The organism is Commensalibacter sp. M0133, assembly GCF_016101485.1.
In the GTDB taxonomy this organism is placed as follows: Bacteria; Pseudomonadota; Alphaproteobacteria; order Acetobacterales; family Acetobacteraceae; genus Commensalibacter; species Commensalibacter melissae.
On sequence record NZ_JACFQI010000002.1, the window covers coordinates 230,686 to 346,028 of the forward strand.

The following is a 115,343-nucleotide window of genomic DNA, read 5'->3' on the forward strand; positions in this document are numbered from 1 at the left end:
CATCAATTTTTGAGGAAAATGGAGGGGGAAGAATAATATAATGATCTTTGGCGAAATTCTCCATTTCATTTATTGCCTTATTGATTCCTGCCAAGGGAATGGTATAATTTTTTTGTTCATCAACAATTAATGTGAATATTTTTTGTTGTTTCAGATTATTGATAAATTGAACGGTACTAATAGGTTCCAGGACAGTTTTGTAAGTGCCTGTTTCCTCTTTCTTTAATTCACAGGTAAAATCACCAACATCTAGTTCAATAACTGGTTGATTACTCCGTAATTTGTTAAGGGTAATGGAAATTCTTAATGAATAGCTGTAAGGATGCAATTTTATTGTAAGATCATTATTCTGCCCGGTGGAAGTTAACCAGGTTCGAGTGTAATTTTTGGTTAGCGACCAGTTTTCATAATGATCTTCTTGAATAAAAAAAGGATCCTTTGCATTGGTTTTTGCAATGAAGTTATTGCAAATAATCATAAGAAATATAAAAATGTATAAAAATTTTTTTAACATAGAATTTCCTTTAAAAAAATAACAAAAAGAATGAAATATATTAGGATTTTAATAATATTATAAAAAATATAGAGTAATTAATCTTTATATTTTAAAAAATATTTGTTAATTAAAGTTATTGTTGTAATATAAATTAATGTTATTAATTGTTTTTTCTTTCCTTCGTAAATATATAAAGGTGAATACTACGATACAATTCTAAACTTATTATTGTGAAAGTTGTAAAATGACCAATACACGAATTCCCACATATTTACATATTGTAAGCACAATCGGAATTCTTACGGCATGTTTTATGTATGTATCTTATATTCCTCAAATTATCAATAATCTTAATGGTCATCCAACTCCGCCTTATCAGCCCGCTGTGGCTGCTTTAAACTGTATACTGTGGGTATGGTATGCTGTACGTGTCAAAAACTGGCCCGTAGCGATCGCGAATGCTCCTGGAATTTTATTTGGAATTATCGCTGCGATTACTGCATTGTTTTATCAATAAAATAATTTTTCGAACTAATTTTCGTAATAGAAAACTTGCAATAATTCTAAGGTAAAGAATAAAAATGTTAGAAAAAGATCAAATTCCCAAATACATTCATATTGTGGGTTGGATAGCCACCATAACGGCATGTTGTATGTATGTTTCATATGTTTTTCAGATTATTGATAATCTTCATGGTCAAATTACACCTCCCTATCAACCGGCTGTGGCTGCTGTAAATGGTGCATTATGGGTTTGGTACGCTGTTAAAATCAAAGACTGGCCCGTGGCAATCTCAAACGCTCCAGGTATTGTTTTTGGTGCGATTGCTTGTATAACTGCAATACAATTCTGATCATCACATGAATTCTTGATTATATTGCTTTGTATATCTATTAAACAGCAAAGCAATATAATGTTTAAATATTAAAATTATTATAAAAAAGTATTAGCAAATATATATGGAAAATTAGGAAAGTAAATCTATAATAACAATAAATTGAATTGATAATAATTATAAATATTAAAGATAATAATTCTTTAACTTTATGGATAAAGGATTATTTTTATGAATACAGAAAAGCCTTTATTTGGTTTTATGACGGTTCCTTTGATTTGGGGATATATTGCAATTGCGATATTTATGGCCGGGGATGGATTTGAGGCCGCTTTTTTATCGAAATATATAACTGATATAGGATTTTCTGAAGCACAGTCAGGTTTTGTCTTTACTGTCTATGGGTTAATGGTTGCCTTGTCCGCATGGTGTTCTGGGGTTGTTGCGGAAATTATTACTCCACAAAAAGCGATGTTTGCAGGATTTGCCATTTGGGCAGCCATGCATATATTCTTTATGATATTTGGCCTCACCTATCACAATTATTGGATGATGGTGATTTTTTATGGCATTCGAGGACTTGGCTATCCTTTGTTTCTATATTCTTTTGTTGTGCTTGTTATTTACAATGTTGATAAATTGCAAATTTCTAATGCAATGGGATGGTTTTGGGCGGCATATTCTGTTGGGTTTGGTGTTATAGGTGGTTTTTTTCCAGGATTTATAAATCCGGTTATTGGGGAATATAATACTTTATGGATGTCTCTGGGTTGGGTTATTGTCGGTGGACTGATTGCATTAATTACGTTGCATAATGCAAGGACCAACAAGGAAAAAGCCAATCTGACTTTTAAAGAGAAAACAGCTGAATTAGGTCAGGCAATTACCATCTTATTCAGAAACAAGAATATATTTATGGCTGCGCTGGTTCGTATCATTAATACGACACCTTTATTTGGATTTGCCGTTGTAATGCCTTGGTTTTTAGTTGGAAAAACATCCCAAGATCATGGATTGGGATTTTCTAAAACTGAATGGCAAAATATCTGGACACTATTTTTGTTTGTTACGATTTTTACAAATATTTTATGGGGTATTTTGACAGATTATATTGGTTGGTTACAGCAAGTACGCTGGGTTGGTTGTATTGGTGGTGTTTTTGCCTGTTTCAGTTTTTATTACATTCCAATAACATATGGTCATAATATTTGGATGGCAATGATACCGGCAATTTTGTTTGGAATTACGGTTGCTTCTTTTATGCCTATGACTGCTATTTTTACAACTCTGGAACCGCATCATAAAGGGGCGGCAATTTCAATATATAATTTGTCAGCTGGATTGAGCAATTTTCTTGGTCCGGCTATTGCCACTACAGCGGTACCTTTCTTGGGGGTTGGAGGAGCAATCGGAATTTATATGGGGCTATATGTTTTTGCCGCCTTATTAACGTTATTGATTAAAGTGAAACAGCCTTCAAAAGAGGAAAGAGTCAAATTTCAAGAAAATGGAATTGAACCAGAATATGATCAGATTATTTTGGAAAATTAGATTATGATAAAACAAAACTGTCAGTAATATTTATTCTGACAGTTTTTGTAATTAATTCATATAATTCTCGTCATCAATATTTAATGTCTGGTTTGTTATATAATTTGAGTCAGAAGATACCAGAAACAAAGCTGCTCCCATAAAATTTTCTGGTAATCCATTCGTCCCAAAGGGAGGAGCCTGAAATGACAGATTGATAATTTTTCCATCTTCATTTTGTTCTACCATTTGTTTGGCAACAGTTTGCATAAGAAAAAAATGATTCTTTTACATTAACGGTAAATAATTGATCAAAGACATCTCATGATTCATCCCATAAAGGTTGCATGTCAAAAATTCCTGCGCTATTAAATAAAATGTCAACTTTATTAAAGTTTTGGAGAGTGGTTGACAAAATTTGTTATATATCCTCTTTTTTACTGATATCAGCAGTGTAGAGTAATAAATTGATCTTCAAGTAATCAAGTGCAATTCATGAAGGTTTTTTAAATCGACAAGAACACACTTGATATCTTCTTCTAAATATTTAAGTGCGATTGCTTTACTTATACCGCTATCTGCTCCCGTAACAATAACCGTTTTGCCTTTGAGTTTCGTAAAACTACCTTTTTTTGAAATAGATATTTTATTTACAGGCAATATAATAGTGTTTTAGTTTATTTTTATTTGATTTTATAAACAAGGATTTACAAAATCAATTATATTTAATTGATACCAATAGTCTGACCACCATCCACAATCATGGCATGACCAGTAGTAAAGGCAGCTTCTTTGGAACTAAGCCATAATACAGCAGCAGCGATTTCCTCAGGTCTACCAAGACGGCCAATAGGTTCTTGAGCAATTACACGAGCTTTTCCTTCAGGCGTACCACCACTGAATCGCTCAATCATTGGCGTGTCAATAATACCAGGACAAATGGCATTGATCCGAATGTTTGATTTTGCATAATCAAGTGCGGCGCATTTGGTAAGACCGATAATACCAAATTTAGTCGCGGCATAAGCAGCTTGCCCTTTAATGCCAATAATGCCTGCACTGGAAGAAGTATTAACGATTGATCCACCACCATTCCTAAGCATAATAGGAATAAGATATTTCATACATAAGAAAACACCATTTAGGTTTATATTAATATAATAATACCAATCGTCTTCTGTAACTTCACCAATCGGTCCAACAGGTTGTTCAACACCAGCATTATTAAATGCTAGATCAATATGACCAAACGTGGCAACTGCACGATCGACAGTATTTTTTATCTGTTGGCTATTTCTTACATCAGCAGTAATAGCCAAGGCATGTTGCCCAATTTTTTCAATAAGGTTTACGGTTTCCTCCAACCTAATTTCGTCCAGATCCACTAAAATTATATTTGCTCCTTCTCTTGCAAAAGCAAGGGCTGTGGCCTTACCAATACCTCCTGCTGCACCTGTAATAAAGGCAACTTTATCAGTAAAACGTTTATTTTGATTTATAGTCATTTTTTAATTCCTTTTTCCTAGTAGCAATTTAATGAAAATTATTATTTATTCTTTTGTTTAGGGAATCAGTACAGTGGCTTTTGTGAGTTTGCGTGATTCAAGTCGCTGATGGGCTTCAGCAGCGTGTGCCAAAGATAACTGAAAAGGTAATTGAATTTTTACAATATTATTCGAAACAATATCAAAAAACTCTTTACTCATGGAAAGCACGTCGGAACGTTTGGAAAGATATGTTGTTAAGCCAGGCCAAGTTGCATAAAGCGATCCTTTTTCTAATAAAGTTAGAATATCAAAAGGCGGAATAAGTCCTGAAGAAAAGCCAAAACTAACAAAACAACCAAAAGGACGCAGGCAATCCAGTGAACCAGGAAAGGTTTTTTTACCAATACTATCATAAACAACATGACATCCCTGACCATGAGTGATGGTTTTAACTTGTGTCACAAAATCACATTCATTATAGTTTATTACATAGTCACAACCATTTTGTTTGGCAATTCTGATTTTTTCCGAAGAACCAACGGTACCGATAATAATTGCTCCAAGATGTTTGGCCCATTGTGTCAGGATACGTCCAACACCACCTGCCGCCGCATGCACTAAAAGAATATGGTTGGCTTTAACTTGAAAGGTTTGTCGGATTAAAAACCGGGCTGTTAATCCTTTGAGTAAGGATGCGGCTGCGGTTTCATAAGAGATGTTATCAGGCAAGGGTACAAGAAAATGTACAGGAACAATTGTTTGTTCTGCATAAGCACCCAAGGTTTCGATATAAGCTACTCGATCCCCAACGGAAAAATCTTTTACTCCCTCACCAATGGCAATAATATCGCCAGCCCCCTCTTTACCTGGAATAAATGGAAGTGGTGTATTAAAAATCCCTTTTCTTAAATAAATATCGACAAAATTGACTCCAACTGCTCGATTACGGATAAGAACCTCTCCAGCTTTGGGATGAACAATAGGTATCTCTTCATAATTTAAAACATTTGGATCACCATAATTATGAATTTGTATGGCTTTCATTATCTGTATCCCTAGATTTGTAAATGTATTTTCAATTCGTGTCGTAGATTTTTTAATAAAATCAATAGAATGAATGATTTAAAAAATTGCGGATCGATTTAATTATAAAGGGAATAGATTAACGTGATTAGATTTAATAAGTTTCATGTGGTTATGAGAAAAAATCACAAATAAAAATATTGAATTTCAAGATCATCTGTATGAATTTCTTAATATTGATCCAAATTTTTCAATTAAACTGTTAATAGAAATTGATTTAATCTCTATATCGAATAGCTTGAATAAAATTAGAAAAGGCTAACGACATATTCCTACGATTGGGATAATATAGGTGAAATCCTTGGAAAACAGGGCACCAATCATTCAATGTCTCTTGTAATTGACCATTGCGTAAATAAGGTGCAGCAAGTGGTTGGGGAATAAAGGCCAAACCTATTCCATCAAGGGCACTATTCAACATTTGTAAACTGCTATTTAAAATGAGAGGCCCATTAACTTTGACCGTGAATTTTTCATTATGTTTTCTGAATTCCCAGGCATAAATGTTTCCGGAATTATTATGTCGAATATTGATGCATTTATGATGGATCAATTCATATGGGGTTGTTGGAAATGAATTTTGTTGAAAATAATCAGGAGACCCGACTACAGCCATGCGCCAATTGGTTCCTATACGAACAGCAATCATATCTTTGTCTATGGAATTTACAAGACGAATACCGGCATCAAATTTATGTTCTATAATATTTATAAATTCATAATTGATATGTAATTCTAAGATAATATCAGGGTATTGTATAAAAAAATCTTTTAAAAGAGGTCTTAGACACATTTCAATAGAATCATCAGTACAAGTTATTCTTATAGTACCTACTGGTTTACCACGTAATTCATTGAGCTTTTCAAGTTCCAAATTTATTTGATTTAAATGAAATCCAACCGATGTTATTAATTGTTCACCAATTTTGGTTGGAGAAACATTGCGTGTCGTTCTGGCGAGTAATCGTAAACCAAGTTGTTCTTCAAGATCTTTGATTATATGGCTTAAAGCTGATGGAGTTATTCCTAATTCAGCTGCAGCTTTTGTAAAGCTTTTATTTCGTGCTACGGCCAAAAATGATTGCAATGCATTAAGTGTCGTTTTTTTCATTTTATTGTCATAGGTTTGAAAAAATAAGAATATTAAATTGAAGAATAAATTTTAAAGTTTGGTTAGAAATTAAAGAATTATTTCATATATATAGTGTATTCGAATTTCCATTCGAAACAATTTCAAATTTTGTATACAAGGAAAACCTGTAATAAATTTTATCTTTAAAAGATAAAAAATTATATGGTACTAGAATACTTCATTGATTGTTTGAACAGTTTTGAAATTAAGATAATGAGCTATGCAGTAAAAGAAATTTTTCTTACCTTGCAGGGAGAAGGCTATTTTGCAGGCAGGACAGCGGTTTTTTGCCGTTTCTCCGGTTGTAACTTGTGGTCCGGACAGGAAAAAGACCGAGCTACTGCGATTTGTCAGTTTTGTGATACAGATTTTGTCGGAATGGATGGTTCTGGTGGTGGACGATTTGAAGATGCAAATTCGTTGGCCATAGCTATTGAAAAACATTGGGGAGAAAGGGACACTTCCTATCGTTTTGTTGTTTTTACCGGAGGGGAACCTTTGTTGCAGCTAGATAAATCCTTGATTGATGTTCTGAAGAAAAAAGGTTTTTTTATTGCTGTTGAGACAAATGGAACGATGCCTGTACCAAAAGGGGTGGATTGGATTTGTGTAAGTCCCAAACAAGGGGCTGCCCTAATGCAAATGCATGGGGATGAATTGAAATTAGTGTATCCGCAAGAAGCGATGGATCCCCAGAAATTTGAATCATTATCTTTTAAGAGTTTTCGTTTGCAGCCTAGGGATGATGAGCAGAGAGATAAACATTTGCGTCAGGCAATCCAATACTGTCAGGATAATCCAAAATGGTACCTTTCATTGCAAACACATAAATTAATAGGAATTCCATAATGAAAAAAACAGCAGATTTTTCAGAAGGGGCCTTGGTTTTATTTTCGGGAGGCCAGGATTCAACAACCTGTTTGGCCTGGGCTTTGACACATTTCCCAATTGTCGAGACGCTAGGATTTGATTATGGACAACGTCATTTTGTGGAAATGGAATGCCGTTCGGTAATTCGCGAAAAGATCTTGAATATTCAACCGGAATGGAAAGAGTGTCTTGGAGAGGATCATATTTTGAAATTATCAGATTTGGGAGCGATTTCTGATACATCCTTAACGCGGGAAACCGAAATTGAATGGAATAAGCAGGGATTACCTTCGACTTTTGTTCCTGGAAGGAATTTACTTTTTTTAACTTATGCCGCGATTATTGCAAACAGAAGAAATTTGCGGCATTTGGTTGGTGGCATGTGTGAAACAGATTTTTCAGGATATCCTGATTGTCGGGACGATACGTTAAAAGCTTTGCAGGTTGCGCTTAATCTGGGAATGAATACGCGATTTGTTTTGCATACACCATTAATGTGGCTTGACAAGGCTGCAGAATGGAAATTGGCTGAAACTTTGGGAAATGATTCACTTATTGAATTAATCAATAAGGAAACACATAGTTGTTATTTGGGCGATCGTACTCATTATCATGAATGGGGATATGGTTGTGGTCATTGTCCTGCCTGCGAATTACGTCAGGCTGGATGGGAGACCTATTTGCGGCAAAAGGAAATGTTTGGTGTTTGATTTGGTTTTTACTCGTCGTTATTCTATGGGGCATCGTTTGATTCACGGGGCTGGAGATATTTGTGCCACACCGCATGGGCATAATGAAGAGGTGAGCGTTTATTTAAAGGCTCATGAAGCGGAAAGACTGGATGGTTCTGCAAATATGGTCCTTCCTTTCTATTATGCAAAAAAGAAATGGCATCAATTTGTGGATGGTTCCATAGATCATTCTTTTCAGCTTTCAGAAGATGATCCCCTTTTGCCCTGGTTTATCAAAAATGAACCAAAACGTGTAAGGCATTTAGTCGTGACACCAGGTGATCCAACAACTGAATTAATGGCTTGTTTATTAATGATCAAGGTCAATAAAATTTTGGATGCAGAAAAAACCGGCTTATATTGTTTTAAAATCGATATCAAGGAAACCCCGACAAATACGGTCAGTTTTTCGGGCAATCCTTTTGATTTTGTTCCCCAATCGGAAAATGGACAAGGTCATTGGTGGGAACGGCCGGATATGTCAATTTCTGATTTGGAAATCTAGAGGGTGAGTTGATATAATATCGTGTGACGACTGGTACAATCTTCCAGTTCCATTGTTGTCGGAATATTATATTCATGAATAGGGAAAAGTTCTTCTTTGGGTAAATAATTACGTCCAGGATCTGCAATAATGACCTGTGCACCGGTGGCGGCACATTTTTTTAGCCAGGGCCAGATATGCCTGGTCATTGGGGCTTCATAACAAACGTCACCACAAAGAATCAGATCCCATTGACAGGGTAGTCCAACAATATTTTTGGAATTTTTATCTAGAAGAATATGATTGACCTTTGCATTTGATGCACACGCTTGCTGTGCCAGAGGGTCAATATCTGCGACTTCAATAAATTGCGCGTTGTTTTTGCCCGCTGCAATGGCGGCAATTCCACATCCTGCTGCAAAATCCAGGACTTTTTTCTGTTTAACAAATCGAGGATGATCTATAATATACCGTGCGAGAGCTTTTCCCCCAGGCCAGGCAAAAGCCCAGAAAGGCGGTTCAATATTTTGCTCGGCAAGCCAGTTTTCAGTCGCTTGCCAAATAGGTGTAATATCACTGGCTTGATAAAGTGAAATTTTCGGAACAAAATCAACTTCTTTTAAAATGGTATAATCGGAAATAAATTTTTGGAATAGTGCCGGATTCATTGAAAAATATTTCCCATTAATAAAGCCAGGGCGATCAATATACCGGCATCACGATTGGATTTGAACAATATTAGGCAACAGGTTGGGTTGCATAAGTCAAAGTTTTTAAGCTGCCATATAAAATGGCTCAAGGGTAAGAGAAGGGCACAGAAAGAAACCCAGCTATTCTGATTTAAAATCATGGCAATCAATAACATTATGATACAAAAGCCATAATTTGTACCCACGAAAATCTTTCCTGCCTCCCCGGCCCATCGGGCGGTTGATTTGACACCAATTCGTTGATCATCTTCTATATCCTGATATCCGTAAATAGTATCAAAACCGATTTGCCAAAAAATAGTTGCGGCATATAACGCAAATTGGGACCAGGATAAACAGCCTGTAGCGGCGGTATATCCAAGGGGGGCACCAAATCCAAATGTAAATCCCAGAACAAGTTGTGGCCAGGCAAAAATTCTTTTTGCACCAGGATAGAGAGCAACAAGAATTAGGGAGGAAGCGCCCAAAAGCCATGAAAGCGGATTTAGCTGTAATAGAATGAGAAAACCAAGAGCCAAGAGAACAAGTAAAAAACAAACTGCTCTTTTTAGGGAAATTGTATTATTTGCAAGGGGCCTTTGTTGTGTTCTGGCAACCTGACGGTCAAAATCACGATCCCATATATCATTTACAACACAACCGGCGCTGCGCATGATGATACTGCCCAGCGCAAAAAGAAATATGAGTTTTAAGCGTATTGCCCAATTGATTTGATGGGGTAATAGTATTCCCCATAACCCCGGGATAAAGAGAAGCCAGTTTCCAATCGGGCGATCCAGTCTGGATAAGATGGCATAAGGTTTTAAGGAAGACGGTAAAAAATTAATCCAACTTGATAAATTGATATCAGAATATGATGATTTTTGATTCACAGTTAATTCCAAAAGGCAAATTTGTGCCTTAATATCGAGGATGGTGTAAAAGCTTTATGGATTTTATAGTATAAAACTGTTTTTTTACTAGAAAAAGATTGTTTGAATATTTTGTTACAGAATGGTGGAATGAATGTCTTTTGTACCGCGTATCTATATTGATTTAGATCAATCTATAACATTGGTTGCAAATGAACCTTGTTATTTATCCGCTACGATTGCTCATTATCTAGGAAATGTTTTACGGTTGAAAAAAGGTGGCAGGGTTATTTTGTTTAATAACCGAGATGGAGAGTGGATTGGTGAAATAGAGCATATATCCAAAAACAAAGGGGTTGTTCATCTGTTGGAGCAGGTAAGGTTACCCATTCTTGCTCATGGACCAACCTTGCTTTTTGCACCCTTGAAACGAGATGCAACAGATTTGGCTGTTCGTATGGCGACTGAATTGGGGGTCAGAATTATTCAGCCTGTTCAGACATTGCGAACAAACAGTCAAAGAATTAAAGATGAAAGGTTACTGGCTATCGCCAAAGAGGCTGCAGAACAAAGTAACCGTTTGACCATTCCCGAAATAAGGTCACTTTGTTCCCTATTCGAAATTTGTGATGTTTGGCCACAGGACAAGCCTTTGCTGATAGCGCTAGAGCGTGGAAATGAAAGAAAGATTGATGCAACTTTTCAACCATTATATAATGGAAACGAAGGGCTCCTTATTGGTCCCGAAGGAGGGTTTGATGAATGTGAAATCGAAAAATTACTTTCCTATAAATTTATACTTCCTATATCCTTGGGAAATCTTGTTTTAAAAGCGGAAACAGCTATTGCTGCAGGACTTGCAAAATTATTTCCTTATGTAAAAGCTTAATATAGTATAATAATTACTTCTTTTTTAAAAATGTAAATGTAGATAGATTGTATATGTCCAGTTTAATTGATCATGATCAGACTCTAGTAACTTCCGTAAAACAATTGGCTGATTATTTGGCCGGTGGATGTAAACCTGTTCAAAATTGGCGTATTGGTACTGAGCATGAAAAATTTGGATTCATTAATTCTCAGAATGATCGTGATTATTTATTCCCTCCCGCTTATAAACCGGATGGAATAGAGGATGTTTTAAAAAATATTCAAGATCAGCATGAAAGCTGGCAGCCGCTTTACGATATGAATAACCTTATCGGATTTAATGGTGACAGGGGTGCGATTTCCCTTGAACCGGCTGGACAATTTGAGCTATCTGGGGCGCCTGTTGAAACTCTGCATGAAACGCGCCGGGAAATGGATTTGCATTTTCAGGATATGCATCGTGCTGCTGACTCTTTGGCATTGGGATTTTCTCCTTTGGGATTTCATCCGTTTGCACGACGTGACCAAATGCCCTGGATGCCCAAAAAGCGATATGAAATTATGAAAGCCTATATGCCAAAGGTTGGAAAACTTGGCCTGGATATGATGACAAGAACTTGTACAGTTCAGGTCAACCTGGATTTTTCTTCAGAAAAAGACATGGCACGTAAAATGCGTGTATCTTTGGCTTTACAGCCCATATTTACCGCTCTATTTGCAAATTCACCCTTTTATGAAGGAAAACCGAGCGGGTTGCAGTCAATGCGTGCATATATCTGGACAGATACGGATAATCAGCGTGCAGGTATGCCCGATGTTTTTTTTGACGATCATTTTGGTTTTGAACACTATATCGAGTGGCTGTTGGATGTGCCGATGTATTTTGTCATTCGTCATGGTAAGATGATTGATGTTTCCGGGGCATCTTTTCGGGCATGGATACAGGGTAGAACACCTGCGGGTTTGGAGCATGAGAAACTGACCATGGGAGATTTTAAAAACCATATAACAGTTGCCTTTCCTGATGTCCGTTTGAAACAATATCTTGAAATGCGGGGTGCGGATGCAGGATCAAGGGAAATGATGATTGCAATGTCGGCTTTCTGGACGGGATTATTGTATGATTCTTCAACGTTGCTGGCTGTGGAAAAACTGGTCAGGGAACAGGAATGGTCTGTCTATAAAGCTTTAAGAAATAAAGTGATCGGACAGGGATTGTCAGCATCAATCGGTAGAGAAAACCTTAGGGAATTTATGAAGCGTCTTCTTCAGTTGGCTCAACAAGGATTGAAAAATCGCAATTTTAAGGATGAGAATGGTGATGATGAAACCAAGTATCTGATTCCCCTATTTGAAATTGCTGAGGGAGGTCCAACCCAGTCTGAATATTGGTTACACCGTTATGAAACGGTTTGGGGGGGAGATGTAAGGCGAATTATGAAAGAGTCTATGATTTAGGGAAGATAAAAAATTAATTTTATTGTTCTTTGAGTCATTAAGGTTGAATATTGTAAATTAATAAATTGATTTTATAAAAGGAATTTAGTCATGTCGATTCAAAATTTTGAATTTTATAATCCAACACGTATCGTTTTCGGACAAAATACAATTGAAAAATTGAACAGCTTAATTCCTAAAAATGCAAAAGTACTAATTACTATAGGAGGGGGCAGTGTTCGCAAAAATGGAACCCTTGCTGAGGTACAAAAGGCATTGGGTGGTCGTCATGTCGAGATTTTTGAAGGAATAGAAGCCAATCCTATTTTTGAAACTCTCATGAAAGCTGTTGAGAAAATTCGTCAGGAAAATTTTGATTTTATATTGGGCGTTGGCGGAGGATCTGTCATGGACGGGACCAAATTTATCGCCGGGGCAGTACATTGCAAGGATGATCCTTGGAAATTGGTACTTGATGGTGGAAAAGATATTCAGCAGATTGTTCCTTTCGGATTTGTTTTGACCTTACCGGCAACAGGTTCGGAAATGAACAGTAATGCTGTTATCTCACGGAAGACAACAGAAGATAAATTGCCGATTAAAAACGAGCTTTTATATCCTGTATTTTCTATTCTGGATCCAACGAAAACATTCAGTTTACCGAAAAAGCAAGTTGCAAACGGAATTATTGATGCTTTTGTCCATACTACAGAACAATATTTGACTTATCCAGTTAATGGATCCATTCAAGATCGTTTTGCTGAAGGGATTTTGTTAACTTTAATTGAAGAGGGTCCAAAGACCTATAATAATCCAGAGGATTATGAATCTCGCGCAAATTTTGTATGGGCAGCAACAATGGCCCTAAATGGCTTGATTGCCGCAGGGGTTCCGGAAGATTGGGCCACTCATATGATTGGACATGAATTGACAATTTTGTATGGTCTTGATCATGGGCAGACTTTGGCGATTGTACTTCCATCCTTATTAGAGGAAATGCGTCAAGATAAACGTGAAAAACTTCTTCAATATGGTAAGAGGGTATGGGGATTAACAGGATATAGTGATGAAAAGATTATTGATGAAGCAATCAGGAAAACAAGGGAATTTTTTGAAAGTTTTGGTGTAAAAACCTATTTACACGAATATGATATTGATAATAATGCTGCGGAAAAGGTAATTGAGCAATTAAAGAGACATCATATGACCGCATTGGGGGAAAGAAAAAATATTACACCTGATGTAAGTTATCGTATTGTGCAGGCAAGTCTGTAACAATAATTACATTTCTGCTGAAAGGGTTTGGCCATGCGATTGTTGAAAGTTGTTTCCATTTGCTGTTTTATTGCCGTTTTGGAAATGGTTGGTTTAAGAAATCTTGCTCTTGCTCAGGATAAGACAGGGAATGCAATGACGGGTGTGACACTGACGTCCAAGCAGCTAAATAACATTCAGCAGTTGGAAAATTGGATCAACAATCTGACAATAATGAAAGCCAATTTTCAGCAGATTGCCCCGAATGGTCAACGAAGCACTGGACAGGTTTGGATCAAGCGTCCAGGGCGGATCAGGTTTGAATATGATAAACCCAGTCAATTATTGTTGGTAGCGAATGAAGGAAAAATGGTTTTTCATGATGGAGCTGTTGGTCAAACAACAACCATTCCAATTGATCAAAATCCATTAGGACTGTTATTAAAGCCGGATCTTCATTTTTCCGGAGATGTCACGATTGTTAAATATGAAAAGGAAAATGGTTTAATTCAGGTCAAGGTTGTCAGGACGGCCTCTCCTTCAGAGGGAAGCTTGACGTTGATATTCAATCAAAATTATATGGTTTTAAGAGGATGGGAGGTTGTTGATGCGCAGGGTCAGGTTACCAAAGTGGACCTGTATGACCTTCATCCTAAAAAATCTGTTTCTGATGAGTTATTTAACATTCATTTTAAGGATGATGAATAGGGATTATATTTTTTGCAGTTCAAGCGCACGTTTATAAACAATTTTTTTGGGCAAGTGAAGAGCGGTGGACACAACTTGGGCAGCGTCTTTAATGGACATTGTTTTTAAGGCCTCAATAAGATTTGTATCAAGATCTATCATATCATGATTATTTTTTTTTGAAGATGGAGGGGCCAATAATACAATTATTTCACCTTTTGGTGAGATTTGGGAAAATTGATCAAGCAAAGATTTTAAATTACCACGTTGAATTTCTTCGAATTTTTTTGTCAATTCTCTAGCTACGGCTGCCTCACGATTTTCGCCAAAAACCTCTTTCAAATCTTTTAGCATATCGACCAATCGATGAGGTGCTTCATGCCAGATATAGGTTGGGGTCAATCCTATATTTTCTACTGCCTTTAAGATAGCAAAAGAATTTTGCCGAGCTGTTGATTTTGGTGGCGGAAAACCAATAAATAAATAGGGATGTGGTGGAAGTCCTGATAAAGTTAATGCCATTAAAGCTGCATTTGCGCCTGGAATGGCTGTAATTTTAATATTTTCTTTTATGACAGCATGGGTTAGTTGATATCCTGGATCAGATACCAAAGGGGTGCCAGCATCAGAAATCAATGCAATTTTTTTACCCTGGTGAAGTAAATTTAAAACATGATGGATACGATGGGTTTCATTATGTTGATGCAGGCATTCGGTTGGGGTTGTAATACCATAGGTTGATAGAAGTTTTGCACTGACCCGTGTATCTTCACACAAAATCAAATCACATTCCTGTAAAATCATTTTGGCACGAAAACTTAGGTCACCAAGATTGCCAATTGGTGTGGAAACCAGAAAAAATCGAGCATTATTTTCAATGGTACGATTATATTTGATTGTGTTAATATTTGATTGAATATTTTGTTTTTGCATTTTAATAATAACTGATAATCAGATTTTGATTAAATCAAAGGAGAATACTATTGATAGAGCAGAAAAAACCTTTTAAACAAAATTGTTTGGGATTGAATTCTTTTATGGCAAATTTGTTAAAGGTCACTATCCCTGTATGCTTGCTGGCAGCTTGTTCTTCTAGTCATAGTGATAATAATACTCCTATTACGACACCTACTCAAAATTTGCAACAACCTTCCAAAAAACAAATTGGGCTTCTTCTTCCCTTGACGGGGAGAAATGGTGGATTGGGAAATAATATGTTAAAAGCTGCCCGGCTCGCCATTGATGAACCCTCTGCACTTGATGTTCATGATACGGCAGAAACGGGTGGGGCTTCTGCAGCAGCCTATAAAGCCATTGAGGCAGGTGATGGCATTATTCTTGGTCCCTTGACAGCTAAGGATACAACAGAGGTTGCAGCAGTGACTGGTGCGGTCAATATTCCGGTTCTTTCCTATAGCAGTAATGCTTCAATTGCATCTTCAAATGTGTGGATTTTTGGAATTACGCAAAATCAGCAAATTGAAACTTTGGTAAAAGCAGCCAAAAATGAAGGGCGAATGAAATTTGCGGCTTTTTTACCTGATAACAGTTTTGGTCGGGCAATGGCAGATGGATTAATTAAAAGCTGCTCTGATCAGGGATTGATGCAACCCACAATCGTGTATCATGCGGCTGACCTGTCTGACATCACACAAAAATTGAAATCAATGTCAAATTTTGATGAAAGAACGGAAGCGGCTAAAATAAACTCTCAAAACCAGAATTCAACTGATACCACTGCAGCGAATGGACCCAAGGAAGATGGAGATAGTTTACAAAATGAACTTATTCCTTCAAAACCTGAAAAAAAGGTCGAGACAAAAAAACTGAAACTGGATAAACCTCCGTTTGACGCCTTGCTTTTGGCTGATACAGGATTACAGTTGCAGTCTGTTATCAATGCGATGAATGAAGTGCAGGTTTCTACAAGCCAGGTCAGGATTATGGGACCTACTTTATGGTCATCTTTTGCCGGTAAATTGGGAAAATTAAAAGGGGCCTGGTATGTCGCGCCCAATCCGGTCAAACGTCAGGAATTTATCCGGCAATATATGGCAAGATATGGACAAACCCCAAAACCCCTAGCGGACTTCACCTATGATTCAGCTGCATTGGCAAACAGTTTGAGAAAACGTCCAGGTGGTTTCTCAATAGAAAATATAACGCGACCGGATGGATTTAATGGTATTGATGGCTTTTTTGCCCTGCATCCCGATGGAACAGTAAAACGTGATTTACAGATTTTTGAAATTCAGTCCTTTGGTGGAGGGAAAATGATTTCAACTCCAAAAGATAATACATCGGGTAGTATGACACATTAGGGTTTATAGTATTCTTTTGGCCATCTTTTATGCAGCCAGAGCCATTGTTCTGGTTGTTTCCTTATCCATTCTTCAATTTTGTCATTTATGCGTTGGGTTAATATTCGAACATTTTCTATATTGTTTTCGACCAGATCCGAATAATCAATGGGTGTTTCGACAATAATGCGCAGCCTTGCAGGTCCAAGTCGTTTTACATAACCGGGAATGATGGGACAACGTAATTTCAGGGCCAGGCTTGCAACAGCGGAAGAGGTCATTGCAGGTTTTCCAAAAAAATTAACCCGAATGCCATCATTCATCTTCTGATCACTTAGAACACCAAGTCTTTTTCCTTGTAAAAGGTGTCTTAATGCTTGTTTTGCCCCTTTTGCTCCCTTTGCAAACATGGGAATTTTTTGTTGCATGGCTTGATATCGTAATTGAAGGATAAGCTCATTTACATAGGGATTGCTAGCTGCACGGAAAAAAGAAGAAAAAGGAACCCCATATTGTGCAACTCCCGGTGGCAACATTTCCCAGTTTCCAAGATGACCTGATACAAATAAAACCGGTCCTTTACGCTTTGCCTGTCCAATTAAATAATTTTCCCCAATGATTTCCCAGCCCGCACCTTGTTTGGTATTTTGTTCAAGATTAGCAAGATGTGGAAATTCTCCAACTGTTCTTCCAAGATTTTCCCATACGCCTGCTATAATTTTTTGTCTTTCCTGCAAGGACAGATCAGGCATGACAAATTTTATATTTCTATCAGCTATTTTGGAAACGGGAAGTTTCGTGCCAATTTTTTGACAAATCCATCCACCTAGATTGGAGGCTTGTTCTGGAGAAAGTTTTTGTAAGAGGTTAATACAAATTTCAGCGATCAGATATTCACCGTAATATAAACATTGTTTCAACCAATTGGAAATAATCTGACGGGATGGTAAGGGCAAGGACATGAAGGAAATTTTTATTGAATGGATTTTACTAAAACGGAATGGATGACAGTCTAAAAGATTACATAGAAAAGATATAGAGAAATCTTGAAAAGTAAATTGGTTAGAAATGAATCATATGGAATATCTTTTGTAAAGATGCGGGATCGTGCCATGTCAAACAAACCTCTAGTGGAGTGGCCAAAGGTCTGAATTGATCTGGTAACCTAACATAGTCCTTGGGTGTTGTTACCAGGGGCAATTGATAATGGCGATGAAGTGATAAAAGCTTGTTTAGGTCTTTGTTTGTGTAATGATGATGATCTGGAAATGAAATTGTTTTTGAAAGGATAAGTTGGTTATCTTTTAAGGTTTGAAAAAATTTTTCAGGTCGTCCAATGCCTGCAAAGGCGATAACAGATTGATTAGAAAATTGTCGAATGGCAGGATTCATTGTTAGATTTGCCCTGAAAACGGGTACATGGGATGAAATCGTGGGTAAAAGCCCTGTTTTATCTTTGCCAATAAAAATACAGGTTTTGACTGTTTTAAGCCCTTGTATAACAGGTTGTCGTAAAGGGCCGGCAGGCAAAAGTCTTTGATTTCCAAAACCTGTTACACCATCAACAACTAGGATGGATAGATCTTTATACAGGGTAGGGTTTTGCAAACCATCATCCATGATTAGTAATTTTACAGGACTTTTCTTTATTGCTGCTTTGGCCGATGCGGCTCGATTGCCACCAATCCACGTTGGTGCAAGTCGGGCCAATAAAAGGGCTTCATCACCAACATCTTTGGCATTATGCTGATTGAGATCAACCATAAATGGTTCTGCAATTCTGCTTTTTCTTTTATAGCCACGTGTCAAAAATGCGAAAGGAATTGATTGTTGTTGGCAATAATGACCCATTTCCAGCGCTACGGTAGTTTTTCCTGTGCCACCAATAGTCAAATTTCCACAACAGAGAACAGGAATAGGGGCATGCCAGCCTGGTTTGTTTATTTGATAACGGGTGATAAGTGAGGTTATGAACGAAAAGGGGGTTAAAATTTTTGCTGTTGGTGTGGGAGGATATTGTTGCCAGAAAAAGGGAGCCTTCATATGGATTGCCTTGCTAATTTTAGAAGATGAGTGCCTATATCCGTAGCAAGATTGCTTTTTTGTTCCATGATTTCCAAGGCCAGACAGGCTTGTTTTTTTCTTAATTGTGGGTCGGACAGCATTTTATCAACCCAGTTTGTCAGATCGTCTATGGTGTGAATTATTGTAACCGCTTTCTGCAAATGATAATAAGCCTGTCTGAAATTATGTATTTTGGGTCCAGTTGCAATGGTACAATTTAATTGCGCAGCTTCAAATGGATTATGACCACCCCCTTTATGAACAACCTCAAGACTGTTGCCTATAAATACAATGTCAGCCAATCTGTAAAATAGTCCAAGCTCTCCTAAAGTGTCACAGAGCCATAAACCGTTTTCAAAAGGAAGCTCATGTTTACTGCGTTGGGCAACTATTCCTATCTCATTAATGATTTCCTGTCCTCGTTCAGGATGGCGTGGTACAATGATTGTAATAAGGTTGGGCCATTTTTTTCTTAATACAGTATGCGTTTTGGCAATAAGGGTTTCTTCGTTAGGATGGGTTGATGCTGCCAGCCAGATTGGAGAATTATTAAAATAGTTTTCTAACTCGACCAATTCTTGAGAATTAAAGTGGAGTTTTTGTGCTGTTTGTTTTAAATTGCCTAAATAATCGGTTGTAATCTGTAGATGTGCAAAATTATTTTGGTCATGTTCAGATTGGGAAATGATCCATTGAAAACGTGATAGAATGTTTTGGATAAGGGATGGACAAATTTTCCAGTTTTTTAATGAGCGATCGGAAAGGCGTCCGTTGATTAAAGCAAGCGGTATTTTTTTTTGGCAGGCTTCTTTGATAAGATTGGGCCAGATTTCACTTTCTGCTAGAACAATAAGGGATGGATGCCAATAAGTTAAAAAACGATTGATCCATTGTGGAATATCGAGGGGTATAAATTGATGAATAATATGTCTGGCTAATATTGGATGATGCGATATGAAATTTTCTAAGATACGAAAGGAGGTAACTGTTCCTGTTGTAATCAAAAAACTCTGGCTGGCATCCTGAATATGAATGGCTTGAATGACCGAAAAAATGGAAACAAGTTCTCCAACACTTGCGGCATGAAATTGTATGATTGAACCGGCAGGTCTGGATAGGGTAGGATAACCTTGCCTTTCTTTAAGGCGGTTGGGAATTTCTTTACCCTTTTTGCAACGGTTTTGAAGATAAAATGGTAAAAAGGGAGACAAACAATTCGTTAATGCTGTCCAGGCTGATAAAAGAAAATGATCCTTAATTATGATTTTCATGATTGTGCCAGCTGGTTGGCTTGATGTAGTTGGTTAATGATTTCTGTTTCAATTGTATCATAATTTTTCTTTGTGACCTCGATAGGTGTGCGACAAACCATTTTTCCTTTACCGAACGGTAATGGGACGATCAATTTATCCCAGTTGTTTAGGCGTATTGAGCTGCAATAAGCTCCGACAGGTACGATTTTGGTTTTGGCAAATAAGGCAAGCTTGATCAATCCTGGATGTAAATGATGGCGTGGGCCTCTTGGCCCATCGGGCATGATGGCGATTAGATGACCTGCTTTGGATAATTTTAGAAGTTTGCGGAAAGCGGTCGCTCCACCTTTATCTTGTCCGTTTTTATTGGCAGATCCTTGTACTGTCCATATTCGCCAGGGATTAACAATTTTGCTGATGAGGCGTCCATCATTATTTTTACTAATAAGTACATATAGGGTAAGATAAGGGTTCTGAGGTAAGGCCCACCACCACAAACGTGGTGAAAGGATCAGGGTTTCATGCCAAAAAATGACAAGGGCGGGTTGACCATCCCTACAAGTAAGTAAAGAGCGTGCTTGCGGGTCAATATCAAATTGCCAACATGTTGTTTGTAAGGCCAGTTTTAAATAACCTCTTAAAATAAAGATTAAACTATTTTGAATTATTTTTTTTATGGAGGCAAACATTTGAAAATGGATAAAATGCTGTTTGAAACTGATGGTGATAAAGATTTACATATGATTGATATAGGAATCTATTGTACAATTTGAACAAGATTTTATTTTATTAGTTAGATAACAGTATATTTTAAAATATATCGTTACTTGTAAGAGACCTAAAGCTTTCTTACCAAACCCTGTTTGGGCTCTTTTAAAACGGAAGACTGAAAACCGATTGTAAAATGCTGTCTATTTTCTTTCCAACTTGCTATATTGGCATTATCTGGGATCAAGATGGTTGTAAAACCAACCCTGGTTAGAAATTGATATTGATCGGGAAGAATATGCCCAATTGCCCGTAATTCTCCTGTAAATTTTAGATGCTCTCTGATTTGGCGAGCTTGTGAAAAAGCCCTGCCATCTTTAAAAGAGGGAAATTCCAGGACAATAAGGGAGAGCTTTTCAAGATAAGGTCTTAAGTGTTCAATATCTTGATCGCATGGCAATAAAACACCAAGTGGTTGATGAATTTTATCGATATTGTCAAGCGTGGATAAAAGCGTTTGCGACAGGATCGGATAATCAGGTAACGATGTTGGTAAATTATTTTCAATTACAATCCAGGGGTTATCAATAATTTCACCATCTTTAAGCAGTAGCATAGACAATTTCCTTGAATGGGCTGATACCTAGGCGGTTGTAAGTATCAATAAAATATTCATTTTCATGACGTTGCTCAAGATAAAAATCAATTAGCCTGCGAATGGCATCAACCGCTTCCTCCGCAGTAAGTGCCGCTCCTAGTATGGCACCTATTGCGGCTCTGCCTTTATAGGAAGATCCGCCAAGTTTTATTTGATAGAATTCCTCCCCCTTTTTATTAACCCCCAAAACACCAATATTCATGATATGATGATGGGCACAGGAATTGATACATCCATCGACTCCAATATGTATGGGACCTATTTTTTCCTGTAAACGGATATCCTGAAATAGAGACATTATTTCCTTGGCGACAGAGATTGACCGCGCATTTGCCAAGGAGCAGTAATCAAGTCCGGGACAGCAGACGATATCTGTAATTAATCCCTGATTTGGCATTGCCAGCCGATATTTTTGCAAAGCCTGCCATAGAAAAAATAATTGGTCTTTTCTGACATGCCCCAAGACAAGATTTTGTAAATGAGTCACACGAATTTCCCCGAAGGAATATTCCTCCGCCAGATTGGCCAGAGCATTCATTTGATCTGCTGTCATGTCACCAGGTGTTTCCCCGATGTTTTTAAGGGAAATGACGGTTGCTATATAATCTTTATGAAAATGAGGGTGGCTGTTATGTTTTACCCATCGGTCAAATTCCGGATTGTTTTGCTGATGTTTTTTCATGGTTTCAGAAGCGTTTGGGATATCGGCAAGATTGGGATGACCAAAACGTTTGTGAATCGAATTTATGATATCGTCAGACAAACGGTATTGTTCTAAATCCATGGTATCAAATTCTTTATCAACCTGTTTGCGATAAGCATCTATACCAAGATTCTCTACAAGAATTTTGATTCTCGATTTATATAAATTATTTCGACTTCCATGCAGATTATAAACACGGATAATGGCTTCAAGATAAGCAAGCAAATGTTCAGGGGGCAAGTCATCACGGATGATTTTACCTTTAACCGGAATGCGGCCCAGGCCACCACCAACCCAGATTTCAAAAACGGGTTTATTCTGTTCATTGCGACGGGTTAATATGCCAATATCATAAAAACAAGCAGCGATACGATCATTTGAAGAGCCACTTATAGCAATCTTGAACTTTCGGGGCAAAAATGAAAATTCAGGGTGAAGCGTTGACCATTGACGCATAATTTCTGCATAAATACGGGGATCCAAGATCTCATCTTGCGCCACACCAGCAAATTCATCACTGGTGATATTACGGATACAATTTCCACTGGTTTGGATGGTATGGATTTCAACTGATGCCAGATACGTTAGAATATCGGGGACCTCCTCTAGTTTTGTCCAATGAAATTGTATGTTCTGACGGGTAGTGAAATGACCATATCCACGATCGTAGTAACGGGCAATATATGCCAAACCGCGCAACATTCTTGATGATAAAATACCATATGGGATGGCGACACGAAGCATATAGGAATGTAATTGAAGGTATACACCATTCATCAATCGTAAAGGTTTAAATTCATCTTCAGAAAGTTCACCATTCAGCCGTCTTTCAATCTGTGACCTGAATTGATTGATTCTTTCTTTTAAAAAATCAAAATCAATTTCGTCATAGTTATAACGACCAATGACTTTTATGGTGTTTGAATCGGTATCATGGGATGGAAACTGTTTCATTGATAATCATCTTATTATAGAGCGTGGATTAAATTCAGGATGTGTACTGGGACCAAACGCTCTAATATTTTCACGTGCTGATGCTGGATGGAAAGGGTTTATTAATTCTACATAATGTAAATCAATTAAAAAATGGGCAGTATTGGACTGTATGATTTCCTGCAATTTTTTTTCGGCATTTTCTTTATTGGAAAAAAGTTGGGCGTCTTCCAGCATTATTCCCCAATGTTCTTGCGGGGTGAACCACACAACCCGCCCATCCAGAAGACGATTTGCGGTTAAAACATAATAATCAGATTGATCGGCCTGCCTGTCTTGAGAAACCACAACAGATAATTCCTTTTTATAACTATACAAGTATGTATATATAACATTATTTTTTATAATTACACAAAAAAAATAGTAAAAGGAAAAATTATCCTTTTACCATAAGGATAAATGAAGATGATGTTTTATCGATTCATCAAGACAGATATATTGGCGTTTTCAAGCATGTAACGTGTGACCCCTCCCAGAATCAGCTGCTGCCAACGTGGGTGGGAATAGGCACCCATGCATAACATGTCCGCTCCTATCTCATTACAGGTTGAAAGGATTGTATTTCCAACATCCCTGTCATTGCCCAATTGATGGGGAGTTGCTTGAATGTTATGGAATTTGAGATAGTTAACAACATCTTGAATTTTCTTACCATGATTTTCATAATCATTCGTATATAGGATATAGACCTGTTCAGCATAATGAAGCCATCTCAAACTTGCATGCAGGGCGGCGGCTGATTCTGCGCTGCCATTCCAGCAGATACAGATTTTTTTGCCGGTTGTCAGGGGTTTTTGTTTTGGGGCGATAATGATGGGGCGGCCACTATCGAATAATAGGGTATGAAGTGCTTCGGAAGAGGAAATTTCACTGTCTGAATCGGGGTGAGAAATTACCGTTATGTCGGACAAGCGTGCCCAGTAGGTAATTAATTCATTTTCCCGTCCAACCATATTGGTGAAACTGGCCGTAATTTTTTCCTTAGCAGGTTCAGTAAGGTCTGGGTCGGTTAATTCGATATTGTATTTATCGATAAAATTATCGAATATTTCTCGGGCAAGTTTTAACCGTTTTTGATTTTCTGAGGCGGCAATATTCATGACCTCTTCAATCATGGATCCGGATAATCCCTCACTAGTAAGCGGAATGAGGTCTTTTCTATCGGGTTGAATATGGATAACGGCAAGATGAGCATTATAGTTTTTTGAGAGGTAATAGGCAGTGGTTAGAGTAGATTCAGATAAAGGGGTGCCTTGAATAGGAATGAGTATTTTCTTGACGCTAAGCATTGTTTATTCCCTTTCCTTAAAATAAACGGGGTATAATCTTGGATATTAATCGCTTATTTGATTTTTTAATAGATAAAATGAATTCTAGGCTGAAATAGAGCGCTGAAAAGAATCACATTTTTGTGACAGGAATGCTGGAGCTTAATTAAAACAAAAAGTTGAGGGGTATTATTTGATAATGTTTGGGTTTAATCTCTAAAGATTGTATCCATAATGAAAATGATTTCTTTTCTTTTTTTTTTGTTTTAAAATGAACGCCAATTTAGGAATTGTTCTGGCTACTTTTTAATTGTCAAAAGACATACAAAAACAAAAAATCTATTAAGGGGTGTTATGATAACGAAAAATGATGTTTTGCCTGTAAAGGGAAATTTGATGCAAGGAAAACGCGGTTTGATTATGGGTTTGGCCAATAATCATTCGATAGCATGGGGAATATCGCGTGCTTGTGCGTTACAAGGGGCAGAGCTTGTTTTTACTTATCAGGGAGATGCCTTGAAAAAAAGGGTCGCCCCTTTGGCCGAAAGTTTGGGATCAACCTATCTTTTGCCTTGTGATGTCAGTAAAGATGAGGATATCAGCAACGTATTTGAAGATATTGCCCAAAAATGGGGAAAACTAGATTTTGTTGTTCATGCGATTGGATGGGCTGATAAACAATATTTGCGTGGACGTTATGTCGATACTCCTAGAGAGGCATTTTTAACAGCCATGGATATCTCATGCTATTCTTTTACTGCTGTTGCAAAAGAGGCCGCAAGATTAATGCCAGATGGTGGATCACTTCTTACCTTGACATATCTGGGATCTGAACGTGTGATGCCTCATTATAACGTTATGGGTGTAGCCAAGGCGGCTTTGGAAGCTTCCGTGCAGTATATGGCAGCAGATCTTGGACCTGATAATATTCGTGTCAATGCGGTTTCCGCCGGCCCTATCAAAACATTGGCGGCAAGTGGAATAGGCGATTTCCGTTATATCCTGAAATGGAACCAGCTTAATTCTCCTTTACAACGTAATGTTACCATTGATGAAGTTGGCGGGGCGGGTTTGTATTTCCTTTCTGATTTATCTAGAGGGGTCACAGGTGAAATACATCATGTTGATTGTGGTTATCATCTGGTTGGAATGAAAAATCCCGATGCACCTGATATTGCCTTGTCAGATAATTAATCAATTTTACAGTGAGTGAACAGTAACGTGTCGTGTAATAGTTTTGGAAGCTTGTTCAGGGTTACGACATGGGGGGAAAGTCATGGGCCTGCAATCGGTTGTGTTGTTGACGGGTGTCCTCCCTTGATTCCGCTTTCTGAGAAATTGATTCAACCTTGGCTGGATTTACGCAGACCTGGACAATCCTCATTTACAACCACGCGTAATGAGCCCGATCAGGTGAAGATATTATCAGGTGTATTTGAAGGTAAAACGACAGGCACTCCTATATCATTATTGATTGAAAACACCAATCAGCGTTCCAAGGATTATTCCAATATCGCTCAGTCCTACCGTCCAGGTCATGCAGATATTACCTATGATTTGAAATATGGTATACGGGATTATCGAGGGGGAGGAAGATCTTCAGCCAGGGAAACAGCCATGCGTGTTGCTGCTGGAGCGATTGCCCGTTTGATTTTGGGAAATTCAATTTTTATTCGTGGGGCCCTAATTCAGATTGGGGATAAAAAAATCAATCGTGACCGATGGTCATGGGACGAGGTTAAAAAAAATGAATTTTTTTGTCCCGATGCACAAATGGTCGAGATCTGGAGGAATGAATTATCCATAATCCGTAAGGCTGGGTCATCCATCGGTGCGGTGATTGAAGTGGTGGCCGAAGGGGTTCCCGCAGGATTGGGGGCGCCAATTTATGGAAAACTGGACGCTGATATTGCCCAGGCCATGATGAGTATCAATGCCGTAAAAGCTGTTGAAATCGGTGAAGGCTTTGCCGCTGCAACCCTACGGGGTGAAGAGAATGCTGATCCTATATATCTTGAAAATGGTAAGCTTTCATTTGCCTCTAATCATGCGGGCGGTATTCTGGGCGGTATTTCCAGCGGTCAACCAATTGTGGTCCGTTTTGCAGTTAAACCGACAAGCTCAATTCTTGTCCCTCAACCCTCAATTAATTCAGAAGGTGAATCTGTTGAAGTAATTACCAAAGGTCGACATGATCCTTGTGTCGGTATACGGGCTGTTCCAGTTGGAGAGGCCATGCTTGCCTGTGTCTTGGCAGATCATTGGTTAAGGCATCGCGGTCAAATCGGAAAATTTGGGGAGATAATTCATAAATAATAGAACATTATATTGATGAACTGTATTTTATAAATAATCAGCTATTTTGATTTCAAGTTTAATGAAAATGTGGTTATACTTTTAAAAAATAAATTTTGGTTTCAAAGTTTATTGGGACTGCCAGACTATGGATGATAATAAAAAACAGAATACTGATTTTGAAAAAGAATTTGTAAGGGATCAATTAATTAAGGTGGCAAGAAACTCTGCTGCAAAAGGCATTCCAGCAGATGTGTTTGAGGCGTTGTTGATTACTTTATCCGATGAAATCGATTTCAAAGCCATAATGATAGAAAATTAAGAGAAAAGTGCAGTGAGTTTAGATCCTTATACCATTTTGGGAATATCGAAAACAGCCAGTCAGGATGAGATACGTAAAGCGTATCGAAAATTGGCCAAAAAATATCATCCTGACCTAAATCCCGGAAATAAAGAGGCTGAGGATAAATTTAAAGCAATTAGCGTTGCGAATGAATTGCTTTCAGATCCAGAAAAGAGGGCCCGTTTTGATCGTGGTGAGATTGACATTCATGGTCAGGAACAGGGCTTTCCGGGGGGAGGTGCCGGATATCGTCATTATGCTGATGGAGCGCAAGGATTTCGGTACAGTCAGGGTGAAGGAATGCACGGTAATCAATTTTCCGAGGATGATTTGCAGGATATATTGAACCGGTTTGGCGGTGGTGGCTGGGGTGGTTTCTCTGGTCGGGGTTTTTCTCAAGGAAGATCCAGTAGAGGTCCACAGAAAGGGCAGGATCGACGCTATAGTCTGAAAATTAGTTTTCTGGATGCAGTTAATGGTACAACATCGAGAATTACCTTACCTGAAGGAGGAACACTTGATGTTAAAATCCCTCCTGGAATTGATGATGGTCAGACCTTAAGGTTGCGCGGAAAAGGGGATCCTGGCTTTCAAAATGGTTCTGCCGGGGATGCCTTGATTACCATTCAGGTAATGCCTCATGCCTATTTTAAAAGAGATGGTCAGGATATAAGAATGACGTGGCCTGTTGATCTAAAGACAGCGGTTTTGGGCGGTAAGCTGACTGTTCCAACCCCTACCGGTGAGGTTGCGTTAAATGTGCCGGCTCATTCAGATAGCGGAACTGTACTAAGGTTACGTGGACGGGGTATCCCATCCCGTAAAAATCTTGAGGCTGGGAATCTATATGTAACTTTACAAATTACGATTGGTAAAGTCGATCCCGCTTTGGAAGAGTTTTTACGTAAATCCATTGATCAATCCAATTAAATCTAAAAAATGTAAAAGGGAAAGAAAATGATAACCCTTGAAATGTTATGCTATAATTTACCTGAAATAACAGCCAATGATGTCTATCACTGGATAAATAATCAATGGTTGAGGCCAGAAAAGAAAGAGGGAAATTATTTATTTAAGGAGATTGATGAGGCAAGGGCCAAATTAATTCTTGAATTAAGGGATCATTTAGGAGTGGCAGAAGATTCAATGTCTCTGGTTCTGCAACTTTTGGATCAGCTTTATACGACGCGACGACAAATGCGTTATTTATGTGAAGTGATTTCCACGGAGAAATATCCTGATGTTCAACAAATTTTACGTCGTATTCTAGATGATCATTCAACGATTGAGATCAATTAGTTACATAAATGAAACAGAACGATTTAATAAAGCTGAAAGTTCTGCTCTTGCATTTTGATCCTGTTGGAAAACACCAAGCAATTTTGATGTAACCATAGATACACTTGGGTTATGCACACCTCTGGTTGTCATGCATTGATGAGTGGCCTCAATGATTACAGCGACCCCTCTAGGTTGTAATACCTCTTGGATTATATTGGCGATTTCCGCTGTCATTCTTTCTTGAATTTGTAATCTTTTGGCAAAAACCTCTACAATCCTGGCCAGTTTGGAAATGCCGACGACATAGTTATTGGGTAAATAGGCAACATGAGCCTTTCCAATAATTGGAACCATATGGTGTTCGCAATGACTTTCAAAGCGAATGTCACGTAAAAGGACAATTTCCTTATATCCACCGACTTCTTCAAATGTTCGGCCAAGGATTTCTTTCGGGTTTTCTTTATAGCCAGAAAAAAATTCGGCATAGGCATTTATAACACGGCTTGGCGTATCTATTAACCCCTCACGATCCGGATCATCACCAGCCCAGCGAATAAGGGTACGCACCGCTTCTTCAGCTTCTGAACGAGAGGGGGCGGAAGTTTTTTTATCAGTCATATTCTATAAATCTTTTAAACCAGTAAAACTGTTCAATGTTTCTGTTTGGTATGAAGTAATTTTGGACAATATAAAAAGATATATATTAATTTTGTAAAGGGAAAATTAAACGGTTTTGTTTAAAATGAAACTACACGATTTTATTATATTTTCCTTCAGTATTAAAATATATGGAAAAAATTAATATATTTTCAATTTAAAAGATTACTTATTTATTGTTTGTTTTTGCAAAAAAATTGTTAATTTATCAAATCCTTTTTGCAGATCCACAAGTAAATCCTGTGGATCCTCCATTCCTACTGAAAAGCGGATAATGCCATCAGTAATTCCGAGTTTTAAACGATCCTCTGGACTGACCTTCATATGTGTTGTTGTTGCCGGGTGCGTTACAATACTCCGACTATCACCAAGATTATTACAAATTAATATGAGCTGTAAGGCATTCATGAATGTAAATGCACCTTTTTTCCCCCCATTGACTTCAAAGGCGATCATGGCACCTGGCGCATCCATTTGTTTGCAGGCAAGGCCATATTGAGGATGTGAGTGTAATCCGGGATATCGAATAAGATTAACAACATCAGATTTTTCAATAAATTCTGCACAGATTTTCGCATTTTCGGTCATTTTTTCCATACGAAGTGGAAAAGTTTCCAGACCTTTCAGCAATATCCACGCATCAAAAGCTGAAATTGTAAGTCCTGTATTATGAACAAAAGGTATAATATCGGTTTCAAGCAAGTCTTTACTACCTAGAATAGCACCTCCTAGGACACGCCCCTGTCCATCCATATGTTTTGTACAAGAATAGACAACAAGATCAGCCCCTATTTTCAAAGGTTTTTGATATAATGGAGTGGCAAAAACATTGTCAATAATCAATATTCCGCCTGCCTGATGGGTCAAGTCAGCAATTTGCCGAATATCCAAAATGTCTAGCATTGGATTGGAAGGGCTTTCAATCAAAACAGCTGCTGCAGGTTTGGATAATGCTTTTTTCCATTCTTGAATATTCGTGCCTTCAACAAAAGCGGTTTCGATTCCTAATTTTGGTAAAAAATTTTCAACAATCCAGTAACTTGACCCAAAAAGCGCCTTAGATGCGATAACACGATCCCCATGTTTCAAATTGGAAAATAAGGCAGCAAAAATTGCGCTCATTCCTGTTGAGGTGGCAACACAACATTCAGCCTCTTCCAAATGAATAAGTCGATTTTCAAGGTTGGTAATGGTAGGGTTATTAACACGGCTATATTGATAATGCCTTTCTTTTTTTTGGAAAGTGCGTTCTGCTTGTTCTGCACTTTCATAAATGAACCCAGATGTTAAAAAAAGAGCTTCACATGTTTCAGCAAAGGAAGAACGTTCAATATTATCATGAAGTAAACGAGTGGCTAGGCGATGGGAAGAGGTTTTGTTCATAATATTTCTCTTTGATAACCATAAGGAGCGTTCATGATAGAGGAATGCAAGAAAAGTGGTTAGTAATTTCTTTATTTTTTAAAAATTATCAAAAAAGATATATTTTTCTATTCAATTTGGTTATTTTAATGTGAAATATTATTTTTCATATTTTGGCGGGTGTAATTCAATGGTAGAATGACAGCTTCCCAAGCTGTTCATGAGGGTTCGATTCCCTTCATCCGCTCCAAGAAATATTATTTATTTTAAACTATATAATATCTATAAAATTGATTGTTTAGATATTCAACCTAATTTAGTACTATTGTTTTATCTTAATCATAAATAAAACAATTAATTACTTTAATATTAAGTTGAGGGATATAGTGAAAAATTATGATGTGGTTATAATTGGGGGTGGACTTGCCGGATTGACATTGGCCAGTCAATTGCTGCGTGATATACCTGATATTTCCATTTGTCTTATTCATGATGCAAAATTTCCCAATGAAGAGACAGCTTTCAAAGTTGGAGAGGCAACAATTGATTTGGGTGGGTATTATCTTAGGGAATTGCTGGGAGATGAATATCTAGGTCGGGAACATTTTATAAAAATGGGAATGCGGTTTATTTATACAAATGATGAACTCTATAAAGAAATGGGAATTAGAAATTTTCCCCAAAAAAATTCCTATCAATTTAAACGTGGCAAACTGGAAAATCATTTTTTTTCATTATTACAAGATAAAATTGATATTTTACAAAATACGCGTTTTCTTGATGTTGAAGATGAGGGGCATTTTAAAAGAATCCACGTAGTTGAATTGAGCAAAGTCCAGAAAATCATTAATTCTCGTTGGATTGTTGATGCATCCGGACGGAAAAAAGTTATTTCCAGGAAGTATAATTTATCAAGCAAAGGTAATTTACCCAATTCTTCAGTCTGGTTTAGAGTCAAGGGGGCTGTTCTGGTAGATGAAATCTATCCGGCAGAAGAAGATAACCCTTTTTATGGCATGGATAGAAGCTACAGTTCCTTACATATTGATGGAAAGGGATATTGGATCTGGGTGCTTCGGCTTTCTGATCATACGACCAGTGTGGGAATATGTTTTAGTGAGAATATTCATCAATTTGACAGTTTATCGGATTTGGAAAAAACCTTTGAATGGTTAAAAACGCATGAAAGGGTTTTTTATGATTATTTGCTGAAGAAACAATTTTCCATCCTTGATTTTAAATATTTGAGAAAATACGCATCTATTGCGCAGCCCTGTATCTCTGAAAATCATTGGGCATTAACAGGGGATGCATGCATTTTTTTGGATCCAGTTTATTCAAGTGGTATAGATTTGATGTGCATTGAAAACACGTTTATAGTTGATGTCCTTGCACAGGAAAAAAATGGTCAAGACATAAAAGAACTTATGGCATTTTATAATTCGGTCATATCAGATCTGGTAATTGCTTATAGTAACGTATTTGATAAAATGTACGAACAAAAAGATAATTGGTATTATATTTTTGTTAAATATGTTGTTGATTCCGTATTTTATTTTGGATCAATTTGCCCCTGTTTCATGAATAAGGGAATGAGAGATTTTAAAAACGCAAAGATTATATGGGATAAAATTCATAAAATTTATATGGAATATGATAAGGTGAATTCCATACTCAAAACCAAGAAATTTTCTGAAAACAATAGGCAGAATAATTTGGACTTACCAAGATTTATCAATCTTTCTGAAAGTCTATTTGCCAAAATAAACAGTTATTTGACGGAACCTGATAATGACCTGGAGAAATTGATTAACCTGTTACAGGATAATTACCAGGTCATGTGTAAAATATGTGAATATATTTCTTCCGATAGGAATTTATATGATTTGTATATTAGAAGGGATGGACAGCCAGAAATCTTTCATACTTCATGGCGTTATGGTGAATTTTTTCCCAATCCAGAAATGGTGAATAGAAATTAATTATTTTCTGATATAGATATTTATATTTTATTATTCTGAAAGTGGCATTTTTATAGAAAAAGCGTTTACGTATTGATTCTGTGAATATTTTTAATTATAAATTATTAGTTTTTGTTACTAGATTGATTGATTTTAAAATTAAATTCTTATTGTTTTGTTGAGTCGGAATGTTTGTTTTAACGCCGCCCTAAATTAGCATTGTGTAACTAATTTTATTATTTCTGTTTTTTTAAAAAAAACAGGAACAGGGTTGATGCGATCAGTCTGTTATTGATTAATTTTTCAATTTAAAAATATTTATAGGATTATAATATGTTGCTGTCTTGTAATCGACAAGATTGGTTAGGAAATATTCGTGCGGATATTCTATCTGGTGTTGTGGTTGCATTGGCCCTGATACCAGAGTCAATTGCTTTTTCCATTATTGCTGGGGTTGATCCGAGTGTAGGACTTTATTCGGCCTTTGCCATTCCTTGTGTCATTTCGTTATTTGGCGGACGTCCTGGAATGATATCCTCATCGACGGGTTCAATGGCTTTACTGATGGGGCCTTTGGTAAAGACTCATGGATTGAGTTATTTACTCGTTGCATCAATTCTTGCAGGTATTTTTCAGATTATTGCCGGATATTTGAAACTTGGTGAATTAATGCGTTTTGTTTCCCATTCTGTCATGACTGGTTTTGTAAATGCGTTGGCAATTTTGATTTTTATGGCACAGCTTCCGCAATTAGTGCATGTGACATGGCATGTTTACGTGATTGTTGGTGGTGGATTGGCAATTATTTACCTTTTCCCTTATTTAACAAAATTAATACCGTCTCCCTTGATATGTATTATTATAATGACCGCCATTTCAATCTGTTATGGTTTAAATATTCCAACGGTGGGTGATATGGGTAAATTGCCAGATTCTTTACCAATTTTGGCTATTCCAGATATTCCTTTGAACTTTCATACCCTCATGATCATTTTACCATATTCTGCTGGACTGGCAGCGGTCGGATTACTTGAAACCATGATGACAGCAACGATCGTTGATGAATTCACGGATACTTCAAGTGATAAAAATCGTGAGTGTAAGGGGCAGGGAATTGCCAATATCTGTACTGCTTTTCTGGGGGGTATGGCTGGATGTGCCATGATTGGTCAATCGGTTATTAATATCAAGTCCGGGGGAAGGGGACGATTATCTACCTTGGTGGCTGGTATTTTCTTGCTCATTCTTGTTGTTTTTTTAAAGGAATGGGTGGCCCGGATTCCTATGGCCGCCTTGGTGGCTGTGATGATCATGGTTTCTATTAGTACTTTTTCCTGGCGTTCAATTCTTGATTTAAAAAAATATCCGCTTTCTACCAATATTGTCATGATTCTAACGGTCTGTGTTGTGGTTGGAACAAATAATCTGGCCTATGGAGTATTAACAGGCGTGCTGGTTGCCTCTCTTGTTTTCGCAAGCAAGGTTTCACATTTCATGCTGATTAAATTAGAAAAAAAAGATCAGTCTCGTATTTATAAGGTGAATGGTCATGTATTCTTTGTAACGGTTGATCGTTTTATAAATAGCTTTGATCTCAAGGAAGAGATTAAGAATGTTACAGTCGATCTAACCCATGCGCATTTTTGGGATGTAAGTTCAGTTATGGCATTGGATAAGGTTGTCATTCATTTTCGCCAACGTGGTATAAAAGTGGAGGTTCAGGGAATGAACGATGCCACGGCGACCATCATTGACCGTTTTGGCATCCATGATAAACCAGAGGAAATCGAAAAGGTTATCGGGAGTTATTAATCAGGATCATTCTTGGTGATATATATAGTTAATGTGTTTATATCGCTTATTCAGGTCTATTTTTTTGATATTTATGAATGGATTTTTTCAATCCATTTAGATTGGGTCCCTGTTGGTTTTCAACATAAGTTGTTTTATTCCATATCCAGACATCTGAACCTTCAACTATCAAATCATGCATCCCCTTGTGGGATGTTTTTTTTATTTCAATATTGCCAGTAACAGAATCGAGTATTTTTACCCAATGATTGTTACGGTTAAGATAGGCTGTGGTGGTACAGCCTCCAGACCCACAAAGACTGGCGGATTGTAACTGGGTAAATAGAACAGTTTGCGGTTTTTTTGTGCTGGAGAGGTTTGCATTGCCAATAAGGATAAGCGGTTTCTCACCATGTTGAACAGCAAAATTAATATCGGTTTTATTCAAGTTATATGCAATTGTTGAAAAATTGTTCGCAGGTTGGGGGGTTAAAACAACTCTTCCTGATTTTGGATTTTGATAATTTCTGTTTTTTTTCGTATGATGGGAAACTGCGTAAGAGGATTGGACAGTAAAAGCAAAGGCACTGATTATACAAAATACAACAAGTTTTTTATTCATAATTATTAAGGCCTTTTTCTAAACAAGAATATTTGATATTAATAGATGAACTTTTAAAAAAACCTAACTTATACAGAGATAACATTTTTTAATTTCAAATGATTATATAAGATAGTGCAGTTTATGGCAAAGAGATGATTTTTGGGATGGATTTTCATATTTTATAGTAAAAAGGATACCTGTATTATTTATGGTAACTTCAGGGATTAAACAGGTTGCAGCTGACGAAACACAAAATGAATCTATTCAGAAATTACTTTTTACTGAAGGACTTGTTTTGGAAAATGGTCAAAAACTAAACCACTTGGAAATTGCATATCAGACTTATGGAAAGTTGTCATCAGCCAAGGATAATGCAATTTTGATTTGTCATGCTTTAACTGGCGATCAGTATGTTACAGGTATTAATCCGATCAGCAAGAAACCTGGTTGGTGGAGCAGAATGGTTGGTCCTGGACTACCTATTGATACAGACAAATATTTTATAATTTGTAGTAATGTTTTAGGAAGCTGCATGGGAACGACAGGACCACGTTCCATACGAACAGATCATCAGAAAATAGGCTATTGGGGAATAGACTTTCCTGCAATTACCATTAGGGATATGGTCAATGCCCAAAAACTTCTAATTGATCATTTCAAAATTGATCAGTTGTTTGCCGTTATCGGTGGTTCAATGGGAGGAATGCAGGCATTGCAATGGGCGGTAAGCTATCCAGATCAAGTTTATGCAGCTATACCAATTGCCACCTCGTCTTTTCATTCGGCACAGAATATTGCATTTAATGAAGTGGGAAGACAGGCCATATTTTCAGACCCCGATTGGCAAAATGGAGATTATTGGCGATATGGTGTTATCCCATCCAGAGGGTTGGCTGTAGCACGTATGATGGCACATATTACCTATTTGTCAGAAGATGCATTAAACCGAAAATTTGGACGGAGATTGCAAGAAACAATGATAGATTCTTCGTCACCAATTTTCGGGGAAATGTTCCAGGTAGAAAGCTATTTGCATTATCAGGGATCGAATTTTGTAAGACGTTTTGATGCAAATTCTTATGTGACAATCTCCCGGGCAATGGATTGGTTTGATTTGTCCCAAGCTTATGATGGGGATCTGGTCAAGGCATTTTCACAGGTTAAATCCAGATTTTGTGTTATCAGTTTTTCTTCTGACTGGCTTTTTCCCACTTCACGGTCAAGAGTGATAGTCAAGGCATTAAATCGTGTTGGAGCCAAGGTTTCTTTTGTTGAAATTGTAAGTGATAAAGGGCATGATGCCTTCTTGTTGGATGAACCGGATCTTGATCATGTAATCAGCGGTTTTCTGGCAGGAATTAAAAGACAGAGGCAATTGGAAAATAATGCGTCTTGATCAATGTTGTATTGTTGACATGATTCAGCAAAATTCAACAATACTGGATATTGGATGTGGTGATGGTACATTAATCGATTATCTGTGCTGTAATCATCAATGTGATGCACGAGGAATAGAGTTGGATATGTCCTGTGTTACCAAGGCGGTAAGTAAAGGCTTATCTGTAATTCAGGGAAACGCAGATTTTGACTTGCAGAATTATCCCACGGATGGTTTTGATTATGTCGTATTATCGAGGACTCTACAGGCGGTTAATCGCCCACGTGAAGTTTTGCAACAAATGTTGCGAATAGGACGGTATGCTATTGTTTCATTTCCAAATTTTGGCCATTGGACTGTAAGAATGCAACTGCTTCTTAAGGGACATATGCCCATGACAAAAGTATGGGGAACCCATTGGTTTGAGACTCCGAATATTCATCCCTGTACCTTAACAGATTTTGTATCACTATGTAAACAAGAGGGATATCATATTAGTCAGTGGATGGCTATTGATGATCATGGCGAGGGGGAAAAGGCCCCCTGGCGACGTTCAATACGTTTGGCCAATTTTTTTGGGGAACAGGCCTTATTTTTGCTGACACGTTGATTAAATGAGACAATCAATGCAACTGTTGCATATCTGATATTATATTGATTATATATAAACAAAATTGATATTCATTGGATTAGTTAACAGAGTATTTTAGATTTCTATTTTTATGTCATGAATTGATTAATAGAATTGACGGGGTTGGATAATATTACTCTATCATTTACATTACATCATGGTTTTGTAGAGTCATATTTCTTATGGGTACGAATAAAATTTTTAGAATAATTTTTTAATATTTGATTGAGGTTTAAAAGAAGTAATGCGAGACTTGGATCGGTCTTCTGAAATTCATATTTTTGTTGAAAAACATCATTCCCCTTTAAAGATATCATTTCACGGATGGATAAAAATTATAATGGCGACCATTCATACACTAATTGATGGTCCATATATGCTGGTCGCAGCTGGTTGCGCATTTTTTTCTACCTTGTCGCTATTTCCTTCTATAAGTAGCTTGATTTCCATTTATGGGCTGGTTTTTGATCCACAAACGGTTGAGCCACAACTGGAATTTCTACAACATTTTTTCCCCCCGAATGTTTATGTTTTTTTACAGGAAATGATTAACAGTATTGTCGAGCAAACCCATTCCACTTTAACAATACAATTGGTTGTTTCCATTTTGTTCGCTCTTTGGTCTGCATCTATTGGGACAAAGGGTTTGGTTACGGGGCTAAACGTTGCCTATAATACGCATGAGACACGGAGTTTCTTGAAATTTCAGGTTCTATCTGTTGTTTTGACATTCTGCGCTATTTTGGGAACGATTATGACCCTTGCGGTTATTGTTGCTTTACCGGCAATTTTGAATATTTTGCCATATCAATTTCTAAATATTCTTACAGATTACTTTCCAGCTTACAATATGGTGAGAATAAGTAGTAACATTATTGTTTTTCTTTTTGCAACGTGGACTTTTGCTTTATTTTACCGTTTTGGGCCCTGCCGTTCCAACGTGCATTGGCGCTGGACATGTCCAGGCGCTTTTATCGCCACAATTTTATGGTTGTTGGCTGCCTTTTCTTTTTCTTATTACGTTGCCCATTTTGCAAATTTTACAAGTACTTACGGCCCATTGGGAACCGTGGTTGCTGTTATGATGTGGTTTCTGGTTTCCTGCTATGTTGTTCTGGTTGGTGCTCAGTTCAATGCCCAGATAGAAGGATATATCTTAGATAGAAGCGAGGCTTCTAACAAGATACCATAGTCATAGAAAATTATTGGGGAGTTTCAGCAACTTCGATATTATTCAGGGGTTTAATTGTTACATGGGCAGTTCCCCGGCTTAACATGCCAATTTTTGCTGCAGCAGCTTTTGATAGATCAATAATGCGATGTTTTACGAAAGGGCCACGATCGTTAATGGTGACGATGACTGAGTGCCCTGTATCTTCTGATTTAACCAACACTTTGCTTCCCAAAGGAAGGGTAGGATGAGCTGCGGTAAAATTCTGGTTGTTGAATGTTGAGCCAGAGGCTGTTTTACGTCTTTGCGTATGTCGCCCACCGTACCAGCTGGCAATACCGCTTTGAAAAGCTGTTTCATCTGTACTGATGATCATGTCTGCAGGATGTCTATTTTTGTGAAGAGTGTAGGGCATCACTCTTTTCTTTAATTTTCGAATCCTGTGAGAGGTGATCTTATGAGAACCGGAGTTAGCATATACTTGCATGGATTGAACATTTAATCCGATAACAAGTGACAAAGCCAGTAATTTATTTCGACGTTTCATATACCCTGTTTATTATAGCGTTTTTTAATCATAATGATTAAGAAAACTGCCATAATTCCTTTAAGTTAATATAAACCATGTTAAAAGCTAGAGAAAAAAAATGGCAAAAAAATGAAAAGATTTGCTTTTGTAACTTTACGCTAATACAATTGACGCACATATGGCAAATAATTTGTTTAATCTATTGTTTCTGGCTGAAATGATATAAATAGACATAGTTTATCAAAAAATTAAGAGAAAATTTAATTAATTTGTTGACTGTTTATAAGAGAGGCTTTTTAAATTCATATAGTGTTAAACCTGATTAAAGGCATGAATAACTAGTGATGGAATTGCCCCTCGTATATGTTTTGAATGGTCCTAATTTAAATATGTTAGGAATGCGTCAGCCAAATGTGTATGGTCATGCAACTTTGGATGATGTAGAACAAATCTGTATTCAAAATGCAGAACAGCTCGAAATAGCAATTGATTTTCGCCAATCCAATGATGAGGGGGAACTTGTTTCCTGGATTCAGGAGTGTAGGGGAAAAGCAAAGGGAATTATCATTAATGCAGGAGCATATAGTCATACTTCTATAGCAATTTTAGATGCTTTACTGGCAGTTGATTTACCTGTTATAGAGGTACATATATCAAATATTTACCGCCGGGAATCATTTCGGCATCATTCTTATGTTTCTCATGCGGCGACAGGGGTAATCTGTGGATTGGGTATTCAGGGTTATGCCTTGGCCTTGGCTGCGTTGGCAAATCTTATATTGGAAGAGGATAGTTGATGAGCAAAATGCTCGTAGATGTAGAAGTTATTCGTAAATTGGCTGATATTTTAACTGAAACAGGGTTAACAGAAATCGAGGTTTCCGAAAAGGATCAGCATATTCGCGTCGTAAAGAATATTACCGTTAACGCAAGTCCAGTAACAGCTCCCGTTTCCATGGCTCCTGTCATGAATTCCGCGCCTGTGCCTGTAACGGTTAATAATGATGATGCCAAACAGGAAGAAGATCTCTCTAAACATCCTGGCGCGCTGCTAAGTCCAATGATTGGTGTGGCCTATTTAACGCCGGAACCTTCTGCCCCCCCTTTTGTAACTGTTGGACAAGAGGTTCAGTCTGGACAGATCATCATGCTTATTGAAGCGATGAAAACGTTTAATCAAATTCGTGCCCATAAATCAGGAAAATTGACGCGTATGCTTGTTAATTCCGGTGATCCAGTAGAATATGGTGAGGTTCTGGCGGTAATTGAATAAAATGTTTTCAAAGATTTTAATTGCGAATCGTGGAGAAATTGCTCTTCGTATTTTACGGGCATGTCGTGAAATGGGCATTAAAACCGTTGCTGTGCATTCAACTGCGGATACAGATGCAATGCATGTGCGTTTGGCAGATGAAAGCGTATGTATTGGTCCCCCTTCAGTCACAGACAGTTATTTGAATAAGAGGGCAATTTTATCTGCAGCAGCCATCACAGGAGCCGAAGCAATTCATCCTGGTTATGGTTTTCTTTCCGAGAATGCAGATTTTGCCGAACTGGTTGAAGAGCATGGGTTTGTTTTTATTGGTCCTTCTGCCCAGCATATTCGTATGATGGGTGATAAGATCCAGGCCAAAACAACCATGAAGAAATTCAATGTTCCTCTGGTTCCAGGTTCAGATGGGGCTTTGTCAGATCTTGCTACAGCAAAAGAGGTTGCAAATAAGATTGGTTATCCAGTTTTGATCAAAGCTTCTGCTGGGGGTGGAGGTCGCGGCATGAAAGTTGCCTCTACAGAAACAGAGCTGGAAGAGGCGTGGCAGGTTGCAAGGGCTGAAGCAAAAATGGCTTTTGGTAATGACGAAGTTTATATGGAAAAATATTTGGATAAACCTCGTCATATAGAAGTTCAGATTATTGGCGATCAACATGGTAATGTCTTATTTTTGGGTGAGCGGGACTGTTCTTTGCAGAGACGGCATCAAAAAGTGTTGGAAGAAGCTTTGTCTCCCTGTCTAACTGTAAAGGAACGTGATTTTATTGGTAAAGTTGCCACCCATGCCATGCAGCAATTGGAATATAAAAATGCCGGTACGCTTGAATTTCTTTATCAGGATGGACAATTTTGTTTTATTGAGATGAATACGCGTTTACAGGTTGAACATCCTGTTACCGAACTGGTTACCGATGTTGATCTTGTTGCAGAGCAAATTCGTGTGGCTGCAGGAGAAAAATTAAAATTAAGCCAAAAAGACATTCAGTTTAAAGGACATGCAATAGAATGCCGTATTAATGCCGAGGACCCTGAAAATTTTGTACCCAATCCTGGAAAAATCGAAGTTTTTCATTCTCCAGGTGGACTGGGGGTTCGTTTGGATAGCGCTTTATATGTTGGTTATACTATTCCACCATATTATGATAGTATGATTGCCAAATTAATTGCCTATGGACATGACAGGGCAACCGCAATTGCAAGAATGCAAAGAGCATTGGAGGAAATGGTTGTGACAGGTGTAAAAACAACCATTCCATTACAGCAGAAAATATTGGCAGATAAAGAGTTCCAGAAAGGTGACTATACCATACATTGGCTGGAACATTTTATTGAGAAAAACAAAGCCGAAAATAATTGAAGCTTTATTCATTATAAGTGATTGCTGAAAATAAGGGGACGTCAATTTTTTCGCGTCCCTTTAAATTTTTTAGTTCAATTAAGGCAGCTGCTCCGATGATATTGGCACCAGTTTTACGTAAAAGTTTAATAGCGGCCTGCAACGTTCCACCAGTTGCGAGCAAGTCGTCAATAATAACAACGCGCTGTCCGGGCTTGATTGCATCTTCCTGAATATGGATACAATTTTGTCCATATTCCAAATCGTAATCAATTGAAATCGTTTTTCCAGGTAATTTTCCGGGTTTACGAATCATTATCATTCCACAGCCTAATGCTGTTGCAAGGGGTGATGCACTAACAAATCCTCTTGATTCAATTCCGGCAATTAGATCGGGTTGCCAAGCTGCAATTCCATGTGCCATACGTGCAGAAGCAATCTGCCAGGCATCAGCATTGCGTAGAAGCGTGGAGATATCGTAAAATAATATGCCTTCATGAGGATAGTTAGGAATAGTACGAATATATTTTTTTAAATCTATATTGGTGGGTGGTGTGAAATCTGTTTGATTAGGTGCGTTGCTCATTTCTAACAATCATTAATAAATTTAACATAAACCATTCATGTTTTAAAAGGTTCAAATACGTCACGCAATAAATTTATTGATCTTATGAATGTAGGTTATTTTTCTGCCAGTTTTTTTTTCTTTTTTCACAAAACTTTTCCACAAAAGGCATTAATCGTAGGATAAAATATGGTTTTAGCATCAAAAGTTTAGTTTGCAATCCTGACCATTTGGGAATGTAATATTCCAATCCTTTTTTCTTGAGGGCTTTCATAATTGTTTTACAGACAATTTCGGGTTCAAGAGGTGGAGAGCAGAAATTAAGCAAAGACCCCCCATTTTGCATTTCATTATGAAGCATTTGCGTGTCAATGGCGCCAGGAAAAATGGATGAAACATATATTTTCCGGGGACGGAGCTCCATGGCTAACGCCAAGGCAAATCCACGTAAACCATATTTACTGGCAGAATATAATGCGCTGTCTTTTAGGGGGAAAATACCTCCCAATGAATTTATAAAAACAATTGAGCTTTTTTTACGCATAAGCGGAAGTAAGCCCTTGGTCAAAAAAATGGCTCCATTAAGATTTACCTGAAGTTGGTTAAGTATTAATTGATCACTTAAATTTGAAAACGAACCTGGATAAATATTTCCTGCACAATGGATTAAGGCATTAATGTGATGGAATTGTTTTTTAATATCCTCACATAAATACTGTATTTCATTAAGATGAGAAATATCGCAAATACGAATAATGACTTTATCTCCATAATGGAGAGAAATTTGTTCTAATTGCGCAAGATTTCTTGCAATCATAATAATTTTGTAATGTTCTTCTAAAAGGTAAGAAACAAGTTTTTTGCCCAACCCCCCGGTTGCTCCAGTAAGAACAGCGATTTTATTAGATTGTTTAAAAATATTTAAATTCATTTAGATAAATCTCAAATTTAAAAGGTCATTATACTAAGTTATAGAATACTATTTAATTAAGTATAACATAATATTTTAAAATATAAGATATTTAGGTTTATATAGCGTAATTAATCAAACTTGTTTATTTTTACCATAAAATAATTTTATGAATTAAATGTTATAAGAAGTATCGAGCAATGAATAAAATTGTTGTTTTAACTGGAGCCGGGATCAGTCAGGAATCGGGTCTTGATACGTTTCGTGATGCTAATGGCATCTGGGCGAAATATAATATGGAAGAAGTTTGCACCTTGGAAGGATTTAAGAAAAATCCTGAAAAATTACATGAATTTTATAATCAGTTACGTTCGAATTTGCCTAAATATTTACCCAATGCCGCTCATATTGCCTTGGCGAAACTTGAACAGGCTGTCTTGAAAAAAGAAATTGAAGCTGAATTGGTTTTAATAACGCAAAATATTGATGATTTACATGAACGTGCCGGGAACCGTTTTCTTTATCATATGCATGGAGAATTGTACAAGATAAGATGCACAACATGTGATCGACGTATGGAATGGCATAAGTCATGTTTTCCATATACATCTTGTCCATATTGTCATGCTGTGACATTACGGCCAGATATTGTATGGTTTGGGGAAATGCCTTATTATATGCAAGAAATTGGAAGGGCATTATCAGATTGTAACTTATTTGTCGCCATTGGTACTTCCGGTGTAGTCTATCCAGCTGCTGGGTTTGTAAACGAAGTACAGGGGCGAGCGAAAACAATCGAGTTAAATCTGGAACATTCTATGGGCACATCAAATTTTGATGAATCCTGGCAAGGTTCAGCAACAGAATTGGTTCCCGAATTTGTCAATTATTTATTAAACGCCTATCAGAAATAAGGGAAAAGAATGACTGACTCTTTAAACCGTCTTTTGAAAGAGGTTCGGGCTTGTCATATCTGCAGGGATTTACCTTTGGGTCCAAAACCCATTTTGCAGGTTGGTTCGTCTAAAGTGCGGTTGTTAATCACTGGACAGGCTCCGGGTACACGTGCACATGAAACGGGAATAACGTTTAACGATCCTTCGGGGGATCGTTTGCGTGAATGGATGGGAATTAACCGATCCTTATTTTATAATGATCAATTGATCTCAATTATTCCAATGGGATTTTGTTATCCAGGCAGTTATGAAAGAGGTGGGGACTTACCTCCTCGTAAAGAATGTGCGCCACAATGGAGAGCCAAACTTTTGAAATTATTGCCTGATATTGAATTAACCCTTCTGGTTGGATCTTATGCACAAAATTATGTCTTGGGAAAAGGAAGCCTAACAGAACGAGTTAAGAATTTTCGGGATTATTTACCTAATTTTTTGCCTCTTCCTCATCCTTCATGGCGGACAAGAATTTGGGCAAAAAAGAACCCTTTTTTTGAAACGGAAGTTTTACCAGAGTTGAAAAAAAGGGTCTGCGATATTTTGAATTTAGACATGAAATCTTAAATAATTATTTAATAACTTATTATATTAAATATAAGGAAACTATATATTGGCTGAAGTTGAAAATAATTATTTTATAGCCAACTTATAATTTTTCCAACATTTTGTATATGTATTTTAGATTGTTCTTTTTTGGATAAAAGATTATATGCCAAGATAAAATCTGCATAGGTTATATCTTCACTATTTTGATATAAGTAATTATAAAAACTGTATAGATCATGTACAGAATCAGGTGAAACATTGAAATTAATTTCTAAATCCTTTGATTTCAGTTGAAGGTATTCCCATTCCTTACAAATGTTTCTGTTGGCGTCTACATCTCCAAAAAAACCTGATTCAGGATTTAATGACATAAATTTTTTAGAATAAGGTGTTTGTAATGAGTAATATGGTGTATCATTAACTGGTTGAATTGAAAATTGATAGGTAGAGGAAAATTTATTTAAAAATTTAATAATGAAAGGAATAGTGGATATAGAATTACTTTCTTTATAAAATAGATAAATCAAATTTGGTTTATGATTATATATAATACCGTATATTGGTATCATATTTTGAATATCTTCAAAATTAAATAAATATCCTTCTCGCATATGTAAAGCTAGATACCGTTCTTTTGTTGAGCAAAGGCTAAAACAACTTGTTTGTTTGTTGTTGGATTTTTTCTTGTTAAAAGATCCCGTAATTTCAAATATATAACGATATACACATTCTTGTTTAAGGGTTACTAATATTTCGTTGGCTTTTTTTATAAAATCTTTTCTTTCCTGATGTTCTATATCATTTCTATTGAAATGTTTCCATCGACCTTCTGAATTTATTAAATCTGTATTTAAACGATTTTGAATTCTAATTATATAGTCTTCCATTGATCGATTAATATAATGGTTGATGCATGCATTATTCCAAATAACAGTATCACTATCCGCACGTTTATCTTGAATAGATTCTCCATATGCATTTGCATAATTTTGTGGGACTGTTTTAAAATGATGGGGATTTGTATATTCAAATGAATAATCTTTAGGCCTTATAAAACATTTTGTTAATAATGTATCAGAAAAGTTTTTATCACAGTGCTTAGTATAAGCTTCGTAAGTAGGAATCTTGCTTTTTAAAACTCTGTCAGAGTTTCCATAAATTCTCCAATTTAAAGAAACACCATTATAGTTTGAAAATTTTTCAAGAAAATCCTGTATAGATAGGTCGTGTTCTAGTGATACATATTCATCGGCATCTAAAAATCCAATCCAGTCATATTCTTGATCCAATGCTTTTCGACAAGCGTCTTCGAATGCATTAGCTTGTCGATCATAAAAATAAGGCATATTAGCAGGATTTGTTAGTTCAATTTCAATGTTATATATATTAGAAACAGTTTTTAATATTTCATAAGTGCCATCTGTTGAATGATCATCATAAATAAAAAATTTATCGATACCGATAGCAAGATGCCAAGAAATCCATGATAAAATGTTTGGATTTTCATTTTTAAGAAATAAAGCGAGACAAATTTTCATATTTAAATAACTTCTTTTAGAAAAATAAAAATAATACTATAATAATATCAAAAAATTAATTATTTTTTTAAATTTTTCTTAATGTTAAGTTATTAATATTTATGTAAATTGTCTATTTTCCACCTTTTTCTGAGGAAGATTTGTTATTGGATAGCTGATTTATATTATTTAGATATTCAGATAAGATGTTATTTCTTACTGCATCTGTATTTGCCAGATAATTTGTATAACAAACAATGGTCATGACTAAAGAGCTTTCTGTAATGTTATCAACCCATATATAGGGTTTTGGATCATCTAGAACATCTTTTTGTTTTTCCATGATTTTCATGATTAACGTACGTGTTTGATCCAATTGTTGAATGGTAATTACAGGTAATTTAAATGAAACCAGACCCATATGACGTCCACGGGTGGCATTCTGAACAGAAGATGTGATAATTTGTGAATTTGGAACAATTAGGGTTGAAAAATCTGACAAACGAATTTCGGTAGCTCTTACTTTGATGCTCATTACCACTCCTTTAACACCATTTATGATAACCGTATCCCCTATGCGGACGGGTCTTTCAGCGAGAAGGATAAGACCGGAAACAAAATTCTGGACAATGGCTTGTAAACCGAAACCAATACCGACAGAAAGAGCGCTGACAATCCAGGTAATGTTTTGGGTTGTTACCCCAAGGATGGATAAATCAATAATGGCGACAACGACCCAACAGCAATAATTGAAAATTGTATCAATTGAATTACAGGTTGCATTATCCAGACTGGTTTTTGGGAAGAAGTTTTTATTTAACCAGTTTCTGACAATTCTTATACAATATATACCAATGAAAAATACCAAGATTGCCTCGGCGATTGTTGAAAAGGAAAATGTAAAGTTACCTATTTTTTGGTTGGTTAGGGTGGTTGTTAAATGTTGGATGAAGACGACCAGATCAAAATTACCGGGGGAAATAATGGAAACAATTGTCAGAATGACAGTTGTTAGTGTGATGACACCGGTAATGATGGTTGATAATTGTTCCATGCTTTGAGGTTTTATGCCTAAAAGCTGTATTTTTTTACCCAGCCAGCGATCCGGATCAAAGATGAGGTTTGTTATATCATTCAAAAGTATTCTTAAAAGACTTAAAGTACTGAAAACCAGAATTACCCAGTTAAGCCATACACACATTGAATAACCCAAATGGATGTATCCTGTTAGGATGGCAACAATAGAGATGATACAGAATAATGGGAGCCCGATTGCAACGACAAGAAGTGTGATATCCGGACTTTGATTATTTTGTGCTGAATGAAGTTTGATTCTTTTCTGACCTACTTCGCGAAGCTTTATGGGAATGGATAAAAAAAGGATTGAGGCGACACAGGCAAAAAAACCATTGCATAATTGCTGTGCTATAATACTTACACCACTAACATTATTGATATAACGGACAATTCCAAGAAGCAGGATAATGGCCATATAAATATTGGGTAGAATATTGATTGAATGCGCAACTTCATCACCAATGGGCAATAACCGCCATTGTGGATTTTTTACAGCAAGGAAACCTCGATAAAGTCCAAAGATGAAACCGCAAAAATAAAGTTGGTGAATTATGTTTTGTGCAAAAGCATAGGCTTGTGGGCTGATCGTATTGTGGTTATTAATGGTTACCAAAATGAGTGTGGCAGATAATCCTGCGGTAAGAGAGGCTATTATTGCTGAACACAGCGTCATTAAACTGCGTCTAAGACGTGTGGGGGGAATGAATTTTTCTGTGAACTGTACCAGTCCCTTTTCAATAAGAGGACGTAGGATGAAAATTAACAGAATAGCGCCAAGAAAACCTGCAAGCATTGTAAGACGGCTTCCCCAGCCATCTTGCCATGTTTTGGTGAATAAACTGCCAAAATCAGAATATAGTTTATTTATGCGGGAACTGTCATCATCGTAATGAATGGCAATTTCATGCCAAAAATTATAACCTAGGGGGGAGGATATGCGGGTAAATAACTGCACCTGTTGAATCTTGGATAAAGCCTGCTGAATTTGTGCAACCTGACTATTGGCTTCCAAGGATATGATTGTTGCCTGCTGAATTTTTGCGCTAAGATCATTTCTATTTTGAATAAAGGATTTTTGTCGATCATTTAAATTTTTAATATCATCTTTATTTTTATCACTTCCTGTATTTTGGATAACGTTATCCAGTAGCTTTAAAGCCTGATTATATCCCTTCAGACGAGGGGTCAAATCAGTTACAATCGCATCTGCCGAGGTGGATATGGATCGCGCTTGATTCAGCAGATTTTTGAATTGTGTAAAATCTTCAGAATGCTGAAGGTTTTGTAAGCTTTTATTAATATTTCCCAATTGTTTTATAAGCTTATTTAAAATTGGTTGAGTTGTTGTATCGGGAATATTGAGAAAAACAGGTGTATTTGAAGGGGTTGATGAGGAAATAAGAGAGTTGGCTGCTTCTTGCGCGTGGGTATTTGGTATAGATATTATTCCAAAGGAAAGGAAAAGACTAAATAATAGGTATTGCACTATTTTCATAGAAGCAGCTCCAAGTTTAAAGGCAAATTTATTTTATTTTATAACGACTTGGTAAAGTAAACTATAAAAATATGTAAAAATATTGTTTTTTTGTACGAAAAAAGGCGAAAATGGCTTTTTTGGAATGAATTATATGGGAATTGTTAGTAAAATGTATTCTCAAACATTGCTTTATTACATAAAAACATAATTTCTGAATGAATTAATGATAGCAAACAATCTGATTTATACGTTAACCGCCCCTTATCAGTTTCAGCAAGAAATTCGAAAAAGTATATTTTTGGCACATGCTGTGCCCGTCTATACAGAAATGCAGGTTGGGGAATGGTTGCAACGATTAAAAATACCAGAGGCAACACATAATTGCTGGGCTTATCGTATAGGACAAAATTATAAAAGCAATGATGATGGTGAACCTTCCGGAACAGCGGGGCGACCCATTTTACAAGTTATAGAAAGACAGAATTTTGATTGTACACTAGTAATAGTTATTCGATGGTTTGGCGGTATTAAGCTAGGCGCAGGCGGTCTTATTCGGGCCTATAGTGGAACTGCGGCTGAATGTTTACGTCAGTCTTCCTCCAAATTATATATTCCTAAAAAAGAAATTATAATTGTCTGTTCTTTTTCAGATTATGCTTTGGTAAAAGTCCGTATTGGAGAATATCGAGCAGAAATTGCCATGGAAAATTTTGAATCCATGGATGTGGAGTGTCATCTTGTTGTGCCTGAAGAACAGTATTTGGCTTTGAAGCGGCGTTTACTTGATCTGACAAGGGGACAGATATTGATAGAGGATATTATATAGATAAAGATCGGTGATAAAATACAGGAGGAGAGATGATTTCCTGATCCTTGGGGTATAAGGATCAGTTACGTTTGTATTGACAAAAATTAGAAATCTGTTCCCCCGACGGTCAGGCCGGAAAGTTTAAGGGATGGCTGTCCAACTCCAACCGGTACGCCTTGACCAGCCTTGCCGCAAGTTCCCACCCCTTTATCTAATTCAACTTTATTGCCAATCATTGTGATTTTGGTAAGGGCATCTGGACCATTTCCAATCAGGGTGGCCCCTTTAACTGGATGGGTGACCTTTCCATTTTCTATCAGATACGCCTCTGAAGTAGAGAAGACAAATTTACCAGAGGTAATATCAACCTGACCACCGCCAAAATTGACAGCGTAAAGACCTTTTTTGGTGCTTTTAATCATATCGTCCAACGTATCTTTTCCAGCCAGCATAAATGTATTGGTCATACGAGGAATTGGCGCACAGGCAAAAGATTCTCTACGTCCATTTCCCGTTGATGGTTTATTCATCAGACGGGCGTTCAAACGGTCATAAAGTAATCCTGTCAAAATGCCATCCTCGATCAGGTTTGTCCGTTGAGTTGGAGTTCCCTCATCATCAATATTAAGACTTCCCCGTCGTTCAGAGAGGGTGCCGTCATCAACGACATTAACCCCTGGAGCTGCAATTCTTTTACCCATTAAACCGGCAAAAGCAGAGGTTCCCTTGCGATTGAAATCACCTTCTAATCCGTGGCCGATAGCCTCATGTAACAAAATACCAGGCCATCCAGACCCGAGAACGACATCCATTTCACCGGCAGGTGCAGATTTACTTTCCTGATTGATTAGGGATTGATGCAAGGCTTCATGAACAGCATTTTTCCAAATATTTTCCTGTGTAATATGATCATAACCATAGCGTCCACCACACCCATAGGAACCTATTTCTCGACGTCCATTTTTTTCTGTTATGATGGTAACATTAAGTCGAACCAGGGGACGGATGTCAGCAACACGGAACTGACTGGTCCGGATAATTTGAATGGCCTGCCATTCTGCCGATAGGGATGCGCTTACCTGAACGACATGAGGACTTTTTGAACGGGCATAAGCATCAATTTCATGAAGCAAATGAGCCCGATCGGCAAATTTACCTTGATGAAGTGGGTTGTCAGGGTGATAAAGCTGATGATTGGTCAGGACAGGTTTATCACTGATTATAGATTCATGATCTGATTTCAGTTGGCTGACAGTTTCACTGGCACGTTTTAAGGCTTTATCACTTAATTCATTGGAAAAAGCAAATCCTGTTTGAGTATCCAAGACTGATCGTAGGCCAAATCCAGAAGTGATATCTGTTGTCGCGGTTCGGATGGTTCCATCATCAATACTTATCATTTCACTTTCACGATATTCAAGAAATAGTTCTCCATCATCCATGGAAGAAAGGGTCTGATGAATGGATTTTTCTGTCTTATCCCGATCCAGCTGGGTTTTCTGTGGATTAAAAAATATAGAATCTGTCAGGGTCAAGGCATTGATGGGGTCAGTCATAAATGATAGCTTTCAAGAGGATCAAAATAAAAAATATTAGTTATGATAATGATTTATTTTTACGCATATGATGTAGGGCAATCGTAACTGTTGTCAATAAAACGATTGCAAAGGCTTGATGAACGGTGCCTGCCCAGACAGGAACAACAAGCAATAATGTTGTAACCCCCAGGGCGTATTGGATAAGGACAGCCCATCCCATTGCCATAAAGCTGTCCTTGGTCGCCTTATCCAATGAGGATTTCAGACCTGTCATAACGGTTATTAGAATCATTATGCCCGTAAATGTTGCCAAGAGCCTATGATTGAATTGAATGGTTGAAATATTTTCAAACCAGTTTAACCAGAAAGGGGATAGTTTATTATAATCAGCAGGAATCAGGTGGCCGTTCATTAGGGGAAAACTGTTAAAGGAATGACCCGCATGGGTTCCTGCAGTAAAACCACCGGCAACAATGGTGACTAGCAATAAAATGAAATCAGTTCTCAATAGGGTTTTAATAAATTTTATGGCTGGATTTTGGGTCAGTGGATTGGGAACAGGGTGGCGTAATGAAAGGGCTGTCCATAAAATAGCGATATAGAGAATAATGGCGCAGGCTAGATGCAAAACAAGACGGACCGGTTCAACCGCGGTGCTGTTTGCTCTGAATCCAGAATGAACCATGAACCAGCCAATACCGCCCTGTAATCCACCGAGAATAAAAAAAATGAACAGGCGCAGAGCCAGTTGTTTTGTGATCATTTTTTTATAAATAAACCAGATTAAGGGTAAAATGAGAACCAGACCTATTAATCTTCCCAGAAAACGATGGCTCCATTCAGCCCAGAAAATCTGTTTAAATCCATCCAGTCCAAACCCATTGTTAAGAATTTGATATTGTGGAATGGTTTTATAAAGATCGAATTCCCGAACCCATTCTGCGTGGCTTAGAGGGGGGATGATACCAGTGATTGGACGCCAATCCATGATGGACAGACCGGAACCCGTTAGTCGTGTATATCCCCCAAGGGCTATCATGCAAAGAAGCATAAAGCAGATGAGGAACAGCCACGTTGAAATTGATTTATTGTTTTGCATGAGTAAAGAAATTCTAAATAAATGATAAAGGGTATCGTTTTAAAGAAAAGTGAGATATTGTGTTTTTTTTAGTCCTATAAGAAGGTTTTTGCAAGTCAAGCCTTTCATAAGGTCAATAATTTAGTTGTGTTATGAAAAGAAATAAAAATTTAACTCAATACAAAACACTAATTGGTCAAGTAATAAAACCATTATGTATGGTTTTTGGAATTGTTATTGTTCTTTTACTTGCTCGTTATTTTCACGGCTTTGATTTGTTTTTAAATGATCATACGTTATTAAGGCGCGGGATAAAAGGTCCCCTGATTTTCTTATCCATTGCCATCATTATGTGCATGGTCGGTTTTCCAAGACAGCTTGTCTGTCTGACGGCTGGGGTGGTATACGGTTTTTGGTTGGGTATTTTTTACGCCACGATTGCGACTGTCATAGGAGCGTTATTGGCCTATAACTGGGCCCGGTGGCTGGGACGTGAATGGGGGAAAAAATATCTTTTCCATGCAAAACTAAAAAAAATTCATCATTTTATTCAAACAAACCCTTTTCATACCGTTCTTATCTGCCGTTTGATGCCTGTGGGCTCTTCCGTTCTGCTGAATACCATGGCTGGTATAGTTGGTATTTCCGTTATGCCTTTTATCTGTGCGACTTTTCTGGGAAGCTTTCCACAAACGGTTGTTTTTGTTTTACTCGGCGGCGGAATTCGGATTGGCCATTTTGGGCAAATTACGTTAAGTTTACTTTTATTGGCTGTTTCAATACTTGCTGGTTTGATTTTAATGAAACGTTCTTTTAACAAAAAAGATGATTTATTATTGCCTGAATAATTATAAAAGCATTATAATTTTCTTAGGATATTTCAAGGAGACTATTGATGTTAAAGCTTTATACAATTCCAGGTGCTTGCTCAACAGGATGTCATATTGCCCTATATTGGTGCAAAGCTGATTTTGACTTTGAAATTGTTGATCATGATGGTTTAAAAAAGGATGAATTTCTTAAATTGAATCCATCAGGTCAGGTGCCCGTATTGGTTGATGATCGGTTTGTGCTGACTGAAAATGTCGCCATCATGAATTATATTGCGGATTCTTTTCCACAAGGGAAGCTGCTCGGAGATGGTAGTAAGCAACAAAGGGCAGAGGCTTTGCGTTGGTTGGCTTTTGTAAATTCCGATATTCATCCTGTATTCGGTTTGATTTTTGGAGGACAACAAATCAGCGGCGATCAAAAAGTGATTGAAATCCTTGATACTGCCGCTCGTAAAAAACTTCATAAATTATACGGTCAGGTTGATAAACAACTGGCGGAAAAGGAATGGATTGCGGGTTTCCGTAGTGTGGCAGATCCATATTTATTCATGACCTTGACCTGGGTTCAAAATCTAAAAATAGATATTTCGAGTTATAAGAATCTGTTGCGGTTTTATATGAAAATGCAAAAAGATGATGGGGTTCTTGCTGTTTTCAAGGCGGAAGGTATTCCGAATTTCGTTTGATGTCCAAATAAGGGATGATGAAAATGAAATCTCATTTTCATCATTTTGGAAAATTATTTTATCCATTATTTGACAAGATTAATTTTTGCATATTTTATAATCTTTTCATCGTTCAATAGATAAAGCTCGTCAATTAATCCGATTTGCAGACTGCCGGGGGCGTTGATATGTTGCATAGCGATATCGGCGGCAATGCCAATAAAAGCCATTGCCGCGGAGCAAGCATATAGGGTGTTTTTTTCAACAGCCAGGCATGCTGCGGTGATGGCGGTTGCTGCACAACCAGATCCTGTTACTTTGGTTAAGAGAGAGTGGCTGTTTCTTACGGAGACAATCTCTTTTCCGTTGGTGATATAATCTGTTTGGCCACTGATTGACACAGTGGTTTTATAAGATAAGGCCAGTTGTTTAGCGGCTTCCAGTGCATCATGAGAGGAATCAAGACTATCCACTCCATGGCCCTGTGTTCGAGGAGATGTATTTTGATGATAATGGTAAAGACTGATAATTTCTGACGCATTTCCTCGAATGGCATTGGGGAAATTCTGTAAAAGACTGAGCGTTGTTTTAGCTCGATAAAGAGAGGCACTGATGCCCACCGGATCGAGTATCCATGGAATGTTTTGCTGGTATGCGGTACGACTGGCCAACTGCATGGAGCGTAATTGGGGTGTTGATAAAGTCCCGATATTGATAACCAGAGCGTTGGATTTTTGAACGAATTCCTCAACTTCCTCCTCCGCATTGGCCATGGCGGGTGATGCGCCAAGCCCAAGTAAAATATTTGCGGTAAATTGGGTTGCAACCTGATTGGTTATATTGAGGATAAGTGGATTTTTTGTGCGTATGGCATGAAGAGTGGAAATTAGGATATTGGGTTCGATCATGATAATACAAAGTTTTTGTTTTATAGGTTATGGTTTATGAATGGAGATTATAGACTATTTCGTTGCAAAAGATATCTGCCTTACGTATTCTAGAGATAATAATGTCTTTTAAAATTTGAGAGAATAATAAAGTGGATCTTGGTCTAAAAAATAAAAAAGTGCTTATTAGTGGCGGTTCCAAAGGAATTGGATTGGCGATTGCCCAAAAATTTATTGATGAAGGTGCGTTTGTCAGTATTTGTGCCAGAAATCAGCAAGGTATCGATAAGGCTATTCTGCAATTGGGTGACCGGGCCATGGGCATGACTGTTGATATTAACAAGGCGGATGAAGTTGAAAGATGGATCAAGGAAAGTCACAAAAAGATGGGTGGGCTTGATCATGTGGTGGCGAATGTAAGCGCTCTTGCCTCGGGACGGGATCTGCAAACCTGGAAAAAGGCGGTTGATACAGACCTGTTAGGTACCGTTGCCCTGGTTAACGAGACATTGCCTTATTTAACCAAACAGAAAAACGGATCAATTGTTATCATATCCAGTGTTTCCGCTTCTGAAATAGACGTATTTGCTGAACCATATGGTGCCTTAAAGGCTGCCTTGAATCATTATGGCAAATCGGTTGCACTAAGAGTTGCAGAACACAATGTAAGGATTAATCTTGTTTCTCCAGGAACAATTTATTTTAAGGGAGGGATATGGAATCAAATTGAACGGGAGCAGCCTGAACTTTATAATACAGCCTTGAAGAATAACCCGTTAGGTCGTATGGGAACACCAGAGGATGTGGCCTCAACAGTTGTTTTTCTGACAAGTGAACAGGCAAGTTTTATTACCGGAAGCAACCTTGTTGTTGATGGTGGCATGACAAAACGCGTGTAAAATTATTGATAAATTGCCTGTCCCAAGCCTTTTTAAAATCATATAGGCGGTATCGGGCAATTTAACCGGTTATATATTATGTTCTTTAAATAAGGTTAACCAATTATTTTAATATTATATGATAGAAATAATGAATTTATCTGAACAATTTATAATATTATGAAAAATTATACATTAATTCAGCAAGTTGTTTTATTTTTAAAAGATAATCCGCATAAACGATTTACCGCGCGTGAAATTGCAATCCAATTAGTTAAAATTTATCCTGATTATTATAAACAAAAAAGACTAAATAGCCAGCAGCGTTTTACCTCGGAAAATTCTTTTATTTCTCAAATTGTTGCTGAAATTGGTTCACGTATTAAAAGGTTGAAACAATCAAATGCAGGAATATTGATTCAGGACCAACCTCGACCAAGAGTTTACGAATGGAAAGGTAATTCCAGGCTCAAGAGCAATTTTATAGATAAACTGAAAGATGAAGAAAATGCAGGTAAAGACATTTTAAATTTGCCATTAAAAAAGATAAATTATACGGAAGCTGATCTTTATCCTTTATTGATTGAGTATCTTGGTACGGAATATAATTTAAAATGTGATAGGATCAATGAAAAATTTTCAAAAAAAGGTAAAGGGGAAAATGGCAATAAATGGTTGCATCCGGATATTGTTGCTTTGCAGGCAGTGACTGAAGACTGGAATAGTTTGGTTAAAACTTGTGTACAGTCAGGGGATGCTAAAATGGCTTATCTATGGTCTTTTGAAGTAAAAAAACAGATTTCCCGCTCAACGGTTCGTCAATATTTTTTTCAGGCCGTTAGTAATTCCAGTTGGGCAAATTACGGTTATCTTGTGAGTGCAAGCATTCCAGATGATGGAACGATGAATGAGCTGAGAATGTTGTCGGCTTTACATGGTATTGGGTTAATTATACTTAAAACAGATAATGTAATTGATAGTCAGATAATGATTCCGGCGGCATTTAGAGCAGAGGTGGATTGGTGCTCGGTAAACCGGTTGGTTGAAGAAAATCCGGATATGAGATTGTTTATTCAAAAAGTTGCAAGTTATTATAAAAGCGGTTTGTTACAAAAAACTGGGTGGAGTAATGATTTACTAAAAGTTGAGAGTAATTAAATATAAATTATTAATATATATTAATTTAACTATAAAAAACTGATTTAATTAAAATAATTATTAAATAAATATATAAATATTTTCCAATATGTTATAATTTACAGAGTAAAAATGAATTTATTCAGTGTGTTATTCATATAAGAGATTTTTCATGAATTTTTATATGTTGGTTTTTGTAAAATTTATTATCGGCTTTGCTGTTGTAATTTTTTATTTTAATCAGTCCGGAAAAACTCAGCTTTCCCAAATGACTCCTATTGATCTGATTGGAAATTTTATATTGGGTGGAATAATTGGGGGGGTTATTTATACAGATAGTATTTCTCTGTCTCGTTATATTGTTGTCTTGATAATTGGCACTCTATTAATGCATTTTCTAAATTATATTGCCAAAAAATTTGATGTTTTCCGTGCCTTGGCCTTGGGTAACACGATTGTTTTTATTAAAAACGGTTCCTTATTAATGGATAATATCCAGGATAAAAAAAATAAAATTGATATTATCAATATTATGTCTAGTTTACATTCCAGAGGCATTGGTTCAATGCAGGAAATATATTATGCCCAAATTGAGCCTAATGGATCGTTGACTGTTAAAAATAAAGAGGAAAAGGATCCTTCCGTCATTTTAATCCTTGATAGCGAGATCAAGGATTGTCCATCCCATTTGTTGGATATAAGTCAAGATACGGTCCAGCATTTACTTGATAAATATTTCTTGAAACTGGAGGATGTTTATCTAGCCGAATACTACGATAAAAAGATCATGTTTGCTTTATATGATGGTAAAAGAATAACTATTCCATTTTATTGAGCATCTATAGTGCTATATAAATTAATTTGAATATTTAAGATTTTATTTTTTAGTTTGTTTTTGAAAAATGTTTTATTTTATTGGATTTTTAGATGTTTGAAAAACAAAGGTTCTTTGCCTTTTTTATATGTTTATTTATATGTAGTTTTTTTTTAAATTCATTATCTGTCAAAACTGTTTATGGAAATTCAAATGTTCAGAATTCGGGTAATGAACAAATTTTAAAGGTTGTTGACGTATCTGAAATAGACAGGGATGGTTGGGACTGTCTTGCGGTTACTTTTTCATCCCCCCTGAATGAAAACCAGAACTTTGAAGAGATATTGCATCTTTTTGATGCAAAAAAAGGAAAGGTGGATGGCGCCTGGATTTTATCTGAAGATCATCAGGAACTTATTTTTAATCATCTTGAGCCTAACCGGAAACTGGTTTTAACTGTTGATGCTGGATTAAAGGGTAAAGACGCAAAAATTCTCAGAAAAGAATATACGGCCAAAATCACAACAAATGATTTAAGTCCCAATATCAGCTTTGCCAGTCAGGGTTCTTTGTTTCCCGTAAGATTGGCCGAGGGTTTGCCTGTTATAACATTGAATGTAAATCAGGCAAATGTTGAATTCTTCAGAATAAAAAATGACCAGCTTGTCAATTTTTTTGAAGATAAGGAATCTTCCTCAATCTTGTCAAATGACATGATCTCGGCTTTGGTTGACAAGGCGGATCTGATATATACGGGTTCTTTTAAGCTAAATGTAGATAAAAATCATCGTCAGAAAATTTTACTGCCGATTTCTTCCATCAAACCATTACAAAAAAAGGGTGTTTATTTTGCGGTTATGCGTTCCGCGGGAATGTATAATTACAGTTATCCTGTTACAGTGTTTACGATTTCTGATATTGGCATTTCCGTACATCGTTATCAGGATAATGATCAGATCAGCGTTTTTACACAGTCTCTAGAAACGGGTGATGTCTTACCAAACGTAAATATCAGTGCCTTGGATAAAAAAGGGCATATCATTGCGACAGCTTTTTCAGATAAGGACGGTTATGCAAATTTGACAAATATGTCAAAAGCTAGAATTTTGCTGGCAACACAAAATGGTCAAACATCCTTTATCCAATTAAAGTCTCCAGCTTTGGATTTATCAGATTTTAAAATTGATGGAGATATCCAGCATGATTTACAGTTTTTCGTTTTTGGCCCCCGTGATTTGTATCGTCCGGGAGAAACCGTAATATTGAACGCTTTATTGAGGGATGCGGATGGGCAACCTGTTCAAAATATTCCAGTCAATGCTATTGTTTATAATGCAGAGGGAAAAAAGGCTCAAAATTTTGTTTGGAAAGCCTCAGAGACAGGATTTTATCAATATCAGTTAAAATTACCCGCCAATGCTGTAACAGGCAAATGGTCTGTCGTTGTGAAAGCGGGAAGGAAAGAATTGAATCAGTATCGATTTGCAGTTGAGGATTTTTTGCCTGAACGTATGGGTCTTACTTTACAATCGGAAAATCTGGAAAATTCGAAAAATAATGTGCCTCTGACCTCTCGGCAAGATTTGCATGTCAAGGCTAATGGCTGGTATTTGTATGGGGCGCCGGCCAGTCATAATCTTTTATCAGGTTCAATTACCATGCACTCATTGAGAAAAGCGGTTCCTCAATTAAAGGGATTTGAATTTGGTGATAGTCAAGAAAAAGGCCTTGATAAACGGATGGATTTTGACGAGATTCATCTGGATCAGCTAGGTTATGGCCAAATTAAAATGGCCAATCAATGGCAAGGGATCAGATCACCCGTTCAATTGATTACCGAGGCCAGCCTGTTTGAAACCGGAGGACGTCCAGTGGTGAGACATTTGACGCAATTTGTATGGCCAGCCAAACAATTGGTTGGTATCCGGCCCCTTTTTGATTCGGTTACCTCGCATGATAAGCCAATTCGATTTGAGGTTGTCATGGCTGATTTCGAAGGGCATAAATTACCGGCAAAAAATTTAAAAGCAAGATTTATTCATGAACGTCATGATTATTATTGGACGTATTCTGATGATACAGGGTGGGACAGCCATTTTAATAAGAAAGATGTTATAGAGGATGAACAGCTTTTAAACATAGGCCAAAACAAAACAGCGATGCTGACATTTCCTTCCAAAGATTGGGGATTCTATCGATTGGAAGTGTTCAATCCAGATACCGGTTTGACATCCAGTTATTCTTTTGAAACGGGGGCAGTTGAAGAAGTGGGTTCAGAAGAGAATTTGCGTCCCGATCAGGTTAAGGTCATGCTGGATAAAACAGCTTACAAAGCTGGCGATATTGCCCGAATCACTTTGACCCCTCCTTCTGATGGCAAGGGTTATTTGGCGGTAGAGTCATCAGGTCAGCTATTATGGCGGCAATCTATTCAGGCTTCTGCCAAAGGTTCAAGTTTTACCCTTCCCATTAATTCAAAATGGTTACGTCATGATGTATATATTACAGCTTTGATTATCCGACCCGGTGACCGTAAGATTGGCGCCACTCCAAAACGATCTGTGGGAATATTACACTTACCTCTTGATCGGCAGGATCGTAAGTTAAAACTTCAAATGAAAATGAATTCAAAAATCGAGCCTTTAACGGATCAGAAAGTTAAGGTCAAAGTTACGGATGCATATGGGAAACCTGTAAAGGATGCCGAGGTTTTGTTATCCGCCGTGGATACAGGTGTCTTAAATATTACGGATTACAAAACTCCAGATCCTTTCAGGGCTTTCTTTGATCGCAAAGCTTATAATGTTGATCAGTTAGATGTTTATGGCAAGTTAATCGAGGCAGGTCAAAACCCTTTGGCAAGTTTGGCTTTTGGTGGGGATGCAATGGCGAAGGGGGGGAAACTGCCCGATACCAAGATCAAGATTGTTACGTTACAACCCAAGCCTATTCATGTGAATGATCAGGGTGAAGCCGAGATTTCAATTACTGTTCCAGATTTTAACGGCGAATTAAGAATTATGGGGCAAGTTTGGACAGCTGGTCAATTTGGTATGGCAGAAAATAAAATAACAGTTGCCGCACCTATTGTTGCCGAAATGTCCACACCACGTTTCCTGGCAGGGGGTGATGAAACGGTTCTGGCACTTGATCTTACTAACATGACCAGACAGTCACAGGAATTATCTGTGCGTTTCAAGACAGAAGGATTTATTTTTGCAACGCGTTCTGGGGATCAAGCTGTTATATTGGCACCAAATGAACGGAAAACACTAAAAATTCCTGTCCAGGCAAAAACAGGATCAGGAGAAGGAAAAATCAGGGTTGATGTTTCAGGAATTGTCTCCAATGGTAAAAAGCAAGTATTGAGCCGTTCATGGTCAATTGGAACACGCCCGCCTTATGCTGCTCAATTTATAATAGAACAGACTAAACTAAATAAAAAAAGTTGGCAGATATCACCATCGGTCTTGCATAATATCGGGATTTCAGGTCGTGAGGGGAGACTGAACATAAGTCCTTATCCACCCTTGAATTTATCCAGACAGATTGAGGATTTACAAACTTATCCCTATGAATGTGCTGAACAAACAACAAGTGGAATTTATCCTTTCCTCTATGTAAATAAGGATATCTTAAAACAGCTTAATATTAAAAACAAGCTAACCGATCAACAGCGTCATGATGCGATTAATGCAGCGATTTTCCATATACTAACGATGCAGCGTTCAAATGGGGGATTTGGGTTATGGAGCAGTGACAGCCCAGAAGAATATTGGTTAACCGTTTATATCACGGATTTCCTTATTCAGGCACGGGACCGGGGTTATATGATTCCTGAAGATGCCTTGCAAAATGCTTTAAAACGTTTGTTAATATATGTTCAAAACGGCAATGAGATTGACCCTTATTACAGTCGTGACTTTAATGAATCGCGTTTTACGGTTCAAGCCTATGCTGGATATGTATTGGCACGAACAAAACAGGTACCTTTAGCCGCATTAAGAAATCTTTACAATCATCGTAAACAGGCACCATCAGGATTTTCTTTAATTCAGTTGTCAGCAGCATTAAAGCTAATGGGAGATGAGGGACGTTCTGCACAGACCTTAAATGAAGGTTTACATTATGGGCAACGTGTTCATGATTGGTGGATAGGAGATTATGGAAGTGATATTCGTGATAATGCGTTAATTCTTGCACTTTTACAGGATAATCATTTGGTCAGTGATGACGTTGTTATACAAAGGCTGTTTGCTTTAAGTCATCAAATTGAAGATAAAATATATTTGTCTACACAGGAAAAGAATGCAATTTTTCTGGCAGGATATCGCTATGTTTCAAAATCCGCTAAAAACTGGAAGGTTGAGGTCGACGTGGCAGGGAATCATTATAACCTGACAAACCAAAAATCTTTTTTGCAATTCAATGATCAGGAAATGAGACAGATCAATACGCTTCGCCTTGCCAGCAAAACGGGAGATGTTGATCTATATCCAAATCTCGGTTTATCCGGTTATCCGTTACGGGCTCCTGTACAGGTTCAGAAAAAGGAACTGAACATAGAAAGAGAATTTTTTGATATTTACGGTAATCCAGTGGATTTGAAAAATGTCAAAACGGGTGATCTTATATTGGTTAGAATTAAGATATTTTCGTTTTCAAGAATGCACGACGCTTTGGTGGTTGATTTCCTGCCCGCTGGATTTGAGCTGGAAAATCAAGATCTTTCAAATGCTTCTGTCAATTTGGAAAATGCAGGGGAGGTAATTAAAAAATCTCTTGAAAAAATGCAGGAAGCATCCATTCAACATCAAGAATATCGTGATGACCGTTATGTAGCCCAATTGGATCTTACAAATAAAACTGAACTGGTTTATTTGGCCCGTGCGGTGACACCTGGAAGGTATCACATACCATCGGCAACATTACAGTCGATGTATCAGCCAGGCCGGTTTGCAAGGACCAGTGGCAATATGACATTAATAGTTAAAGCACGTTAAAAAATTAATAAAAAGGTCATAATCAGGTGTGCATCAATATATGATGGTGTACGCCTTTTTTATTAGAAATAAATGGTGTGTATAGTGCGTGTGATAGGTCAGATTTATCGAAAAGGGGTAATATTCTGTTTATTTATTTGTATTGGGTTATTTATAGCGGATAAAACCAACCCTCTTCCTTTACCAAATATCAGTTCTTCTCGTGTCGTTTTGGCAGAGGATGGAACGCCCTTATGGCGTTTTACCAATCAAAAAGGGGTCTGGCGTTATCCTGTTACCATCCAACAGGTTTCTCCATATTATATTCAGGCTTTGTTAGCCTATGAAGATCGGTGGTTTTATCATCATCCCGGCATTAATCCTGTCGCTTTGGGCAGGGCTTTTGGACAAGATATTTATCATCATCATATCGTATCGGGTGGTAGTACGCTCTCAATGCAGGTTGCCCGTATTGTTGATCCCTGTCCCCATACTTATTTGGGAAAAATTGGGCAGATTTTCCGGGCGTTGCAACTTGAATGGCATTTGAATAAAGAACAGATTCTAACCATTTATCTAAATCATGTATCTTATGGGGGAATGGTAGAGGGTATTGCGGCGGCGAGTTGGACATATCTTGGTAAACCACCGGATCAACTTACCAAAGGAGAGGCAGCCTTGCTGGCTGTTCTACCACAAGCGCCCAGCCGTTTACGACCAGATCGTTATCCTGAGCGTGCCAAGAAGGCCCGTGACAAAGTTCTGGAGCGGCTGGCTCAATTCAAGGTATGGTCAAAGAGAGATATTGAGGAAATTAAAGGGGAAAATGTTTTATTAAGTGAACGTCAGATACCACAATTGGCTCCCTTATTGGCGAGACGATTATTACTTCAGAACAAAGATGCAGTCATTCATAGCACTATCAATATAGATATGCAACGTCATTTGGAGGAACTTCTTGAAAATTGGAAAAACCGTTTGCCACCGCATAATTCCGCTGCCATTTTGGTGGTGGATTCAGCGACAATGCAGGTTAAGGCCTATCTCGGCTCTGTAGATTTACAGGATAAACAGCGTTTTGGTTATGTGGATATGGTAACCGCTATCCGTTCACCCGGTTCAACATTAAAGCCTTTTCTTTATGGGTTGGCCATGGATGAAGGGCTTATCCATTCTGAATCCTTATTGCAGGATGTACCAAGACAATCTGGTCATTATAGGCCAGAGGATTTTTCTTCTTCATTTGTTGGACCCGTTTCAGTAAGCCAGGCATTGCGACGGTCACTTAATTTACCAGCCGTACAAGTGTTGGAAGTTTATGGAGCCAGAAAATTTTACGGCAAATTAACAGGTGCCGGCATTGGATTAAAACTGCCTCAAATGGTTGAACCAAATTTGGCAATTATTCTTGGCGGGATTGGCACGTCTTTGGAAAATGTTGTTACAGCATATAGCGTGTTCGCAAGAAAGGGGAAGGTTGCAATGTTACGTTTCAAGAATAATGGATCCATGAGTGAACGGCCATTATTGTCTGAAGGTTCAGCCTGGGTTATTCGGAAAATTCTGGAAGGGGAAAGTCCATTGGACAGTAATTTTGATCGGCAGATTTTTCAGCAGGATCATTTGGCATGGAAAACAGGGACAAGTTACGGATATAGGGATGCTTGGGCTGTTGGCGTTGGTAGACATCATATAATGGGGGTCTGGATTGGAAGACCTGATGGCACACCTGTGGCAGGCCAATATGGAATAGCTTCCGCAACCCCCTTATTATTTCAAGTATATGATATGGTCAGAAACCAAGCTTCACAGACGTTTTCATATAGTATTAAAGATTATGAGCCGGCAACAGTAAGCGTGGCACAGATATGTTGGCCATCTGGACAGATATTGCCGGATAGGGATCAAAATTGCCGACAAAAAAGGACCGCATGGATTATAAACCATATAGTTCCACCCACTTTGGAAATGGCCGATCAACCGTTAGGAACGGGTATCAGCCAAACGGTATGGATCAATAAACGAGGATTTCAAGTATCGTCTGATTGTCCAGGAGCCATTGAAAAAAAAATTGATCTGTGGCCAATTGCACTTGAACCTTGGTTGCCCCTTACAGAACAGCGTCACAATCGTCTGCCCACACAGGATTTATCCTGTCCCTCCTTATCTTTGATGGAATCTTCTTCCTTATCCATTATAGGTGTAAAAAACGGAGACCATTTACAGTTGCCTCCCAGTAATATGCATCCGTTAACTTTAAAATTATCTGCCCTTGGGGGGACAAAGAAAAAATGGTGGTTCCTAAATGGTTATCTTATTCAGGAAACTGATGGAAATCAAAGTTTTGATCATGTTTTTCATAATCATGGAAAGCAACAATTGACGGTAATGGATGAAATGGGAAAAACGGCTCTTGCTGAATTTACGTTGAATTAAAGGCATGAATTCATAGGATATACTATCAGGTAAAAAATAAATGGATTCATTGACGATTTGAAATCATATTTATGGCCTTGGTATAGATCATCTTCATTCAAGAAAATATCTTGTATCTTTTCATATAATCGTGGAAAACAATTGTTATACACAGGTAATAATTTCAAAGAGAATTATTGGATATGTATCCGAATCATTTTAAAAAAAACAAGGCATCCATTATTTCATTCCTGTTTTTAATTTTGTGTTTTGCATTATTTTTATATGAAAATATAAAAGGTTTAGGTTTTTTAAGATTTACAGACGAATCAGGTCATTTTGTAGGTGCACAAGCCATTCATAAAGGGGACAAACTTTACAGGGACTATATAGATTATCATGGTCCCGTAATTTATATGCTGACATGGATGATGGGATTAATTGTTGGTTTCTCAGAAGTATGGCTGTTGAGACTTATTTCTTCGTTTAGCGCAATGTTAGCTGCCCTGTGTTTATTTTTTTCTCCAATTTTTCATTATTTTTGGCAACGTTATCTCGTAACCGCTTTGTGGTTTGGTTTCATTTCAAGTATCTGGCTTATACAGGGTTTATATCTTGATAATTATTGGACATTAGGTGGGTGTTTTGCAGCTATTGGTTTGGTCACTCTTGTTATTCCCATGATTTATGACATAAAGCCGTCACGGATACAGGCCTTTACAGGAGGATTTTTTATCACGCTTTTGCCTTTTATTGCCTATCCTTTTGCAATAACCGCCTTTATTTTATTTCTTGTTGTTATCAATGGAATTTGTATAGATCATAGAAAATATGTTTCGATATTCGTGACAAGTTTGTCGGGGTGTTTGACATCTATCATTATGATGCTTGTCTGGTTAGGTATATATGGAGATATAGGTGGAATGGTTGCCTTTCATTTCATCACCAACCAAATGAATTATGCACGATACATTCCCTTCAATTTAAGCAATTTTTTTCTAAGTTTGATTCCATTTTTTTCCTCTAATTATATTGTTGAAACATTTGCTTTATTTTCGTTTTGTTTTGGGGGGATTATCCTGGTTGCAAAAGGAAAATATAAAATAAGTGCATGTCTTGTATTGTGCGGGATTCTGGGTTTGCAGGCTCGAGGAAGTATCCTGTTTCAAAATGGTGCTTTCCTTATTGCTTCTGTAACCTTAATAATCGTTGCTTTTATAAAATCAACGGAAGTCAAGCCGGATATTTCCCTGTTTTTCTCTGTCATTTCAACTTTTTGCATCTTTTTTATCATTGATCAATATGCAGTAACCTCTCCCAATATTTTAGACAAGCGACAACGTAATGCCTATCAATGGCATGCCTTTCGTGAAGGATATAATGAAGATACGAAAGCAATTTGGTTTTACGTTGATAAAAACGAAAGAATATTATCTATACCTTATAATCCAGATATTTATATTTTGGCTAACCGTTTGCCCATAAAAAAATATCACGCTTATTTACCATGGGAGGCAGACTACGCTTCACATCCTTGGCATCATTATGAACGGGACCTTTGTAAAGATTTGCCTAAAAATAAGCCACCACTTATTTATTATGATCCATCAATAATATGGGGCAAATATATGCCAGATCAGTTCTTGAATTGCGTATTGATAGTTTTGAAAAATGATTATACCCATATTGCAACGGATTCTTACATTTATGTTCGTAATGACCGTTATAGGGAAAGAGGTAAAATAAACTAGTCGTGTATTGTTTAACCATATTAGGGGTATTAACCTAATATGGTTATATTGTTATATAGCGTCTGGGTGATTGCTGATTGTTGTTACGTTAATTGTAATTAAAAAGGTTTATCAACACCGGGTTGTTTGAGGCGGATAAAATAGGTCATGATTGCCGCACAATAATATAAGAAACCAAAAATTATGAAGACGCTAAAATGTCCCAATCCTGTAAAAAGAATGAGAGAAACCAAAGCGGGTCCGCCAAAATTGCTTAGACCACCACCAAGATTTTGAATGGATACGGCTGCCCCTTTATGTTCAGGTGTTAACATTGGAAAAATGGCTCCCATTGGAACAAAGGCTGTAATGGTCAGGGCAAAAAACAGGATTCCGAATATGCTAGCCCATATATTTCCGGGAAACCAGACCGGAATAAAATAAAGCAGGATGGTTGCCGTTCCACATCCTATAAATCCCGCCCATCGCATTTGCTTTAACCAACCGATACGATCGCCGATAATGCCCCATAGAACATTGGTAAAAGGTTGGATAGGATATATACTAAGGCTGATAATTTTCCATTGTTCATCCGTAAAATGTCCACCATGTTCAGACGTGTAGAAAATAGGCATTACGACCGCAAGAATACCAAAAAGGGAAAAGTTACAGATCGCACGGGTTATGAGTGCAATTGCCAGATCACGATTATAAAAAACGAGTGAGAGATCTTGGATAATACCTTTAAATTTGTGTTCGAATGAATGAATCTGATGATTTTTTTTTTCCATAACGGGTGCCTTGAGAAGGAAAAAGGCGATTGCACCACCTGCAGTTGCCCAGCCTATGGATTGCCATAAAGTGTTGATCTCGCCAAAGTAACGGACAGAATAAATCGGTAACAAATTTCCGAGAATGCCAAACCCTATGGTGAACATGGACCAGATCCACCCCACTGCCGAGGCAAGCTGGCTGTCAGGGGTTTCTTTTACAACCCAATAGAAAAATGCATAAAAGAATAAGGGATAAGCAAAACCGCGTAGACCATAGAATAGCAACATCATGTAATAGTTATGAGGTATAACTCCGAAAAGCATAAAGGCTGCGTGAAAAACAATCCATGTAATGGCACCAACCATCATGATTTTTTTTGCACCAAATGTTTCAGCTAGAACGCCAGAAAGCCAGCTTGAAATTGCAGCGGTTAACCCATAAGCAGCAAAAATAAGGCTGACTTTTTTTTCTGCGAATCCCAGTGTAACAATGTATTTGGAAAGGAAATTCAGTTCAAGACCGTCGCCAATCATGAAAAGGGCAATGGCAATATACCCCCAAAACAGAGAGACTGGCATTCCCATCATCATACGTGATTTTGTTTGGATATTATTCATAAGTAATCTTTGAGCATGATAAGTTTATAAAAAAAGCCCGAATTGAATTGGTTTCGGGCTTTGTATCGGAATAAAATTCAGAAGAATCTTATTCGGGCATTTCAATTTGCAATTTTACATCAGTAGGTTGTGCTGATGCGGCCCGTTCAAAAGCCTCGATACTTTTTGAGAATGGATAAACTCCAGAAATTAATGGCTTGATATCAATCTTTCCAGAAGCAATCAGATTAATGGTCCGGTCATAAACATGTGCATATCGAAAGATTGTTTCCATATGTATTTCCTTTGCTTGTGCAGTAACAAGATCAAAGGGGATCTTGTCAACGGGCATCCCTACAAATACTATGGCTCCACCAGGGCGGACACAGGCCAATACGGTATCATAAGCGGAGGGATGTCCTGAAGCCTCAAAAACGACATCTGCCCCCCAGTCTTTACCGCATTCCGCCTTGACTCTTTCCTCTACGGATTCATTTTTCAAATTAATTGGGATAATGCCATGATATTGTTTGGCAATATCCAGTTTGGGTTGAGCAAGATCAGAGATGAAAACCTTGCTTGCGCCAGAGGCAAGTGCGGCAAGTGCGGTCAGAATACCAATTGGACCACATCCTGTCACTAAACAGATATCGCCAGGTTTTAATCGGGCTTTTACGGCAGCCTGAACGCCAATGGCAAGAGGTTCAACAAAGGCACCTTCCTCGAAAGATACGTTGTCGGGCAGTTTAAATGTAAAAGCAGCGGGATGTACAACCGTTTCCGTTAAGCATCCATGAACGGGTGGGGTTGCCCAGAACACGACGTCAGGATCAACATTGTAAATACCGAGTTTTGTTGCGCGTGAGTGTGGATTGGGTATGCCGGGCTCCATACATACACGATCCCCAACCTTTAAATTTTCAACATTTTTGCCTGTCTCAATAACAATACCAGAAGCCTCGTGCCCGAGCACCATTGGTTGATTTACGATAAAAGGGCCAATTTTTCCATGTGTGTAGTAATGTACATCACTTCCACAAATACCAACATTACGTATTTTTATTTTAACGTCATTATCCCCTACTGTAGAGGGTAAATCAATGTTACGGATACTTAATTTGCCTTTTTCTTCAAGTACAAGAGCTTGAGCCATGAAATGTTCCTTACTGGAATAAACATATAAAATACACAATTATGTTACCAATATTCCGTAAGTATGAAAAATAACAAATGTGTTATTTCAAAGTAATTTCATTCTATTTATAAAAGATTGAAATAGCAATTTTTAATAAAAAAATATTTGTTCGTAATTATAAATAGTTTTATTGTTATTACAGTTCAGTAGTTTATATAACTATTACATTTAATTGGATGATGACAGAAATATTTTATTTATTTTTTTGTCATTTTGTTTAAATAAAAAAATCCAAGAAAAGAGTTCGATGATGATTAAACAAATATCAGGTAACAAAACGTTAAAGATTGGAATCATTGGTACTGGAGCTATTGGTCAGGATCATATCAAACGATGTACCAACTTTTTATCAGGAGTCGAGGTTGTTGCTGTCAGTGACATTGATAAAAAATCTGCACAGAATGCCATTTCCACATATGGATTGGATGCTAAAGCATATGAATCAGGGAACGATTTGATTCAAGCGAAAGAGGTGGATGCAATTATCATTGCCTCTTCAGGTAAAACCCATGCGGAATATATATTGTCTAGCATTGAGGCAAAAAAATTCATTTTTTGTGAAAAGCCGCTGGCAACGACAATCGAGGAATGTCAAGCGATCATCGAGACTGAGCAAACATATGGAAAACGTTTAGTTCAGGTTGGATTTATGCGCTCTTATGATCGGCGATATCAAGAACTGAAAAAAATCATTCAAGATAAAAAATTAGGCCAGATCTTGATGATACATGCGGCACATAGGAATCAGGAGTGTCCAGAGAATTTTACATCTGAAATGGTTATAACGGATACCTTAATTCATGAACTGGATATATTTCGTTGGTTGTTGAACGATGAATTTGTTACCGTAAGTATGATTCCAATCCGTAAAACATCAAAAGCGCCAAAAGGCTTGCAGGATCCTCAGTTTGCACTTTTGGAAACCCAATCAGGAATCAGAATTAATGTGGAATTATTTGTAAACTGTCAATATGGTTACGATATCAAATGTGAAATTGTGGGTGAAGAAGGTGTGGCCAGCTTACCCGCTCCTGCTGCTGTTTCAATATGCCAGCATGAAAAACGGTATGATCAAATTTTGGCAAATTGGCAGGATTGGTTTTTGGAAGCCTATAATATTGAAATACAGGAATTCATTAATGAATGTCTGGTTGGAAAATTACAAGGTCCGGACGCATGGCGGGGATATATGGCGACTTATGTGGCCGAATTCTGTATTGAATCTCAAAAAAAAGGTCAGGAAATTGCAATACCCGTCTTGAAATGTCCCGATTTTTATAGGTCTGATAATAAAATTGAGTAAATTTGTAACAAATTGGAATATATTTAAGTATAGAATCTAAATCATGATTATTTTTAATAGATAATGAGGAAATGATGAATGCTGTAAAACAGAATTATGGGGATGGTAAATTGGTTTGCTATAAAACTTTGCCAATATGGAATGTAAAAACTTTACCAAAATCTTTCAAGGAATGCCATAATACAAAAGAGGGTGTCTGGGCAAAATTAAAGATATTATCAGGATCTTTGGTAATGGAATTTTTGAATGATAAAAAAGAAATTGAGAAAGAAACTGAATATTCAGTTGTGCATCAACCTGAAATGATAAAGCCACGCCAATATCATAAAATCGCTTCCTGCAGTGAGGATATGACCTGTCAGTTATCTTTTTATACAGTTTCGTCAAATGATTGATACGGGTATCTCCTGTTCCATAGACTATTAATCGATATCAATTAATAGTCTATGGAATTATGTAGGATTACTCGGAAATTGCTTTATCTTCGTAATACGCAATTCTTTTTACCTTAGGCTCTGATCTACCTTTTTCATATTCAGAATCAAGCCAGGCCTGAAGAATTGTTTTTGCCAGTTCTTCACCGATAACACGGGCACCCAATGTGATGATTTGTGCATTATTGCTTTTTCTGGCCCGTTCGGCGGAATAGGTATCATGGCATTGAGCCGCACGAATGCCGGGTATCTTATTTGCAACAATTGCCATTCCTATTCCAGTGCCACAAATCAAAATCCCTCTTTCATGTTTGCCGGACTTGATTGCCTGTCCTACAGACCAGGCAATATCCGGATACAGATTTGAATCGCGATTGGAATCGCTACTGTAGTCTGTCACTTCAATATTGTTGGATTGAAGCCAGTCTACGATTTTATTTTTTAAGTCAACAGCAGCATCATCGCAGCCGATAGCAATAGAAGGCATTTTTATATTCCTTAAAATTTCTCAAAATATTTCATTGTATTGGTGTATTAAAATATTTTTAAAGATTCCCATTTATGGCATGTATTTTATAAAGTTTTTCACCAATAAATATACAAGTAATTTAGATTAAAAGATCACAAGAAGTTTATTTGTTTTTGAATATATTCTGACTGATCATCATAGTAAACATTACAGATGAGCAGAGAAAAATGATGGAAAAAAACGGTAAATCTTCTATTACGAAAATAGATAATATTCCCAAGACAATGAAAGCAATTGTTGCTTATGCGCCACATGATTACCGTTTGGAAGAGGTTCCTGTACCACAAATTGGGTCTGAAGAAATTCTTGTTAAAGTAGAGGCATGTGGAATTTGCGCTGGGGATACCAAAGCATTTGATGGGGCACCAAGTTTTTGGGGGGATGAAAAACAGCCTGCCTATATTAAGGCTCCTATGATACCCGGTCATGAATTTATTGGGCATGTTGTTGCCTATGGCGATAAAATCAAAGATTTCAAACTGAATGATCGTATTATTTCCGAACAAATTGTTCCTTGTTGGGAATGCCGTTTCTGTAAACGTGGTGAATACTGGATGTGTGAAAAACACGATCTTTACGGTTTTCAAAACAACGTTAATGGCGGCATGGCAGAATATATAAAATTGCCTAAAGAAGCGATCAACTATCATTTGCCAGACGATCTTCCCATGAAACAGGCTGTTCTGGTTGAACCATATGCCTGTTCATTACATGCCGTGCAACGTGCAAGCGTTAAGTTGGGAGATTTTGTGGTGCTATCTGGTGCGGGCACTCTGGGTTTAGGTATGATTGGCGCATTGAAAAAATCCGGTCCCGACAAACTGGTTGTTCTTGATTTGAATGATGATCGTTTAGCATTGGCTAAGAAATTCGGTGCTGATATCGTGATGAATCCAGCCCGTGAAGATGTTGTCAAGAAAATCAAGGATATGACCGAAGGATATGGTTGCGATATTTATATTGAAGCTACGGGTGCAGGCAAATCAGTAGAACAGGGTCTGTCAATGATTCGCAAACTTGGTCGTTTTGTTGAATTTTCTGTATTCAAAGATCCGGTATCGGTTGACTGGAGTATCATTAGCGATCGTAAGGAGTTGGATGTCTTGGGGTCGCATTTGGGTCCTTATTGCTATCCCATGGTGATCAAGGGAATACAAAATGGTGATTTTCCAACGGAGGGCGTTGTAACGCATGTTTTCCCATTAAAAGATTTTAAGGAAGCTTTTGACATAATGAAAAAAGGAGTGGGTTCTTTAAAGGTCGTACTCGATCCAAATTTATAATTTATTGAATTTTAGCCATCTAATTATTTGAAAGTAATTTATTTACTAAGAGGGAGGCCTGCACGTGAACAAAGTCATAGAGAGACTTTTCATTTCTCCAAAATTGATGTTGGGTTATTTTGGAGTATTAATTTTCATGGCTGGTGAAGGGCTGGAACAGAACTGGTTGTCTCCCTTTTTACAACAGCATGGTCTAACTGCACATCAGGCTTCTACCATTTTCACGGTTTATGGATTGATGGTTGCCATTTCATCATGGCTTTCAGGTGTTTTGGCAGAGATTTTCGGGGTTCGGAAAGTGATGACCATTGGACTTGTCCTTTTTTTTGTAGGGTCATTTCTTTTTTTGGTTTTTGGTATTCCAACTTATAATTTTAGCGTTATATTACCTACCTATGCAGTGCGGGGACTTGCTTATCCTCTGTTCGCTTATGGTTTTCTAGTTTCCGTTGCTTATGAGGCTCCCCGTGAACGGTTGGGAGGAGCTGTCGGTATGTTCTGGCTTGTTTATGCAGGTGGGATTTCCGTTCTGGGAACTGGCTATTCAAATATTATGCTTTATTATTTCCATATGGAAAATCTGCATTTATTGTGGACAGCATTGATTTTTGTTGCTGTAGGTGCTGTTATTGCATTGAGTCTAAGTGGGAAAAAATCTGCCCAAAATAATTATCCAGAAGATGATGAAACCCATTCATTAAAACATTTGTTAAAAGGTTTAACGATTGTTTATGAAAAACCAAAAGTGGGGATTGGTGGTCTTGTCCGGATGATTAATACAAGTGCCGCATACGGTTTTTCAGTTTTTATGCCAACTTTTTTATTCGGTATGGGATATGCTGAAAATGCGTGGCTTGAGGTTGCCGTGTATTTATGGATGGGTAATGTTGTATTCAATCTTATCTTTGGGGCCGCAAGTGACAAATTGGGATGGCGTAACGTTGTTATGTGGTTTGGCTGTATAGGCTGTGCATTGAGCGTTATGGCATATACCTATTGCATTTCTATTCATGCGGATCTTTTTACCATAAAAATATGCGCCGCTGTATATGGTGCATTGCTTGCAGCATTTGTCCCTTTATCAGCCATTATGCCAAATCTTGCCCCTGAAAATAAGGGTGCGGCCATGTCAATTCTTAATTTTGGTGCAGGAATGAGTTACTTTTTTGGTTATGCAATTGTCATGCTTTTTCAAGGGATCATTGGTAATTTCGGGGTGATGTATATTTATATCGGGCTCTATTTTGTTGCTGCAGCATTAATGATTTTTGTCAAGGTTCAACAATATAAAAATGAAACAATTGATCGAGAAGTTGGTGTGGCAATAGAAGAAACATTATAGCCTATTAAGGAGAGATTTATGTCAACAAATCAAATGTTTGATTTATCAGGTAAAACTGCACTTGTTACCGGGGGGGCTGCCGGTATTGGAAACGAGATTGTGCGGACTTTTTTACAAAAAGGTGTAAAGGTAGCGTTGTTGGACCGGCTTGATACCATTGATCAAGTCGCAAAAAATCTAGGTCCAGATAATGCTATTGGTATCCAGGTTGACGTAACGAATAAAAAACAGGTTGATCAGGCAGTAAAAAAAGTTGTTGATCATTTTGGTCGTATAGATATTGCTGTAAATTGTGCGGGTGTTGCTTTGCTTGATGCAGCTGAAACGCTCAGTGAAGAAATGTGGAATGCGACTATTAATATCAATTTAACTGGTACCTATTGGGTTGCCCAGGCAGTGGGAAACGTGATGTTAAAACAAAAGAGTGGATCCATTATTAATATGGCTTCACAGGCGGGGGTTATTGCCTTGCAAAAACATGCTGCTTATTGTGCCAGTAAGGCAGGTGTTATTGGATTGACACATGTACTGGCATTGGAATGGGGACCTCATGGGATCAATGTTAATGCGATTTCTCCAACCGTTGTTTTGACGGAACTTGGGAAAAAAGCATGGGCAGGTAAAGTTGGTGAGGATATGAAGGCGCAAATTCCCATGCGCCGTTTTGCTGAACCCGAACAGATTGCCGCTGCAGCTGTTTATCTTGCCAGCTCTGAAGCATCTATTGTGAATGGTGCTAATTTAGTCATTGATGGTGGATTTACCATTCAATAAAAAGAAATAAAAAATAATGAGAATAAATAATGACAATGAACAGAATTATTAATGATCCAGATTTAGTCGTTGAAGATGCAATCGAGGGATATGTCGTCGCCCATCCAGAATTTTTTGAAAAAACGGATAATTCTAGAGTTCTAAAATATTCAGGTTCAGAAAAAAAAGGTAAAGTTGGCATTATTACAGGTGGCGGTTCCGGTCATGAACCAGCCTTTCTGGGATATGTGGGTAAAAATATGGTTGATGCGGTTGCAATTGGGGAAATTTTTTCCTCTCCCACTGCTGGTGCATTTTTGGATGCGATGAAAGCCGCAGATTCAGGTGCTGGTGTTGCTTGTTTATACGGCAATTATGCTGGCGATAATATGAATGTCAAGATGGCAATAAAGAAGGCCACAGCCGCTGGTATTACAGTCAAAACAGTTGTTGCCAATGATGATGTCGCTTCCGCACCGGCCAGTGAAATAGAGAAACGCCGCGGTGTTGCGGGTGAAATCCTTATGTGGAAAATTGGTGGGGCTGCCGCTGCCGAAGGATATGATCTTGATGGTGTTATTGCCGCTGCCCAAAAAGCAATAAATAACTGTCGCTCAATTGGGGTTGGCTTGAGTTCTTGTACTATTCCTGCAGTTGGAAAACCAAATTTCCATATTGAAAAAGGAACAATGGAATTGGGTATTGGCCATCATGGTGAACCTGGAATCAAGGTTGTTCCTATAGAAACGGCAAAAGAGATGGCGGAAACCATGCTTCATCCAATCATGGAGGAAGGTCTTTTTGAACCCGGATCTGAAGTGGTCGTGCTGGTTTCCGGCCTTGGAGCAACACCTGTTATGGAGCTTTATATCTATTATGCAGAGGTTGAACGTCTTTTGAAGGCTAAAAATGTCAAGATCCATCGCTGTTATGTGGGAAATTATTTTACTTCTCTTGAAATGATGGGTGTGACGCTTTCCGTTATGAAATTAGATGCGGAATTAAAAAAACTGATTGATGTTCCTGCACGTTCTTTGGGTTTGGTACAGGAGTAAATGGCATGACAGAAGTGGCTAAGATTGAAAATGGTACCGAGATTGTTGATGATCTAATCAGCTGTATCGTGAATAACCGTGATTATTTAAGTGAGATTGACGGTGCGATCGGTGATGGTGATCATGGGATCAATATGGCAAAGGGATTTAACATTTGCAAACATCGTATTGATGGGAAAAATCTTTCATTGTCAGAAGCCTTTGAAATATTAAGTGATTCCCTGATGGAGGGGATTGGTGGTTCAATGGGGCCTTTATATGGCAGTATTTTTGCTGGATGGGCTGAGGCAATTCAAGGTAAAAATACCTTGAATTCAAATGAATTCAAGGAAATGCTTTCAAAAGGGTTGCATGAATTACAGGAAATTAGTTCTGCCAAACAGGGTGATAAATGTTTGGTTGATACTTTAATGCCTGCAATTGAAGGATTCAAAAAAGCGAATGAATCCGGAAAAACATTTCATGAAGCTTTGATTATTATGAAACAGGCAGCACATGATGGTAAGGAATCCACCCGCAATCTTGTTGCAAAAATAGGTCGTGCCAGTCGTTTGGGTGAACGTTCAAAAGGTATTTTGGATGCTGGTGCAACTTCTTGCTGTTTGCTGTTAACGCAACTTGCGGACAGTATTTCGAAAAGAATTTCCTAAATTTTAAAAAAATAAAATACAAGTTATATACATTACCGATTTATCGATAATGTATATAACCTTTTTTTAAAAGTTGACCGTAGATCTCAATCCAAAAATGGCGGCATTTGGAATTTTCTTTTTACTATTTTCCTCAAGATTTAATCCTCCACCGGAACGGAAGACATATTGAAAATCAGGTTTTAGCTCTAGCCATGATGTGGCCTGTATTTGCCAGGCGAGCTCGATATGATGTTCTGTTTTTCGAACACACCAGTATGGATCCGCAAAATTGCGGTAATCACGGTCATAATGTCTGGCACGGTTGCCAGTATGGGCAAATCCCCAGCCAAAACCTAGGGAATCATGTTCCCGATTGAGAAGTCCCTTATAGACAATCCCTGCATCTCCTGCATAATTGATGGGGCTGCGGTCAGTTGGGCTGACTTGCATTCTTCCAAATATGCCAAGAGATTCTTTTTTGTTTCCCGGGTTTCTCCATATCATTTGATCCATAATTCCATAAACTGACCAGGTATGGCGATGGTTGAGCATTGTTTGGGGATTGTCCGGATTTCCTAATGGATCCCCATCCCTGTTATAACGTTGATCCGGGAATTTTGAACTATCAAAATAGGCTCCCAACCGATAAGTTCCAGGATAAGCTGTATATTTTTCATCATCTTCATTGCCAGGATTCAGATGATATTGAATTTCATTGGTTATGAATACCCCGGTAGTAAAATTGAAATGTGTTCCTGATTGATGCTTGGAATACGGATCACAGGTAAATGGTCCGGATGGATTGCAAAAAGAAACATTGTTGGGATTACTGTCCGCAACTGCAAAAAGGTCCGTCCAGTGATCATTGGGTTGAAAACTGAAACGGATTGCAGGAGAGGCAACGGGATAGTCAATTCCTCCACTATAGGTATTGACTGATGGAATCATGGGCCATCCAAAAGAGGAGTTAATGAATAGCGTTGCATAATCGCTGATGTTAAACTCCTGGTCCAAACTTAATTTCCCGATGCGAATGGTCATTTTATTATCGAAAAACCCCTGTTGATACCATAGCTCCCATAGGCGTGTCGAGCGATCGCCTTCCCAACCACTGGTAGAGTTATAGGCTCCTATATTTTCTGCCGTAAAAGCCCGTCCTCGAAGTTGCAGGGCGCTAATGTTAAAAAGACCATTCTTAATTCCTGTCACTTTCTCGGGATCCCAGTTCAAGGTAACTGTGGTCAAACCTGTATAGGCAGCACCCTGCTTGATCCCCCCATAAGGATTTCCCCATACCTCATTGACATCCACCAGGGTGAGGGTCAGACCATATTGTGCCATAAGGGAACGTAATCCCAAAATATTTCCCAATAACATATCGTTGTTTTCGGGTGCCTGACCTGTATCCTTATCAAGGATTGTGGCTGGTGGAGGGGATTTTTTTACCGGGGTTGCACCGCTAATATTTGTTGATGGAGATGCGCCCTGATTAACAATAGGGGAATTTCCAACCGCATATGCAGAATGTTGATTAATCAGCGCTTGATATATAACAAAATTAATTAAAACAATTTTGGATAAATCATTTTTTTTTGAAAAAAAAAGCTGGGAATAGGGATGAGACATTATAACACACCTCATTTCAAATGATTGTTACTAATATAAATTTTAAGTTAATCTTATTTATTTTGTATTGTCAATTAGTTGATATTATTGTGCTTATGACCTGTATCAGGATTTGACATTCTTTTTCTGTGCCAATTGTTATCCTAAGCCAGTTTTGAATTCGTGGGAGATTAAAATGTCTTACCAAAATCTTATTTTTTCTTAACTGAATTGCAAGTTTTTCACCAGATATCTCGGGATGAGATGTAAAAACAAAATTTGATTTTGAATCGAGAGTTGTGAATCCTAATTCAGAAAGAGCGTTGATCAGGTAATCTCTGTTTTTGATAATCTGTCGGGCATTATTAACAGACCATTGAATGTCTTTTACTGATGCAATCGCACCAATTTGTGCCAATCGATCTAAGGGATATGAATTAAAACTGTCCTTTACACGTCTAATACCCTCAATTAATTGTGTGTTTCCAATTGCATAACCAACCCGTAATCCTGCAAAGGCGTGAAATTTCGAGAAAGTTCGAACAACTAGAAGATTTTGAAATTGATTGATAAGGGGAATAACTGATTTTCCACCAAAATCTATATAGGCTTCATCGATAATAACAATTTGTTCAGGGTGTGTTTCAAGGTAATGCCGGATTGTCTCCTGTTCAATCAGCAAGCCAGTTGGAGCATTGGGGTTGGCAATGACGATCCCGCAAGCATCCTCTGCATCATATTGTTCAAGGTCAATCTTGAAATTTTCGGTTAGGGGAATGGTTTTATAGTCAATATTGAAAAGATTGCAGTAAACAGGGTAAAAACTATAGGTTATATCTGGAAAGAGAATAGGTTTTTCATGTTTTAATAAGGCATGAAAGGCAAACCCAAGTACCTCATCAGAGCCATTACCGACGAAAATCTGGTCTGGTTGGATATGGTGTAAATCAGCCAAGGATTGACAAAGGGCCTGGGATGTAGGATCGGGGTACAATTTTAATAAATTGTTGGTATTTGCCTGTATGGCTTTTAACACGTTGGGAGATATATCATACGCATTTTCATTTGTATTAAGTTTGATAAGATTATTTACCTTGGGTTGTTCCCCAGGTGTGTAAGGAACTAAATTTTTGACAAAAGAACTCCAATAACGGTTTTGCATAAGGATATACCTATTTAAAAAATTATGAAATTTAAATGTTTTGATAGTTTTCAAGTAAGTATATTAGATGTTTATTCCCCTGTTGTTCTGCAAGTTTTAAGGGTGTAATGCCTTCCCCATCGGCGTGCAGAGGGTTCGCCCCGGCTTTTAATAAAATTTCAGTCATGTCGTTTCGGTTAAAAAGGATTGCAAACATCAAAGGTGTGCGTCCTAGATTATTGGGAATATCAACCGAGGCACCAGCCTTAATTAAAAGATTGGCCATTTCAACATGATCTTTGAAAGCTACGCCCATTAAAGCCGTTGCACCTGTTTTATCCCGCAGATCAGGATTTGCCCCGCTTTTTAATAGGAAAGCCGTTGCATCATGATGATTATTGTAGGTGGTTAAGATGAGAGGAGTATATCCTTTTTCATTCTGATGATTGATATTCATACCCGCGGCGATGAATTCTTCAAGCAAAGGAAGTGAACCTTCTCTAGCAGAATTGAAATAAAGCGTTTCTATTTCCTGTGAAGTGAATTCAGGGGAAGAACTAGAATCAAGAGAAGATGAAACCGTCATGGTATTGCCATATTATTGAGAGTTAATGAACAAAAATCTGGTTTTTATTTTATAGTGCCGCGTATAAAAAAGAAAGATCAAGAAAAATAAGATTTCTTTTATAGGAGAAAGTTTTATAAAAGTGTATGATTTTAATATAATTTAATATAATCGATAAAATTGATTACAGATAAAATGTTTTATTAATTGAACATTTGGCAGGGGTCAGAATTTATCGGAATATTAACAATTCGATCTTAAGTTAATTGATAGCTTTGTAGGATAAAATTTTTGTAATTTGAACAATCGATTTTTTTTCCTTTTTTATTGGGTGATATAAATTGATTTAAAAAAAACGATTAAATTTATGATTAACGAAGTTATTTTAAAAGTTGTTTGATGGAGAGACTTGAATGAATATGGATAAGGTATGTATTAATACCATTCGTGGACTTGCAATTGATCAAGTGCAGAAAGCTAACTCTGGTCATCCAGGTACGCCGCTTGACTTGGCACCCGCGACATATGCCTTATGGAATAATATTTTAAATTATGATCCTGCGAATCCATTGTGGCCGGCCCGCGATCGTTTTGTTTTGTCAGGTGGTCATGCCTGTTCCCTTTTATATGCCATGATTCATTTAAGCGGTATTAAGGAAGTGACACGTCAAGGTAAAGTGGAAAACAAACCAGCCTTAACCCTTGAAGATTTAAGTCAATTCAGACAGCTCAATTCAAAAACGCCCGGTCATCCAGAGTATTTGCATACCACCGGAATTGAAACCACAACAGGACCTTTAGCTCAAGGGATTGCAACGTCTGTGGGGATGGCGATTGCCCAGGAATGGTTTGCTGCACGTTATAATCGACCAGAATTTCCATTGTTCGATTATCATGTCTATGCCTTTTGCGGTGATGGTGATCTTATGGAGGGGATTTCCTATGAGGCGGCCTCTCTTGCAGGACATTTGAAGTTAGGTAACCTTATCTGGGTATATGATCGGAACCGTATTACGATCGAGGGCAATATCAATATTGCCTTTACAGAAAATGTTGAAAAACGTTTTGAAGCTGCAGGATGGAAAATCTATCATGTGAAAGATGGTAACGATATCGATGATTTCCAAAATAAGATTAATCAAGCGCGTCAAAATAAAGACATGCCAAGTTTCATCGTCATTGATAGTGTTATCGGGTATGGGTCTCCTAATAAAGCGGGAAAATCAGTAGCGCATGGTGAACCGCTTGGGGTGGAAGAAGTTAAAGCGACCAAAAAGAATCTTGGTTTGCCTGAAGACAAAGATTTCTTTGTCCCTGATGGTGTAATGGATCATTTTAAAGCCAATATTGGTAAAAGAGGGGCTGCAGCTTATCAAAAATGGCATACGCTGTTTGCGGATTATAAGGTAAAATATCCTGAGTTGGGTCAAGAGATCGAGGATATTTTAAATCATCGCCTACCAAAGGGATGGGACAAGGATATTCCAATTTTTGCGCCTGATGCCAAAGGGGTTGCATCGCGGGCCAGCTCAGGAAAGGTATTGAATGCCATTGCAAAGAATGTGCCCTGGTTAATCGGTGGGTCTGCAGATCTTGCCCCCTCTAATAAAAGCAATCTGGATTTTGAAGGGGCCGGGGTTTTTCAGAATCCTGCTTATGGCGGTACATATGATGGACGGAATTTTCATTTTGGCGTTCGTGAACATGCCATGGGGGCAATTGTCAACGGAATGGCCTTAAGCGGTTTGCGTTCGTATGCCGCAGGATTTTTCATTTTTTCTGACTATATGAAAAATCCCATCCGTTTGTCTGCATTGATGCATTTGCCGGTCATATATATTTTTACGCATGATAGTATCGGGGTTGGTGAGGACGGTCCGACACATCAGCCAGTTGAGCAGTTGGTTCACTTCAGGGCAACGCCTAATCTTGTTGTCTTTCGTCCCGCCGATGCAAACGAGGTTGTCGAGGCATGGAAATATGCGATGCAGGAAAATTCTAAACCAGTCATTCTGGCATTAAGCCGTCAGAATTTGCCAACAATTGACCGCCATCAATATGCTTCGGCAGAAGGGCTTAAAAAGGGTGCTTATGTTGTTGCGGATTGTGAAGGTAAGCCAGACTTGATTCTCATGGCGACAGGAAGCGAGGTTGGTTTGATTATGGAAGCTTATCAGGTTTTAACAAAATCCGGAAAAAAGGTTCGGGTTGTTTCAATGCCCTCATGGGAACTTTTTGAAGAACAGTCCAAGTCTTATCGTGATCAGGTTTTGCCTCCTAGTATAACAGCACGTGTCGCGGTTGAACAGGGATCTCCCATTGGATGGGATCGTTATGCTGGAACAACCGGTGCAATCATCGCTATGCGTGGTTTTGGTGCCTCTGCTCCCTATGGTGATCTACAGAAAAAATTCGGGTTTACTCTTGAAGCTGTTTTACAAGCGGCACAGGAACAATTGACAAGGTAAATGTTATGAATCCTTCTTAATTTATTAAGAAGGATTTTTTGTCGCAGCATATTTAAGGAAAGAAATAGAAATGGTTGAAAACCCTCTCATTAAATTAGAACAGTATAAACAATCACCTTGGCTAGATTTTATCCAGCGTTCATTTACACAAAGCGGTGGGTTAAAAAAACTGGTTGATGAAGATGGATTAAAGGGCGTTACTTCCAACCCTTCAATTTTTGAAAAGGCAATGGGGCATGGCACTGACTACGATGAACAATTTAAACAACTGATTTCTTCGGGAATCACCGATGTTGTTACCTTATATGAAACAATGGCGATTGATGATATCCGTGCGGCCTGTTCAGTATTGTATCCTGTATGGGAAAAAACCCATGGGCTGGATGGATATGTCAGTTTGGAGGTTTCTCCATATATCGCTATGGACGGGCATGCAACATTGGAAGACGCACGCCGATTATGGAAAAGGGTTGCTGAAAAGAATCTTATGATCAAGATTCCAGCAACAGCACCTTGTATTGCCGCTATTGAAGGGGCCATTGCCGAGGGAATCAATGTTAATGTAACTTTACTATTTTCCTTGGATATGTACAAACAGGTTCTTGAAGCGTATATCAAGGGGCTTGAAGCGCATCTTGCCAAGGGTCATCATATTGCGCATATTGCCAGTGTGGCCTCTTTCTTTATTAGTCGTATTGATACGGCCATTGATAAGCAAATTGATCAAAGGATCGCCGCAGGGGATAAGGAAAGCGGTGCATTAAAAGCTATTCGTGGCAAGGTTGCCATTGCAAATGCAAAACTTGCTTATCAGCATTATCTTGAAGTGATGCAAAGTGACCGATGGAAAAAACTTGAGGCTGCAGGAGCGAAACCCCAACGTTTATTATGGGCCAGTACAAGTTGCAAGGATAAGACATTTCCAGACACTATTTATGTTGATCAACTGATTGGTAGGGATACTGTCAATACAATTCCACCTGCCACCATGGATGCTTTTAGAGATCATGGTACCGTGGCTGACACCCTGGAACAAAATATTGATGAAGCTAAAAAGATTCTGGCTGAGGCTGAACATTTGAACCTTGATTTAAAAAAAGTTACGGATCAGTTGTTGGAAGACGGTGTTAATTCATTTGCCGACGCTTTTGATCAATTATTGGGTTCTGTTGGTGAAAAGCAGATGATATTACAGGGGAATAAGCTAACTCATTTGCAGTCTGATTTACCCTTAGATTATGAAACCGCTGTAAAAACTGGTCTGGATAAATGGCGTAAGAATGGTACAGTCCGCAAACTGTGGGATCGTGAATCTTCTGTCTGGACGGGAAAGGATGAGAATAAATGGCTCGGTTGGCTTGATATTGTTGATCAACAGGTTGAAAATCTTGCTGAACTGGAGGAATTCCAAAAAGAAGTCAGGAATAGAGGTTTTACCGATATCCTTTTACTAGGTATGGGCGGATCAAGTCTTGGTCCTGAAGTTCTGGGAGAGGTTTTTGGACATCAGGCTGGTTTTCCGCGTCTTCATGTCCTGGATAGCACTGATCCACAGCAAGTGCACAGCTTCCAGCAGAAAGTGACAATTGCGACAACCCTGTTTATTGTTTCTTCGAAATCAGGCAGCACTCTGGAGCCTAATATTCTTAAGGCATATTTTTTCAATGAAGCCAAAAAGGTGCTGGGTGACAAAGTGGGGCAGCATTTTGTTGCGGTCACCGATCCGGGTTCCCATATGGAAGATGTGGCCAAGCAGGACGGTTTCTGGAAAATCTTTTACGGCTTGAAATCAATCGGTGGGCGTTATTCCGTTTTATCTAATTTTGGAATTGTTCCCGCAGCCGCAGCGGGATTGCCTTTACAGGAAATCCTGTATTCGGCCCAACGAATGGAAAAAGCCTGTTCTGCAGGATCTCCACCGGCACAAAATCCAGGAGTTCAACTCGGGACAATTTTCGGGGTTGGTGTTGCTGAATTCAAACGGGATAAATTTACAATCATAGCCTCACCTGATATTGGCTCCTTAGGTTCATGGCTTGAGCAACTTTTGGCAGAATCAACGGGTAAGGTTGGTAAAGGAATCATTCCTATAGATGAGGAAACCTTGGCTGTACCATCTGTCTATGGAAAGGATCGTTTATTTATCTATTTACGGTTGGAGAATAAGCTTGATCCTCAACAGGAAAAAGCGATTGCTGAATTAAAAGCGGCTCAACAGCCTGTTGTGACAATAAATCTACATGATAAAGCACAGATTGTTCAGACTTTTTTCCAAACTGAATTTGCAACCGCTGTGGCGGGTGCCTTCATTGGGATTAATCCTTTTGATCAACCCGATGTTGAAGCCAGTAAGATTGAAACCAAGAAAATTACAACTGCTTATAATGAAAAAGGATCTCTTCCCGCTATTACCCCAATCGTTCAAGAGCAAGGGTTTGATCTTTATGCAGGTAAGGTTGAAATTGCAAAATTAAAAGGTCTTTCCACAATCTCCGAAGCCTTGAAAAGTTTTTTCAATGAAATTGCTGCAGGGGATTATGTTGCTGTTTTGGCCTATATTGAACGTGATTTGGCAACACGGGAGTGGATCCAGAAATTACGTCTGGCTATAAGAGACAAGAAAAAGGTTGCAACAGCGGCTGAATTCGGTCCCCGGTTTTTGCATTCAACTGGACAGGCTTATAAGGGTGGACCCAATAGTGGTGTATTTTTACAGATCACTGCCGATGATGATCATGATTTGCCTGTTCCCGGTGAAAAATACACATTTGGAATTGTAAAGGAAGCACAAGCTCGTGGTGATTTCGACGTATTATCGGAACGGGATAGAAGGGTTATCCGTATTCATGTAAAAGGGAATATGAAAGTTGGATTGGATAAATTAAGCCAATTAATTTTAAATATTCTGTAGATTAATCAACGTTTATATCTTACGATTACCGCAAGATATAAACTTATTGTGATGAAAATGGAGAAATTAACTATGAAACTAGGTATGTATGGCTTGGGCAGAATGGGTGGTAACATGGCAATTCGTTTGGCTCGTCATGGTCATGAAGTTGTTCTGTTAAATCGTACGCGCAGCAAAAGTGAGGAAATTCATAATCAAGCTCCTAAAAGTACCATTGTCGATGATTTGAAATCTTTGGTAGAAGCATTGCCTTCCCCAAAAATTGTTTGGATTATGCTGCCTTGTGGTGCAGTGACAGAACAGGCAATCAAAAGTCTTGGAGATATGTTAAATAAAGGGGATATCGTTATTGACGGTGGAAACACGTTCTATAAAGATGACATACGTCGTGCAAAAATGCTGGAAGCAAAGGGTATTCACTATGTTGATGTTGGAACTTCCGGTGGCGTTTGGGGCCTGGAACGTGGATATTGCATGATGTATGGTGGCAGTAAGGAAGCTGTTGACCATATTGATCCGATTTTGGACTCTTTGGCTCCTGGAATGGGCGATATTCCACGTACAAAGGGACGTAATGCCAATTTGAATCCCCGTGCGGAAAAAGGTTATCTTCATTGTGGTCCCGCAGGTTCTGGACATTTTGTCAAAATGGTTCATAACGGTATTGAATACGGTATGATGCAGGCCTATGCAGAAGGGTTTGATATCATGCGTACCAAAGGATCAGATCGTTTACCCGAAGATGAACGTTTTGATTTGAATATGGCAGATATTGCAGAAGTATGGCGTCGTGGCAGCGTTATTCCGTCGTGGTTGTTGGATTTATGTGCGGATGCGCTTGCAAAGGATGGTACTCTTGCAGGTTTTAAAGGTGATGTTGCAGATACGGGAGAAGGGCGCTGGACCATTGAAGCCGCAATTGAAGAGGCTGTTCCTGCCCCCGTTATAACTTCCGCTTTATTCACCCGTTTTCGTTCCCGTTCAGGAAATACGTTTGGCGAAAAGATGTTGTCAGCAATGCGTTTTGGTTTTGGTGGCCATGTAGAAAAGAAATAATATAAATTTTCCAATTTTATTGGAAAAGGCCTTAATCGTGAGGATTAAGGCTTTTTTTTATAAATTTTATACAAAATATATAAGGAATATATGGAGTTAGTGAAATAAATCAAATTTATTTTACTAACATTACATTAAACAAAATTCGCTATTGAATGGTTTATGACATAATAATTTTCTAACAACATACATAAGCATAATGGTTTTTCATAAAGATTATAAAAATCTACAAGATATAATTTAAGGGTATCATCTAATGGGAACAAAACATCACGATATGAGTCCGGTCATTGATATGACTCAACAACAGTTTGGTGGGCCGGTAAGGAAATTATATCCTGTTTATAATCGCCATTTACCACCATGTAATTATGCTTGTCCCGCCGGTGAGGATATACAAGGGTGGCTTTCCCTTGCTCAAGAGGGAAAGTTTAGAGAGGCTTGGGAACATATTCTTGATAATAATCCCATGCCTGCAGTTCACGGGCGGGCATGTTATCATCCATGTGAAGGTTCATGTAATCGTAAAGAATTGGATGGATCTGTCACCATTCACGCTGTTGAACGGTTTTTGGGGGATATGGCTAATGACCGGGGATGGCAAGTTTCCGTTGCAGATAATCTTAATCGTAAACGTATTTTAATTGTTGGAGCTGGACCTGGGGGGTTATCAGCAGCTTATCATTTGTGTCGTATGGGGCATGAAGTTGTAATACGTGAGGCTTTTCCTGAACCTGGAGGCATGATGCGTTATGGCATTCCCGCTTATCGTTTACCGAGAGATATTCTAAAGCTTGATATTCATCGGATTGAACAGATGGGGGTCAAGATCAGATGTAATGATCCAGTGAGGGACTTATTGAAAGAAAAGCAGGAGGAACGGTTTGATGCGGTCTTTTTGGCAATAGGGGCTACAAAACCAAGTTTGTTAAATATTCCAATTGATAAGGAAGCGCGTCTTTTGTCAGCCATAGAGTTTTTGGGTGATGTCAGTGCTGGGAAAAATCCAAAAATCGGTAAGAACGTTTTGGTCTATGGAGCCGGAAATACAGCGATGGATGCCGCTCGAACAGCCTTTCGTGCAGGGGCGCAAAAAGTAACGGTTATTTTCTTTTGGGATCGTTCGCATATGGAGGCGCATCAATTTGAGATTAAGGATGCAGAGGCAGAAGGTACTCAATTTAAATGTATGAGGACAATTGATTCTGTTTTTAAAGACAGGGTGATTTTACGGAAAATGATCATTGGCCAGGATGCTCGTCCGGAACCATCCGAGGAGATGGAGGAAATACAGATGGATACCGTTATTATGGCATTGGGACAGCAACCTGATAATCATTTTTTGCAAAATATTGAAGGAATAGAATTTGATTCAAAGGGGACTCTGGTTATTGATGCCCAGATGATGACTGGGGTTTCTGGCATATTTGCGGGCGGGGATGCTATTGACGGTCCTCGAAGTATCACGAATGCTGTGGGTTCTGGTAAAAAGGCTGCTCGGTTCATTAATGCTTGGCTGGATAATAAACCCTTTATTGTATCCCCAAAAAATCCGATTACCTATTATACGGATTTACATCTTCCCTTATTGGAGGATACACCTCAGATCCTACAAAAGGAATTGCCTGTTGAAAAGCGTGTTGGATTTACGGAAACATTAATCGGTTTTAATGAAAAGGAAGCTCTGTATGAAGCCAAACGCTGTCTTTCCTGTGGAAATTGCTATGAGTGTGATAACTGTCTGGCAGCTTGTCCAGAGGATGCTTTAACCAAAGCCGGAGTGGGAAAAGGGTATTTACTGGATATGGATCGTTGCACGGGATGTGCGGTCTGTTTTGAATCCTGTCCATGCCAAGCAATTGATATGACAGCTGAAAATATCTAAATATATTAATATTATATGCAGATAACGTCTCAAGAGAGGATGGTTATAGATGACTAATACAATAATGGACGCCAATACTGCAGTTGCCCATATTGCTTATCGTGTTAATGAGGTTTGTGCCATATTTCCGATTACGCCCTCATCCCCGATGGCTGAGCATATTGATGAATGGGCGGCAAAGGGAATTAAAAATATTTGGGGAAATATTCCCCTTGTTCAGGAAATGCAAAGTGAGGGTGGTGCTGCAGGAGCAGTACATGGCTCTTTACAAACAGGGGCGTTAACAACAACCTTTACGGCATCACAGGGATTGTTGTTGATGTTGCCAAACATGTTCAAGATCGCTGGTGAATTGACCTCGACGGTTTTTCATGTGGCAGCACGTTCTGTTGCAACTTCTGCCCTGTCAATTTTCGGGGATCATTCTGATGTCATGGCAAGCAGAATGACAGGTTTTGGCATGTGCTGTTCTGCATCAGTCCAGGAAGCCCATGATTTGGCTTTGATTATGCATGCTGTTACATTGGAGGCACGTGTACCTTTCATTCATTTTTTTGATGGTTTTCGTACGTCTCATGAATTAAACACATTGGATATCATATCTGATGAGATTATGGCTAAAATGATCGATGATGAATTTGTCATTGCACATCGTGAACGGGCCCTAAATCCCGAAAAACCCTTTATTAGAGGAACGGCTCATAATCCTGACACATTTTTCCAGGCACGTGAAGCGGTTAATCCATATTACAACCGGGTTATCAAACTTGTTGAAAAATACGTAAAGCGTTTAGGGGATTTAACAGGGCGTTACCATGATCTGGTTGAATATGTTGGGGATTCTCGGGCAGAACATGTTATCGTATTGATGGGATCCGCTGCCGAAACTGCTGACAATACAGCTGAAGCCCTCATAAAACAGGGGGAATCTGTTGGTGTTTTAAAAATTCGTCTCTATCGTCCTTTTCCTTCAGAAAAATTTCTCGAATTCCTGCCTACTTCAGTCAAACGAATTGCAGTTATGGATCGCACAAAAGAATCAGGTGCGTTGGGGGAACCTTTATATTTAGATGTGATGGCGACTTTGGCCGAGGCTGTCTCAAGGGGGAAAAGAAGGGATTTGCCCTTGATTATCGGTGGTAGGTATGGTCTTTCATCCAAGGATTTCACCCCTGCAATGGTCAAGGCCGTATTTGATGAGTTAAAGACAGAGAATCCTCGACATGGTTTTACAGTCGGTATCCAGGATGATTTAACCCATAACAGTTTAACCTATGATTCATCCTTTACAATTGATAGTGATCAAATTAAACGCGCCATGTTTTTTGGATTGAGTGCGGATGGAACCGTTGGGGCCAACAAAAATAGCGTGAAAATTATTGCTGAGGATGCAGGGGAATATGCACAGGGGTATTTTGTTTATGATTCTCATAAATCCGGTGCGCAGACTGTGTCCCATTTACGTTTTGGTAAAATTCCGATCAAGGCGGCCTATCTGGTTCAACGTGCCGATTTTGTTGGGTGTCATCATTTTCATTTTCTTTATCGTCAGGATATTCTTGAACATGTGGTGGAAGGTGGAGTTTTTCTGCTGAATGCGCATTATAATGCAGATGAAATTTGGCAACATTTACCTCGTTTGGTACAACAGCGTATTATTGAAAAGAAATTAAGATTTTACGTTGTTAATGCTTCAAAAGTTGCCCAGGAAGTTGGGTTGGGTATGCGCACCAATACGATTTTGCAAACTTGTTTTTTTGCAATTTCGGATATTCTTCCAAGGGATAAAGCGATTGAATATATCAAACATTCGATCAGGAAAACCTATCTTGTAAAAGGTGAGGATGTTGTACAGCAAAATTATAGGGCTGTTGATGCAGCCTGCGATAGCTTACAGCAAGTAAGGGTTCCAGACCGTGTATCAAGCAATATCGATCTTGAATGTCCTATTCCAGCAGATGCACCAGAGTTTGTTCATAAGGTTATTGCTCCTATGTTTGCGGGCAAGGGGGATCAAATTCCGGTAAGCTTGATCCCGGCCGATGGAACTTTTCCTTCCGGAACAGCCGTTTATGAAAAACGTAACGTTTCGGATTTTGTTCCTGAATGGCGAGAGGATCTGTGCGTGCAATGTGGTCAGTGCAGCTATGTTTGTCCACATAGTGTGATACGTTCCAAAACTTACCATGATCGTTATCTGGAAAAAGCACCAGAGGGATTTAAGACGGCACCTTTAAAAGTTAGGGGATATCCAAATATTAATTATACTTTGCAATTTTACGTGGAGGATTGCACAGGGTGTACTTTGTGTGTTGATGTATGTCCAGCGAAAAGTCCTATTGAGCCCGAAACCAGGGCAATCAATATGACAGCAAAGGAATCCCTGCTTGAAAGAGAAAAAAGGAATATTTTGTTTTTTGAAACTTTACCGGTTGATGATCGTAGCAAAGTTAATTTTTCGAATGTACGGGGTGTGCAGTTTCTGGAACCTTTATTTCAGTTTTCTGGTGCCTGTGCCGGATGTGGGGAAACGCCTTACCTGAAATTATTGACCCAGTTGTTTGGAGATCGCTTGCAAGTTGCCAACGCGACTGGTTGTTCATCAATCTATGGTGGCAATCTGCCTGTAACGCCCTGGTCTGTAAATGGAGAAGGACAGGGCCCAGCCTGGTCCAATTCTTTGTTTGAAGATAATGCCGAATTTGGATTGGGTTTTAGGATTGCTGTTGACAAACAGCTAGAAGTGGCCAGTCATTTATTGAAGCGATTGAGGGAAGAGGTCGGTACGGATCTGGCTGATGCGATTTTGAATTCATCACAGAAAGAAGAATCTGAAATTCAGGCCCAACGTTCACGGGTAAAAATGCTGAAGACACGTTTAGCTCGCCTTAAGAGTGATGATGCAAAACGTTTATTGGCATTGGCTGATTACTTTATCCGTCGCAGTATCTGGATTGTTGGTGGAGATGGTTGGGCCTATGACATTGGTTACGGTGGTTTGGATCATGTTTTAGCGTCAGGTGAAAATGTCAATATCCTCGTGCTGGATACAGAGATGTATTCCAATACAGGAGGTCAGGCCTCAAAGGCGACACCGTTCGGATCAATTGCCAAATTTGCATCAAAGGGAAAAGAAACAATTCGTAAAGATTTGGCGTTAATGGCCATGACATATGATAATGTCTATGTTGCCCAGGTTGCTCTGGGTTCCAATCCGCAACATACCCTAAAAGCATTTCGCCAGGCCGAAGCTTATGATGGGCCATCGTTGATCATTGCCTACAGCCACTGCATTGGACAGGGAATAGATATGCGCCATGGATTGACCCAACAAAAATTGGCGACAGCATCCGGTTATTGGCCATTATTCCGTTTTGATCCTATGATGCGGAAAATTGGTAAAAATCCTTTCCAACTGGATTCAGCTAGACCACGTATTGCTTTAAAAGAATATGCGGGTAATGAAATCAGATATCGGAATCTGAAACGGATACGTCCGAATGATGCCGAGGAAATTATGGAAAATGCACAAAAGGCAATTGACCGTCGTTATAAACAATATGAGGCCCTGGCATCAATTGAAACGGATGAAGTCAATCCTGTTGTATTGGGATTAAAACATTGAGACTAAATTAAAATATGTGATTGATGACACTCCTTGACGATTGCGGTCAAGGGGTGTTTTTATATTTTGACAATTATACCGTCATATTTTTATCAATTTGTGAATATAATATTTTTCCAATTGATTATTAGAAAAATCAAAAATGGCTTTTTGGATGGTTCTAAAACATTTTAATACAGTTGGGAAGTGTCAATCTTGAATAAAACAACTCCAGTAATTCGGTTGTTAATTTCGGATATTGATGGAACATTGATACCAAACAATAAAATTGTCACAAATGAAACCATTCATGCTGTTCATAAAATGAAACAGGCAGGGATTGGATTGTCCCTGGTAAGTAGCAGGCCTGCCTTGGGTATGCGTTTGTATTTGGAGCAATTGAAAATAGAGTTGCCTTTTGCCGCATTGAATGGCGGAGAAATTCTTGATGTAAAAGGAAATATCCTTTCCAGAATTTTCATGAATCCTGTCCTGATTCTCGATATATGCAACATACTCCAGAAGCATAAAATTGAAATATGGCTTTATAGTGGTCTTGAATGGTTTGTATTTACTACTGAAAGCGCCTTTGTGGAGCATGAACAAAAAGCCTTGCAATTGCAGCCGAAAATTATTCAAAACATTCAAGATCATGTAATGGATACAATAAAAATCATGGGTATTTCCCAGGATACTGTTTTACTTGATAATCTAGCACAACAGATAAAACGACGTTATGGCCGGGAAGTTTCCGCAGTTCATTCTTCAAAAAATTATCTGGATATCTCTCATTTAAAGGCAAATAAAGGATTTGCAGCTCAGAAAATAGCGGAATTACTTAAAATTCCGTTAAGTAAAACGGCCTGTATAGGGGATATGGATAATGATATTCCGATGCTGAAAATTGCAGGAATGCCGATTGTTATGGGACAATCAAGTCAAAGGGTAAAACAATATGCTCATCATATTGCACGTACGAATGAGGAAAATGGATGGGCTTATGCTGTTAATCAATTTTTACTTTAATTTAAATGAAAATATTTTAAGTTGTGAAATAATGGTTTAATTTTGTAACCTGAATTGTTGAATCCCGGGAAGGGGTACATAAAAATTATAAAGAACGAGTTATCTATGACAGACAATATGGAAAAAGGGCATAATGCGAAAACCGGATATGTTCTTGTCTTACCCGATGTAAATGCACAGGCTAATTACCTGGCTGATATCATTTTGCACCAGATTGAGGAAAAAAAGGATGCGGTTTTCAGGATAGCGTTATCAGGAGGATCCACACCTAAAAAATTATATGAATTATTAGGGGGAGAGACTTACAGTCATCGATTGCCTTGGGAACGGTTGCATCTGTTTTTCGGTGATGAAAGAATGGTGCCCTATACGGATGAAGCCAGCAATTTTCGTATGGTTACCGAGGCTTTGCTTAATCATGTGAATATTCCATTTAGGAATGTTCATCCGATGCCTGTTTTAGAAGATGTGGAAAAAGCTGCGCGATTATACGAAGAAAATTTACAGCATGAATATGGATCAAGGGTATTGAAGAATGGGGAACCCTTATTTGATATCGTTTTATTGGGACTGGGGACGGATGGTCATACGGCTTCACTTTTTCCTGACACAGCTGTTTTGGAGGAAAAACAGAAGTGGGTTTCTTGGTGTCAACCAAAAGACGCCCCTCATAGAAGAATGACATTGACCTATCCAGCAATTGCTTCCAGCCGTTTGGTTATATTTGTAGTGAGTGGAGAAAACAAGGTTAAGATTTTCCGTGAGGTAAGGGAAGAGAATGCAATATATCCCTCTTCAAAAATTGAAACGGAAGGAGAGGTTCACTGGATTTTGGATAAAGCGGCCGGTGGTGAATAAAAGCGGTCGGTAATTGGATAACGAAAGAATACTAGATAGAGATGGATGCACAACAAATCGTTAAATATAAAGAGCAGCTTGGAAAAATAGGGGCTTCATTAGTTTCGCAAGGGATGAAAGTCGGATTGGGAAGTGGGAGTACCGCGGCATGTGTTATCCGATCTTTAGGCAAGCGGTGGCAAGAGGAAGGGTTGCGTTTTGAAGGTGTGCCTTCCTCGATTGCGTCGGCCAAGCTGGCCGAATCTTACGGAATTGAACTGACAACATTGGGGGAATGTCCAGAATTAGATATTGCCATTGATGGGGCAGATGAGGTTACGCATCAAGGATTACAGTTAATTAAGGGGTTGGGTGGCGCTTTATTACGAGAAAAAATTGTTCGCTATGCAGCCAAAAAATTTGTTATAGTCGTTGATGAACGTAAATTAGTCGATAAGCTTGGTGAGCATACACCTGTTCCAGTTGAGGTTACCCCTTTCGGTTGGGAAGCCACAATGAAACATTTGGAAAAAATCGGAGCATCAATAAAAGTTCGAGTCAAGAATGATCATCCTGATTTTTTCCTGACGGATGGTGGGAACATGATTCTGGATTGTGATTTTGGAATTATTGACGATCCTGTGCGACTAGAGAAAGATATCATTTCGATTGCTGGGGTTATCGAAAGCGGTTTATTTATTAATTGTACGGATGAGGCTTTAGTCGCAGGTTATAACGGGATTCAGCATTTATATAAGTAAAGGAACACATCAATGTCTTTGTCCACGAATGATAATGTACAGATTAGGCCTTGTTTATTGGTGATAATGGGTGTTTCGGGATGTGGAAAAACGACATTGGCAAAAGGTTTGGATCAGTATCTTGACTGGCCTTTTCAGGAAGGGGACTCTTTTCATTCACAACATAATATCCAGAAAATGTCAGAAGGCAAACCCCTAACAGATAGCGATCGTTGGCCATGGCTGGAAAAATGTCATGCATGGTTGGAGGCATGTGCGGAAGAACATGGTGGGAAAGGGGTGTTAACATGTTCCGCCCTAAAAAGATCCTATCGTGATTTTTTGCGCAAGGGCATTAGGAAACCTTTCTATTTTGTAAATTTAAAAGTTCCATATGATGTTCTTCTTCATCGTATTGAAAAACGTGAAGGGCATTTTATGCCCGCAAGTTTACTGGATACACAGCTGAAAAGCTTTGAACCGCTCCAGGTGGATGAACCTCATATAGAAATTGACATGTCCCATCCGCTTGAAACGGTTATTCGAGATACACTAATGAAATTACAGCAACTTTAGTTAAAAGCTGGCAGTCAGGGCGATATTAAAAGAACGACCCAGACCAGGCAGGGCACGCAATTCGTTAGTTGTGATTAAATCCCCTAAGGACATTCCTCCCAAAGGAAGATAATATTTTTTGTTGGCAATATTTTCTATGCTTGCATCCAGGCGAAGCATACGCCATGTATAACTCCCCCCGATATTGAACAAAACATAGCCAGGTGTTTTCGGTTCACGACGCATAGGGTCAATCTGACTTTTTGTATTGACGAAATTTGCCTCGATCCTGCCAGTCCATGGACCAAAATATTCATTAAGGCTTAACGTTCCATTTAATGGCATCATGTGATAAAGGCTGTTGTGATTGGATCGATCTTGACCCATAACCCAGTTGATATTTCCTTTCAATATGCCTTGACCATATTTCTTATTGTTCCATAATTTATAGGATTCAGCTGTGTTAATTCCATAGATTTGGGCGTTATGATTGTCAAACTGCAATTTTGAGACAGTTGTATTTTGACGTGTTCGCATACTCCCAAGGTAATTAACGTTGATGTAATGGTGAATATAGGTATAGAAGGGTTGAACCTTGACCTCCCATATATCCTGGTGTGGATCGTGAAAGTCAAAGGTTGTGCTGACGGTATTGCCTACTTCCGGTTTGAGGTTGAGATTGCCGATATAACCATTTCCATCACCAAACCAGCCAATCATGCGCATGGCCATTGGAGATGTGCCCCATGTATAACGTTCATATAAATTTGGAGAACGGCTTTTCCGGGCATACCCACCTTCCCAGGTAAAGGATTTATTGACTGTCCATCGTGCCATGGCTGTAACATCAAAATTGGTATCGGTATGGCCACGGTTTGCAGTATTGAAATTATGAATGGCTTTCCGTTCTTCGGCATTCATTCCATTGATGCCCTGGTATCCAGATATTCTCCCTGTATTCATCATGACCAGATCATTTCGAAAACCGAGAAGGGTTGTGACTTTTGGGGTCCATTGGGCTTCCCATTCAGCAAAATTTCCCAATCGATCCCGATGGCCATTATTGATATTGTGATAGGTATGAGGTCCCATCATCATGTTTTTTTGTAGGGGGGGCCACCAGTCATTTAAACCTGAATGATCGAAAGAGCTGCCAATCCGTAACGTGTTATGATTATCTATGAATACTGTTGCCTTAACATTATATCCAGCTGTACGACCATCAATGTTCATGGGCATTCCTTTCGTGGCGGAATGGCCGCCTTTATTGCTGAGCATATTCATGGCATGGGTGACACGTTGCCAATAGCCTCTTGCTTCAATTGTTCCCCAATCGAAGTCACCCTTATATTTTCCATTAACAAAAATGGAGCGATTATTGGTCATATCCATATATTGATTGGGAAAACCTTCATAGGGTGTGTCAGATTGTCCATAGGTCAAAGAGAATAAATGGTTATCCTTTTTATAACCTAGGGTCACATCATGATTGAATGTTTTATAAGCAGAAGAATACACTTTTCCACCTCCGCTGCCTGCATGATAATTGCGGGATTGAGACCATGACCCGTTATAGCGGAGACTTAAATGTTTATTGGCAACAGTAATGTTTCCTGCCGTTCCTACGCCTGAACCATTACTATGATAAAAGCTTGAAGCTTCTCCTTTGATGAGAATTTTTTTGTTTTTTTCTGCAAAAAGAGGATCTTTTCGTTGGATATCAATTGATCCGGCCAGGCTGTCCCCTCCCATACTTACGGGTGTGATGCCGGCCATGATTTTGGCTGTTGCAACATCATGGGGATTAAGATAGGAAATGGCAGGATTCATATGGTTTGGACAATCCCCATTGATACGCATACCATCAATGAACGTGGCCACCCGATCATCCGCCATTCCGTTAATTACGGGTAAAGAGGCAATACGACCCGCACCATATTGGCTGATACCCATTTGATTTTTGAAAAGATCCATTGGGTTTGGACTGTTATTCACAATATCCTTTAATTTATCCTTTTTTAAAAAAATTGAATTGGGTGGATTTGTGGAAAAGTCTGGGATGTCTTCTGATTCAATATGTATTTCTGGAACTGGTGCAGTGGTATTGGTTCTTGAAAGAGAGGTTTTATTTTGTGTAATGTTTTTTTGTGCTTTTCCATTATAGGGGTAAAGAGAACATAATAATAAAAAAAGGTAAAATTTACATGTACAATGCCATCGATAAGACATAGATTAACCTGATATAATAATGACAAAGGAATAATTTGGTCATAATATCTGTATGACCATTAGAACTATCAGTGTTAATAAAGGGGTGGTGCACGGGGTAGCTGCGTATTCAAGGGTAATATCGGGGGAGGTTGAGCCTGATAAACCTTGCGCTTCAAAAAAAGATGAATAATTGTCAATTGGGGAAAGATAAGTAATAAATTTAACAAGGGGCTTGGAACAGCCAATCCATTACAGAGGGGACAAACAAAGATTCCATGATGTTGTTGATTGTGTTGGGAGTGTTGATCCGTTTTCTTGCTTATCTTAGAGTGGGAGAAAGTGGCAGTGTCACACATCGTCATTGACATGGATGCATGCTGATTTTGCATCATTGGACAATGCCAAAGCGAGGTAAATGTAAAAGGTAAAAGAATTAAATGACTTATAAACAGAAACAGGACAATAATAACAGAATATAAAGATACAGGATAAGAATCTTTATTTTTTTTTACCCATATATTTGTTGTAGAGGATAAAATCATTAATGCCTTGGTCAAGTATTGAAGATCATCATTATTTATTTGATTAAAATTAAGAATAAAGTCAAATTTCTTTTTAGTATTTGAATGTTTTGTTTTATAGATAGAATAGAATAAAGGCTCTTTACCTCTAATATATTTGAGCAAATATGGCATCAAGGATTATGAAACAGGAACCTATCTGTCCTTCTCTGAATCAGAAAACGATTTTATCATCATTTCCAAAAAGGACGTTGGTTTTTTCCGAACATGTCAATTCAGTAGGGATAGAGCTGGCCTGTACGGTTGCTGTTCTATTTAATATAATTGTTTTCCTGCTAATGTTTTTTTGTTTACATGTAAAGAAAGAAGTTTTCCCACTCTCTTCAATGGTTGTGGTTCAATTTCAAGAAGGGATGAAATCTCTTTCCTCATTGGATGCAATTGCAGAAAATAAAACGGATGATCTGAAGGCAGTAACCATCCCCGTGGCCAGAAGTCCTGTCAATGCTTTGCCGGCCATGAACGCATTGCAAAAAATTTCAGTGCCAACCACTCAGGATCAATCGAGTAATCGCAACATTTCCAAAAATAAAATAGCTGCTCAATCAGCAATGGGACAGCAGAAAAGGCAGGATAGGGGAATGGAACAAAAAGCCAAATCATCAATACCTTTAGTCAGCCACAATTTTCCATTGCAACGCTGCTCATCACCAAAAAGCACTTATCCCTTGGCTGCCCGTAGAAGACATGAACAGGGTGTTGCAAAGGTTGCATTGCAAATTTTGTCAAATGGACAGGTTGGTCAGGTAGAAATTGTTGAGACAAGTGGTTTTATTGATTTGGATCGGGCTGCAATCGAGGCAGTCCAACAAATAAAATGCAGTGCACTGAAAGATAATGATACGCTTGTTCAGACAACAACCACGGTTCATTTTGAGTTAAGACACAACTAAAAATATATAAGTGGTATTCATGTATAATTGAATATTATTTATGATTGGTTCAGCCGATATATATGTTTTTATATTATATAGTTTATTTGATTATTGCCATTTTATTTTTAAAATTGAAACAGGTTTAAATTAAAAATACTTTTTCGGGAAGATTATCTGAAGTAAGAATATATCAAGAAAGAAAATTCTATCAATGCCTGTTTGGGGTTTATGGATTGATTATTTTCAAAATTTTGGGACCAGAAGACTATATTAAATTATTTTAATTTGAATTGAGTCATGAAATTCCATTTCATAGATATAATCTTTACTTTGAAACTGTTTGTTTGGTTTATAAAATCCTGGGTTTTAATATTTAATTGAATAAATTAATTTTTGTATCAAAAGGGTGATTATAGATGGAGATGATAAAAACGAAGGCGGCTGTTGCATGGAGAGCCAATCAGCCTCTTTCAATTGAGACAGTTGATTTAATGCCGCCACAAAAAGGGGAAGTTTTAATAAAGATAATTGCAACCAGCGTATGTCATACAGATGCATACACGCTTTCAGGAAAAGATCCTGAAGGTATATTTCCTGCAATATTGGGTCATGAAGGGGCGGGAATTATACAGGCTGTTGGTGAAGGGGTAACAAGTGTTTCTGTTGGTGATCATGTTATACCCTTATATACTCCGGAATGTGGAACATGTGAATATTGTCGTTCTGGTAAAACCAATCTCTGTCAGGCTATTCGTGTCACTCAAGGTCAAGGGTTGATGCCTGATGGTACGAACCGTTTTTTTAAAGACGGCGAACCTATCTATCATTATATGGGAACATCCACATTTTCCGAATATACGGTTGTTCCGGAGATTTCCGTAGCAAAAATCAGTAAACAGGCACCTTTGGAAAAAGTATGTTTATTGGGTTGTGGAATCACAACTGGTATGGGAGCTGTAAAAAATACGGCAAAAGTACAAAAAGGTGATAGTGTTGCAGTTTTTGGGTTGGGTGCGATTGGCTTGTCGGTCATTATGGGAGCCCATATGGCGGGTGCAGGTCGCATTGTCGCAATTGATATTGATTCAGAAAAATTTAAATTGGCTAGGAAGTTAGGTGCTACCGATTTTATAAATCCTAAAGATTATTCCGCCTCAATACAGGAAGTTGTAATTGAAAAAACAAAAGGTGGAGTAGATTTTTCATTTGAATGTATAGGAAACGTTCAGGTAATGCGTTCTGCTCTTGAATGTTGTCACAAAGGTTGGGGAGAATCTGTTATCATTGGTGTTGCCGGGGCAGGTGAGGAAATTTCCACCCGTCCTTTTCAATTGGTGACGGGTCGTGTATGGCGAGGATCCGCATTTGGTGGGGTTAAGGGGCGTTCACAATTGCCTGTTATTGTAAATGATTATCTGCAAGGCAAATTTGTTTTGGAGGATTTTATAACACAAGACTTGGCATTTGATGAGATTAATAGGGCTTTTGATTTATTGCATCAGGGAAAGGCTATTCGAACTGTTTTACATTACTAGTTTCAGATAGGTTTGACAGGAAATATTATGAAATATGTTGAATTGGAAACTCATCAATCTTTTGGTGGACAGCAAAAACGGTTCAGACACTGGTCAGTCACACTGGACTGCGAAATGAGTTATTCAGTTTACTTGCCACCTGATTACAGGAATACAACTTTACCTATATTATACTGGCTTTCCGGTTTAACTTGTAATGACCAGAATTTTGTGACTAAGGCAGGGGCGCAAAAATATGCTGCAGAATTGGGAATTATACTGGTTGTCCCTGATACAAGTCCCCGAGGTGATATAATTCCTGATGCGCCTTCTTATGATCTGGGACAGGGAGCGAGTTTTTACGTTAATGCGACACAAGAACCCTGGAAACAAAATTATCAAATGTTTGATTATATTTCCATTGAGCTTCCCAAATTGATCAAGCGACAATTTAAATCGAATGGCAGGCAATCTATTGCTGGACATTCAATGGGTGGTCATGGTGCTTTGATGTTTGCCCTAAAACATCCTGGTCGATTTTGTTCGGTTTCGGCTTTTGCACCAATTGTTAATCCAATGCAGGTGCCGTTCGGGCGGAAGGCATTTTGTCATTATCTTGGAGATGGCAAGGAAACTTGGCAAGTCTATGATAGCTGTTTTCTAATGGAGCATTATATTGACCAACCCTTTCCCATATTGATTGATCAGGGAACAAAGGATGAATTTTTATTAAAACAGTTACAACCAGAAATTTTGGAAACTGTTGCCCTCAAAAAGAATTGGCCGTTTCAATTGCGATGGCAGAAAGATTATGACCACAGCTATTTTTTTGTTTCAAGTTTTATCCGTGATCATTTGTTATTTCATTATAGATATTTAAAGTAAATATATGTGAATAATCATATCAAGAATTTATGCAGTTTCACGTTTTTTGAAATGAGGACAGTTTGTATAAACTATATTTAATGGATTATTGATTCAAGGGTCTCCACAATCTGATGCGTTTCTGTTCCTGTTTGAATGGAGGTTCTATATTTTCCCTCTGGATCCATGAGAATGAACTGATCATAAGGTTCAACAAGGCTTATATCACTATTGATTGGCGCTTTTTTGATGGAAACATGATAAAGAATTGAAATATCACGAAGCGCCAGTTCACCACCGGTCAGGGCTATAATTTTATCATTATAGGCCTTCATGCTTAACATCAGACGGCTGGGTGTATCATAGTTAGAATCAAAGGATATGAAAATTGGAACAAGTTGAGATGCTTTATTCTCTAAATGGTTAATGATTTCACCCATTTTTATAAGATCCTTACGACATTGATTATGCGGGCAACGTGTTGCACCGAAATACATCAACATCCATTTTCCCCTGAATATTCCGTCATTGACGATACTTCCTGCAGGGCTAATAAGTTGAAAACCCCCTCCGATTACATTGGAATTTTCAGGCGCAACGGCTGTATGATTGGCAGTGAATTTAATCCCGAGGAACATCATGCCAATAATGAAAGCGATAAATAGGAATGAAATAATCCAAATGGATTTTTTTTGATTCTGTGGCATGGTTTAATGTGCTTCTGCCCAGTTTTTACCTATTCCAGCCTCAACAACAAGGGGAATGGAAAGATTAACAGTGTTTTCCATTGTTTGCTTTACAAGATTAACGAATGTTTCAGCATAATCTGTTCGCACTTCAAAAAGCAACTCGTCATGAACTTGTAATAACATGCTTACGGGGAGTTTTTCTTCTGTGATGATTTTGTCCATATCCCGCATTGCGCATTTTATAATGTCGGCGGCGCCCCCCTGAATAGGAGCATTTATGGCCTGGCGTTCGGCATAAGCCTTTTGTGGACCTTTGCTATTTTTAATTCCAGGAATCCAGCATTTTCTGCCAAAAGGTGTTAGAACAAATCCCTTTTCCTTTGCCTCTTCCTGGGTATTTTGCATATATGCCCTTATTTCAGGGTAACGTTTAAAATAGGTCTCAATATATTGTTTGGCATCAGATGATGAAACATTCAATTGTTTGGCTAACCCAAAGGCACTAATTCCATAAATAATACCAAAATTGATTGCTTTGGCCTGTCGACGCAGCAAAGGTTGCATTTCATTGATTGGAACGTCAAAGACCTCTGAGGCTGTACGGGCATGAATATCCTCATTATGAATAAAGGATTCTTTTAATTGGGGAATATTTGCAACATGTGCAAGAAGCCTCAATTCTATTTGTGAATAATCTGCGGAAACAAGAACATGGCCAGGCTTGGCAATAAATGCTTCCCTGATTTTTCCACCGTCTTCTGTTCGAATAGGTATATTTTGTAAATTGGGATCATTGGAAGACAAACGTCCCGTAACGGTTCCAACCATATTAAAGCTGGTATGTACACGTTTTGTTTCCGGGTTTATTTCCTTAACCAAGGCATCCGTATAGGTGGATTTAAGTTTCGCCAATTGTCGCCAAGCCAGCAGTTTTTCAGCAATCTCGTAACCCTGATCGCTAAGTTCCTGTAATACCTTGACATCTGTCCCCCATGTACCAGATTTCATACGTTTTCCACCAGGCAACTTCATCTGGTCAAAAAGGATCTCCCCAAGCTGTTTTGGTGAGGCCAAATTGAATTCTTCACCGGAAACATGATAGATTTCTTTTTCTTTTTCTGACATTTTTTCGGTGAAAGTAGTAGAAAGCTTTTGAAGAAGGGAAGCGTCAATCATAATTCCATTCTGTTCCATCCTGGTCAGGATTGGAATTAGGGGACGTTCTATTTCTTCATAAAGACCTAGAACATGTGCGGTTCTTAATTGAGGTCGCAATATTTCCCATAAACGCAAAGTGACATCTGCATCTTCACCTGCATAGGCTGTTGCCTCTTCAATTGAAACTTGCGCAAAAGGGATACGTTTACGACCGGTTCCGGTTAATGCATCATAAGATATTGTTTGATGATTCAAATAGCGTTTTGCCAGCTCATCCATTCCATGTCTGTGCTCTCCTGCCGCCAGGTTGTAAGAAATAATCATTGTGTCATCATAGGGGGCAGGTTGCGGAAACCCGTTATGTTCCAAAACAAGAAAATCATACTTAGCATTATGAAAAATCTTGAGGATGGAAGGATCTGTCAGAATGGAGCCAAGATACTGAATGACATTTTTTAATGAAATTTGTTCTGGTTTTAATAATTCTCCATCTATTTGATGATTGATGGGAATATAACAGGCTTTACCCGGGGCTACAGCTAGGGAAATCCCGATTAGATTTGCCTGTAATGCATCAAGGTTGTCGGTTTCAGTATCCACGGCACAAAAATGGGTTGTTTGAATTCGGTGAATCCATTCCTGTAATTGCGAGTTATTGAGAATGGTCTCATACTGATGATACGGGGCGGCAAGAACCGCTTTGTTTGGTTCGGGACCGGTCTGTGTTTCCTGTTTGCGTGATGTATGAGGAATGTCGCCTGTATTATGAGAATTTTTTGTCCAGCGATTTAATATGGAGCGGAATCCATGTTTTTGAAGCCATGCGGTAACTTTTTCAGGATCAGCCTTGCAACAATTTAACTGATCAATCGGGGTGGGTAGAGGAATATCATCTTTTAGCTGAACAAGTTGGTATGAAATTCGTGCATTTTCCTTGTTGGTTTCAAGATTATCGCGCCGTTTGGAGGGTTTCATTATAGGAATGGCAGCAAGGATATCCTCCAACTGTCCATATTCATGAATTAAAGCGGCTGCCGTTTTGGGACCTATGCCAGGAACTCCAGGGACATTATCTACCGGGTCTCCCATCAATGCTTGTAAGGAAATCATATCTGTTGGAGACACACCAAATTTAGCTTGTACCTCTTCAATCTTGATGATTTTTTCCTTGATGGGATCCTGCATTTGAATATGTTTGTTGATTAATTGCATCAGATCCTTATCGGAAGAAATAATTGTACATTTGCCCCCATCTGCCACGATTGCTTTTGCGTAACTTGCAATAAGATCATCAGCTTCCCATCCTGCCATTTCAATTGTTGGTAATCCCAGAATTTCAGAGGCTTCCCGAACAAGTGAAAACTGGGGAACAAGCTCTTCAGGAGGAGGGGGTCTATGTGCTTTATAAGCTGGATAAATTTCATTCCTGAAGGTTTTTCTTCCTGCATCAAAAATTACAGCCATATGACTGGCCACACGATCACGGATTAGTTTTATCATCATGTTAGTAAAACCATAAACCGCGTTGACAGGTGTTCCTGATGGATCAGTCATTAAGGGAATGGCATGAAAAGCACGAAAAATAAACCCGGATCCATCAATGAGGATTAAGTGTTTTTGATTTGATGCAGAAGATGAAGTCATGAAAGATGTTAATTTGATTCAGATGGTTTGTAGACAAATGATTTTGAGCAATAAGGACAGGTTGCCTGTCCGTTTTTTAGTTTTAGAAAAACCCGTGGATGACCGAACAGTGTGTGATTACCCTCACAAGCAACGGTTTGGGAGGAAGTATAAATGGTTTCAATAGGTTTCGTCGGTAAGGTTGTTGTAGAATCTTTTTCTAAATTCATGAATATACCCTTGTTAAGTGGTTCAGAACTTGTCATTTATAAAAATAAAATTTATCTTGGACAAATATGTTTTTCTTAAACTGTTTAAGTTCTGTCTATTTACATAAAGCTTGCTATTTTTTTCTGATCGGAATTTATTTCCTGACCCAACATTGTAATATAGCCTATGCAGAAGTTAAAGTGAATAGTTCTGTTTTGAATACATCCTCTATCGGTTCTGATCCCTATGCACGTTATAAAAAGCTGATTCCTCCTGATTTGTGGTGGGAAATGTCGGATCATGCCCGTATTCCTGTGCGTATATGGCGGGCAATACAACAAAAGGCAATTATCCTGGCCTTACATGGATTTAATGATAGTCGCGATGCGTGGGAAGATTCAGCAGATCATTTTGTTAAGTCAGGTGTAACTTTATATTCCCCGGATCAGAGAGGATTTGGACAAGCACCGTTAAGAGGGAATTGGGCGGGTAGCCGTCGGATGATTGACGATATTATTGAGGAAATATCATTTTTAAAAACTCGATATCCCGATACACCCTTGTATGTGATGGGAGAGAGTATGGGGGGGGCTGTCGCCATGTGTTTGGCCTCACGTCCTAATGTTCCAAAAGTCGATGGTTATATTTTACTGGCCCCAGCCGTGTGGGGTCATAAACAGCTGGGACTGGTTGCCGATGTTATCTTGCGCATGATCAATACGATCGCCCCAAATTGGCGGTTAAGTGGAAAAAGCGCCCCGGTAACCATCAGGGCAAGTGATAATGATGAATCCCTGTTACGTTTGTATTTTGATCCGTTATCATTGCACAAAGCCCGTGTAAAGGCATTGTATGGGTTGGTCAATTTGATGAGCAAGGCTGCAAAGGCTGCTCCTTATATTCATTCTCCAATTCTTGTAATGTATGGTGATATGGATCAGCTCATCCCTGATTCTTCAATGAAAAAGGTCTGGCGACAATTTCCTTCTTGGGTAAGAAAGGATTATATTCCTGGAGGATATCATTTATTGTTGCGTGGTAGAAATAGAAACATTGTGGTGCAGGATATACTGAGCTGGATTTTTAGTCCGGATCAGTTTTTGCCATCAGGTGGAGATATTTCAACCTCCACATGGTTATCGATTGAGGGAAGGGAAAAAATACCGGTTTATTTGCCAAGCCAGGTTGATAATTTTATTAAAAAATAAAAGTCTCTATATCTTATGGGTGATAGTGCAATAACAGCTTGCCGGCTAGCCTTGGAGGAGAACAGCTCCAGCAGTCCGATTGGTGGCCGTATCTACCAAAATGGCTGCACCCACATCTTTTGCCTGGTTATAGGGTAAAACCGGAATTGGCTGTTGCAAGGTTAGGGAAACTTGTCCAATACTGTTTTTCTGTAAATCCTTGGCAGGTTCTTTTTCCAGATTATGTATATTTAGATGATTATGAATCGATGAGATTTTCGCCTTGATCCAGCGGTGACCATGTTTCAACCAATAAAGTCTTCCAATAATCAAAGGTTCGTCATCCAACCATGCCAGGGTGGCTTGGACCTCTTTTTGTAATGGAGATATGGAAGGAGAGGTTATCCAGTCCCCTCGGGAAATGTCTATTTCCCGGTCAAGAATTAGTCCAACGGATTTACCCGCTTCAGCACAGGGTATTTCGTTTTGTAGTGCATCGGCAAAAATCTTAGCAATTTTTGCTTTTAGTCCAGAAGGTTGCACAATAATTTCATTTTCTGGCTTGACAGTTCCTGCCGCTATTTTCCCCCAAAAAATTCTTTGACCATGTTGGGTGGGGCTGGATTGGGTTTCAGATAGTTTTTGTACATATTGGACAGGGAAATATAAAGGACATTTGACAATATGTTGTTGGGAGGGAAGTTCGGTCAAGGCGTCTAAAAGACAGGGACCGTGATAGACATTTTCACATAAGCGATATCTTTCGTTATCAGCTATAGTGGAGATGATATTATAACCTTTTAATGCTGAAATGGGTATGATGTGCGTAACAGGTATATTTGCTTCCTGAGTGAATTTTTTTAGTGCTTTTTTAATATGCACAAAGGCAATATCGGGATTTTTGACAGCATCAAGTTTATTGATGGCGAAAAGCAGCGAAGGGACTTTTAATAGGTTGGCAAGTAATGTGTGTCGACGGGTTTGAGGCAACAAGTCAACATTTTCCATCTCCCAGTTTAATTTTGTTGCATCGACCAAAATGACGGCAGCGTCACTGTTGCTGGCGGCGGTTACCATGTTTCTTGTGTATTGTTCATGACCTGGTGCGTCCGCGATAATGAATTTACGAGTTGGTGTGGTAAAATAACGGTATGCCACATCGATTGTAATACCTTGTTCTCGTTCAGCTTGTAATCCATCTGTAAGCCGGGCGAGATCATAGGAACGGTCTGTCGAAAACTGTTGTTGTATACCAGATAGTTGATCGGCAAGAATTGCCTTGCTATCGAGTAATAAACGGCCGATTAATGTGCTTTTGCCATCGTCAACGTTTCCGGCGGTCAGGAATTTTAATGTATGATGTGAATGAGAGGTGGAATTTACGGGAGAAGATATCATGATGCATTCCTTAAGAAATAAAAACAGGGATAGAGAGATCAGAAATAACCTTCAAGTTTACGTTTTTCCATTGAGGCTTCTGAGGTCTGGTCATCCATACGGGTTGCACCACGTTCACTGATCGTGACGGTAGCTGTTTCCCTGACAATATCGCGTGCTGTTTTTGCATTGCTTTCAATAGGGCAAGTACAGGTCATGTCACCGACCGTGCGAAAGCGGACAGTTTTGGTAAGAATTTCTTCATCTTGTTTAGGCTGTGTCACCTCTGTTACAGGAACAAGCAACCCTTTGCGGGGAATGACTTGCCGTTGATGAGCGTAGTAAAGGCTGGGTAAGGGAATATTTTCCTGTTCGATATAACGCCATACATCATATTCCGTCCAGTTAGAGATTGGAAAAACACGGAAATTTTCACCCGGATGAATTCTGGTATTGAATATGTTCCATAATTCTGGCCGTTGATCTTTGGGTTGCCATTGACCAAAAGAATCCCTGTGTGAAAAAATTCTTTCCTTGGCACGGGCCTTTTCTTCGTCACGGCGGGCCCCTCCAATTAATGCATCAAAACCAAATTCCTCTATAGCCTCCAACAATGTTACTGATTGATGGGGATTACGGCTTTCCAAAGGATGAGATAGCCTCACCGTACCTCGTTTCATTGATTCTTCTACTGATCGAATGATTAAATTTGCCTTTAATTCTTTTGCTCTCTGATCACGAAATTGGATGACTTCTGGAAAATTATGTCCTGTATCGATCATAAGAAGCGGAAAGGGGAAGCGTCCCTGCCCAAAGGCTTTTTCAGCCAGCCTTAATAAAATACATGAATCCTTGCCGCCAGAAAATAACAGGGCTGGTTTTTCGAAGGAACCAGCCACTTCACGCATAATGAATATGGCCTCTTCTTCCAGATCATTTAAGGCAGGGTTCGAGGATGATATAAGAAAATTCATGATAAAATGACCATAATTAAAATATGTTAAGACTGATGAGAGTTGAGAGAAATGGGTGCACTCACATGAAGACCACATTCCTTCGCCTCATCATGTTCCCACCACCAGCGTCCAGCTCTGAAATCTTCGCCAAGAGTGATGGCGCGAGTGCATGGTTCGCAGCCAATACTGACAAAAAAATGATCATGAAGCGTATTGTAGGGAACGCGATATGTTTTAACGTAGTACCACACATCTCCATTTGTCCAGTCAAGTAAAGGGTTTAGCTTTACTTCAGGTTGATCATTCCCTTTGTTTTCAGGTTCAACTGCTTGAAGATTGGCCCGGAAATTTGATTGTTCCTTGCGTAATCCTGTAATCCAACCTTTATAGTTTCGTAAAAGGTCGGTCAGGGGGACCAGTTTTCTGATGTGACAACATTCTTTACGAAGCTCAGTTGATCGATAAATCGCTTTTTCACCATTTTTTTGAACATAATTCTGGATTGTTCTTTTGTTTGGATAATAGCTTTTTATTTTTATACTATAATGAATTTCAGCTTGTCTTTTTAAGGCTAGCGTTTGAGGATGCAGTTTTAGTGTATCCAGCATGGAAACCTGGATGGGTAAATCAAGCTGATGGATAAGATCTGTGATTACCATATCCTCCACCCCTAAACTGGTTGCCTGAACCAATGGTGAATAATCCCGATTTATTTTTTGCAGGAATGATCTTGTTTGTTCGAGCTTCTGTTCATATTGCTCGCTTGGATGTTTGGAATAGAATTCAAGTGGTGTCATCGTAAACTGTTACCTAAGTTGATATAATAATTCTGTTATTAGGAATTTGAAAAAGATGCGGTTAGAAATTCTGGTGTTAATGACTAAACAGGATAATCTGCAGTAGGGGGCTGATCCATGGTAAAACTATTCCTCAAATTACTTTAATTAACTGTAAAATATATAGTATTTTCAATTTATGCAATATAATTTGTATTATTTAAGTAAATAAAGTCAATTAATAACTATAAAATATTGTATATTTTATTTATAGTTTATTGATTTATATATAAAATTTATAATTTCCTTGTATATATTCATATTTCAAAATCTAAAATTGGCTTAAAATAAATAATTTGGCCTTTTTTTAGATTCTGAATTTTTGGAATTGTTTTTGGAATTTGGGCTTCAATGTGAGAGGTGCATTGTTGAGGTTTTAAAACTAGTTTCAGTAAAGCACCAAGGGGTCGTATATCGATGACTTCTGCTGGATAGTATCCTATAGGGGATATATCGTTAATTTGTATATCAATTTCATAGGGACGAAAGTTAAAGCTTTTTTCCCCAATGCGTAAATTATTCGAATCGCCCAGAAAATTATAGACAAAATCATTGGTTGGATTATTGAGGATTTCAATCGGGGAGCCAATTTGTTCAATGATACCTCTATTCATGATGACAACACGATCAGCAATTTCCATGGCCTCTTCCTGATCATGCGTTACAAAAATGGTTGTCAGGTGAATTTCTTGATGAAATCGGGTTAGCCAACGTCGTAATTCTCTTCGGACCTTTGTATCAAGAGCGGAAAAAGGTTCATCCAGTAATAGAATTTTGGGATTTATGGCTAGGGTACGCGCCAGGGCAATTCTTTGGCATTGTCCGCCGGAGAGTTCATGTGGATAATGATTGGCCACATGTTCAAGTTGTACCATTTCCAGAAGAAATTGAGCTTTTTTCGTGATCTCTTTGGGGGAAAGCCTTACTTTTTTTGGTTTAATGCGTAGACCAAACGCAATATTGTCAATAACTTTCATATGTGGGAATAAAGCGAAATTCTGGAATACATACCCAATATGTCGATTACGAATATCTTCCTTGCTTATATCCTGGTTTTCAAAAAAGATGTGTCCAGAGGTGGGCAATTCCAATCCTGCAATAATTCGTAACAGGCTTGTTTTTCCACATCCCGATGGTCCTAGGAGTGCAACAAGCTCACCTTTTTCAATGGTGAGGTTTATATCATTGAGTGCATGATAATGATTGAACCATTTATTGAGATGAGATATCTGAATACCCATTTTAACTATTTCCCTTCTTTGGGGACGGTTTAAGTTGTTTCTCACACCAATATCTTAGAATGAGAATGAATAGGGCCATGATAAGAAGGAGAATGGAAATACTGAATGCGGCCGCGGCATTATATTCATTATATAAAATCTCGATATGAAGGGGTAAGGTATTGGTCAGGCCTTGTATATGGCCTGAAACAATTGAAACGGCACCAAATTCTCCCATGGCACGGGCGGTACACATAACAATACCATACAGAAATGCCCATTTAATGTTGGGAAATGTTATTTTTTTAAAAATTTGCCATCCTGATGCCCCTAACAAACGGGCGGTTTCCTCTTCTTGATTGCTCTGGGTTTGCATTAAGGCGATCAAAGAACGTGCGATAAAGGGAAAAGTCACAAAAATGGTTACAAGAATAATTCCTGGAATTGCATAAATAATTTGTAAGTGATAATGCATCAAAAAAGTATGCAAAATACCTTGCGATCCATAGAATAAGGTATAAATCAAACCTGCAATCACAGGGGAAATGGAAAAAGGCAGATCGATGAGGGTTAAAAGTATATTTTTCTCTTTGAAATCATATTTGCATAAACACCATCCGGCCATCAGTCCGAAGATTCCATTGAAAAAAACGGCGCAGGAAGTCGCTATTATTGTTAATTTTAGTGCCGCCAGGGCTTCTGACGAAGTACAGGTGACCCAGAAAAAGACAATACCCTTGCCTAAACCTTCAATTAGAATGATAGAAAGGGGTGCGATAAAAATAATTAAAAAAATGAGCCAAGTAATAAAGATAACGCTGTTTTTTTGCCAATTTACAAAAGGTTTGGAGGAATAAAAGGGCATTTATGTATTCCTCTGAAAAATATTAAAAGGGGAAAGCTGGGATGTGGATAGAATTAGGCGGTAAGGTTTAAAATGTTTTTGGAACAGGTTGAAAAAAAATAATAAAGAAAAAGAAACCAGCAACATTAAGAGACTGATTACAGTTGCACTCGTATAATCAAACTGGTCAAGTTTTGATACGATTAAGATAGGTAAAATTTCCGTTTTGTAAGGAATATTTGCGGCAATAAACACAACGGAGCCATATTCTCCCAAGCTTCTTGCAACAGAAAGCGAAAAACCGGTAAGCCATGCAGGAAATAAAATGGGGAGAAAGATATATATAAATGTTTGTAAACGGGTTGCACCTAGTGTGTAAGCCGCTTCTTGTAATGAGGGGGGGAACTCTTTTATAACGGGTTGCAAGGTTCTGATTACAAAGGGAATTGTAACGAATATGAGGGCAAGAATAATTCCCAGGGGTGTGTAGGCAACCTTGAAGGGTAAAATTGTACCGAATAAACCGTTGGGCGCATATAAGTCCGTTAATGCAATGCCTGCAATTGCAGTAGGTAATGCCAGGGGAAGGTCAATCATTGAATCAATTATTTTTTTTCCCTTGAATTCGTAACGCATTAAATTCCAGGCCAAAAAACCGCCCAGGATAGAGGACATTAAAGAAGCGCAGAAAGAGGTGTAAAAAGAAAGTTTTAATGCGCTTAATAAGCGTTGATCGGTTAAGATCATGACAAGCTGATGACTATTGATATGGGTGCTGTAAAGAATCAGTCCAACCAATGGTAATAAAACGATAAAGGACAACCAGAAAAGACTGTATCCAAAACTAAGCCAAAACCCTGGAAGAATTGAATATCGGGAAAAAGACATAATTTTTTCCTTATGGCTTTATTGATTAATACTGTGAATGATTTGGTCAAAAATGGCATGATCTTTGAAAAACTCTTGGTTAATCTCTGTCCAGTTTTTGAAGAAATCATTGATCTTTAAAAGATGAAGGGGACGAAACATGATGTAATGGGATGCTATACGTGGATTAATGGGACGATAATAATTTTGAGCGGCAATTTTTTGACCTTCATCGCTGTAAAGCATAAGTAAATAATCTTTTGCTACTTCCCTTGTTTTTTTTTGGTCAATAACAGTATCGATGAGTGCAACGGGGGGTTCCGTTAGGATAGATGTGGATGGGGTTATTACCTCAAATTGTCCTGTCCCTGATTCACGGGTTGCCATATAGGCCTCATTCTCCCAAGAAATAAGTACATCTCCAATGTTGCGTTGGGTAAATGTAAGACTGGCGTTCCTTGCCCCGGCATCAAGTATGGGAACATTTTTATAAAGCTGTTTGACAAAATCATAGGCCTCTTGTGGATCATGATTTTTAGTAAAACTGTAAAGCCATGCAGCGAGAAAATTCCATCTTGCCCCACCAGAGGTTTTTGGGTTGGGGGTAATTACAGCAATGTCAGGTTTGACAAGATCATTCCAGTCATGGATATGCTTGGGATTACCTTTGCGAACAAGAAAAACAATGGTTGATGTATAAGGAACACTATGATTGGGAAAATTGTCCTGCCAGTTTTTGGTCAGCAAGGGGTGATATTTATTGATTGCATCAATATCTCCGGCAAGAGCTAGTGTGGCAATATCGGCTTGCATACCGTCAATAATGGCCCTGGCCTGCTTTCCTGAACCACTATGGGATTGGTATATTATGACATCCTGACCTGTTTTCTGTTTCCAGTAATGTTGAAAAAAATGGTTATATTGATGAAAAAATTCTCGTGTCGGATCATAGGAAGAATTCAATAGAGTTATGGTTTTAGTACGGGCGGTGGATGTTGTAACGGCAAAAACTGCAATAATCAAAGCTATATATAAATGTAATATTTGTGTAATATATCTGAATAAAAACATAGGGATATGGCTTTGAAAGGGGAATAATTACTTGCGTAAATGTGAATATGAACTATTTTAACAAAAAATAAAAGTTAATTTTTAAAAAATATAATAAATTACTTTTTTATAAAGTATTTTAAATCTGTGTAAATATAAATTTTCAGATTTATCAAGAAGATAAATTTGATGACATTAATTTTTATATATATATATCAATTATTTCTGTTTTACAACAAACTTCAATTTTCGCGAAAATGTTTATTTTATAATTTTAGGGGTCAATATAAAATACATTTTATATCATTATCATCATGTTGCCGCCAATTTAAATAATCATTATTTAGATTAGTATAAAATTTAGATTAATTTTATATGTTTTATAAAAATGAATAATATATCAATAACGCTTAACAAATTTATTAAATTATCAGTAAATTGGTTTGTTATTACTGTTTTTTTATCTTCAATTTCATCAATATTATTAATATTAGAATTGGTGTTGTTGTCAAAAATCATTACTTCAATCATATTTTATAAAGCGAATATTTCTTTTGTTGATAACGAAGTTATTTATTTTATATGTTGTGTATTTTTTCAAATTTGTACCAGATCTGTTTCTGATATTACTGGCATAAAAGCGGCATTAAAAATTACAAAAGCCATAAGGTTGGAGATTTATCAATCACTGTTTAGAACAGGTCCAATTTCCTACAGTCATATTTCTTTGGGGGAAATGGTTAACAGCCTAACAGAAGCCGTCGATAATCTGCTTCCCTATTTTGCACGCTATATCCCCAGTGCCGTGATGATGGTCATATTGCCCCTGTTTATTTTGGCCACTGTTTTAAACTTTGATATTTGGGGTTTTGTGATTTTGTTATGTACGGGTCCTTTAATTCCGCTTTTTATGGCTTTGGTTGGATATACGGCACAGGTGATTATGGATAGACAATGGCGGCAGTTATCCCTGTTAAGCGGAAACTTTTTTGACATGTTGAAAGGGTTGAAGACCTTACGGTTATTTGGACGGGCTGGTGAAAGTCTGAAATTTATTGAAAAACTTTCAGATGAATATCGTAAAACAACACTGTCAGTTATGAAGGTTGCGTTTTTAACGTCAGCGGTGTTGGAATTTTTTTCAAGTTTATCAATTGCAGTTGTCGCTGTGACATTTGGTATTCGTTTGTTAAATGGAACCATGCATTTTCACTCTGCTTTTCTTGTCCTGTTATTGGCGCCAGAATATTTCATGCCTTTACGAGACTTTTCATCGAGTTACCATGCCAGACAAAACGCAAATGCAGCTTTGGATCAATTAAAAAAAATATACAGTTTACCGAAACTAATTAAATTTTCTTATCAAAATAAAAGAATAGATTCATGTATTAAGGAAATCATTCTCGATCATGTAACGGTTAAGAATAAAGAAAATATAAATTTAGTGCAGGATATTACTTGTACATTTTTAAGAGATAGGCTCAATATTATATTTGGTCATAGTGGTGCAGGAAAAACGACCTTATTAAATATTCTACTTGGTTTTTTGCCTATACAATCAGGCACGCTTAAAATGATTGATTTAAAAAACCAGTCACAATCTCTAAATATGGTGGATATTGCCTGGGTTCCTCAAGAACCTTTATTGCTATATGGGACGATTAGGGATAATTTATCCCTGAAAGCTTTTGAACCTTCTCTTGATCAATTGCGTAATGTAGCCAATCAAGCCGGTATTTTGTCTTTCATAGAAACCTTACCACAGGGTTTTGAAACTCATATAGGGGAGGAAGGGCAGAATTTATCGGGTGGACAAATAAGACGCCTTATGTTGGCACGAGCGCTGTTAAAAAATCCAGATATTCTGATTCTTGATGAGCCCACTTCCGGGCTGGATCAAAAAAATGCCTTGCAGATCATTCAGACTATTCAATTTCTTAAAAAGTGCAGGATTGTTATTGTGGCAACGCACAATCCCCTTTTAATCTCTTATGGTGAGGTTTCTGTGCAAATAGACCGGGGACAACTGCTTCATAATTCAAGGGTTGGTGGCAAGTCGTTATGAATTTTAATTTTTCTTTTTTTCAATTGGTTAAACCGATTAAATGGCATTTAATGCTGGGTCTATTTTTATCTTGTATCGCGGCCCTGAGTAATTTTGGGTTGCTGTTTTTATCAGGATGGTTGATAGCTAGTGCAGCCATAGTTGGATTAACCGGGATTATTGCCGTTCAGGCATTTAATATTATTGTGCCAGCTTCAGGGGTCCGTTTTTTTGCCATAACACGGATTGTGACACGATATTTGGAACGTGTGATCACGCATGATGGTGCATTAAGGGTTATAAGCCTGGCAAGAAAAAAGGTTTATGAATGTCTGATCCCCTTAACACCTGCAGGACTTGTGAATAAAAGAGGGGGTGACTTGCTGGGACAATTTGTTTCCGATTCAGAAAATATAGCAAATTATTATACTGATGCATTGCTTCCATTTATTCGGGCTTTATGTTGTGGGATTATATTTATTGTTACCTTTTATTTCTTTTTGCCTGTGGCGGCTTTTTCCTTGGCCATAGCTTTTATCATGGCAGTCGGTCTGGTTTCTGTTGGAGTTTACGGTTCTTCATACAAGTATATTTGTCATATTCTTGAATCAAGAAACAATTTACAGGCTGATCTAGGTGAGACTCTGCGTCATTTTGGTGAATTATATATTTTTAAGGTTATTGATCAGTATTTTATAAAAATTCAGACTGCTCAGAAATCTATTGATCAAAGCAGATTGATGCTGGATTGTATTGAAAGTGTGGCCAAGTCATTAATTACATTTATTATGATGCTTTGTGTTATTGCCGTTTTGTTTCAGGCCAGTAATGCTCATCATGATATGGGGCTGAATGCAGCTGAAATTCCCATGTTGGTTTTGGGTGTAATGGCAGCTTTTGATGTTGTACTTCCCTTACCACAGGCCTGTAATGCTCATATAAAAGCACGCCTGGCACAAAAACGGTTACAGATTCTATCAAATGCAGGAAAAGATGAACAAAGCAGTAGGGTCATCAATTCCGTATCCTCTTCCACCTGTCTTGTATTTGACAAAGTCCAATTCAGTTATCCTCATAATCCAAGAATGATTTTACAGAATGCATCTTTAACAATCAAACAA

General features: G+C 38.2%; 102 protein-coding genes and 1 tRNA gene (2 of these 103 only partly in view). 58 read left to right on the forward strand and 45 right to left on the reverse strand.

The features are described from left to right. On the reverse strand, positions 1-514 hold the 5' portion of the coding sequence (locus tag H3T46_RS05950) for a hypothetical protein (protein ID WP_155579859.1). It extends 266 nt beyond the left edge of the window; the window shows 514 of its 780 coding nt (coding positions 1-514); it begins with the start codon at positions 512-514; its stop codon lies off the left edge, out of view. 226 nt (positions 515-740) lie between these two features. Between H3T46_RS05950 and H3T46_RS05955 the strand changes: the two genes are divergently transcribed. The 3 genes from H3T46_RS05955 to H3T46_RS05965 all read left to right on the forward strand — a co-directional run bounded on the left by H3T46_RS05955 (position 741) and on the right by H3T46_RS05965 (position 2,883). Next, positions 741-1,013, forward strand: a complete 273-nt coding sequence (locus H3T46_RS05955; protein WP_155564751.1) for a hypothetical protein — start codon at positions 741-743, stop codon at positions 1,011-1,013. A 64-nt stretch (positions 1,014-1,077) separates the two neighbouring features. Then, positions 1,078-1,350, forward strand: coding sequence for a hypothetical protein (locus H3T46_RS05960; protein WP_110439221.1), 273 nt, complete (start codon positions 1,078-1,080; stop codon positions 1,348-1,350). A 213-nt stretch (positions 1,351-1,563) separates the two neighbouring features. Then, the gene (locus tag H3T46_RS05965) at positions 1,564-2,883 is read left to right on the forward strand and encodes an MFS transporter (protein WP_198197862.1); all 1,320 of its coding nucleotides are present in this window, start codon (positions 1,564-1,566) and stop codon (positions 2,881-2,883) included. 51 nt (positions 2,884-2,934) lie between these two features. On the opposite strand, the gene H3T46_RS05970 is transcribed toward H3T46_RS05965, so the two are convergent. From H3T46_RS05970 to H3T46_RS05985, 4 genes are all read right to left on the reverse strand, one after another. Further along, entirely contained in the window at positions 2,935-3,132 is a 198-nt protein-coding gene (locus H3T46_RS05970) for a hypothetical protein (RefSeq protein ID WP_196424184.1), read from the reverse strand. A 455-nt stretch (positions 3,133-3,587) separates the two neighbouring features. Beyond that, complete coding sequence (locus H3T46_RS05975) at positions 3,588-4,367, reverse strand: glucose 1-dehydrogenase (protein WP_198197864.1); 780 nt, start codon at positions 4,365-4,367, stop codon at positions 3,588-3,590. Positions 4,368-4,424: 57 nt separating this feature from the next. Continuing rightward, positions 4,425-5,393, reverse strand: coding sequence for a quinone oxidoreductase (locus H3T46_RS05980; RefSeq protein ID WP_198197866.1), 969 nt, complete (start codon positions 5,391-5,393; stop codon positions 4,425-4,427). Between the two features lie 256 nt (positions 5,394-5,649). Continuing rightward, the gene (locus H3T46_RS05985; RefSeq protein WP_198197867.1) at positions 5,650-6,543 is read right to left on the reverse strand and encodes a LysR family transcriptional regulator; all 894 of its coding nucleotides are present in this window, start codon (positions 6,541-6,543) and stop codon (positions 5,650-5,652) included. Between the two features lie 234 nt (positions 6,544-6,777). Between H3T46_RS05985 and queE the strand changes: the two genes are divergently transcribed. Genes queE through H3T46_RS06000 form a run of 3 tightly spaced genes read left to right on the forward strand, consistent with a single transcriptional unit; the run spans position 6,778 to position 8,670 of the window. Next, complete coding sequence (gene queE, locus H3T46_RS05990; RefSeq protein WP_155568680.1) at positions 6,778-7,413, forward strand: 7-carboxy-7-deazaguanine synthase; 636 nt, start codon at positions 6,778-6,780, stop codon at positions 7,411-7,413. Next, on the forward strand, positions 7,413-8,144 hold the full coding sequence (queC, locus tag H3T46_RS05995; protein WP_198197869.1) for a 7-cyano-7-deazaguanine synthase QueC: 732 nt from the start codon (positions 7,413-7,415) through the stop codon (positions 8,142-8,144). The genes queE and queC overlap by 1 nt, the downstream gene beginning before the upstream one ends. Beyond that, positions 8,137-8,670: a 6-carboxytetrahydropterin synthase gene (locus tag H3T46_RS06000; RefSeq protein ID WP_198197871.1), complete on the forward strand. Its 534-nt coding sequence runs from the start codon at positions 8,137-8,139 to the stop codon at positions 8,668-8,670. Before queC ends, H3T46_RS06000 begins: the two co-directional genes overlap by 8 nt. On the opposite strand, the gene H3T46_RS06005 is transcribed toward H3T46_RS06000, so the two are convergent. Further along, a complete protein-coding gene (locus tag H3T46_RS06005; protein ID WP_198197873.1) occupies positions 8,667-9,317 on the reverse strand; it encodes a methyltransferase in 651 nt (216 codons plus the stop codon). The two genes, H3T46_RS06000 and H3T46_RS06005, sit on opposite strands and share 4 nt — an antisense overlap. Beyond that, on the reverse strand, positions 9,314-10,231 hold the full coding sequence (gene ubiA, locus H3T46_RS06010; RefSeq protein WP_198197875.1) for a 4-hydroxybenzoate octaprenyltransferase: 918 nt from the start codon (positions 10,229-10,231) through the stop codon (positions 9,314-9,316). The genes H3T46_RS06005 and ubiA overlap by 4 nt, the downstream gene beginning before the upstream one ends. A gap of 133 nt (positions 10,232-10,364) precedes the next feature. Between ubiA and H3T46_RS06015 the strand changes: the two genes are divergently transcribed. From H3T46_RS06015 to H3T46_RS06030, 4 genes are all read left to right on the forward strand, one after another. Continuing rightward, positions 10,365-11,099, forward strand: a complete 735-nt coding sequence (locus H3T46_RS06015; RefSeq protein WP_155568683.1) for a 16S rRNA (uracil(1498)-N(3))-methyltransferase — start codon at positions 10,365-10,367, stop codon at positions 11,097-11,099. Positions 11,100-11,152: 53 nt separating this feature from the next. Then, positions 11,153-12,538 (forward strand): glutamate--cysteine ligase, encoded by a 1,386-nt coding sequence (locus H3T46_RS06020; protein WP_155568684.1) that lies wholly within the window; start codon positions 11,153-11,155, stop codon positions 12,536-12,538. A gap of 90 nt (positions 12,539-12,628) precedes the next feature. Continuing rightward, a complete protein-coding gene (locus tag H3T46_RS06025; RefSeq protein ID WP_155564765.1) occupies positions 12,629-13,792 on the forward strand; it encodes an iron-containing alcohol dehydrogenase in 1,164 nt (387 codons plus the stop codon). Between the two features lie 33 nt (positions 13,793-13,825). Next, a complete protein-coding gene (locus tag H3T46_RS06030; RefSeq protein ID WP_110439231.1) occupies positions 13,826-14,479 on the forward strand; it encodes an outer membrane lipoprotein carrier protein LolA in 654 nt (217 codons plus the stop codon). Between the two features lie 3 nt (positions 14,480-14,482). Here H3T46_RS06030 and rsmI read toward each other — a convergent pair whose 3' ends face one another. Beyond that, positions 14,483-15,391, reverse strand: coding sequence for a 16S rRNA (cytidine(1402)-2'-O)-methyltransferase (rsmI, locus tag H3T46_RS06035; RefSeq protein WP_198197877.1), 909 nt, complete (start codon positions 15,389-15,391; stop codon positions 14,483-14,485). 50 nt (positions 15,392-15,441) lie between these two features. Between rsmI and H3T46_RS06040 the strand changes: the two genes are divergently transcribed. Further along, the gene (locus H3T46_RS06040) at positions 15,442-16,779 is read left to right on the forward strand and encodes a penicillin-binding protein activator (protein ID WP_198197879.1); all 1,338 of its coding nucleotides are present in this window, start codon (positions 15,442-15,444) and stop codon (positions 16,777-16,779) included. On the opposite strand, the gene H3T46_RS06045 is transcribed toward H3T46_RS06040, so the two are convergent. The 8 genes from H3T46_RS06045 to H3T46_RS06080 form a co-directional block, all read right to left on the reverse strand. Continuing rightward, on the reverse strand, positions 16,776-17,720 hold the full coding sequence (locus H3T46_RS06045) for a lysophospholipid acyltransferase family protein (protein ID WP_198196624.1): 945 nt from the start codon (positions 17,718-17,720) through the stop codon (positions 16,776-16,778). The genes H3T46_RS06040 and H3T46_RS06045 overlap by 4 nt on opposite strands. Positions 17,721-17,820: 100 nt before the next feature. Continuing rightward, positions 17,821-18,801 (reverse strand): tetraacyldisaccharide 4'-kinase, encoded by a 981-nt coding sequence (gene lpxK / locus H3T46_RS06050; protein WP_110439235.1) that lies wholly within the window; start codon positions 18,799-18,801, stop codon positions 17,821-17,823. Next, positions 18,798-20,093 (reverse strand): 3-deoxy-D-manno-octulosonic acid transferase, encoded by a 1,296-nt coding sequence (locus H3T46_RS06055; RefSeq protein ID WP_198197881.1) that lies wholly within the window; start codon positions 20,091-20,093, stop codon positions 18,798-18,800. The genes lpxK and H3T46_RS06055 overlap by 4 nt, the downstream gene beginning before the upstream one ends. Further along, positions 20,090-20,764, reverse strand: a complete 675-nt coding sequence (locus H3T46_RS06060) for a lysophospholipid acyltransferase family protein (protein WP_198197883.1) — start codon at positions 20,762-20,764, stop codon at positions 20,090-20,092. The genes H3T46_RS06055 and H3T46_RS06060 overlap by 4 nt, the downstream gene beginning before the upstream one ends. Before the next feature lie 149 nt (positions 20,765-20,913). After that, on the reverse strand, positions 20,914-21,399 hold the full coding sequence (locus H3T46_RS06065; protein WP_155566170.1) for a DUF934 domain-containing protein: 486 nt from the start codon (positions 21,397-21,399) through the stop codon (positions 20,914-20,916). Further along, the gene (locus H3T46_RS06070; protein ID WP_198197885.1) at positions 21,386-23,098 is read right to left on the reverse strand and encodes a nitrite/sulfite reductase; all 1,713 of its coding nucleotides are present in this window, start codon (positions 23,096-23,098) and stop codon (positions 21,386-21,388) included. Before H3T46_RS06070 ends, H3T46_RS06065 begins: the two co-directional genes overlap by 14 nt. A 6-nt stretch (positions 23,099-23,104) precedes the next feature. Continuing rightward, a complete protein-coding gene (locus H3T46_RS06075) occupies positions 23,105-23,425 on the reverse strand; it encodes a DUF2849 domain-containing protein (protein ID WP_196424186.1) in 321 nt (106 codons plus the stop codon). A gap of 125 nt (positions 23,426-23,550) precedes the next feature. Continuing rightward, the gene (locus H3T46_RS06080; RefSeq protein ID WP_155566172.1) at positions 23,551-24,426 is read right to left on the reverse strand and encodes a universal stress protein; all 876 of its coding nucleotides are present in this window, start codon (positions 24,424-24,426) and stop codon (positions 23,551-23,553) included. A 333-nt stretch (positions 24,427-24,759) separates the two neighbouring features. Between H3T46_RS06080 and fabI the strand changes: the two genes are divergently transcribed. The 5 genes from fabI (at position 24,760) to H3T46_RS06105 (ending at position 28,342) form a co-directional block, all read left to right on the forward strand. Beyond that, positions 24,760-25,599, forward strand: coding sequence for an enoyl-ACP reductase FabI (gene fabI / locus H3T46_RS06085; protein WP_110439241.1), 840 nt, complete (start codon positions 24,760-24,762; stop codon positions 25,597-25,599). A 27-nt stretch (positions 25,600-25,626) separates the two neighbouring features. Further along, positions 25,627-26,721, forward strand: a complete 1,095-nt coding sequence (aroC, locus tag H3T46_RS06090; protein ID WP_110439242.1) for a chorismate synthase — start codon at positions 25,627-25,629, stop codon at positions 26,719-26,721. A 127-nt stretch (positions 26,722-26,848) separates the two neighbouring features. After that, positions 26,849-27,022 carry a hypothetical protein gene (locus H3T46_RS06095; RefSeq protein ID WP_155564776.1) on the forward strand — a complete coding sequence of 58 codons (174 nt, stop codon included), beginning with the start codon at positions 26,849-26,851 and terminating at the stop codon, positions 27,020-27,022. Positions 27,023-27,034: 12 nt separating this feature from the next. Next, positions 27,035-27,973: a DnaJ C-terminal domain-containing protein gene (locus H3T46_RS06100; protein WP_198197886.1), complete on the forward strand. Its 939-nt coding sequence runs from the start codon at positions 27,035-27,037 to the stop codon at positions 27,971-27,973. Between the two features lie 27 nt (positions 27,974-28,000). Then, entirely contained in the window at positions 28,001-28,342 is a 342-nt protein-coding gene (locus H3T46_RS06105; RefSeq protein WP_110439244.1) for a hypothetical protein, read from the forward strand. Here the strand turns inward: H3T46_RS06105 and folE are convergent, their stop codons facing one another. Together folE and H3T46_RS06115 are read right to left on the reverse strand one after the other, a co-directional pair. Further along, positions 28,343-28,942: a GTP cyclohydrolase I FolE gene (gene folE / locus H3T46_RS06110; protein WP_155564777.1), complete on the reverse strand. Its 600-nt coding sequence runs from the start codon at positions 28,940-28,942 to the stop codon at positions 28,343-28,345. A gap of 204 nt (positions 28,943-29,146) precedes the next feature. Next, a complete protein-coding gene (locus H3T46_RS06115) occupies positions 29,147-30,364 on the reverse strand; it encodes a PLP-dependent aspartate aminotransferase family protein (protein WP_198197889.1) in 1,218 nt (405 codons plus the stop codon). A gap of 155 nt (positions 30,365-30,519) precedes the next feature. Here H3T46_RS06115 and H3T46_RS06120 point away from each other — a divergent pair. From H3T46_RS06120 to H3T46_RS06130, 3 genes are all read left to right on the forward strand, one after another. Beyond that, positions 30,520-30,593 (forward strand) — tRNA-Gly (locus H3T46_RS06120). Between the two features lie 136 nt (positions 30,594-30,729). Continuing rightward, the gene (locus H3T46_RS06125) at positions 30,730-32,325 is read left to right on the forward strand and encodes a lycopene cyclase family protein (RefSeq protein WP_198197891.1); all 1,596 of its coding nucleotides are present in this window, start codon (positions 30,730-30,732) and stop codon (positions 32,323-32,325) included. 315 nt (positions 32,326-32,640) lie between these two features. After that, positions 32,641-34,116: a SulP family inorganic anion transporter gene (locus H3T46_RS06130; RefSeq protein WP_347401017.1), complete on the forward strand. Its 1,476-nt coding sequence runs from the start codon at positions 32,641-32,643 to the stop codon at positions 34,114-34,116. 46 nt (positions 34,117-34,162) lie between these two features. Here H3T46_RS06130 and H3T46_RS06135 read toward each other — a convergent pair whose 3' ends face one another. Next, a complete protein-coding gene (locus tag H3T46_RS06135; protein WP_198197895.1) occupies positions 34,163-34,717 on the reverse strand; it encodes a hypothetical protein in 555 nt (184 codons plus the stop codon). 190 nt (positions 34,718-34,907) lie between these two features. On the opposite strand from H3T46_RS06135, the gene H3T46_RS06140 reads away from it, so the two are divergent. The 3 genes from H3T46_RS06140 (at position 34,908) to H3T46_RS06150 (ending at position 37,900) form a co-directional block, all read left to right on the forward strand. Further along, positions 34,908-36,095, forward strand: a complete 1,188-nt coding sequence (locus H3T46_RS06140) for a homoserine O-acetyltransferase (RefSeq protein WP_155579878.1) — start codon at positions 34,908-34,910, stop codon at positions 36,093-36,095. Then, positions 36,085-36,687, forward strand: coding sequence for a methionine biosynthesis protein MetW (gene metW / locus H3T46_RS06145; protein WP_122122823.1), 603 nt, complete (start codon positions 36,085-36,087; stop codon positions 36,685-36,687). Before H3T46_RS06140 ends, metW begins: the two co-directional genes overlap by 11 nt. 265 nt (positions 36,688-36,952) lie before the next feature. After that, positions 36,953-37,900, forward strand: a complete 948-nt coding sequence (locus H3T46_RS06150; protein ID WP_198197896.1) for a YihY/virulence factor BrkB family protein — start codon at positions 36,953-36,955, stop codon at positions 37,898-37,900. Positions 37,901-37,910: 10 nt separating this feature from the next. On the opposite strand, the gene H3T46_RS06155 is transcribed toward H3T46_RS06150, so the two are convergent. Further along, positions 37,911-38,426, reverse strand: coding sequence for a septal ring lytic transglycosylase RlpA family protein (locus H3T46_RS06155; RefSeq protein WP_196424188.1), 516 nt, complete (start codon positions 38,424-38,426; stop codon positions 37,911-37,913). 326 nt (positions 38,427-38,752) lie between these two features. On the opposite strand from H3T46_RS06155, the gene aroQ reads away from it, so the two are divergent. The 3 genes from aroQ to accC are packed head-to-tail and all read left to right on the forward strand — an operon-like array spanning position 38,753 to position 41,038. Further along, entirely contained in the window at positions 38,753-39,205 is a 453-nt protein-coding gene (gene aroQ, locus H3T46_RS06160; RefSeq protein ID WP_110439253.1) for a type II 3-dehydroquinate dehydratase, read from the forward strand. After that, positions 39,205-39,681, forward strand: a complete 477-nt coding sequence (gene accB, locus H3T46_RS06165; RefSeq protein ID WP_110439254.1) for an acetyl-CoA carboxylase biotin carboxyl carrier protein — start codon at positions 39,205-39,207, stop codon at positions 39,679-39,681. The genes aroQ and accB overlap by 1 nt, the downstream gene beginning before the upstream one ends. A 1-nt stretch (position 39,682) precedes the next feature. Further along, the gene (gene accC, locus H3T46_RS06170) at positions 39,683-41,038 is read left to right on the forward strand and encodes an acetyl-CoA carboxylase biotin carboxylase subunit (protein WP_155566179.1); all 1,356 of its coding nucleotides are present in this window, start codon (positions 39,683-39,685) and stop codon (positions 41,036-41,038) included. A gap of 4 nt (positions 41,039-41,042) precedes the next feature. On the opposite strand, the gene H3T46_RS06175 is transcribed toward accC, so the two are convergent. Further along, entirely contained in the window at positions 41,043-41,603 is a 561-nt protein-coding gene (locus H3T46_RS06175) for an adenine phosphoribosyltransferase (protein ID WP_110439256.1), read from the reverse strand. Positions 41,604-41,685: 82 nt separating this feature from the next. Further along, positions 41,686-42,513, reverse strand: coding sequence for an SDR family oxidoreductase (locus H3T46_RS06180; RefSeq protein WP_110439257.1), 828 nt, complete (start codon positions 42,511-42,513; stop codon positions 41,686-41,688). 179 nt (positions 42,514-42,692) lie between these two features. On the opposite strand from H3T46_RS06180, the gene H3T46_RS06185 reads away from it, so the two are divergent. Beyond that, complete coding sequence (locus H3T46_RS06185) at positions 42,693-43,406, forward strand: NAD-dependent deacylase (protein WP_155579879.1); 714 nt, start codon at positions 42,693-42,695, stop codon at positions 43,404-43,406. A gap of 9 nt (positions 43,407-43,415) precedes the next feature. After that, complete coding sequence (locus H3T46_RS06190; protein ID WP_155564785.1) at positions 43,416-44,009, forward strand: uracil-DNA glycosylase family protein; 594 nt, start codon at positions 43,416-43,418, stop codon at positions 44,007-44,009. A gap of 71 nt (positions 44,010-44,080) precedes the next feature. On the opposite strand, the gene H3T46_RS06195 is transcribed toward H3T46_RS06190, so the two are convergent. Together H3T46_RS06195 and H3T46_RS06200 are read right to left on the reverse strand one after the other, a co-directional pair. Further along, positions 44,081-45,529, reverse strand: a complete 1,449-nt coding sequence (locus H3T46_RS06195) for a glycosyltransferase family 2 protein (RefSeq protein WP_110439260.1) — start codon at positions 45,527-45,529, stop codon at positions 44,081-44,083. 112 nt (positions 45,530-45,641) lie between these two features. Then, complete coding sequence (locus H3T46_RS06200) at positions 45,642-48,080, reverse strand: DUF3772 domain-containing protein (protein WP_198197898.1); 2,439 nt, start codon at positions 48,078-48,080, stop codon at positions 45,642-45,644. 205 nt (positions 48,081-48,285) lie between these two features. Here H3T46_RS06200 and H3T46_RS06205 point away from each other — a divergent pair, with 205 nt between their 5' ends. Then, positions 48,286-48,888, forward strand: coding sequence for a YigZ family protein (locus tag H3T46_RS06205; protein ID WP_198197900.1), 603 nt, complete (start codon positions 48,286-48,288; stop codon positions 48,886-48,888). A gap of 86 nt (positions 48,889-48,974) precedes the next feature. Here the strand turns inward: H3T46_RS06205 and tldD are convergent, their stop codons facing one another. Further along, complete coding sequence (gene tldD, locus H3T46_RS06210) at positions 48,975-50,426, reverse strand: metalloprotease TldD (RefSeq protein ID WP_155568703.1); 1,452 nt, start codon at positions 50,424-50,426, stop codon at positions 48,975-48,977. Between the two features lie 40 nt (positions 50,427-50,466). After that, positions 50,467-51,507 (reverse strand): COX15/CtaA family protein, encoded by a 1,041-nt coding sequence (locus tag H3T46_RS06215; RefSeq protein ID WP_198197902.1) that lies wholly within the window; start codon positions 51,505-51,507, stop codon positions 50,467-50,469. Between the two features lie 197 nt (positions 51,508-51,704). Between H3T46_RS06215 and H3T46_RS06220 the strand changes: the two genes are divergently transcribed. Then, on the forward strand, positions 51,705-52,334 hold the full coding sequence (locus tag H3T46_RS06220) for a TVP38/TMEM64 family protein (protein WP_198197904.1): 630 nt from the start codon (positions 51,705-51,707) through the stop codon (positions 52,332-52,334). Between the two features lie 47 nt (positions 52,335-52,381). After that, a complete protein-coding gene (locus H3T46_RS06225; protein ID WP_198197906.1) occupies positions 52,382-53,005 on the forward strand; it encodes a glutathione S-transferase family protein in 624 nt (207 codons plus the stop codon). A 65-nt stretch (positions 53,006-53,070) separates the two neighbouring features. Here H3T46_RS06225 and thiM read toward each other — a convergent pair whose 3' ends face one another. Next, the gene (gene thiM, locus H3T46_RS06230) at positions 53,071-53,892 is read right to left on the reverse strand and encodes a hydroxyethylthiazole kinase (protein WP_155566186.1); all 822 of its coding nucleotides are present in this window, start codon (positions 53,890-53,892) and stop codon (positions 53,071-53,073) included. 131 nt (positions 53,893-54,023) lie between these two features. Between thiM and H3T46_RS06235 the strand changes: the two genes are divergently transcribed. From H3T46_RS06235 to H3T46_RS08905, 6 genes are all read left to right on the forward strand, one after another. Continuing rightward, on the forward strand, positions 54,024-54,770 hold the full coding sequence (locus tag H3T46_RS06235; RefSeq protein ID WP_198197908.1) for an SDR family NAD(P)-dependent oxidoreductase: 747 nt from the start codon (positions 54,024-54,026) through the stop codon (positions 54,768-54,770). A gap of 159 nt (positions 54,771-54,929) precedes the next feature. Continuing rightward, positions 54,930-55,907: a COG2958 family protein gene (locus tag H3T46_RS06240; protein ID WP_155564794.1), complete on the forward strand. Its 978-nt coding sequence runs from the start codon at positions 54,930-54,932 to the stop codon at positions 55,905-55,907. A gap of 151 nt (positions 55,908-56,058) precedes the next feature. Next, the gene (locus tag H3T46_RS06245; protein WP_155567522.1) at positions 56,059-56,721 is read left to right on the forward strand and encodes a DUF421 domain-containing protein; all 663 of its coding nucleotides are present in this window, start codon (positions 56,059-56,061) and stop codon (positions 56,719-56,721) included. Positions 56,722-56,813: 92 nt separating this feature from the next. Then, positions 56,814-61,703, forward strand: coding sequence for an alpha-2-macroglobulin (locus H3T46_RS06250; RefSeq protein ID WP_198197910.1), 4,890 nt, complete (start codon positions 56,814-56,816; stop codon positions 61,701-61,703). A gap of 84 nt (positions 61,704-61,787) precedes the next feature. Beyond that, complete coding sequence (gene pbpC, locus H3T46_RS06255; protein WP_198197912.1) at positions 61,788-64,118, forward strand: peptidoglycan glycosyltransferase PbpC; 2,331 nt, start codon at positions 61,788-61,790, stop codon at positions 64,116-64,118. 182 nt (positions 64,119-64,300) lie between these two features. Further along, positions 64,301-65,848 (forward strand): hypothetical protein, encoded by a 1,548-nt coding sequence (locus H3T46_RS08905; RefSeq protein ID WP_232350017.1) that lies wholly within the window; start codon positions 64,301-64,303, stop codon positions 65,846-65,848. A 98-nt stretch (positions 65,849-65,946) separates the two neighbouring features. On the opposite strand, the gene H3T46_RS06265 is transcribed toward H3T46_RS08905, so the two are convergent. Then, positions 65,947-67,218 (reverse strand): MFS transporter, encoded by a 1,272-nt coding sequence (locus H3T46_RS06265; RefSeq protein WP_230872998.1) that lies wholly within the window; start codon positions 67,216-67,218, stop codon positions 65,947-65,949. Between the two features lie 88 nt (positions 67,219-67,306). After that, positions 67,307-68,350, reverse strand: a complete 1,044-nt coding sequence (locus H3T46_RS06270) for an NAD(P)-dependent alcohol dehydrogenase (RefSeq protein WP_155579890.1) — start codon at positions 68,348-68,350, stop codon at positions 67,307-67,309. A gap of 289 nt (positions 68,351-68,639) precedes the next feature. Between H3T46_RS06270 and H3T46_RS06275 the strand changes: the two genes are divergently transcribed. Together H3T46_RS06275 and H3T46_RS06280 are read left to right on the forward strand one after the other, a co-directional pair. After that, positions 68,640-69,695 carry a Gfo/Idh/MocA family protein gene (locus H3T46_RS06275; protein WP_198197914.1) on the forward strand — a complete coding sequence of 352 codons (1,056 nt, stop codon included), beginning with the start codon at positions 68,640-68,642 and terminating at the stop codon, positions 69,693-69,695. Between the two features lie 71 nt (positions 69,696-69,766). Beyond that, positions 69,767-70,090, forward strand: a complete 324-nt coding sequence (locus H3T46_RS06280) for a DUF1971 domain-containing protein (RefSeq protein WP_110439274.1) — start codon at positions 69,767-69,769, stop codon at positions 70,088-70,090. A gap of 67 nt (positions 70,091-70,157) precedes the next feature. Here H3T46_RS06280 and rpiB read toward each other — a convergent pair whose 3' ends face one another. Further along, positions 70,158-70,616, reverse strand: coding sequence for a ribose 5-phosphate isomerase B (gene rpiB, locus H3T46_RS06285; RefSeq protein WP_110439275.1), 459 nt, complete (start codon positions 70,614-70,616; stop codon positions 70,158-70,160). Between the two features lie 209 nt (positions 70,617-70,825). Between rpiB and H3T46_RS06290 the strand changes: the two genes are divergently transcribed. The 5 genes from H3T46_RS06290 (at position 70,826) to dhaL (ending at position 75,741) form a co-directional block, all read left to right on the forward strand. Further along, entirely contained in the window at positions 70,826-71,941 is a 1,116-nt protein-coding gene (locus tag H3T46_RS06290) for an alcohol dehydrogenase catalytic domain-containing protein (RefSeq protein WP_155564800.1), read from the forward strand. Positions 71,942-72,005: 64 nt separating this feature from the next. Beyond that, positions 72,006-73,283, forward strand: a complete 1,278-nt coding sequence (locus H3T46_RS06295; protein WP_231504039.1) for an MFS transporter — start codon at positions 72,006-72,008, stop codon at positions 73,281-73,283. A gap of 18 nt (positions 73,284-73,301) precedes the next feature. Further along, entirely contained in the window at positions 73,302-74,057 is a 756-nt protein-coding gene (locus H3T46_RS06300; protein ID WP_155564801.1) for an SDR family oxidoreductase, read from the forward strand. 35 nt (positions 74,058-74,092) lie between these two features. Next, positions 74,093-75,091, forward strand: a complete 999-nt coding sequence (locus H3T46_RS06305) for a dihydroxyacetone kinase subunit DhaK (protein ID WP_155564802.1) — start codon at positions 74,093-74,095, stop codon at positions 75,089-75,091. A 5-nt stretch (positions 75,092-75,096) separates the two neighbouring features. Beyond that, complete coding sequence (dhaL, locus tag H3T46_RS06310) at positions 75,097-75,741, forward strand: dihydroxyacetone kinase subunit DhaL (protein ID WP_155564803.1); 645 nt, start codon at positions 75,097-75,099, stop codon at positions 75,739-75,741. 66 nt (positions 75,742-75,807) lie between these two features. Here the strand turns inward: dhaL and H3T46_RS06315 are convergent, their stop codons facing one another. The 3 genes from H3T46_RS06315 to H3T46_RS06325 all read right to left on the reverse strand — a co-directional run bounded on the left by H3T46_RS06315 (position 75,808) and on the right by H3T46_RS06325 (position 79,055). Beyond that, positions 75,808-77,349: a carbohydrate porin gene (locus H3T46_RS06315; protein WP_155566192.1), complete on the reverse strand. Its 1,542-nt coding sequence runs from the start codon at positions 77,347-77,349 to the stop codon at positions 75,808-75,810. A 70-nt stretch (positions 77,350-77,419) separates the two neighbouring features. Further along, positions 77,420-78,490 (reverse strand): histidinol-phosphate transaminase, encoded by a 1,071-nt coding sequence (gene hisC / locus H3T46_RS06320; RefSeq protein ID WP_198197915.1) that lies wholly within the window; start codon positions 78,488-78,490, stop codon positions 77,420-77,422. A 31-nt stretch (positions 78,491-78,521) separates the two neighbouring features. After that, positions 78,522-79,055, reverse strand: a complete 534-nt coding sequence (locus tag H3T46_RS06325) for an ankyrin repeat domain-containing protein (RefSeq protein WP_155566194.1) — start codon at positions 79,053-79,055, stop codon at positions 78,522-78,524. Between the two features lie 392 nt (positions 79,056-79,447). On the opposite strand from H3T46_RS06325, the gene tkt reads away from it, so the two are divergent. The 9 genes from tkt (at position 79,448) to H3T46_RS06370 (ending at position 94,137) form a co-directional block, all read left to right on the forward strand. Then, positions 79,448-81,502 carry a transketolase gene (tkt, locus tag H3T46_RS06330; RefSeq protein WP_198197917.1) on the forward strand — a complete coding sequence of 685 codons (2,055 nt, stop codon included), beginning with the start codon at positions 79,448-79,450 and terminating at the stop codon, positions 81,500-81,502. Between the two features lie 70 nt (positions 81,503-81,572). Continuing rightward, a complete protein-coding gene (locus H3T46_RS06335) occupies positions 81,573-84,413 on the forward strand; it encodes a bifunctional transaldolase/phosoglucose isomerase (RefSeq protein ID WP_198197920.1) in 2,841 nt (946 codons plus the stop codon). Positions 84,414-84,485: 72 nt separating this feature from the next. Further along, positions 84,486-85,469: a phosphogluconate dehydrogenase (NAD(+)-dependent, decarboxylating) gene (gene gnd, locus H3T46_RS06340; protein ID WP_155564809.1), complete on the forward strand. Its 984-nt coding sequence runs from the start codon at positions 84,486-84,488 to the stop codon at positions 85,467-85,469. Between the two features lie 256 nt (positions 85,470-85,725). Beyond that, positions 85,726-87,354, forward strand: coding sequence for an NAD(P)-binding protein (locus H3T46_RS06345; RefSeq protein ID WP_198197922.1), 1,629 nt, complete (start codon positions 85,726-85,728; stop codon positions 87,352-87,354). Positions 87,355-87,403: 49 nt separating this feature from the next. Then, positions 87,404-90,979 carry a pyruvate:ferredoxin (flavodoxin) oxidoreductase gene (gene nifJ / locus H3T46_RS06350; protein ID WP_232350018.1) on the forward strand — a complete coding sequence of 1,192 codons (3,576 nt, stop codon included), beginning with the start codon at positions 87,404-87,406 and terminating at the stop codon, positions 90,977-90,979. A gap of 195 nt (positions 90,980-91,174) precedes the next feature. Continuing rightward, on the forward strand, positions 91,175-91,984 hold the full coding sequence (locus H3T46_RS06355; RefSeq protein WP_198197924.1) for an HAD family hydrolase: 810 nt from the start codon (positions 91,175-91,177) through the stop codon (positions 91,982-91,984). 105 nt (positions 91,985-92,089) lie between these two features. After that, positions 92,090-92,842, forward strand: coding sequence for a 6-phosphogluconolactonase (gene pgl / locus H3T46_RS06360; protein WP_198197926.1), 753 nt, complete (start codon positions 92,090-92,092; stop codon positions 92,840-92,842). A gap of 41 nt (positions 92,843-92,883) precedes the next feature. Next, positions 92,884-93,582, forward strand: a complete 699-nt coding sequence (gene rpiA / locus H3T46_RS06365; RefSeq protein WP_110439287.1) for a ribose-5-phosphate isomerase RpiA — start codon at positions 92,884-92,886, stop codon at positions 93,580-93,582. 12 nt (positions 93,583-93,594) lie between these two features. Then, positions 93,595-94,137 carry a gluconokinase gene (locus H3T46_RS06370; protein WP_198197928.1) on the forward strand — a complete coding sequence of 181 codons (543 nt, stop codon included), beginning with the start codon at positions 93,595-93,597 and terminating at the stop codon, positions 94,135-94,137. Here H3T46_RS06370 and H3T46_RS06375 read toward each other — a convergent pair whose 3' ends face one another. Continuing rightward, on the reverse strand, positions 94,138-96,345 hold the full coding sequence (locus H3T46_RS06375; RefSeq protein ID WP_198197930.1) for a TonB-dependent receptor: 2,208 nt from the start codon (positions 96,343-96,345) through the stop codon (positions 94,138-94,140). 74 nt (positions 96,346-96,419) lie between these two features. After that, positions 96,420-96,884, reverse strand: a complete 465-nt coding sequence (locus tag H3T46_RS06380; RefSeq protein WP_196424190.1) for a DUF2946 family protein — start codon at positions 96,882-96,884, stop codon at positions 96,420-96,422. A gap of 146 nt (positions 96,885-97,030) precedes the next feature. Between H3T46_RS06380 and H3T46_RS06385 the strand changes: the two genes are divergently transcribed. The 3 genes from H3T46_RS06385 to fghA all read left to right on the forward strand — a co-directional run bounded on the left by H3T46_RS06385 (position 97,031) and on the right by fghA (position 100,182). Continuing rightward, positions 97,031-97,801, forward strand: coding sequence for an energy transducer TonB (locus tag H3T46_RS06385; protein WP_198197932.1), 771 nt, complete (start codon positions 97,031-97,033; stop codon positions 97,799-97,801). Between the two features lie 404 nt (positions 97,802-98,205). Continuing rightward, on the forward strand, positions 98,206-99,318 hold the full coding sequence (locus H3T46_RS06390) for an S-(hydroxymethyl)glutathione dehydrogenase/class III alcohol dehydrogenase (protein WP_196424072.1): 1,113 nt from the start codon (positions 98,206-98,208) through the stop codon (positions 99,316-99,318). 27 nt (positions 99,319-99,345) lie between these two features. After that, positions 99,346-100,182 carry an S-formylglutathione hydrolase gene (gene fghA, locus H3T46_RS06395; protein ID WP_198197934.1) on the forward strand — a complete coding sequence of 279 codons (837 nt, stop codon included), beginning with the start codon at positions 99,346-99,348 and terminating at the stop codon, positions 100,180-100,182. Positions 100,183-100,259: 77 nt separating this feature from the next. On the opposite strand, the gene H3T46_RS06400 is transcribed toward fghA, so the two are convergent. The 3 genes from H3T46_RS06400 to H3T46_RS06410 are packed head-to-tail and all read right to left on the reverse strand — an operon-like array spanning position 100,260 to position 103,861. Then, positions 100,260-100,868 (reverse strand): SCO family protein, encoded by a 609-nt coding sequence (locus H3T46_RS06400; RefSeq protein WP_155564819.1) that lies wholly within the window; start codon positions 100,866-100,868, stop codon positions 100,260-100,262. A 3-nt stretch (positions 100,869-100,871) separates the two neighbouring features. Next, positions 100,872-103,652, reverse strand: a complete 2,781-nt coding sequence (gene polA, locus H3T46_RS06405; protein ID WP_198197936.1) for a DNA polymerase I — start codon at positions 103,650-103,652, stop codon at positions 100,872-100,874. Between the two features lie 8 nt (positions 103,653-103,660). Beyond that, a complete protein-coding gene (locus H3T46_RS06410) occupies positions 103,661-103,861 on the reverse strand; it encodes a zinc-finger domain-containing protein (RefSeq protein ID WP_155564821.1) in 201 nt (66 codons plus the stop codon). A gap of 66 nt (positions 103,862-103,927) precedes the next feature. Here H3T46_RS06410 and H3T46_RS06415 point away from each other — a divergent pair, with 66 nt between their 5' ends. Further along, positions 103,928-105,049, forward strand: coding sequence for an alpha/beta fold hydrolase (locus tag H3T46_RS06415; RefSeq protein ID WP_198197938.1), 1,122 nt, complete (start codon positions 103,928-103,930; stop codon positions 105,047-105,049). Between the two features lie 45 nt (positions 105,050-105,094). Here H3T46_RS06415 and H3T46_RS06420 read toward each other — a convergent pair whose 3' ends face one another. The 7 genes from H3T46_RS06420 to H3T46_RS06450 form a co-directional block, all read right to left on the reverse strand. After that, positions 105,095-106,426 (reverse strand): sulfate adenylyltransferase subunit 1, encoded by a 1,332-nt coding sequence (locus H3T46_RS06420; RefSeq protein WP_155564822.1) that lies wholly within the window; start codon positions 106,424-106,426, stop codon positions 105,095-105,097. Between the two features lie 38 nt (positions 106,427-106,464). After that, a complete protein-coding gene (gene cysD / locus H3T46_RS06425; RefSeq protein ID WP_110439299.1) occupies positions 106,465-107,379 on the reverse strand; it encodes a sulfate adenylyltransferase subunit CysD in 915 nt (304 codons plus the stop codon). Positions 107,380-107,405: 26 nt separating this feature from the next. Next, positions 107,406-108,158: a phosphoadenylyl-sulfate reductase gene (locus H3T46_RS06430; protein WP_198197940.1), complete on the reverse strand. Its 753-nt coding sequence runs from the start codon at positions 108,156-108,158 to the stop codon at positions 107,406-107,408. A 296-nt stretch (positions 108,159-108,454) separates the two neighbouring features. After that, entirely contained in the window at positions 108,455-109,438 is a 984-nt protein-coding gene (locus H3T46_RS06435; protein WP_198197942.1) for a sulfate/molybdate ABC transporter ATP-binding protein, read from the reverse strand. Between the two features lies 1 nt (position 109,439). Further along, complete coding sequence (locus H3T46_RS06440) at positions 109,440-110,282, reverse strand: sulfate ABC transporter permease (protein WP_198197944.1); 843 nt, start codon at positions 110,280-110,282, stop codon at positions 109,440-109,442. After that, positions 110,283-111,149, reverse strand: a complete 867-nt coding sequence (gene cysT, locus H3T46_RS06445) for a sulfate ABC transporter permease subunit CysT (RefSeq protein ID WP_198197946.1) — start codon at positions 111,147-111,149, stop codon at positions 110,283-110,285. A gap of 18 nt (positions 111,150-111,167) precedes the next feature. After that, positions 111,168-112,199, reverse strand: a complete 1,032-nt coding sequence (locus H3T46_RS06450) for a sulfate ABC transporter substrate-binding protein (protein WP_198197947.1) — start codon at positions 112,197-112,199, stop codon at positions 111,168-111,170. 367 nt (positions 112,200-112,566) lie between these two features. Here H3T46_RS06450 and cydD point away from each other — a divergent pair, with 367 nt between their 5' ends. Both cydD and cydC read left to right on the forward strand, forming a co-directional pair. Then, complete coding sequence (gene cydD, locus H3T46_RS06455) at positions 112,567-114,243, forward strand: thiol reductant ABC exporter subunit CydD (RefSeq protein ID WP_198197950.1); 1,677 nt, start codon at positions 112,567-112,569, stop codon at positions 114,241-114,243. Beyond that, positions 114,240-115,343: the 5' portion of a thiol reductant ABC exporter subunit CydC gene (gene cydC, locus H3T46_RS06460; RefSeq protein ID WP_198197952.1), read on the forward strand. The gene runs 594 nt beyond the window's last position; only the first 1,104 of its 1,698 coding nucleotides appear in the window; its start codon is at positions 114,240-114,242; its stop codon lies beyond the right edge, outside the window. Before cydD ends, cydC begins: the two co-directional genes overlap by 4 nt.

Excerpts from the sequence above, each read along its gene's own strand:
- H3T46_RS05955 (WP_155564751.1), top strand. The coding sequence starts at position 741 with ATGACCAATACACGAATTCCCACATATTTACATATTGTAAGCACAATC.
- H3T46_RS05960 (WP_110439221.1), top strand. The coding sequence starts at position 1,078 with ATGTTAGAAAAAGATCAAATTCCCAAATACATTCATATTGTGGGTTGG.
- H3T46_RS05965 (WP_198197862.1), top strand. The coding sequence starts at position 1,564 with ATGAATACAGAAAAGCCTTTATTTGGTTTTATGACGGTTCCTTTGATT.
- H3T46_RS05970 (WP_196424184.1), bottom strand. The coding sequence starts at position 3,132 with ATGCAAACTGTTGCCAAACAAATGGTAGAACAAAATGAAGATGGAAAA.
- H3T46_RS05975 (WP_198197864.1), bottom strand. The coding sequence starts at position 4,367 with ATGACTATAAATCAAAATAAACGTTTTACTGATAAAGTTGCCTTTATT.
- H3T46_RS05980 (WP_198197866.1), bottom strand. The coding sequence starts at position 5,393 with ATGAAAGCCATACAAATTCATAATTATGGTGATCCAAATGTTTTAAAT.
- H3T46_RS05985 (WP_198197867.1), bottom strand. The coding sequence starts at position 6,543 with ATGAAAAAAACGACACTTAATGCATTGCAATCATTTTTGGCCGTAGCA.
- queE (WP_155568680.1), top strand. The coding sequence starts at position 6,778 with ATGAGCTATGCAGTAAAAGAAATTTTTCTTACCTTGCAGGGAGAAGGC.
- queC (WP_198197869.1), top strand. The coding sequence starts at position 7,413 with ATGAAAAAAACAGCAGATTTTTCAGAAGGGGCCTTGGTTTTATTTTCG.
- H3T46_RS06005 (WP_198197873.1), bottom strand. The coding sequence starts at position 9,317 with ATGAATCCGGCACTATTCCAAAAATTTATTTCCGATTATACCATTTTA.
- H3T46_RS06015 (WP_155568683.1), top strand. The coding sequence starts at position 10,365 with ATGTCTTTTGTACCGCGTATCTATATTGATTTAGATCAATCTATAACA.
- H3T46_RS06020 (WP_155568684.1), top strand. The coding sequence starts at position 11,153 with ATGTCCAGTTTAATTGATCATGATCAGACTCTAGTAACTTCCGTAAAA.
- H3T46_RS06025 (WP_155564765.1), top strand. The coding sequence starts at position 12,629 with ATGTCGATTCAAAATTTTGAATTTTATAATCCAACACGTATCGTTTTC.
- H3T46_RS06030 (WP_110439231.1), top strand. The coding sequence starts at position 13,826 with ATGCGATTGTTGAAAGTTGTTTCCATTTGCTGTTTTATTGCCGTTTTG.
- rsmI (WP_198197877.1), bottom strand. The coding sequence starts at position 15,391 with ATGCAAAAACAAAATATTCAATCAAATATTAACACAATCAAATATAAT.
- H3T46_RS06045 (WP_198196624.1), bottom strand. The coding sequence starts at position 17,720 with ATGTCCTTGCCCTTACCATCCCGTCAGATTATTTCCAATTGGTTGAAA.
- lpxK (WP_110439235.1), bottom strand. The coding sequence starts at position 18,801 with ATGAAGGCTCCCTTTTTCTGGCAACAATATCCTCCCACACCAACAGCA.
- H3T46_RS06055 (WP_198197881.1), bottom strand. The coding sequence starts at position 20,093 with ATGAAAATCATAATTAAGGATCATTTTCTTTTATCAGCCTGGACAGCA.
- H3T46_RS06060 (WP_198197883.1), bottom strand. The coding sequence starts at position 20,764 with ATGTTTGCCTCCATAAAAAAAATAATTCAAAATAGTTTAATCTTTATT.
- H3T46_RS06065 (WP_155566170.1), bottom strand. The coding sequence starts at position 21,399 with ATGCTACTGCTTAAAGATGGTGAAATTATTGATAACCCCTGGATTGTA.
- H3T46_RS06070 (WP_198197885.1), bottom strand. The coding sequence starts at position 23,098 with ATGAAACAGTTTCCATCCCATGATACCGATTCAAACACCATAAAAGTC.
- H3T46_RS06080 (WP_155566172.1), bottom strand. The coding sequence starts at position 24,426 with ATGCTTAGCGTCAAGAAAATACTCATTCCTATTCAAGGCACCCCTTTA.
- fabI (WP_110439241.1), top strand. The coding sequence starts at position 24,760 with ATGATAACGAAAAATGATGTTTTGCCTGTAAAGGGAAATTTGATGCAA.
- H3T46_RS06095 (WP_155564776.1), top strand. The coding sequence starts at position 26,849 with ATGGATGATAATAAAAAACAGAATACTGATTTTGAAAAAGAATTTGTA.
- H3T46_RS06105 (WP_110439244.1), top strand. The coding sequence starts at position 28,001 with ATGATAACCCTTGAAATGTTATGCTATAATTTACCTGAAATAACAGCC.
- folE (WP_155564777.1), bottom strand. The coding sequence starts at position 28,942 with ATGACTGATAAAAAAACTTCCGCCCCCTCTCGTTCAGAAGCTGAAGAA.
- H3T46_RS06115 (WP_198197889.1), bottom strand. The coding sequence starts at position 30,364 with ATGAACAAAACCTCTTCCCATCGCCTAGCCACTCGTTTACTTCATGAT.
- H3T46_RS06135 (WP_198197895.1), bottom strand. The coding sequence starts at position 34,717 with ATGAATAAAAAACTTGTTGTATTTTGTATAATCAGTGCCTTTGCTTTT.
- H3T46_RS06140 (WP_155579878.1), top strand. The coding sequence starts at position 34,908 with ATGGTAACTTCAGGGATTAAACAGGTTGCAGCTGACGAAACACAAAAT.
- metW (WP_122122823.1), top strand. The coding sequence starts at position 36,085 with ATGCGTCTTGATCAATGTTGTATTGTTGACATGATTCAGCAAAATTCA.
- H3T46_RS06150 (WP_198197896.1), top strand. The coding sequence starts at position 36,953 with ATGCGAGACTTGGATCGGTCTTCTGAAATTCATATTTTTGTTGAAAAA.
- H3T46_RS06155 (WP_196424188.1), bottom strand. The coding sequence starts at position 38,426 with ATGAAACGTCGAAATAAATTACTGGCTTTGTCACTTGTTATCGGATTA.
- aroQ (WP_110439253.1), top strand. The coding sequence starts at position 38,753 with ATGGAATTGCCCCTCGTATATGTTTTGAATGGTCCTAATTTAAATATG.
- accB (WP_110439254.1), top strand. The coding sequence starts at position 39,205 with ATGAGCAAAATGCTCGTAGATGTAGAAGTTATTCGTAAATTGGCTGAT.
- accC (WP_155566179.1), top strand. The coding sequence starts at position 39,683 with ATGTTTTCAAAGATTTTAATTGCGAATCGTGGAGAAATTGCTCTTCGT.
- H3T46_RS06175 (WP_110439256.1), bottom strand. The coding sequence starts at position 41,603 with ATGAGCAACGCACCTAATCAAACAGATTTCACACCACCCACCAATATA.
- H3T46_RS06180 (WP_110439257.1), bottom strand. The coding sequence starts at position 42,513 with ATGAATTTAAATATTTTTAAACAATCTAATAAAATCGCTGTTCTTACT.
- H3T46_RS06185 (WP_155579879.1), top strand. The coding sequence starts at position 42,693 with ATGAATAAAATTGTTGTTTTAACTGGAGCCGGGATCAGTCAGGAATCG.
- H3T46_RS06190 (WP_155564785.1), top strand. The coding sequence starts at position 43,416 with ATGACTGACTCTTTAAACCGTCTTTTGAAAGAGGTTCGGGCTTGTCAT.
- H3T46_RS06195 (WP_110439260.1), bottom strand. The coding sequence starts at position 45,529 with ATGAAAATTTGTCTCGCTTTATTTCTTAAAAATGAAAATCCAAACATT.
- H3T46_RS06200 (WP_198197898.1), bottom strand. The coding sequence starts at position 48,080 with ATGAAAATAGTGCAATACCTATTATTTAGTCTTTTCCTTTCCTTTGGA.
- H3T46_RS06205 (WP_198197900.1), top strand. The coding sequence starts at position 48,286 with ATGATAGCAAACAATCTGATTTATACGTTAACCGCCCCTTATCAGTTT.
- tldD (WP_155568703.1), bottom strand. The coding sequence starts at position 50,426 with ATGACTGACCCCATCAATGCCTTGACCCTGACAGATTCTATATTTTTT.
- H3T46_RS06215 (WP_198197902.1), bottom strand. The coding sequence starts at position 51,507 with ATGCAAAACAATAAATCAATTTCAACGTGGCTGTTCCTCATCTGCTTT.
- H3T46_RS06220 (WP_198197904.1), top strand. The coding sequence starts at position 51,705 with ATGGTTTTTGGAATTGTTATTGTTCTTTTACTTGCTCGTTATTTTCAC.
- H3T46_RS06225 (WP_198197906.1), top strand. The coding sequence starts at position 52,382 with ATGTTAAAGCTTTATACAATTCCAGGTGCTTGCTCAACAGGATGTCAT.
- thiM (WP_155566186.1), bottom strand. The coding sequence starts at position 53,892 with ATGATCGAACCCAATATCCTAATTTCCACTCTTCATGCCATACGCACA.
- H3T46_RS06240 (WP_155564794.1), top strand. The coding sequence starts at position 54,930 with ATGAAAAATTATACATTAATTCAGCAAGTTGTTTTATTTTTAAAAGAT.
- H3T46_RS06245 (WP_155567522.1), top strand. The coding sequence starts at position 56,059 with ATGAATTTTTATATGTTGGTTTTTGTAAAATTTATTATCGGCTTTGCT.
- H3T46_RS06250 (WP_198197910.1), top strand. The coding sequence starts at position 56,814 with ATGTTTGAAAAACAAAGGTTCTTTGCCTTTTTTATATGTTTATTTATA.
- H3T46_RS08905 (WP_232350017.1), top strand. The coding sequence starts at position 64,301 with ATGTATCCGAATCATTTTAAAAAAAACAAGGCATCCATTATTTCATTC.
- H3T46_RS06265 (WP_230872998.1), bottom strand. The coding sequence starts at position 67,218 with ATGAATAATATCCAAACAAAATCACGTATGATGATGGGAATGCCAGTC.
- H3T46_RS06270 (WP_155579890.1), bottom strand. The coding sequence starts at position 68,350 with ATGGCTCAAGCTCTTGTACTTGAAGAAAAAGGCAAATTAAGTATCCGT.
- H3T46_RS06275 (WP_198197914.1), top strand. The coding sequence starts at position 68,640 with ATGATGATTAAACAAATATCAGGTAACAAAACGTTAAAGATTGGAATC.
- H3T46_RS06280 (WP_110439274.1), top strand. The coding sequence starts at position 69,767 with ATGATGAATGCTGTAAAACAGAATTATGGGGATGGTAAATTGGTTTGC.
- rpiB (WP_110439275.1), bottom strand. The coding sequence starts at position 70,616 with ATGCCTTCTATTGCTATCGGCTGCGATGATGCTGCTGTTGACTTAAAA.
- H3T46_RS06290 (WP_155564800.1), top strand. The coding sequence starts at position 70,826 with ATGATGGAAAAAAACGGTAAATCTTCTATTACGAAAATAGATAATATT.
- H3T46_RS06300 (WP_155564801.1), top strand. The coding sequence starts at position 73,302 with ATGTCAACAAATCAAATGTTTGATTTATCAGGTAAAACTGCACTTGTT.
- H3T46_RS06305 (WP_155564802.1), top strand. The coding sequence starts at position 74,093 with ATGAACAGAATTATTAATGATCCAGATTTAGTCGTTGAAGATGCAATC.
- dhaL (WP_155564803.1), top strand. The coding sequence starts at position 75,097 with ATGACAGAAGTGGCTAAGATTGAAAATGGTACCGAGATTGTTGATGAT.
- H3T46_RS06315 (WP_155566192.1), bottom strand. The coding sequence starts at position 77,349 with ATGTCTCATCCCTATTCCCAGCTTTTTTTTTCAAAAAAAAATGATTTA.
- hisC (WP_198197915.1), bottom strand. The coding sequence starts at position 78,490 with ATGCAAAACCGTTATTGGAGTTCTTTTGTCAAAAATTTAGTTCCTTAC.
- H3T46_RS06325 (WP_155566194.1), bottom strand. The coding sequence starts at position 79,055 with ATGACGGTTTCATCTTCTCTTGATTCTAGTTCTTCCCCTGAATTCACT.
- tkt (WP_198197917.1), top strand. The coding sequence starts at position 79,448 with ATGAATATGGATAAGGTATGTATTAATACCATTCGTGGACTTGCAATT.
- H3T46_RS06335 (WP_198197920.1), top strand. The coding sequence starts at position 81,573 with ATGGTTGAAAACCCTCTCATTAAATTAGAACAGTATAAACAATCACCT.
- gnd (WP_155564809.1), top strand. The coding sequence starts at position 84,486 with ATGAAACTAGGTATGTATGGCTTGGGCAGAATGGGTGGTAACATGGCA.
- H3T46_RS06345 (WP_198197922.1), top strand. The coding sequence starts at position 85,726 with ATGGGAACAAAACATCACGATATGAGTCCGGTCATTGATATGACTCAA.
- nifJ (WP_232350018.1), top strand. The coding sequence starts at position 87,404 with ATGACTAATACAATAATGGACGCCAATACTGCAGTTGCCCATATTGCT.
- pgl (WP_198197926.1), top strand. The coding sequence starts at position 92,090 with ATGACAGACAATATGGAAAAAGGGCATAATGCGAAAACCGGATATGTT.
- rpiA (WP_110439287.1), top strand. The coding sequence starts at position 92,884 with ATGGATGCACAACAAATCGTTAAATATAAAGAGCAGCTTGGAAAAATA.
- H3T46_RS06370 (WP_198197928.1), top strand. The coding sequence starts at position 93,595 with ATGTCTTTGTCCACGAATGATAATGTACAGATTAGGCCTTGTTTATTG.
- H3T46_RS06375 (WP_198197930.1), bottom strand. The coding sequence starts at position 96,345 with ATGTCTTATCGATGGCATTGTACATGTAAATTTTACCTTTTTTTATTA.
- H3T46_RS06385 (WP_198197932.1), top strand. The coding sequence starts at position 97,031 with ATGAAACAGGAACCTATCTGTCCTTCTCTGAATCAGAAAACGATTTTA.
- H3T46_RS06390 (WP_196424072.1), top strand. The coding sequence starts at position 98,206 with ATGATAAAAACGAAGGCGGCTGTTGCATGGAGAGCCAATCAGCCTCTT.
- fghA (WP_198197934.1), top strand. The coding sequence starts at position 99,346 with ATGAAATATGTTGAATTGGAAACTCATCAATCTTTTGGTGGACAGCAA.
- H3T46_RS06400 (WP_155564819.1), bottom strand. The coding sequence starts at position 100,868 with ATGCCACAGAATCAAAAAAAATCCATTTGGATTATTTCATTCCTATTT.
- polA (WP_198197936.1), bottom strand. The coding sequence starts at position 103,652 with ATGACTTCATCTTCTGCATCAAATCAAAAACACTTAATCCTCATTGAT.
- H3T46_RS06410 (WP_155564821.1), bottom strand. The coding sequence starts at position 103,861 with ATGAATTTAGAAAAAGATTCTACAACAACCTTACCGACGAAACCTATT.
- H3T46_RS06415 (WP_198197938.1), top strand. The coding sequence starts at position 103,928 with ATGTTTTTCTTAAACTGTTTAAGTTCTGTCTATTTACATAAAGCTTGC.
- H3T46_RS06420 (WP_155564822.1), bottom strand. The coding sequence starts at position 106,426 with ATGATATCTTCTCCCGTAAATTCCACCTCTCATTCACATCATACATTA.
- cysD (WP_110439299.1), bottom strand. The coding sequence starts at position 107,379 with ATGAATTTTCTTATATCATCCTCGAACCCTGCCTTAAATGATCTGGAA.
- H3T46_RS06430 (WP_198197940.1), bottom strand. The coding sequence starts at position 108,158 with ATGACACCACTTGAATTCTATTCCAAACATCCAAGCGAGCAATATGAA.
- H3T46_RS06435 (WP_198197942.1), bottom strand. The coding sequence starts at position 109,438 with ATGGGTATTCAGATATCTCATCTCAATAAATGGTTCAATCATTATCAT.
- H3T46_RS06440 (WP_198197944.1), bottom strand. The coding sequence starts at position 110,282 with ATGCCCTTTTATTCCTCCAAACCTTTTGTAAATTGGCAAAAAAACAGC.
- cysT (WP_198197946.1), bottom strand. The coding sequence starts at position 111,149 with ATGTCTTTTTCCCGATATTCAATTCTTCCAGGGTTTTGGCTTAGTTTT.
- H3T46_RS06450 (WP_198197947.1), bottom strand. The coding sequence starts at position 112,199 with ATGTTTTTATTCAGATATATTACACAAATATTACATTTATATATAGCT.
- cydD (WP_198197950.1), top strand. The coding sequence starts at position 112,567 with ATGAATAATATATCAATAACGCTTAACAAATTTATTAAATTATCAGTA.